We start from the raw sequence: 112147 nt of genomic DNA on the forward strand, positions 1-112147 counted from the left end.
TTCCTGGACACCGACTACGTCAAGGCGAAGGTCGCCCAGCTGGAGGAGAAGGCCGGCACGCCGGTCAACGACGCGCAGGGCGTCATCACCACGGTCAGCAAGAAGCTCGGCTTCACCGAGGCGCAGCAGGCGACGATCCTCGACCACTTCATCCGGGGCGGGCAGGTCACCGCCGGGGGTGTCCTGCACGCGGTCACCTCGGCCGCGCAGACCCTCGCCGACGGTGACGCCGCCTGGGACATGGAGGCCGCCGCCCTGCCCGCGCTGGCTCTCGCCGCGCGCAGCGGGTGACCGCCTGCGGGGCCGGCGCGCAGTTCCGTGACGCCGGCCCCGCCCCCTGGCTGACCCCGCCGACGCATCCCCCTCTCGTGTTCCCGCAAACCTCCCCCGAAGGACGTGATCAGAGATGACCAAGGTCGCCCCCGTCGACGTCGTGTACGGGCAGCTCCCCGGCCCGGCCGACGACCCGATCAGTCCCGCCGCGCTCGCCGAGCAGACCGGCATGGGTTACTCCACCATCACCCGCCATCTGCGTGCCCTCGCCGCGGCGGGCCGCGCCGACAAGGTGGACCCGAGCGAGCGCGGCGCGTCGGTGCGGTGGTTCCGCACCGGCGCCGATGCGACCCCACAGACTCCGGCCCGTCAGGAACCGGTCCGACCGACCGCTGCCGCCCCACCTGACGGGCCGGGCCAGCACCCGCAGTCGCAAGCGGGTGACCCGGCCGACGCCCGGCCGGAAACCGCACCGCAGGCCGATTCGCGCGAGCCTGCGACGGAAGCCGACGCGGAGAATCGCGGCTCCGCCGAGGCAGGCGAGCCGGCTGGTCCGGCGGTGGAGCTTCCCTCGCCGCCGGACCAGCCGGACCCCCCGCAGGTCGTCGAGCTGAGCGACGAGCAATGGCGGGCCGCCGCGCTGCGCGGCCTGAACCGGCTCGGGTTGACGTTCGCGCAGCTGGCCGAGCAGGGCCGGGCCAGCCGGTTCGACGACACGGAGGCGCTGAAGCTGTGGCAGGTGCTGCGCGGCCCGACGCCCGGTGAGGTCTACAACCCGGAGACCGACCGGTTCGAGACGCTCACCCCGGCGCCCCCGGTGCCCGCGCCGCCCGCCTCCGGCGACGTCGCCGAGGTAGCGGAGTGGATGCAGTCGGCCCGTCCGGTGTCACCCGCCCCGGTGGACGTCGCGGCGCCGCCGCCTAACCGCCTCACCGAGGCCGAAGCCCGCGCGCTGACCGCGGAGATCCGCGCCCGGCTCACCGACCTGCTGCCGCTGATCAAGACGGCGTTCCAGCGGCGCGCCGACCTGGCGTTGGGCTACCCGTCGTGGGCGGCGTACTGCGACGCGGAGCTGCGCGGGCTGCGGATGCCGCTGGAGGAACGGCAGACCGCGACGGCTGCCCTGCACGCCGAGGGCATGTCGACGCGGGCGATCGCCGGGGCGTTAGGCACCTCCGACGCGACCGTGCGCCGGGATCTGCGGGACACAGGCGCGACGGATGACGCACCTGAGCGAGTGATCGGGCTGGACGGGAAGCGGTACGCGTCCACCCGGCCGACGACGGCTGCCGAGGCTGGCGACCTGGCCTCGGCAGATGCGGGCGGTGAGGGGCCGGACACGAGCGGCCCTGTTGACGCCTCCGCAGCCCCGGCCGCGTCCGTGGGGGCGGACGCGGCCGGGGTCTCCCCGCAGGTCGACACGGCCGCCGAGGGCTCCCACGACCCGGCCCCGGCGGATGAGGTGGACAGCGCGGCGGGCGAGACCCGGCCGCCGACCGGCGCCGCCTCAGCCCTCTCCCCAGCCGACCCGGCTGGGGAGGGGGCAACCCCCGACCCGTACATCGCCGATCCGGTCGAGCGGGCTGCGTGGGTCGCGGAGAACACCTCCGGCTACGTGCGGGTGATCGACGGGGAGTCCGTGGAGACGACAGCCGTCGACCCGCACGACCCGGGACCGGTGCCCGAGCCGCCCGCCCCCGACGCGGTGCTGCGCGACCGGATCGAGAACGCCCTCACCCAGATCGACACGCACATCGGTGACCTGGCCACCTGGCTGCACCAGGCAGGCGACCACGCTCCGGCGTGGAAGCACGCGGTACGGACGCAGCGCCAGTCGCTGGATCAGCTCATCCGCCGTCTTGACGACATCGACGGCTGACAGATCCCGGTGCGGGCGTCCGCGACGTAGGACTCCGGACGCCCGCGCCGGCCAACAGAACCGGGAGGCATCCTCTCATGACCCAGCAGTCCATCCCGCCGCCGCCCGTCGGCACGATCCGCCTCACCGAGCAGAACACGCTGGAGGCCCGGCCGCCCGTCTGTGACCGGCACCCGTCGGCCACCGCGCTGGTGATGGTCGAGTCCCCGCAGTACGCCGGCCACCGCTACGGCACCCCAGCCGACGGCCCGAAACAGCAGCTGACCCTGTGTGGGCACTGCTACGAGCAGCACGCCCTGGTTCTCGACCTCGGCGGATGGTCGGTGGTCGCCGACACCCGGCCCCGCCTGTACGCGGAGGAAGACGCACGCCGGCGGAGGTGGGCGCGGTGAACAGCAGCAGTCGGCCCCGTCCGACACGCCCGTTCACCGCACCCCGTCCCGCCGGCCGGCCAGCCCCGGCCCGTCGGGCACGCCGTGCCCTCGGACGCGCCGGGGCGACGGCCGCGACGGTGGCCGCGAGCACCACCGCCGTGGTGTGGCTTGCCGCGCACGGACGGTTTGCGCAGGCCAGTATCGCCACCTTCGTCATCGTCGCCTACCTGGCGGTGGAGGTGGCGCTGTTCCTGCACCGTCACCCGGTCCAGCGACCCACCACCGCTGGTCCTCTCGCGGACTACACCCCGCAGACCGTCGACCGGCATCAGCAGTGGTGGGAGGCGACCCACCGATGACCAGCTACCCGACGACAGTGTGCGGGTCGTGCAAACAGCCGGTGATCTGGACGGTCACCGACAAGAGCAAGCGGATGCCCGTCGACGCGCAGCCCACCGCGGACGGGACGGTCGCGCTGACCGTCGCCGGCAGTCAGGTCCGGTCCCGGGTGGTGGAGGCCAAGTTCCGGTTCGGCCGCCGGGACCTGCACAAGGCCCACTTCAGCAGTTGCCCGCAGGCGAAGACGTGGAGGCGGCGATGACCGCGACGAACGGGCCGGTGACGTTCCCGCCGACGGTGGTCGCGGCCTCCGGCTGCCCGCACTACGTCACCACCGCGCCCGGTGCCACGCGGTGCCGCTGGTGCACCGTGCGCCCCCTGGCACCGGCCCGCACCCTCCGGCGAGGTGGCCGCCGTGTTGCGTAGCCGCCTCACCGCAGCACTGAACGCCCGCCGCGACAACGACGTGGTCGCCGACGTCGGCGGCTGCCGGGTGCCGGTTGTCGCCGTCGACTACTGCCCCCTCGGCGACCAGATCGTGCTGCGGCTCGACCCCGACGAACTAGCCGCCGTCCTCGACGCGGCGGCCGAACCGACCGACCCGGAAGGGAACGGCAATGAGTGACACCGTGACCGTACTGCCGCCGGACACCCCGGCCGCCGACATCCTCACCGCCGCTGCCGACGTCATCGCGCAGCGCGGCAAGTGCGAGGGCGCATACACCGACCGGCAGGGCCGGGTGTGCGCGCTGGGGGCGCTGCGGCTGGTCCTCACTGGCGAGGCCGAGCCGCGGCCGTTCGCCCCCGGTGACCGTGACCGGCAGGTCGCGTACATCGACGCCTTCACGGCCCTCGGCCGGCATCTGGAGGCCGTCGATGCCAACGCGCCCGCGATCTACGAGTGGTCGGACGCGTCGACGCAGGACCAGGTAGTGGCCGCGATGCGCGCCGCGGCCGACCGTGCGCGGGTGACCCGGTGAAACCGAAGATGGTCGTGCCGTTGACCAACGGCGACGCGAAGAAAGCCGTCGCCCGGTTCGGGCGGTCGCCCCGGGTGCCCGCGGTGCCGCTGCTGCCGGTCGGCCCGCCCGAAGATGTGTGGCTGGCCGCCCGGCGGGCCGGACCGGACGGCTACCGGGTCGGCGCGTCGGAGCTGGCCGCCGTGCTGGGGATCTCCCCGTACGCGTCCCCGTTCTCCCTGTGGTGGTCGAAACAGGACGGCTGGGACGCGGAACCGGCCAGCCGCCGGCAGCGCTACGGCCACGCGGTGGAGGACGGCATCGCCGGCCTGTTCGGCGAGGACCACCCGGAGCTGCTGGTGTGCCGTCCCGGCGCCGGTCTGTGGGGGCATCCCGTCGAGCGGTGGCTGGTGGCAACGCCCGACTTCCTCGCGGTCGCCGCCGACGCGCCGCTGTGCAGCCACGGCGGCGACTGCCTGGTCCACCGGGACGCCGCAGGGCTGCACAACTTCGACGACCAGGGCGGCGTGCACGTCGAGCCGGTGGAGTGCAAGGGGCTGGCACTGGACACCCCGCTGCCGACACCGACCGGATGGACGACCATGCGCGCGGTGCAAGTCGGTAACGAGCTCTTCGATGCCGCTGGCCGCCCGTGCCGGGTCACAGCCAAGTCCGAGGTTCGGTACGTCGACTGCTACCGCATCGTCTTCGACGACGGCTCCTCGGTCGTCTGCGACGCCGACCACCGGTGGGTCGTCTCCACCGGGCAGAACCAACGCCAGCACCCTGCGGTACTCGACGCCCGCACCATTGCCCGGACGCTGCGCGGCACCGATCGGAAACGGCAGCACCGGGTGCCGCTGGCCGGCCTGCTGGAGCTACCAGAGATCCCGCTGCCGGTGGAGCCGTACACCCTCGGCTGCTGGTTGGGCGACGGGTCGACGGCGACCGGACGGATCACCAGCGCCGACCCGGAGCTCTACGACCTGGTCCACGCGGCCAGCGGGCTGGCGATTGGTCAGGACATCGGCCCGGGACAAAGGTGTCCCACGCGCACCGTCCACGGTCTGCGGACGCAGCTGCGGGCGGTTGACCTGCTGGGACACAAGCACGTCCCGGACATCTACCTGCGGGCGTCCGCTGGCCAGCGGTTGGCGCTGTTGCAGGGGCTGATGGACACGGACGGCACGTGGGCAGCCCAACGGCACCAGGCAGTGTTCGTCTCAACCGTCAAGGCCCTAGCGCTGGCGGTCGAGGAACTTGCGGCAAGCCTCGGGGAACGACCGGTGATGGTCGAGGTGGAGGCCAGCGGGTTCGGCACGACCACGACTGCATGGCGGGTGCAGTGGCGGCCCGTCCGGTATAACCCGTTCCGCCTGTCCCGCAAGGCCGTGCGTGTCACCCTCGCTGGTCCCGGAGGGCAGTCGCACCGCCGGATGATCGTGGAGGTTCGGGCCGTCCCGACTGTCCCCACGCAGTGCGTCGTCGTTGATTCTCCCGACCACACCTACCTGTGCACCGAGCGGATGATCCCGACGCACAACAGCGACGACGGCGGTAAGGGCTGGGGCAAGCCCGGCACCGACCAGGTGCCCGCGCATCACCGGGTGCAGCTGCTGGTGCAGTGCGAAATCCTCGGCGCGCCGCGTGGCTGGCTGGTCCGCAAGGAACACGCCTACGTCGTGGAGTACGACGACGCGGCCCGCGCCGAGATGAAGGCGTGGCTCGCCGAGGGCCGGTCGTTCGTCGTGTCGCTGGAGACGGGCATCAGCCCGGACATCGACGGCCACGAGGCGACCACCGACACCCTCACCCAGCTGCACCCGGCGGTCGAGGAAGGCGCCGAGGAACCGATCCCGGCCGCGCTGGCCGCGGAGTTCCGGGCCGCCCTGGACGCCCTGGACGCGGCGAAGACCCGGGCCGAGGAAGCGAAGAACCGGCTGCGGGACCGGATGGGCGCGGCGCAGTTCGCCGTCGACGCCGACGGCCGCCGCATCGCCCAACGGCTGATCTACAAGCGCCGCGCCTATGAGGTGCCCGCCGGGATGGTCGACCAACTCAGGAGGACGAAGTGAGGAACGCGAGAGGAAAGGTGCGCATCACCCGCCGGCGTAACGGCGCGGAGGTGGCCGGGGTGGCCGAGAGCCGCCGGACGCCGCGGGCCGGGATGCGGTTGCCGCACCGGCTGGACCCGGCGGTGGCGTCCCGGCTCGCCGGGGCCCGCGCCCGCCACGCCTGCGGCCTGGACTACGTGGCGCGGCTGGGGGTCTACCAGGAGCAGAACGGCCCGCCCTACACCCTGACGGCCCGCCAGCGGCGGCGGCTGAACCACAAGGCCGGCCATCAGGAGGCGCAGGCCCGAGGCGCGATCCTCCGCCGCGCGGGGCTGCCGAGGGCGGGCGTGGTCGACGCCCGCTATGTCGACGACCCGTGGCGGGGAGGTGCCAGTGATGCCCGGTGACGACCGGCAGGCGCAGTGGCAGTGGGCGAGACGGCGGCGCACCAGCCGTAAGCAGCGTCGGCAGCTGGCCCGGCTGCGGCGCATCCGCGACGACGTGGCCGCGAAGGGCGGTGGCCGTCGTGGAGACCGAGCGGCGTGACCTGAGCCCCGAGGTGGTGCGGGTGCGCCTGGTGGTCGTGCTGGAGCGCATCGGCCCGATCCGCAAGGACCGGTCGACGGTGGTCACCGCGCTGCGGCGGCTGCTGTGCCGGCAGCACACGGTGTGGGCCGGCACGGACATCAAGCAGACGGCCTACCGGGTCGTGTCGATCGAGGAGGAGGAAACCAGCGATGTCGGATGAGGTAACGAAGACCGCCGGCACGGACGTCGCGGTCAAGAAGAAGGGCACCCTGTCCGATTTCATCGCCAGCTACGAGGGCGACTTCGCCGCGGTGGTGCCCCGGCACGTCAACGTGGAGGCGTTCGTCGGCCTGGCCGCCGCCTATGTGCGCCGCGACCAGTTCCTGCGGGCCGCGGCCAGCGCCAACCCGGCGTCGCTGATCCTGGCGTTGCGGGAGTGCGCGGCGCTGGGACACGTGCCGACGCCGAAGGTGTTCGCGCTGACCGCGTTCAACGACCGCAACGCCCCGGGCGGCAAACGGATCGTCGGGATCGAGACGTACCACGGGGTCATCGAGCGGATGTTCCGCGGCGGCGGGGTGCAGGCCGTGCACGTGGAGGTCGGCCGGGAGAACGACCCGGTGCTGCGGTTCAACAGCACCCGCGACCGCCTGCCGGTGCACGAGTACGACGAGTTCGCCGCCCCGGAGGACCGCGGACCGCTCAAGGCGGTGTACGCGTGGGCGACGCTGATGGGCGGCGCCACGTCGCAGGTGATCTGGCTGAACCGGCACGACGTGGCCCGCATCCGCGCCATGTCGAAGTCGATCAACCCGCGTAACGGGCCGCCGGGCGGCAACTTCTGGGGACCGCCGTGGCCGGATGAGGGACCGAACACGGTGCCGATGTGGAAGAAGTCGGCGCTGCACCGGCTGGAGACGTTCGTGCCCACCTCTGCCGAGTACCGGTGGCAGGTCGCGTCGTCGGAGGCGGGCGCGTCCAGGGGCTTCACCGGCATCCCGGACCGGCCGGTGCGGGAGTTCGGTCCGTCGCCGGACGACGTGGTCGACGCGGAGCTGATCGACGAGCCGGCCGGCCCCGCCGACCCGGGCGGCCCGGACTGGTCGGACGTCGAGACCCGCCAGCCCGGATCGGGGGCACCGGCGTGATCGACGATTGGACGGTCACCGACTCGTTCGGGCAGACCCGCACCTTCACCGACAAGGGGCCTGCGTGCGCATACGCGGTGCGTAACGCCCGCGCCGACAAGGCCACGGTGGTCATCGGACCCGACGGTGAACGCACCCTGGTGCTGCGGATCGACCCGGCGGTGGAGGTCCACGCCGTGCGGCGGCTGACCGGCTGGGGGACGACCGCATGACCTACCTGGTGATCGACCCCGACGGTGCGCTGCACGTCCGGGACCGGCCGCCGACCCTCGACGCGATCAACGCGGAAGTCGGCGACGGCGGCACCGACCGGGTGCCCCTCGGCGTGAACGCCCGCGGGTTCGTCAACGACGTCGGCCACCTCGCCGGGCTGCCCCGCAACGTGGTCGGGTCGCTGCTGCTCATGTGCTGCGGCGCCGCGCACCAGCCCTACGCCGGTCCCGTCGTGGTCGTCGGCTGGGACCGGCACGCGTGGGACGGCGTCGAGATCCGGTCGCTGCCGCCGGAGGTGCTGGAGGCGCTGCGCGGCCTGCACACCGACATCCGCACGGTCGTCGACGGCGGTGTCCCCCGCAACCGGTGCGACCCGCTGTGGGTCGCGCAGGTGCGCGAGGCCGCCGCGTTCGTCGCCGTCGCGGACACCCCGACCATCACGATCCGCCGAGGACTGCCGACATGACCGACCCGCACTACTCCCGCGCCTACCTGGCGCAGCCGCACATCCAGGCCGTCGTCGACCAGCGGCGCGCCGAGGTGTCCGACCTCGCCGGGCAGGTCCGCCGGCACCGCGACGACGGCTGCCCGGCCATGTCGGCGTGCCCCGGCACGGCCGTGACCGGCCACCTGGCGGGCATGTGCGACCACCACCGGTTCGACCTGCTGGTGGCCGCGCTGATCCTGCTGGCCGAGAAGAACGCCGAGGTCCGGTCGCTGCGCGGGCAGCTCGGCAGCCAGGGGGCCGTGTGAAGGCCCGGTCGTGCTGCCGGTGCGGGTCCGACGTGGCTCCGCTGACCGCGTCGCGGCGGCACGCCGGGCAGCGGTGGGTGTGCGTCAACACCGGCGCGTGCCGCCGCCGCGTGCACCGCCGAGACATCAGAAGGAGGCGACAACGGTGACCACGACGACCGTCATCGGGATCGACGCCGCGCTGGCGGCCACCGGTGTGGCCGTGTGGCGGCGCAGCCAGACCGGACCCGGCCGGTTCTACCTCGACACCATCCGCACCAGCCCGGACACGACACCACGGCCGGCCCGGTGGGGGCAGATCACCGCGCCGATCTGGCCGTGCATCACCACCAACAGCCTCGCGGTCGTGGAGGCCGTGTTCCAGGGCGCGAAGGGCGACACGGCGCTGCGGCTGGCCGAGCTGCACGGCGTCATCCTCGACGGCCTTTACCGCCGCGGTGTGCCTTACGTGGTGGTCCATGACAAGCAGCTGAAGAAGTACGCAACCAACTCGGGCGCGGCCGACAAGGACCTCATGCTGGCTACGGCCCGCAGTCAGCTCGGTCACGCCGCGTTCCCCGCCGACCACGACCAGGCCGACGCGTTGTGGCTGCTGGCCATGGGCCTGCACCAGTACGGCCAGCAGCTGCTGTCCGGCCCCGTCCCGCGCTGGCGAACCAAGGTGCTGGCCGACATCGGCTGGCCGCCCGGCTTCCACCTGCACCCCGAGACCAACACGGCGAGGGAGGGCCCGGCGTGATCACCAAGCTGTTCACCTTCGGCTACGGGCAGACATGCCCGTTCACCGGCCGGAAGCTCGACGACCGCTACGCGACGATCACCGCCGCCACGGAGGCGGAGTGCACCGCCCTGATGGTGCACCTGTTCGGCGCGGGGTGGGCATTCCCGTACGACACCCCGGAGGCGGCCGGCGTCGACCGGTTCGGCCTCACCGAGCATCTGCGGCTGACTGTCGGGCCGGCCGCTGACGCGCCGAGGGAGGTGCCATGACCGACACGACGCCGGAAGACGTCACCGGATGGGTAGCCCAGATGGACCAGCAGACCGCGATGGTGCGGGACCTGGCTGCCCGGGTGCGCCGGCACTGGACCGACGGCAGCGGCTGCCCGCTGCCGCGATGCCCCAGCGCTTCCCTGACCGTCCTGCTGGAGATGGCGCCTGCGGACAACGTGCGGGCCCTGCTGCTGACCGCGCTGGTGCTGCTGGCCGACGGTCCCTCCACCGACCAGCCCTCGACGGGAATGACGCCTGCCGAGCGGGCCGTGGTCGACGCGGCCAAGACCTGGCGCTGGTCTGGTGACACCGCCGGCGGGCACCAGCAGGCCGAAGGTGCGCTCATGGCCGCCGTCGACGCCCTGCCAGGCCGCCCCGACCACGGGCCGCGCGCGTTGCCGCACGGCTACGTACCCGACGCCTGCGGCGGCCACTGCGACAACCGCCCATGCCCGGCCGGGCAGCTCCACGACCGGTGCAGCCCGGCGTGCCAGCCGCCGGCGGCCCCTGACACCTCACCGGAGGCGAACCCATGTTGATGATCGGCGGTCCCCGCCACGGCGGCGACATCCCCGTTGACGACGCGACGCGCTCCTACGTGGACATCGTCAGCGCCACCACGTACCACCGGCGCCGTTTCGTGCGGGTGTTCCCGCACCCGGTCACCGGCCAGCCCGCCCACGCCTTCGCACAGGAACTGCTGGTGCACGAGTCGGTGCCCGACCACGTGCACGCGCAGATGGGCGTTGCCGACCTGCTCATCGCCCGCTGGTTCCGGGAGCAAGGCACCGAAGTGCCCCTCGACCAGGCCCCCGGCCTGGCCCCTTCACCGCAGGAAGGACCCGCCTCATGACGGCTGTCACGATCTCCGGCACGTTCAGCAAGGACGAGCGGCCTAACAACGGTCTGGAGCGCATCGCCGACGACCTGATCCGCAACCAGCTCGGACGCCACGTGGTGGTCGGCATCGTGCAGTTCGCCGGCGCGACGATCCCCGGCCCCGGGGAGCCGCTGTCGCCGCGGGTGAAGTTCCTGGCGATCGAACCGCTGTCCGACGACGCGGCCGACCAGGGCCGGCAGATGCTCGACCAGGCCCGCAAGCTGGTCAACCTCGGGCCGGTCGCGGAGACCCTGTTCGACGCGGTCGCCGACGTCGACGACCGGCCCGACGTCGAGCCGGGCCCCCCGGCCGCTGGCGGGAACCTGCCCGGCGCGGACGAGCCCACGATCCCGGGCACCGGCCCGGATGACGGGCCGGTGTCGGAGCGGCGCCGCGACGAGTGGCTGGACGGCCCGAAGTGAGCCCGGCGGACATCCTCACCGGCGCCGCGACGCTGATCGAGGCCCGCGGCAAGTGCGCGCGGGAGTACCGCGACGACGACGGCCGGTTGTGCACGGTCGGCGCGATGCGGGAGGTCGCGTTCGGCAACGCGCTGACCGCGCCGACCCACTACGGGGTCGACGCGGCGACGCGGGAGCACTACCTGACCGCGCACCAGGCCATGCAGAACGGCATCGGTGACCGGTCGGTGACCAACTGGAGCGACGACCAGCCGGCCGAGGTGGTGGTGGCCGCGCTGCGCACGGCCGCCGTCGGCCTGTCCACGGCGGGGGCCCGGTCGTGAACGGGTTCACCGTCGCGTGGGTCGCCGTGGCTGCCGCCGTGGTGGTCATCGAGACGGTGGCGCTGCTGAACACCCGCCGCGGTGACACCCTGTCGGAACACGTGTGGGCGTGGCTGGGGGTGCGGCGCCCGCAGGACGGTCGGCGGCCGGTGGTCATCTCTCAGGACGACGGCGGCCCCGCCCTGGTGGTGCCTCCGCTGAAGGTCACGCCGAGGTGGACGCTGCGGCTGGCCCGCACGGTCGTGCTGTGCGGCGGGGTGTGGCTGATCGCCCACTTCCTGACCGGCGGATGGCTGTGATGGCCACGCCCGAGCTGGCCACCGTGCTGGTGCTGTCCGGGGCCGCCGGCGTGGCCACCCGCACCGACCTGAGTCACGCCCCGGCCGAGTTCCACGCCCGGGTCATCGACGACTGGACGGTGCGGCCCGTCGACGGCCCGCCGGTGAACGTGGTGGTCGTGCGGCCACCATGCGGCCCGTACATGCTGACGATCAACCAGCTGTCCGACGGGGCACCGGACGGCGTGGTGTTCCTGCTGGTACAGGCGCTGGACGTCGCCACCGCGCAGCAGGCGCGGGAAGCGACCCGGCATCTGATGCGGGCCGTCGTGCACGGCACCCTGCCGGGCGTCCCGGCGGGTGACGACGACCAAGCCCACTGGCAGGCGTGCGCGGCCGTCGTGTCCCGCATCGTCGTGCGGGCGTGGCCGCCCGCCCAGCCGAGGGGACGGTGATGCCGGACCAGGAGACCCTGCCCGGAACGGGGCGCATCCCGTTCAACCCACTGGACCACGGCCTGTACCGGCATCTGGTCGACAGCGACGGGTTCATCGTGCACGGCGCCTGGCTGCGGGCGTGCGCGGCTGGCGAGTTCGTCGGCACGTGCCGGCAGTGCGGCGACTACCTGATCCCGGCGCGTCCGGATGAGGTCACCTCCCAGCGCATCGACTACGAGGCGGCGTGCCGCCGTCGGCAGACCCTCACGGTCGTCGACGGGGTGCGCCGCCTCGACGGTTGCGGCTGGCGTCTGATCGCGGTCGGTGGCCGCACCTTCGCGCGGTCATCGCGCTGGTCGGAAAGGAGAGGCAAGAGATGAGGGGTGGTGAGGACTACGGCGCCTCGGCGGGCGCCTGGCTGGACCTGGTGCGCCGGGCACGGTGGGGCAATCACCGGCTGAAGCTCGCCGCCCTGGTGGTCGGGTCGTACGCGGCAGCCGACGGCACGGACGTGCACTGCGGGGTGGCCAGGCTGGCGTTGGACGCGGAGATCGGCTACTCCACCGCCCGCAAATACCTGGCGGAGCTGCGCCGCATCGGGCTGATCGAGCTGGTCGCCCGGGTACGGCGACGCGGCCGCAGCGACGAGTACCGGCTGATCCTCGGCCCTGACGTCATAGAGCACCTGCAGGTGCCGGACCCGGACGCCTACCGCCGCGACGCCCGCGATGTCCGCACCGCCGCGCAACGCCCCCGTACGGCTACCTCATGCCGTAGCCGTACCGAGGCTGTGGATAACCCTGGGGACAACGCGGCTACGGCTACGCCTGGGGATAGCCGTACAGCCGCCAGCGGGGCTCGTCCTGTACCGCTATCCCAGGGCGAGCCGTACGACGAAAAGTACGGCTACGTAGAGGCCCCTGTACGGCTATCCCATGGGATAGCCCCCACCTCCCCTACTACACCTACCCGGTCAACTACGGACCTCCCATCACACATGACTGATGTTCGTACGGCCGTCACCGTTGCGCGCGCCCGCGAGGCCGTAGCTGTGGACGCTCCCGCCAGCGACAGCAGACCCGCCCCGCCGACGCTGCGAATCATCGCCGGCGACGGCCTCTCGCCCCACCCGAACACCGCCGCCCAGACCGCCCTGTGGCCTGCACCCGTCCGCACCCTGGAGGCGACCGTGAACGCCGAACAGGCCAAGGCCCACATCCGAGCGACCCTGCGCGGCCACCGCCGCGCCCCCCTGTCCCGCTACACCCGCACCAGCCCGCCGCCGGTCCCCCGCGCCGACGCGCCACCACCGGCCCCGCCCACCCGCGGCTACGGACTCTGCATCACCTGCCACCTGACCGGCCACCCCGGCGTCGTCGCCGCCGACCCCGTCAACGGCGACGCCTGCCCAACCCACCTCCACGAACGGAACGCCGCCTCATGACCGAGAAGCCGTACACCGATGCCGACGTCGACGACCTCCACGAGACGTTCGCCAAAGCGTGGACCCTGCACCTCGGCCAACACCCGGCGCCCGCGTGCCCCTCGGGCATGAACACCGAGGACTGTTGCGACCGGCACGGCCTGCGCGCCGCCCTGGACGCGCTGACCGCCGCGGGCCGGCTCGCCCCGCCTGACGACGCCCCTCGCCACATCATCGAGTTCCGGCCCGACGGGTGGACCCTGAAGCACCCGCTGAGCTGCCGCCTCGGCGACCTGTTCAGCTGCCCCGTCAACGAGGCCGCCGAAGACCTCGACGAGCCGCCAGCCGAACCCGGCCGGTACGCGGTGACCGTCGACAGCATCGACGGTCACCTGCGGGTAGGCGACCGCGTCGACCAGGCCGAGGGCTGACCGATGCTGACCGACGCCGAACACACCGCGATGGACCTCACCGCGCAGCTGTGGAACACCCTGTCCGCCATCGCCGACAACGGCCCCGCCCGCCCCGGCGACCTCGCCGAACTGGCCACACACATCCACGCCATCCAGCACGCGATCCTCGCCCAAGCCGCCGCCCGCGCCCACCCCGACCGGTACCGGCTCATGGGCGGACACCCCATGCAGGGCGTCCGGATCGCCGGACGGACCGTCCCGTGACGTGCGACGTGTGCGGCCTGCCCGACCCCTACAACGGCCAAGGCGACGGCATCGGGTCCTGCGACTGCCCCCGCTGCGACCACGGCTGCGGCGTCGCCCGCACCTCCTACCTGTGCAGCGGAGACGACGACCCCGACGCCGGCTGGCCCGACGACGACGAACCGTGGCCCGCCGACGTCGTGCCCCGCCTGGTCACCAGCGTGCAACCGTCCGAGAGGTACCTCTGAGCCGTGGACACATCACCGGCCGCGCCGTCGCCGGCCCCCGACCACCAGCCGCTGCGCATTCTGTTCCGCCAGGGCTACCGCCTCGCCGCGCCCACCAGCCCCGTGCCCTGGCTGCGCCGCTGCGCCGGCTGCGGCCGGACCGGCACCCCGGTCGAGGGCCGCCGCATGCCACCCGCCGCCCCGCACTGGCCCGAACCCGAGCCGTGCAACGTCTGCCCCACCTGTTCGGCCGCCACGCCCGGCCCGCACGTCGTCGCCCTGTACCTCGCCCTCACCGCCCACGACGCCTACCGGCTGACGCTGCTGCACGGCGACCGCGCCCACCAGTACGAGGTGTCCGGCCAGCTCGCCCGCGACCCCAGCCACGACCGGCGCGGCCTGGTCGACGCCTGGCGTTGCACCGAACGCCACCTGCTGCGCAGCCTCGCCCCCCGCTGCGCCCATCCCGGCGGATGCACCGAACCCGCCCGCTACCGCTACGAGCTGACCATGCCCGTCCCGTGGGCCGGCACCTGGCTGATGCCCGGCCACACCATCACGCTGTGCGGACACCACGGCGCCGAGCTGTACCAGCACATCCTCACCAGCGCTGATCCCATCCTCGGGCCCTACGCCACCACACCCGTGCACCAAGCCTGCCCACGCCAACCCCTGCCCTGGACGCGGGTATGACCAGCGGACGCAGCGGCACCGGCGCCCGCCCCTACCGACGCAACCGCGCCGCCATCCTCGCCAACTCCGACCTGTGCCACCTGTGCAACCACCACGGCGCCCGCACAGTCGACCACATCATCACCGCCCGAGACTGGCCACGCGGACCCGACGGCCGCCACCTCCCCGGCCTCGACCACCCCGACAACCTCGCCCCCGCCCACGGCACCCTCGGCAACCAGGCGCTAAACCCCTGCCCGCAGGGCTGCGGCCTGTGCAACCAACGCCGAGGCACCCAACCCCTCCCCACCCTCAACCGCCGCCCCTGGTAACCCACCGTCACAACCCACACCCACGGACGCATAACCATGCAGCACCAACACCGCACCCCCGACCAGCACCAACGTCCCCACCCGAACGATCAAGGCGCTGAACTGCGGAAACTACAGGAGTTTTTCATGACCAGAACAGCGGAAACGCGCCGGCGCTTCCGTGTTTTCTCTCTCCCGCCGGAAATCCATGCACCGTTACGTATGGGCGAACACCGGGCAGTCACGCTCAGTGGTGGGGCGGGCGGATGACCGGCCGGAAGCGGCAGGCCGAGCCCAAACCGGGGCCGGTCGAGACGGCGGTGCGCGCCGACCTGGCCCGGCTCGGCAAGCTCGACCAGGGAGTGCGCGGCACGCTGGAGCAGATGGCGCTGAAGCTGGCACAGGCGTTCGACTCGTACACGGGGGCGGATCCGACAAAGCTGGCCCGCCTGAACCAGGAACTACGGCAGACCCTCGCGGCGATGGTGGGAGACGGCGATGACGGCGACCCTGACGGAGCTGACCTGCCCACCCCTGCATGGGACCCCCCGCAGTCCGGAGCGGCCGACGTTGGGCGGGCAGCTGGCGGCGGTGGCGGCGCGGCTGGGAAAGCCGCTGATGCCGCACCAGCGGCACATCGCCGACGTGGCGCTGGAGCTGGACCCGGAAACCGGGCTGCTGGCGTACAGCGAGGTCGTGGTGATCGGCCCGCGTCAGGCGACCGGGAAGACGGAACTGCTGCTGCCGGTGATGACGCACCGGTGCGTCGGGTTCGGCGATCCGCTGACGCGGTGGATTCGCCAGCACCTCGGCCACGTCGTTCCCGAACCCGGCCCGCAGACGGTGGTGTACACGGCGCAGACGGCGGATGACGCCCGCAAGAAGTGGCGGGATGTGCACGTGGCGCGGCTGGAGAAGTCGGCCTACGGCAAGCAGTTCACGGCTCGGCTGCGGCAGAACGCGGAGGCGATGATCTGGCGTAACGGGTCGCGGTGGTCGCCGGCGTCGACGACGGGCAAGACCGGCGGTACCGGTGACACGATCGATGTGCCGGTGATCGACGAGGCGTGGTCGCGGCCGGACTCGCGTACCGAGCTGGGTATGCGGCCGGCGTCGATGACCCGGCCGTGGCGGCAGATGTGGGTGATGTCGATGATCCCGGGCCTGTCCCGGGCGCTGCCCGGCACGTGGCCGTACCTGGCGCACAAGCGGCAGGTGGGCCGGGCGCGGGTCGCCGCCGGCATGAGCAGCGGGACGGCGTTCTTCGACTTCTCGGCCGCGCCGGGCCTGGACCCGGGTGACCCGCAGACGTGGTGGTCGTGCATGCCCGGCCTCGGCCACACGGTGCCGGAGAAGGCGATCCGCGAGGACTTCGAGGCGATGGACCTGGTGGACTTCTGCGCCGAGTACCTGGGATGGGAGCCGATGGTGACGACACCGAAGTGGCGGCTGATCCGCAAGGAGACGTGGGAGAACCTGCACGATCCGGCCTCGACGGTGCACGGCCAGCCCGCCCTGGCGGTGGAGATGGCCCGGGACCGATCCCGCGGGGTGATCGGGGTCGCGGGCCGCCGCACCGACCGGCACTGGCATGTGGCGATCGCCGAGCCCGGCTACCAGGTCGCCGCGGGTGTGACCGGTGTGGAGTGGATGATGCCGCGGCTTCTGGAGCTGATCGACGAGGCCGACGCGGTCGCGGTGGTCATCGACCCGCGGCGGCCGGCGAATTCGCTGATCGCGCCGCTGCGCAACCGAGGTGTGACGGTGCTGACCCCGAACCAGCAGGATGTCGCCGCAGCGTGTGGCCGGTTCTACGACGCGACCGGCGAAGACGCTGATGCGTCGGATGACGCACCTGCCGACCCGACCCGGCTGTTCCACCTGGGGCAGGCGCCGGTGGCGCGGGCGTTGGGCGCCGCGGTGAAACTCGACGTCGGTGAGGGCGCGTTCACGATCGTCAAGCGGGGTTCCGGTGACGAGCTGATCGACCTGTACGCGGTGATCCTGGCGATGCACGGGCATGAGGTGATGGACCCCGGCGACTACGACATCGCCGACTCTGTTGATCAGACGGTGCCGTGCCTGGTGTGCGGTCGGCAGCTGTACTGCAACAATGGCCAGTGGGTGCACTGCGACGACGACAGCGGGCAGTGCTGAACAGGAAGACGTGTGGCGGTGTGCGTGACGCAGTGACGGCGGCCCTGGACGTGGCCGGCCTGCTGGCTTTGGCCACCGGGTCGTTCTACGCCGCGAAGCCGCATGTCGGGCTGGTGGCCTTCGGTGTGGCCGGGGTGGTGATCCTCGCAGGCTCGGCGTTCTTCCAGTGGCAGGCCCGCCGCTGATGGGCCTGCTGTTCCCCGCCCGCAAACGGGTCGCCACGGTCACCGGGCCGGTGATCCCGCCGCGCGGCGGCGGCCCCGGCGTCGACCCGGCGTCCATCAACGACGACAAGGCGTTGCGGCACTCGGCGGTGTGGGCGTGCCGCCGGCTACGCGCCAACCTCATCTCGACGCTACCGGTCGACGTGTTCCGCCGCGTCGACGGCTACCAGGTGCAGCTGCCGAAACCGCCGGTGCTGGTGGAGCCAGGCGGCAAGCGGTGGCGGTGGATTCCGTGGGTGCACGCCTCGCAGTGGGAGCTGGACGGGTCGGGTAACGCGATCGGGCTGATCACCGAGGTCAACGCGTTGGGCCTGCCGTCGCGCATTGACCTGTACCCGTCATCGGCGTGTTCGGTGCGCAAGCCGAAGGGCTCCACCGAGTACAAGTACCGCATCGACGGCAAGGAGTACGACGCCGACAAGGTGTGGCACGAGGTGCAGTACCCGGTGGCCGGGCTGCCGGTCGGCCTGTCGCCGATCGCGCACGCCGCCTGGTCGATCTCCGAGGGCCTGTCGATGCAGCAGTTCGCGCTGGACTGGTTCGGCGGCGCCGGGGTGCCGAAGGCACGGCTGAAGCACACCCAACGCAAGATCGACCCCAAAGAGGCTGGGATCATGAAGGACCGGCACAACGCGGCGATCCGCAACGGTGACCTGTTCGTGCACGGCGTCGACTGGGAGTACGACTTCATGCAGGCCGAGGCGGCCGGCAACGAGTTCATCGACGGCCGCCGCATCAACGTGCCGGACATCGCCCGCTACTTCGACTGCCCCGTGGACCTGATCGAGGCGGCCGTGTCCGCGCCGGGGTCGCTGCGGTACGAGACGACCGTTACCCGCAACCTCCAGTTCCTGATCATGGCGTTGGGGCCGGCGATCATCCGCCGGGAGGACGCCTGGTCCGCCGGCCTGCTGCCCCGCCCCCGCTACGTGAAGCTGAACGCCGACGCGCTGCTGCGCATGGACCCGCAGACCCAGGCGCGGGTCATCGACATGCGGATTAAGAACCGCACCCTGACCGTGACCCGGGCGCGGGAGCTGTACAACGAGAAGCCGCTGACCAGCGCGGAGATCGCCGAGTTCGAGACCCTGTTCGGTCCGCCGCGCAGCCAGCCCGTGGTGCCGCCCGCCGGCGGGTCGCAGGGCCGCAGCGCCGAGCCGGTCAACCCGCTGTCCGCGGTGCCGTACGACAACTCGGCGGCGTGGGCCGCCACTGCCGCCGCCTACGGGGAGGGCACGCTGTGACCAGCATTCACACCCGCCGCCTGGAGACGATGGTCGCGCGGACCACCGCCCGGTTCCTGGAACTGGCCGCGCAGCAGAACCTGGCCGTCGCGGACCTGCCGCAGGCGCGTCTGCCGTGGTTCGAGGTCCGCAACACCGACGGCAGCGGCCGACCCGGCCAGCCGCCCACCGTGCTGATCTTCGACGAGATCGGCGGCAGCCTCGGCGTGAAGGCCAAGGAGTTCGTGCAGACGATCGAGGCGATCGAGGCCCCGACGATCCGGGTTCGGATCAACTCCCCCGGCGGCAGCGTGTTCGACGCCCTGGCGATCCACTCGGCGCTGCTGCACCACCAGGCCCGCATCGAGGTGTACGTGGACGGCCTGGCCGCGTCGGCGGCGTCGGTCATCGCGATGGCCGGCGACGACCTAATCATGATGCCCGGCGCGCAGCTGATGATCCACGACGCATCGGCGGTGGAGCAGGGCAACGCCGAGGAACACCGGCAGATGTCGGTGTTCCTCGACCGCCAGTCCGACAACCTCGCCGACCTGTACGCCCGCCGCGGCGGCGGCGACCCGGCCGAGTGGCGGGACCTGATGCGCGCCGAGACGTGGATGTTCGCCCGGGAGGCCGTGGAATCCGGTCTCGCCGACCGGGTGGAGACGGTCGAGATCGACGAGACCGAGGAACCCGAGCTGCGGCGGCGGATGCGCCGCAGCTTCGACCTCGGCGGCTACCGGTACGCCGGCCGGGACGCCGCGCCCGCCCCGGCCCGCCGGCACGCCGCCCCGGCGTCTGCCCCAGCCCGCGAGGTCCGCGCGCCTGCCCGCACCAGCCCGCGCCCGCCATCGGTCGACCAGTACCGGGACGCGGCCAGCCGCCGAGCCGCCTCCGGCCGGGACCGCAGCCGGCCGCCGGCCGGGCAGGCCCGGTCGGTGTCGACCGCGTGGATGAGCCGCGCCGTCGCCGGCAGTCGGGAGCTGGCGCCGCTGCCGCCGCGGCTGTCGGCGCAGCGGGTCGAACGCGACGGCAAGATGTTCTACCGCGTCGGCGGCCACTACACGGTCCACGAGCGCGGCTACGAGATGTGGGACGAGAACGGCCCGTACGTGGAGATCGTGTCCGCTGGCGCCGGCGATAAGACGATCGCCGCCCGCCCCGATGTGATCTTCCTGGTCAACCATCGGGGCCTGGCGATGGCCCGCACGGTGGCCGGGACGCTGGAGCTGTGGTCCGATCGGGTCGGTGACGGGAACACGGCGTGGCTGAACCCGCAGCGTCAGGACGTCATGGACCTGGTCCACGGCATCGAGGACAGCACGATCACCGAGCAGTCGTTCGCGTTCATGATCGAGGCCGGGCACTGGAACGCCGACTTCACCGAGTACCGCATCGACGTCTACGACCTGGACCGCGGCGACACCAGCGCCGTAAACTACGGCGCGAACCCGAACACCTCCATCGCAGCCCGCTCCGCCCGGGAGATTCTGGACGAGCTGGACCGGCTACCGGCCGGTGCCGCCCGCGCCGCGATGGACCGACTGACGCACCGGGTCGACCTGGCGCAGAGGCGAGATCAGCCCGCCGCCCCCGCCGCCCCGGACCTGCCGCAGCACGCTGGCCGCTCCGTCACCCAGGTAGATGCCTGGCTGGCCACGATCGGCGTCGACCTGTAGCCGCACCTCGCAGCACACACAACTGCATCCCACCCTCCGCAGAGCAGATGACCGCGCGGGAACGCTGACGCGCGAGCCGGAGATTCGAGCCGCCACGGCGCATCGGGATCCCTGATCCTTCTGCCCGAGAGGCCCGGTCCATGACGACCACCTTCGACGATCTGATCATCTCCGCGGAGGCGGAGCAGTCCCAGGCGATCCGCCGCCGTGAGAAGGCCCTGGCGACGGTCAAGTACATCCACGGCAAGGCCAAGCAGGAGGCCCGCGCCCGTCTCACCGATGACGAAGACGCCGAGGTCGCCGCGGCGATGGAAACCCACGCGCTGGCCGAGAAGGACGTGGCCGGCGCGCAGCACAAGATCGCGCAGCTGACGGCGGCGAAGGCCGCCGAGGAGCGCCACGACCAGGCGATGCTGGAGCGCCGGGAGGACCCGGCGACGGTACCTGCCCGCAAGGCCGCCTACGACCAGGTGGCGCGGGTCGGCCGTGAGGAACGCACCTACCACCGGGGCAACTGCCGCAAGGGCGCCGAGTTCCTGCGCGACGTGGTGGCGGCGCAGATCAACCGCGACATGGACGCGGAGCTGCGGCTGTCCCGGCACATGCAGGAGGAAAAGGTCGAGCGTGGCCAGTACCTGGAGCGCGCGGTCGGCACCGGCGGGTTCGCTGGCCTGGTGGTGCCGCAGTACCTGACCGAGATGTACGCGCCGGCGGTTGCCGCGCGGCGGCCGTTCGCCGACGCGATGACGAAGCTGCCGCTGCCGCCGAAGGGCATGACGGTCAACATCTCCCGGATCACCACTCCGACCGGTGTCGGTAACCAGGCGTCGGAGAACACGCCGGTGACCAGCACCCCGGAGATCGACGACACGCTGCTGACCATTCCGGTGCAGACGGCGGCCGGTTCGCAGACCCTGTCGCGGCAGGCCGTCGACCGTGGCCTGGGTGTCGAGGACGTGACGATGTCGGACATGCAGCGCCGGTACGCCACCAACCTGGACTCGACGGTCGTCAACCAGGTTCCTGGCGGACTGTCGAACATCGCGCAGCTGATCACGACGGATGACGCCGCGCCGACCGGCGAGAAGCTGTACCCGAAGATCCTCCAGGGTGCATCGCAGTCAGAGGCGGCTCTGCTGGGGCAGGCCACCCCGGACGTGGTGGTCATGCACTCCCGCCGCTGGTACTGGTTCCAGTCGCAGATGGTGGCGAAGTGGCCGCTGATCGGGCAGCCCGGCATCCCCGCGCAGAACGGCGGCGTGAACTACGCCGAGCGGTACGGCTCCGGGTTCCGCGGTCTGCTGCCCAACGGCATGGCCGTGATCACCGACAACAACATCTCCACGACCGTCGGGGCCACCACCCAGGACGAGATGTTCGTGGTGCCGACCGAGGAGTCCTACCTGTGGGAGGACCCGGACGCGCCGCAGTTCATCCGCGCCGACCAGGCCAAGCAGCTGTCGATCGACCTGGTCCTGTACGGCTACTACGCGTACACGATGGGCCGCTACGCCAACAGCCACCAGCGGCTGTCGGGTACCGCGCTCGTCACGCCGGTCTTCGGGTAAGGAGGCCCGGCGCATGGCGCGGTCGGACATCGTCCACGAATTCAAGGGCAACCTCAGTGGAGGCAACTACGCCAGCCCGTGGATCGACACCGCCGAGGTCCAGGCGGTCACCGCGATGTGGACCGACTTCGGGGGCCTCGCCAACACGGGCGAGATCCAGCACTCGGTCGACGGCTCGACCGCGATGCGATCGGCCACCGTTGCGGTCGGCCAGGAAGTCGTGTTGCCGGCGAGGTACTTCCGGTTCCGGCTGTCCACCAGCGGATCCGGTGCCGATCCGTTCCATCTGAGTATGCGGCGGGTCCGCTGATGGCGACGCTGCCGGCGAACGCGTCGGGTCGCACCCCCGAGGTGGTGCCGTTGTCGGTCGCGCAGGCCGGCAACGGCGTGTCGACGAACGTGGCCGACCGTGGGCCGTCCCACAAGGGCGGCGTCGTGCAGATCCGCACGGCGGTGGGCGGCACCCCGACGTGCACCTACCAGATCGAGGTGTCGGCCGACGGGGTGGCCTGGTCTCCCGCGACGTGGGCGGACCTGGCCACCCCGGCCGTCACCTCGACAGGCACGTTCGTGATCACCACGGCCACGACCGTGCAGAAGATCGTCAAGCAGCCGACGCCGTGGCGGTACGTGCGGGTGACCTACTCGGCCAACACGAACGTCACCAACACCACGGATCTGCTCTACGACGACACCCAGACCCCGCCGTGGTCCTGATCGAGGGAGCAGCACATGACGAAGGACAACGACGCAGCCCGCGGGGCACACGCCGACAACACGCCGTCGTGGGCCACCGGACCGACTGACGTGCCGGCGCCCGGCATGGACCCTGACTCGCGGCTGCGGGACCTGAAGGCGCAGCTCGCCCGCGCTGAGTCGACCGGTGACACCGCCGCCGCGGCGACCGCGCGCAAGGAGATCGAGAAGGTGCAGAAGCAGGCGCCGCGGCAGAGCGCCGCGCAGGCCCGCCGGGAGGCGGCGCAGGGCGACCCGAACGCCCGGACGCAGGCCCCGCAGGGCCGCACGCCCGCCCCGCCGAAGCCGCCGACCGGCGGGACCGGCGCGGGCGGCAAGGCCACCACGTCCGGCAGCTCGGGCACCGCCGGAACCGGCTCGGCCAGCTCGGCCGGCGCGGGCAGCGCGGGCGCGGCGGGCGCGAAGCCCGCCGCCAGCGGCGACAAGCCCGCGGGCAAGGACAAGTAGCCGGTGGGGCTGATCCGGGTGCAACGAGGCGTGCCAGCGCAGCTGATGCGCACGTTCTACGTGGGCGAGACACCCACCGATGTCACCGGCGACGTCACGGTCACCGTGACGCGGCTGGACGGCACGGCGGTCGTGTCCGGCGCCGCCTCGCACCCAGGCCCCGCCGGCCAGTACACGTTCGCGGTACCGGCGCAGACCCGGCTGGACGCCCTGGTCGTGGACTGGTCGGGCAGCCTCGGCCGCTACCGGGACCTGCTGGAGGTCGTCGGCGGGTTCTTCTTCGACCTCGCCGAGGCGCGCACGGAGCACGGCCTGTCGCAGGCGCAGCATCCCACCGAGAAGCTGATCCGCAAGCGGCTGGAGGTCGAGGTCGAGTGCGAGCGGATCTGCGGCCAGGCGTTCGTGCCCCGCTTCGAGCGGACCACGGTTCGTGGTGACGGCCGCGCCGCGCTGCTGCTGCCCCGGGTGCAGGTACGGGCGCTGCGCGCCGTGACCGTGGCCGGCGCGGTGTGGAGCCCCGCCGACGTCGCCGCGGTGCAGGTCGACCCGTCGGGGGTGCTGCACCATCCCGTCTGCTGGCCGACCGGTCCGCTGATCGTCGAGTACGAGCACGGCATGGACATGCCGCCGGAAGACCTGCGCACCGCGGCGATGCTGCGGCTGCGGTCCCGGGTGCACCTGACCACCTCCGGTGTCCCGGACCGGGCGATCAGCTGGTCGGCGGCCGACGGCGGCACCTACCGCATCGCGCTGCCCTCCGGTGAGCGCACCGGCATCCCCGAGGTCGACGCCGCCTACGAGGGCAACACCATCGACATGGGGGGCTTCGCGTGAGCACCAACGTGTACGCGGCGAAGAAAGCCCTGTTCGACGGTCTGACCGCGCTGACCGCGCCGGCCCGGCCGCTGGAGGGCATCCAGGTCGCGTACGCGTTCCCCGGTGACGTCGGCCTGGAGTGCGTGTACGGCGGCGGGGTGCGGTTCGTGCACGACGACGAGACGGCGGAGCGGTGGGTGGTCACCGGTGAGGTGGCGCTGATCTCGGTGTACATCCGGGTGAACCGCAAGGAGCCGCGCGCGGTCGCCGCCGCTGATGACCGCTGCGCGGTGATCTTCGGTCAGATCGTGTCGGTGCTGCGGGTCTACCCGTCGTTGGGCGGCGGGATGACCGTCACCGGTGTCACGCAGGGTCAGGGCGACTACGACCAGCCGCAGGACGAGACGGTCAGCATTCTCGGCGTGCAGGTGCGCGTCGAGTCGCAGATCACCTACGGCGGTGGGTGATGGCCGACGAGGTGCGGATCGTCGTGCACGAGCGGGCGATCCGGGAGTACGCGGCCAGCGGTGACGTGGCGGAGCTGCTGATGGAGGCCGGGGAGCCGGTCGAGGGCTACGCGAAGGCCGGCGCCCCGAAACGCAGCGGTGAGGGAGCCGGGTCGATCCGGCGGGAGCCGGTGCTCGACGGGTTCACGCAGACGGTGCGGATTTCTTGGGACCGCGCCCACTACTACCTGTATTTCCACGACCGCGGCACGGAGCATCTGCCGGCGCGGCCGTTCATGGTGCCCGCCCTGGAGGCGGCGATCGGAGGGATCTCATGACATTCCCGGGTATCGAGCATGACCCGCAGGCCCCGCAGGTCAACCCGGACATGCTGGCGGTCGAGGAGCGGCGCCGGGAGCGGGAGGCCGAGTACGGGGTGTGGGTGGCCGTGCAGGACATCCCGTGGGGCACGGTGCTGGCCGCCACCCCGGGGATGCGGGTGCCGGTGTCCACAGTCGAGCGGCTGAAGTGGGACGAGCTGGGTCTGGTCGCCAAGCGCGACAGCAAGGCCGGGCGGGAGGTGCTGGAGCGCACCGGCACCGCGACCACTGAGGAGCTACAGCGGTGGGCCGCGCAGGACAGGGCCGCCGCCGACAAGGCCGCCGACAAGGCCGCCGACAAGCCCGCGGGCAAGACGGCCCGCGCGACCACCACGACCACGGAAGGGGCTCGCTGATGCCTCTGTCGCAGGCCACTCCGCTGCTGCTGCGCGAACCCGGGTTCCTGTTCCACGCGCTGCTGGCCTCCACCGAGCCGCTGCACGCCGCCGCCGGCTCCAGCTACGACGCCGACCCATGGCCGGTGGCGTGGATCCCGTGGGGCCCGACCCAGGAGGGATCGGTGTTCTCCCACTCGACGAACGTCGAGCCGATCCGGGTCGCCGAGCTGTTCGAGGCGGTCGCGTACTCGGTCACCGAGGTGACGACCACCTTGGCGTTCGCGGTCACCAACTACACGCTGCACAACCTGCGGCGCACGATGAACGCGCCGTCGTCGCTGGTGACCACCGTGTCCGGCACCGCCGCGACCCTGTCGTCCAAGCTGGAGCCGCCGGACCCGGAGCAGATCGTCCGGTCGATGATCGGCTGGGAGTCGCTGGACCACACGATGCGGCTGGTGGGCCGGCAGTGCCTCAACGGCGGTGAGGTGCAGTCCACGTTCGGTCGCGGCGCCGCGGCCGGGATCGCCACGGTGTGGAACTTCGAGCGGCCCGCCGCGGGTAAGGCGTTCGCGTTCTACGGCGCCGGCGTCGGCCGGCTGGGGTCCTGAGCCGTGGGCCGCAACATCGGCACCCTCGGCCGCACCCGCGAGCCCCTGGATCTGGAGTTCGGCTACTTCGGGGCGACGATCCGGGTGCACCCGCAGGCCACCGACGCGGTGGAGATGGAGTTCCTGCGCGTCGGCGGCGACGTCGACATGAAGGAACTGGAGGGCGTCGACCTCGCCAAGGTCGACGCGCTGCCCCGCGACAAGCAGGTGAAGCTGCTGCGGGCGATGGGCCGGCGGGTCGAGGCCGCGCACACCGCGCTGATGACGTCGCTGCGGGCGCTGATCCACCCCGACGACTACGACATGTACTGGCGGCTGGGGATGGAACACGGCCAGCAGATCCGCGACCGGATGGCCGACGTGCGGGCGATCACCACGGCGGTGGTGGAGGCGACCACGGATTTTCCTACTGGCCGGCTGTCCGGCTCGCCGGCTGGGCCCGCGACAACGCCGCCCGGATCCGGGGACGACTCGCCCTCGCCGGCCCCGCCGGCGACCATGGGGCCGGCGTCGGACCTGGAGATGTCGCTGGCGTTGGAGAGGGGCCGGCCGGACCTTCAGGAGTTCTTCGTGATGGAGGCCGAGGCGCGGGAGGCCGAGGCGCGGCAGCGGCGGGACCGGGAGCAGCGGGACCAGCAGAAGCTGGCGGCGGCCGGGCTGGTCTGAGCCTGGCCGACGTGCTGGCGGTGGCGTACGTGCTGCGGCTGGAGGACCTGGCCCGGGACGTGCACGCCCACACCGTCGGCGCCGTCATCGCGCAGGCCCTCGGCGCGCAGCAGGTCGCCGGTGACCGCGCCGACTGGGGCGAGGCGAAGGCCCGGTTCGACGCGGCGTTGGCCGCCCCGCCGGCCGGTGAGGGCCCGCGAGACGACAGCGCGCGGGGCATCAAGCTCCGCGCGCTCGGCGTGGCGTGACAGAGGGGAGGTGACGGGGAGTGGGCAGGGGTAAGAAGCTTTCCGACGCCTACCTGGAGTTGCGCGCCGACGACTCGAAGCTGTCGCCGGACGTCAAGGTCAAGGCGACGAAGGTCGGCAAGGAGTTCGGTGCGCAGCTCAACCGCGCGCTGAAGGCCCTCGACATCGATCCGGTCGACATGAAGGCCGACCCTCGTTCGGCGATCACGGCGATCGAGACCACCCGGGAGCGGCTACGCGCGTTGTCCCGCGACGCGGACAGCGTCGAGATGCGGGTGAAGACCGAACGGGCCCTCAGCCAGCTGGAGCGGGTCCGTAAACAGCTCGGCGACGTCGACGACAAGCCGGTGGAGCCGAAGGTCGATGCGTCGCCGGCGCAGCGGCAGATCGGGCAGCTGAGCCGGCAGCTGGCCGCGCTGGGCATCGATCCGCCGATCGCGTTGGACGCCGACCCGAAAGACGCGCTCGCCGACATCGCGCGGGTGGAATCCGAGCTGCGCCGGCTGTCCGCCGAGGGCACGACGGTGCGGGTGCGCGTCGACGCCGAGTCCACCCGCACGGTGGTGGAGCGGCTGCGTAAGCAGATCGGCGACGACGGCGGTGAGGGTGCCGCGCAGAGCTTCGCGGCCCGGTTCGTGGCCCGGCTCGGGCCGGTGGTCGCCGAGGGTCCGGGCCTGGCCATCGCCGGCGGCATCATCGGCCTGGCCCTGGCCCCGACGGTTTCGTCGCTGGTCGCCGCCGCGATGATCGGCGGCGCCGGTGCGGGCGGGATCATCGGCGGGGCGGTGCTGGCCTCCCGGGACGCACGGGTGCAGGCGGCCGGGAAGTCGCTGGGGGCATACCTGCTCGGCGACCTGGAGGCGCGGGCGGCGAGCTTCACCCCGGCGATGCTGTCCAGCATCACCCGTATCCGGGCCGCCTGGTCGGATCTGGGACCGGACCTGGACCGGATCTTCGCCAGTTCCCGGTTCATGGACCCGCTGGTCGACGGGGCGTTGTCCGGGGGCCGGAAGCTGATCGGCGGGCTGGCCGACGCGGTCGAGGAAGCCGACCCTGTCGTGCTTGCGTTCGGCCGTACGTTCGACCAGGTGGGCCAGTCCGCCGGTGAGGCGTTCACCACGCTGTCCGACGACGCCGACGAAGCCGCCTCCGCCGTCGACGACCTGTCCCTGACCATCGACCATCTGATCACCACCATGGCGGGCATCCTGCACGCCGGCGCCGTGGTCCAGGGCTGGACCAACGAGCTCGACATGGCGATCGACAAGGGCCGCTACTGGATCGAGGACAACAGCTACCTGGCCGAGTCGCTGCGCAAGGTGGGCGTCGAACTGGACCTGACCGCCGACGGTTTCAAGAAGGGCAGCAAGGAAGCCGAGGCGATGCGCCGGGCCAGCATCGGCACCGCCACCGCGGCCGACTTTGTGATCCTCAAGACCGCCGGGATGACCGACGCGCAGATCGCCGCCGCCGACGCCTCCGGCACCTACCGGTCGAAGATCGACGAGGTCAACCAGGCGCTGGGCATCTCCGGGGACACGATCAGCGCGACCGAGGACGACGTCAAGGCCCTCCAGGGCGAGCTGGACGCGACCGGGGTGCGGATGGAGAACTTCGGGCAGATCGGCACGGCCGCGTTCGACTCGCTGCTGCTGAGCACCGGCGCGGTGTCCGGGGCCATGCTGCGGCAGCAGACCATCGCCGACCAGCTGCGGCACACCTACGACGAGATGTACGGCACGGTCATCGCGCAGACGGAGGCCAACGAGGCATACCAGGCGTCGTGGGACGACCTGACGACCACGGTGAAGAACAACGCCGACCAGATCGGCCGGAACAAGAACAACCTCGACCTGCACACGAAGGCCGGCCGCGACAACCGGGACTCGTTGCAGGCGCTGCTGACCAAGTCCAACGAGATGTACTTCGCGGACATCGCCGCTGGTATGGCCGTCGACGAGGCCCGCAAGAAGCACGAGAAACGCACCGACGCGATCCGCACCGAGGCCGGGCAGCTGAAGCTGAACAAGGCCGAAACGGAGAAGCTGATCGGCACCTACGGCAACATCCCGCCGAAGAAGACCACCAACCTGCTGCTCGACGGCGTGGACCGGATCGTCGGTCTGCTGACCGACCTGTACATCTTCCAGCGGTCGCTGGCCGAGGGCATCACCCTCGGCCAGGCGAAAGCGGCGGTGACCGGCACATACGGGGTTGACCCGAGGCTGCTGAAGCGCACAGGCGGTGAGATCACCGGGCAGGGCCTGCGGGGCGTCGACTCCGAGGTGATCGTCGCCGCGCCGGGCGAGTACATGCAGCCGGTGCCGGCAGTGGACTACTACGGTGTCGCCGCGATGGACGCGATCCGGCACCGCCGGATCCCCCGCGAGGCGCTGCGGGGCTTCCGCACCGGCGGGCTGGTCGGCGCGCCGTGGAGCACCCGGCTGCGCTACGAGACCGACGTGCGGGGCACGCGCGTCCCGTCGCGGGAGGAAGTCGCCAGCAAGGTCATTCCCGCGTTCGGGGCGTGGCCATCGTCGCCGGCCGCGCAGCGCGGCGACTCCGGGGTGTGGCGGCGCATCATGGCCCTGGTCCGCGGCTCGGGTATCCCGTACACGTTCGGCAACGCGTACCGGCCCGGTGATCCGCTGTGGCACGGCTCCGGCCGGGCCGTCGACTTCATGGGCTACAACCAGGACCGGCTGGCCCGCCTGTTCCTGGGCATGCAGTCACGGGTGCTGGAGCTGATCCACCGCACCGACCGCGGCGACTACGCGATCTCCCGCGGCCGGCGGGTGTCGATGCCCACGCAGCTGCCGCTGCACCGCAACCACCTGCACGTCGCGATGGACGAGGGCGGCTACCTGATGCCCGGCTGGAACCCGCCCATCTACAACGGCACCGGCCGGCCCGAGCCGGTGACCACCGCCGCGTCCATGGACGCGGTGGTGGCCCGCCTGGACCGGCTGGTCGACGCGGTCGTGCAGCGGCTGCTGCCCGCGGTGCAGGGCATCGGGCCGGGGGTCGGGGTGGCGCTGGCCGGCGCCACCGACGCGGCGTTCGATCAGGCGAGGCTGCGGTGAGGGGGCCGGCATGGCGACGTTGATCCTGCCGTACGTGTTCCTCAACCACATGGGGTCCGGGGCGTTCGTGGCCGCGCGGGCCGCGCCGGACCGCCGGCGGCAGGTGGGCCGCGACGGGGAGGTCCGCACGTACGGAGCGGGCCGCCGCCGGGCCGTCACCAAGGCGGGCCGGCTCCACGAGATGCAGCTGCGGCTGGTGCAGGTGCCGCAGGCGTCGGTGGACCTGCTGGAGCAGTGGACCGGTCAGCACGTCCTGTACCGCGACGACCGGGGCCGCCGGTTCGTGGCCGTGTTCCTGCGCCTGGACGACCACGAGTGGCTGGCCGACAAGCAGCGCTACGACATCAGCCTGACGCTGCTCGAAGTGTCGTGGGAGGAGGCGGTGCCGGCATGATGCAGCCGCTGACCGCGTCGCCACGCGACCAGATGACCACCGCGCAGGTGCGATGGCTGATCCAGGACTGCCCGGCCGTCGAGGCCGGCAACGGCTGTGAGCTGGTCGACCAGAACCTGGAGACGATCGACGACATCTCCGACGACTTCACCGGCGGGACGGTTGACCGCCGCTCCTACAACACGCTGCACGGCTCCGCGCAGCTGGCCATCGCCCGCACCCTGGACTGGGGAACAGCGATCGTGCGCCCCTACCTGACCCTGACCGACGGGACGATCTCGGCCCGGTTCAACCTGGGGGCCTACTACACCAGCCGGCCGCAGCGGCGCACCGGGCAGGACCCGCCGGCGCACGCGGTGGTCGGCTACGACATCCTCGACCGGCTCAACGACAAGACCGGCACCGCGTACGCCGTCGACGCGGGCGTCGAGGTGCTGACCGCCGTCGAGACGATCCTGCGCGACCGCGGCTACACCCGCTACATCCTCGACCCGGCGGCGGCCGGGAAAACCCTGCCCAGCGCGTACGTCAGCCCCCTCGACGACGACAAGACGTGGCTGACCATCGTCAACGACCTGCTGAAGACGGTCGGCTACCAGGGGGTGTGGTCGGACTGGAACGGCTACCTGCGCGCCGAACCGTACGCCCGTCCGGCGGAACGGCCGGTGGAGTGGCTGTACACCCTCGACCCGGCGCAGGCGATCATCTCCCCGGAGCGGGCGTACACCCTGGACACGTACGCGGCCCCGAACCGGTGGGTCGCGATCCGCGCCAACGACATCGACGGCGCGCCGCCGGTCGAGGGCGCCGGGATCTTCACGTGGGAGAACCAGTCGGCGGGGCCCACGTCGATCGACGCCCGCGACGGCCGCGTCATCACCAGGACGCTGCGGATCTCCGCCGCCGACCAGGCGGCGCTGGAGACGCAGGCATGGCTGGACATCGACGCCGACATGCGCCGCCCGCAGACGATCACCCACACCACCGGCCCGAACCCGCTGCACTGGCACTTCGACCGGGTCGCCCTGGACGACCCGGCCGCCGACGGCGCGGAACGGTGGGCGGACGTGCTGGCCACCGGATGGCGGCTGCCGCTGGACGGCGGCGACATGGACCACGAATGGACCGTGCTGTGATCCCCACCGGTTTCATCGCGCGGCTCGTCGACATCGTCGACGCGCGCCTGCGCGCGGCGGAGAAGACCACGGAGACCACCGGCACGCTGGTGACGGTGTCCGGCCGCTACGCCCACGTGATCATGGACGGTGATCCGATGCCGCTGCCGTGCAAGTTCGTGGGCGGGCTGACACTGCTGCCCGACGCGCGGGTGCTGCTGCGCCGCTACGGCGACGAGTGGACCGTGACCGGGTCGTTCACCAAGGACTACTGGCCGCGCCACAACCGCAGCCTCGACGCGTTGACCGGGCAGAACAACACCGCGCCGGCGCTGGGCTCCCCCGAGGTCGGTTTCGTGTTCATCGCGCCGCCCTCCGGCGCCGTGATCGTGACCGTCGGCGGGCACATCACCCAGACCAGCAACGGCAACACCGCGTACCTGTCGTGGTCGGTGCGCGCCGGCGACGACTGGACCAACGGCACGCCGGTGCACGGCTTCGACGGAAGGTTCGGCATCTCGGCGGGCCGTCCGGTCAACAGCGGCGCCGCCGCGGTCAGCGCGGGCAGCCACACCAGCCGGCTGGTCGGGCTGGAGCCGTGCGCCCCCTACGTGATCCGGACCGGGCATTGGACGACCCCGGCCGGCGGGATGACCGTCGAGTACCGGTACGTGCAGGTCGACGGGATTCGGTGAGGAGCAGACAGTGGGATCGACAGCCACCATCCACACCACCACGCAGGCGGGGCAGCTGCGCTACCCGGGCGGGCGGCGCATCGACCGGCAGAGCAGCACCGGGCACCTGTTCTACGTGGCCGTCACCGACAGCGGCACCGCCTTCCAGGTGTACCGGTCCACCGACAAGGGCGTCAGCTGGGCCGCGTTCGGAGGCACCCGCGCGGCCGAGGCCGCGGTGCAGGAGATGGGCGGCCTGTTCGTCGACTGGCAGAACCGCCTGTACTGGACGTTCCGCACCAACCACAACGGTCAGGACCGGGTGTGGATGCAAGCCGCGGTGATCACCGCGTCGGGCCTGTCGTGGCACGCGGCGCTGCTGATGGGTGCCGCGTCCAACGGCGGTAACCCCGGCTCCTACTTCTCCGGGGTGGCCGTGCCGCTGGTGGTGCGGCTGCGCGACGGCCGCAGCGTCGGGTTCGTCGCGGTCGCCCACCAGGGCACGACGGTGATGGCGCTGCGGCTGTACGGGTTCACCATCGCCGCCGTCGGGCAGCCCCGCGCCGCCACCACCGTCACGAACAAAAGCCTGTGGACGTTCACCGAACCGGCCGGCGGTCACCAGGCCCCCGCGGTGGGCTACGAGCTGTCGCCGGCGCACGCCTGGGTGGCGTGGGGCCGCACCTACCTGTGGACGGTCAAGCTGCCGTGGACCGGCAGCAGCTGGACGGGGCCGAACACGGCCGTGCGGTTGTCGCAGCAGGGCACCGACATTCCGGCTCCGCCCGCCATGGACTCGGTGCCGGCGGTGTGGCGCAACCCGGGCTGGCTGGTCGCGCAGCCCTACCAGTACAACACCGGCCAGGTGATTGTGTGGGAACGCAACCAGGCCAACACCCGCACGACCCCGTACGTCACGCCGGCCCACCCGGCCGGCGTGGTCCGGCACTGCACCCTGTCGTACAACAACGTGACCCGCGACTTCCGGGTGTACGCCGTCGGTACCTCCAGCGCGCTGCTGTACTACATCGACTACTCGGTGGCGGCCGGCACCTGGTCGGGCTGGTCGACCGTGTCGGCTACCGCGGTCGCCGGCGTCGACAACTACTCGGTGCGCCGCGACTCGTTCGGGTCGGCCCGCTACGACGTCGTGCTGGCCGGCGGCGCCGCGTCGCCGTGGAACATCACCCACGTCTCGCAGGACCTGACGTATGCGCCGTTCGCGCCCACCTGGCGTTTCGGGGAGGGCGGCAACAGCCTGGACGCCAACGGCCGCGCCTGGGACGTCACCCGCGACCTGGACCTGCGGTGGACGTTCTCCGACCCGGACAGCGCCGACACGCAGTCGGCGTGGGCGATCTCCCGGCAGATCGGCACCGGCACCGTGCAGTACCTGCGGGCCTCCGACAACACGTGGCAGGCCACCGAGCAGAAGAACTCCAGTGCGACCCCGGCGCGGACACTGCCCGGGTTCACGTGGGGTGTGACCACCGACCCGAACCACTCGTACCGGGTGAAGGTGTGGGACTCCACCGACGCAGCGAGCGTGTATTCGGCGGCGCTGGTGGTCGTCCCATCAGGCAAGGTCAACCCGACGGTCACCGCCCCCACCCCCAACCAGGTGATCACCCAGGACACCGTGACGGTCACGTGGACGGCCGCCGAGCAGACCGCCTACCGGGTACGGCTGAGGATCCTCGCGGAGACGGTGTACGACTCGGGCTGGCGGGCCGGCGACGCCACCAGCCACACCCCGGACCTCGCCCTCGGCGACGGCTTCTCCTACGCCGCGGTGGTCGAGACCCGCAACGCCGAGGGGCTGGGCAGCGACGAACAGTCGGTCACCTTCTCGGTGGACTTCGTCGAACCGGCCACCGCCACGGTGGCGCTGACCCCGATGCCGTCCACGGGCATCATCCGGGCGGCGATCAGCAACCCCGCGCCGGTCGGCGCGCAACCCGCCGTCGCCGCGCAGGAACTGTACCGGCGGCCGGTGCTGAACCCGTACCTGGTCGAGCACTACTTCGAAACCGCGGACATGTCCGGGTGGACGGCGCCGCACGCCGGCACCGCCGCCCGCAGCAGCAGCCGCGCCCATCAGGGGTCATGGTCGTATCAGCTGACCAGCGACGGCACCGACGCGCTGGGCAGCCACGTGCAGACGGCGCTGATCCCCTGCACGGCGGGGGTCCGCTACTACCTCGACATGTGGGCGACCGCGTCGGTGTTGAAGGACGTGTTCGCGCAGCTGCGGTGGTACGACTCGGGCGGCGCGCTGATCGTCGCCGACAACGGGATCGGTAAGCCGCCGCCCGCCGTGCACACGTGGGAGTACCGGTGGGCGGTCGGGGTCGCGCCAGGCAACGCGACGCACATGCGGCTGTGCGGAGTGCTGGACAGCTTCCCCGCCGCCGGCGACGTGATGTGGGTCGATGAGGTGCGGGTGCGCGTCAACGACCCCAGCCAGGGTGTACGCATCGCGGCGGGGCTGCCGTCCGGGTCGGTGTTCGACGACTGGCAGGCCGCATCAGGGGTGGCCTACGAGTACCGGGTGCAGGTCCGCGGGGTCAACAACGCGACCGTCGGCGGCGTGTGGACCGCCTGAATCGAAGGAGAGGTGCGACTGATGACGCACGTGGCGAGCGCGGACGGCTTCACCGGCATGTTCGCAGCCAAACAGGACCAGGAGTGGTCCGGCGGTGACCAGGCCACCAGCGTGCCCGCCGGCGGGCACGTGTACTGGCTGTTCGGAGACTCGATGCTCTCAGGCGGGGAAACCGCAGCCGGCGCGTACCCGCCCGGCGCGGTCATGGTCAGCAACCGCATCCTGCGCCAGCACGGCGGCGACCAACTGGTCAACGCCGTCACCGGCGGCGGCGTCGGGGTGCCCGACCCGGCGACGCACACCCCACAGAACCAGGAACGCTACTGGCCGCAGGCCGGGTTCACCGTCGGCGGCAAGCTGTACGTGCTGGCGCAGCGGGTGCTGGCCAAACCGGCAGGCGACGGTTTCACGTGGGTCGGGGTGGAGATGTTCCGCTACGCCATCGGTGCGGACGGGCAGCTGACCCTGGAGGCGGTGGTGGCCACCCCGTCGACCGGTGTGACCGGTAAGCGGGGCGTACCCGCCAGCGTGCAGTGGGCCGGTGAGGCCGTGGTCGACGGCGGGTTCGTGTACGTGTTCGGGCACGTCGAAGCCGACAGCAACCCGTACGTCGTGCACTACACCTACCTGGCGCGGGTACCGACCGGGCAGGTGGAGGTACCGTCCGCGTGGCGGTTCTGGGCCGCGTCGACCGGCCAGTGGGTGACGCAGGTCAGCCAATGGAACACCGACCCGGCGAACCAGCGCGACGCGATCGTGTCGTCGCAGGTGTCCTCAGCGAACGTCGTAGGCGGCCGGTGGGTGCTGCTGCACAAGCCGTGGAACGGTTTCGGCAGCACCGTGTACGCGGAGACCGCGACCGCGCCGACCGGCCCGTACACGCGCACCGCCCTGTTCGAGTCGCCGGCCGGCACCTGGCGGGGCCGCGAGTACGTCACGTACTGCCCGCAGCTGCATCCGGAGCAGCAGTTGGCCAGCGGAAAGACGCTCGCGTCGATCGCGTGGAACGGCAAAACCCTCACGGACACGATGGCCGACGCCGACCTGTACAAGCCGCGTTTCGTGGAGGTGGTGTTGCCGTGACGACCGCACCGGCCAACCTGCTGGCCGTCCGCCAGCTGCTGCTGACCCACCTCAACGTCGACAAAAACCGGGCGCACGCCGACGACCTGGAGCCGGCGGAGGTCGGCATCGTGGGCGACCCCGCCCACCGGGGCGGCTACCACTGCGGCTCCGACCGGGTCGTCTCCCGGGACTACTCGGTGGTCGAGTCGTCCCGGGACCGGGCCGGCCTGTCCTCGTACGCGTGCGCGCTGGACGTCGGCCAGTTCGAGGTGACCACGCCGAAAGGCCGCTTCGACCTGCCCCACTACTCCCGCTGGCTGGTCGCCCAATGCGAGGCGAACACGCCGGACACCCGAGACATCCGCGAGGTCATCTACAGCCCGGACGGGCGGACGGTGCGCCGCTGGGACCGGCTCGGCAAGCGCACCAGCGGCGACAGCTCGCACCGCTGGCACACGCACCAGAGCTACTTCCGCGACGCGATCAAGGCGGGCCGGGACCAGACCGCCGTAATCCGCCGCTACCTGGCCGAGATCGGCCTCACCACCAGCGAAGGGACCGCCCAAATGTTCTGCAAGCACGGTGACCGGGGCGAGAACGTCCGCGCCCTCCAGTACGCCCTCCACAACATCGGCTTCCCGCCCGGCACCATCGACGGCACCTACGGTGACGCGACCGCCGCGGCGCTCAAGAAGGCCGAGGCGTCGATCGGCGTAACCTCCGACGGCAAGACCTACGACGCCGACTCCTACACCCGGATCCAAGCCCTGTTCGTCAAGCGGTTCTCCGCCGGCGAGCGCGGGCCGAAGGGCGACCCGGGCGGCCTGACAATGGACCAGGTCGCCACCGAGCTGGCCACCCGCATCACCGCCCGCCCGGCAGCGACCTGATGGTCGCCCGCCCCCGCCGCTGGTCCCGGGTGTTCGGCTACGTCGCGGTAGCCGCCGCCGGAATCGGCGCGGCGATCGTGCCCGACCCGCGCGTAGTCGAGGTGACCGGCCAATGGGTGTACCTGTGGGCCGGGTTCCTCATCGCCGGCGGAATCTCGGCCGCGGTGGGCTCCCTGACCGACCGCTGGCTGGGCGAAGCCCTGGGCTGCCCGCTGCTGGCCACCTCCCTGGCCGCCTACGCCGTGGTGCTGGCCGCCACCCGCCAGCCGCCCCTGGTCATCGGCGGGCTGTTCCTGGCCGGCATGGCCCTGCTGATGTGGGCGCGCAGCCGCGACATCGAGCTGCTGCGGCGGGAGGCCACCCGGGCAGCGCACATCCGCAACGGAGGTCCGAATTGACCGTCACGCAGGCCGTCGTCGCGATCGTCGCCGCGCTGCTCACCACCGGCGGTCTGGCGTGGGCGCGAGCGTTGCTGCGCGGTGTCGGCTCCGTCCGCGCGGGCGTGCGGGCCACCGAACGGGCAGCGGTCGCCGACCTGGCGCAGCGGGCCGCCGACGCCGAAGACGACCGCGACTACTGGCGCAACACTGCCGGCGCCTACGCCTACCAGCTGCGCCTGGCCGGCGTCGTACCGGTTCCCGCCGATCCCGTACCACCGTCGGCCCGGCGCGGTAACCCCCGCGCGGCCCGGCGACGGCTGCACACACAACCACCCCAGGAGGACCCCCGTGACTGACCCGGCAACCACAACTCAGGCGCGGCACCCGTGGCGGGCGGTGCTCCGCACGATCGTGGCGTACATCCCGCCCGTAGCGGTCATGCTGCCCGAGGCGGCGAAAGCCGCAGGCATCGAACGGTGGGCGTGGGTAGCGGCGATCCTCGCCGTCGCCGGCGGCATCACCCGCGTGCTGGCGGCGCCATCGGTGAACGTGTTCTTCCAGAAGGTGTTCCCGCCGCTGGCCGCCGCGCCACGGTGGGAGCCGCCAAGGGAGCGGTGACCATGTGGCCCTTCCGCCGCCCTGCCAAGCCTCGACCGTCCCGCCGGGACCGCCACCCGTCGCCGTACCTCGTCCAGCGACCTCCGCGGCGCAGCGCCCCGCCGGCACCCCCACCCCCGCCGTCCGGCTGGCCCGGTCTGGCGGGGACATGCGACCGTCCGCCCGTTGGGTGGCACTGCCCGCGCGGACACGGCCACGACGGACCGTGTGCGGCCGTGCCGGTGGCCGGCCCGCCGACTATGCCGCACTGCGACCAGGCAGTGCTGCACGCCCCCGGCGAGTGCACGTACTGCGATGCGCACCCGGACTGGCAGGAACTGCGCCAGCTGTGGGGCATCGCGTTCACCGGCCATACCCCGAAGATCGACGCGGAACGGATGTGGCTGTCGGAGGTGCCCGTGCCCGTCCGAAGTACGCCAGCCAAGCAGCGGGAACCAGGTGTGGCCGGGCAACCTAGCGGGCTAAATTGTCGTACCGCGCCGCTACCCTTCCGGCCCATGGCAGATGACCAGACCACTCCGTCACCCGATGAAGCCCGCGACGCACTCCTGGACGCCATCAAGCGCGGCGCGGACCACTTCAACCCGCAGATCCAGCCGGGGAGCACGATCCGGGACCTTGCGGAGGCATATGCCTTTGTGACGGGAAAGCATGAGCCGGGAACCGCGCCGAAGATCACAGTGCGGCGCTGATCAAGTTCTTAACGATGAAGCCCTCGGTGCGCACCGAGGGCTTCATCACGGCTAACTCTCGTCAGCCGACAGGGCGACCAAAGGTCGGGGCTGTCCCAAGCCGACTCACATAGAACTTGGCCTGCCAGTCCTCGCGCTGCTCGCCGTCAACAGACACGCGCCACGAATACCAGCGGCCGGGCTGCAGTGGCAGACCGCCCTGCATGTTGATAAGCATGCTGACTTGCGCGGGAGAGCCGTTCGGGGCCCCAAGGGGGGGCCCCGCAACGGGGCGGTGCTCGATGCGGACCGGTTGCGCCTGGTCCGGACTGGTCGGCAACGTCACCGCCTGCCCGTCTTCGTCTATGAGTTCCGCGATCAGCAGGATCTCCCGGTTCGCGCGGTCCCAAGGTATCTCCACGAAGATCGCGATAGACATGTCAGGGGTACGACCGTTCGGTCCCACCTGGGTCTGCGACCACCCGGCTCCGAGCAGATTGAGCTTCCCCACCGAGTCCTGCGTGCCGACGTCAGCGAGGACGATGTTGACCTTCACGCGAGACTGAGCCTCCCGGGGCGGCGGTCGCCGCCAAACACCGACTTTGTCACCGTGTCCGAGTTTCCAGCGGCGGTGGGTGAGGTGTTGACCAAGGTGAGCGGAGTCCTCACGGGGGCAGATTCGAGACTCTCGACCCGCCGCATGACCTCACCCATGTCGATATCTTCGTCGTCTACCCAGTCGTATGGCTCGCGGCTGTCCATGACTCCAGTCTGCCCTTTCTAGGAGTGAATCAACACGTCCGATCAGTTGAGCGTGCCCTAACTTCTCGGGGAACGGGCCGTCCTCAGCATCCACACTCCTTCACGTTCATCGATGGGATGAAGTGATGCAAGGATAGGCCGTCCACCGTAGGTCCCGCCAAGGGCGATTACGCGCCATCCGTGTTCCGGGTGGTCCTCCCACCACGCCCGCACGTCCCGTCGCAAGATCAGGGCCTCGCGGACCTCCTCTGGAGAAACATTGTGTTTGGTCCGAATCTTCCTTTCTATGGCGGGAGCGATCCTAATATCCGCAATATAGACCGACCGCGCCACGCTGCGAGTGTCCTTCCTATGCCTTGACCAGGCGACCTCGAAGATCGTGCACCTGGTGCACGGACCCCGGGGTGCGCGACGTTACCCGGACATCGAGAAGATCACATCCCCTCATGTCGTTTATCAGACACGCCGCTACTGCGGTATACGTCGACTGCCGCGCTCAACGAGCCCGCCCGCAGGGCACGAGCCAGCGCCGACGATCGGCAGGATCGGCAGCGCGGCGCCGCGGTGACGTCCCGGCCAGCACCGACCGAACCATGAAACGGCCCCGCCCTCCTCCGGCAGGACGGGGCCGCCTCGTCGTGTCCGGGGGCCAGGCGGCTCGACAGGATGCTGCTGAAGTCAACTCGGAACGGGCCGGGAAGCCGGAAACCGACGTTCATGCTGCCGCCGTACGGGCGGTCGCCAATGCCTCACAAATAGTATGTCGCGATAGAACCTGAGATCATCCGCGCCTCGATCTCTTGACGTGCGTGGGGATCAGACGGCCCGCCAGCGTGCCCGCGCCTCCCCGCCCTTACGTGTACACCGCATCGGCGTGCCTTTGGCAGTAAGCCCGTACGCGCCCTCCGGTGCGCAGAACGCGCCCGGCCGCACCTTCCCGACCGGCTTCGCGATCGTCGGCTTCGGCTTCGGCTTCGGCTTTGTGGTGGTGACTTTGGGTGCGGGTTTGCGGGTGGGCGTGGTGGCGCGTTTCTTCGTCGGCAACGGCTTCACGGCCGGCGTTGGCGTCGGCGCCGCTGTCGTGGGAGCGTGTGTGGTTGCTGGCGGTTCGGTGCCGGGCGTGAGGCTGGCTTCGGCGGCGGGAATGCTGGTGGCGATGGGCCGCGCGGCGGGTTGTGGGCTGCCGCAAGCGGTCAGGGCGAGCAGGACCGTGAGTACTGCGGTACCGGCGCGCGCCTTCTTGCCGCGCTTCGCGGACGCCGGTCCGGTGGCCCGTTCGGGCATCATCAAGGGATCCCCAGTCATGGTGGTCGCTCTAGGTGGTCGAGCAGGCACGCTACCGATCTAGGTCACACTGCGCATATTCGATGTAGCGATAGCGTGCTGAGGTGGATAGGTCAGACTCTCCTCGGCCCGCTGGCTGTCCCGGATCGACCGCCTCAACCGATCACTCGCGTGCACCCTGCACCGTTGCCGCGCGTTGCGGCAGGCATCTACAGTCCTGATTGACCGCTTTGCTCCGACCAGTCGAGGAGCGCGACCACCTATGCCGCCGATCTTGCCTGTGCCGCCGCCGGATGCGCCGCCCCCGAACGACACGCGGAGCCCGTTCTCCCCGCGCGGCAAGGTCCGGCCCACCGCATGGAAGGTGCCCGTGGACACGGCGGTAGAGGATGCAGTCGCTGCCGGGTTTAAGGTGACGAGCCGCAGCGGCCCGAACAGAGTCAACGTGCAGCGGGACTTGATGACGGCGGCGACGATCACCCCGATTCCTGGGGGCGTGGTCGTGAAGCCGGCGTGGACGACGGCGCAGCTGGCGATCGTGGCAGGGGTGCTGGTCGTGCTGTTCCTCGGGGTGTGTGGCCTTCCCGTGGTCGGTGGCCCCGCCTAGTTCCTGACGAACGGGTGAGGCCCTGGCCAGCACCGACCAAACATGCAGCGGCCCCGTCCTTCAAGAGGGCGGGGCCGTTTACGCCTAGTGGCGGCCCGAGCCGGCTCTCGTCAGCCCGGACCGCCACTGCCAGACGAGGCTCAGCAACGGTAACGCCAGCGCCCCCTCAGCACCCAGCTTGATCGACTCTTTATGGCGAAGCGGTATGACCAGCAGCCGCGGCCCGCTCCGCCCCCGGGCAATGGGGCGGCCACTTGTCTCATCTGCACACGCCAATCTCCGTTTCGTCGGGGAGGGACCACCGCAAAGCGGCTTCGTCCTATGGGATGACGTTATAAGGCGAGACGCACGGAAGACCTTGCCCGACGATGGCCCTCAATATAAGTTCGGGGTAGCGAGCCAGTTACGCAAAGTAGACGAACGGGAGGTTCGCCTGAGTTGGATTGCCGCAACCTCGCGCATTTTTTGCCATGCCAAATTAGGAGGGCGAGTGAGCAAGAAACTGCTAGCGCTGCGACTAATGACTGCCTCTGGATTGCTTGCTTTGGCGGCAATCCTTCCGACCTCCCCCGCCTACGCCACACCGACCGGATGCTCGAACGGCGCCTCGGGAAATGGGTGGACAGCTTACTGCTCTTCGGGCACTGGGACGTACCGGGCGTACGCCAAGTGCTACAACGCTTCGGGCACCAGCTACATCACCCGCTACGGCCTCTACAGGAGCCCGGGTGGCAGTACATCTACCGCAACTTGCACTAGCAGTGAACAGGTCGGTGGCGGCGGCATTCAGTTCGGATGATGCCCGATTAGTTGCGGCGTCGGAGCTAGACGTATTTTCTTATGCGAGGGAACCCAGTGCGCTGGGCCCTCGCATAAGCGCTCCCTGCTATCGCCAGTTGTACAGGAGCACGGTTGAGGCCGCTAGAAAGATGCTGGCAACTATAAGGCTACGGGCGACACGGGCTCGCCGGATGCACCGAAGCCGCGCACCATGCGCCATAGCCGTTCCGAGCATTCGCCTTGAGTTGTACTGCGGCCCGAGGGTGGCGCGGTGACTCAAGCTTTTACGAACACGCGCCTCAATTTCCTCGTACATTGCGTCTCCATCGCCAGTCGATAACAACCTTCGGGGCAACTGGCAGCCGCATCGCGCCTTGCCGTGCTGCCCACATTTGGGAAGACGCCGCCGCACCCGTCGCGCGTTGACTACGCATGAGAGCTGGGCTCCGCAAGCTACTGCTGTTCTGCGGGGCCTCGCTCTGGTGGCTGCTCGCGGCACTGAGACGGGATTGTCATGTTGCGCAGCGCGTCTTGTGGCTTGGCCCGGGCCAGGTAGTCGCGGCGCCACTGCCGCCGCTTGCGTCGGCAGGGCCGGCATCCCCAGGGCAGCAGCTTGCGTTTCCCGCACATCCAGCACGCTGTCACGGCATCCGCACTTCCCCGCTGAGCGCGTGAACTGCGTCGAGGGTCAGGGGTGCGACGACAAGGATGGTCAGCAGCGCCACGACAGCGGCGATCAGCGCGATGCGCCGTCGGCGCCGCCGGTCCCGCGCCGCATAGTACGCCTGGTATTCGGCCCAGCGTGGGTGTGATCGCAGCCGCTGGAGACGTTCCTCGGGTGTCACGGTCAACCTCAGTATCGGAGCGCCGGCAGTGTCGGCTCGACGAGCGCGAGGGCGGCGGCGGCAGCACCGATGGCAGCGGCGGCGGCAATGGTTCTAATCACGGGAGTCACCTCCCCTCGCGTGTGCGGATCCAGTGGAGCATTCCGTGCACCATGAGCACTAGGTTCCGTTCATAGTGGTCGGAGTGACTCTCGGAACAATCAGGCCACGGCTAGGCCGCCTGGCGCTTCCTGCACGCCGGGCACCCGCAGGGGCATATGACGGGCCTATGGCTGGCTGAGGCTGACAGCGCAACCCACACCCCCGCCATCATTCGTGAGTGAACGGTTGGATACGGACGATGATCCTCGGGTGGGTGTGCGGCCTGTGTTTCGCGGGTGAACCGGCGCACGGCGAACCGGTCCCACTGCCGCCGGTCGGCATCACCGGTACACCGCTGCCCGCCCCGTCGCCCGTGCCGCACGTGATCGAGGTCGTCCCGGTCACACCGACGCCGCCGGCCATCCGGCCGCCGCGCTCGCCCGGCTCGTCACGTAGGCCGGCGCCTCCGGCGGTGCCCACCACGCCGCCGCCCGCCCCGGCCACGGTGCCCAGCGAGGCTTCAACGGCGCAGCCGGTACCGCCCGCACCGCCGCCGCCCGCCCGGCCGGACACCGGCCCGGCCAGGCCGCCAGGTCACCCCGACACGTCGGACGACCGACCCCGTCCCCTGCCGCCCCTACCGCCGTGGACGGCCCCGCAGGCCGTCGTGCCGCCCTCTACGACCGTCACCGCCGGCGGCGATTCGGGATCCCCGACCTCGGGAACACCCGTGCCGCCGACATGCCCGCCCTCACTGTCCCGCGGTGAGGCGGTCGTGGCCGTGAACACGCAGGCCACCAGCCTGCCCGTGCCGCGCGCCCCTCCCCCACCACGACCACTCCTGATCACCTCGCCAATCTGGAGCTGATCAGGAGATGACGTCATGGAACGAGCTGTGATTTGGGTGCCCGACACCATCACCGAGCCGGTGCCGCCGGCCGCGAAGTGCATGTCCTACGCCGAGGAGCAGGGCTACCACGTGCAGGGAGTGGTGCACGCGGTGTGGGCGCGGGCCGAGGAAATGATGTTCGCCGGCGCCGTGGACGTGGTCATCGTCGCCGATCCGGCGCACCTACCCGCGAAACGGCCGCCTCGTATCGAGGTCGCCGGCCCCGTGGCCGCCCCTGACGAGGTCGCCGGGCGGTGCACACCGCGTCGCCGTCGGCCCCGACGTCCCCGGTGAACACCTGTGCGTCTCGTCCCCCGGCCAGCGTGCGGAGGACGAGACGCACGTGCCTACGTCAGTCGAGGGGCAGCGGCAGGTTGTCCACGGCGGCGCGCTTGAGCGGCCCTGTGGTGTCGAGGTAGATCTGCGTGGTCGACGGGGACGAGTGGCCGAGCAGTTCCTGCGCGACGCGGATGTCCCCGTCGGCGGCCCGATGCACATGTGTGCCGTACCAGTGCCGCAGCCGGTGCATGGTCACGCCGCGGTGCCGCAGGGTGCGCTGGAGGTGGTAGTTGGCGCGTTCGCGGACCTGGCGGCGGTTGGCGCGGCCGGTGCCGTCCGGGTGGCGGGCGACCGGCCCGTCCGGCAGGTCCCGCACCGCGGCCCACACGGCGGCCGGCGTCGGCACGATGCGCTCCCGGTCGCCCTTGCCGCGGATCCACGTGTCCTCGGCGGTGATGTGCTGACGGTCGAGGCGGGAGATCTCGATGCAGCGCAGACCCTCCCCGGCTGCCAGCAGGTACCACAGGCGGAAGGGGTCGCGTCCCCGGCGCAGGATGTCGCGCAGCTGGTCGTGGGTGACCGGGCGGGCTGCCCGGCGCGGCACGTCGACGCGGGGCAGGTAGCGGCTGGGGTCGAAGTCGAAGCGGTCGGCTTCGGGACGTTCTTCGCTGCATCCCCAGCGAAAGAACCCGCTGACGGCGGCGCGGTAGAGCGCGCGGGTGCCGGGCTTGCGGCCATCGGTGTAGATCACGGCGCGTAGTTCGTCGGCGTTGGCGTCGCACAGGCCGTAAGGCAGGTCCCGGTCGAGACGGGCCAGCAGGTCGGTGTAGGTGTCGAGGGTGGTGCCGCTGTGCCGGCCGTTGGCGCGTAGGTCGTGGATGTAGGCGGTGATGTACGGGTCGGTCACCGGTCTGCCCGCCTGCTGGCATCCCGGGCGGTGTCGCGTCGGATCTGGACGCAGGCGATAGCTCCGGGCAAGAGGGCGGCCAGGGTGTGTGCCGCTTCGAGGTCGTCGTCGGAGAGGCTGGCGACGGCGTCGATCAGCAGGTCCTCGCTGCTGAAGGTCATGCTCCAGTCCTGGTCGAGCATGACTGCGGCGCCGAGTTGCTGCCGGCCGGTGGCGGACAGGCGACGTGGCGGGCCGTAGAACGTGGATAGGGTGCTCATGGTCGGACCTCCCGAGTCCGGTCGAGGCCCCGGCGCGTCGTTGCGAGCGACGCCCGGGGGTCGCCTTATTGCTGGTCAGCGCGCTTCATACGGGAATCGTGCATCGATCCTGGTCAGCGCGGCATCGTCCGTCCGGCAGGACGATTCAGGCGCGGCCTGCGCTGGCTCGGGTGCGTGGGGGATACCGGGCGGGTGACCTCAGCCGCGGGTCGGCCGTTCGGCTGGCGCGGGCGGCGAGGACGTTCGGGCGTGGTCCGGCCGGCTGCGTGAGATGCCTGACTGGGCAGGTCTTCCGAACGATTGTTCGGTCAGACTAGCGTCATGGCTGAGAACTCCCCCGTCGAGCCCGCTGCCGAGTTTGTCACAGACATCGGCCTGCGCCGCATCGACCACGTCGGGATCGCCGTGGCCGACCTGGACGCCGCGATCGACTTCTACCAGCGCACGTTCGGGATGCGCTGCGTGCACACCGAGACCAACGACGAGCAGGGCGTACGCGAGGCGATGCTGGCGGTCGGGCCGGACGCCTCCGGCGGCATGGTGCAGCTGCTCGCCCCGCTCTCGCCGGACACCACGATCGGCAAGTTCCTGGACAAGCGCGGTCCGGGCATCCAGCAGGTCGCGTACACGGTGGCGGACATCGACGTGGCCTGCGCGGCGCTGCGCGAGCGCGGCGTACGGCTGCTCTACGACGCACCCCGGCGCGGCACGTCGAACTCCCGGGTCAACTTCGTGCACCCCAGGGACGCCGGCGGCGTGCTGATCGAGCTGGTCCAGCCGGCCTGACGTGCGGGGAGGGGGTCGGCCGCGGCCCCCTCCCGGCATGTGGGAACGCGCGCGGCAGTGCGCGCTTGCGCGTTCCCACGGACAGCTCCACGCATCGGTGGATGCAGTTTTTCACAGAGGGGTTCCCGCTTTAGCTACCGTTCAGTAACGTCCGCCCGAACAGCAGCGGCGACCGGTGCCGAATGTGTCGATTGCCGACATGGCGGTCCCGTCGCACCGGTGCCGACGATGGCAGCACCCCTGCCCGCGTCGTGCGGGTGTGGACAAACGGGAGGTCACCGTGCAGGACATCCTCGAAGCGATCATGGCGGCGGAGGGTTCGTCGCAGCCGGAGCGGGAGCTCGCCGGCCTCGCCGCCCTGCCCGTGCCGGAGAGCTACCGGGGCGTGGTGGTGCGTGCCGAGGACACCCGCATGTTCGAGGGCATGGCCACCCGCGACAAGGACCCGCGCAAGGCGCTGCACGTGCAGGAGGTGCCCACCCCCGAGCTGGGCCCGGGTGAGGCGCTCGTCGCGGTGATGGCCAGCGCGATCAACTACAACACGGTGTGGACGAGCATCTTCGAGCCGCTGCCCACCTTCAAGTTTCTGCAGCGCTACGGCCGGCTCTCCGAGCTGACCCGCCGCCACGACCTGCCGTACCACGTGGTCGGTTCGGACGCCGCGGGCGTCGTGCTGCGCACCGGGCCGGGCGTGACCAAGTGGAAGGCCGGCGACGAGGTGGTCGCGCACTGCCTGTCGGTCGAGCTGGAGGACTCCGCCGGTCACGACGACACGATGCTCGACCCGCAGCAGCGGATCTGGGGCTTCGAGACCAACTTCGGCGGCCTGGCCGAGCTGGCGGTCGTGAAGGCCAACCAGCTGATGCCGAAGCCGCGCCACCTGAGCTGGGAGGAGGCGGCCAGCCCCGGGCTGGTCAACTCCACCGCGTACCGGCAGCTCGTGTCGCACCACGGCGCGAACATGAAGCAGGGCGACGTGGTGCTGATCTGGGGCGCCTCCGGCGGCCTCGGCGGCTACGCCACCCAGATGGCGCTCAACGGCGGCGCGATCCCGGTCTGCGTGGTCTCCTCGCCGGAGAAGGCCGAGCTGTGCCGCAAGATGGGCGCCGAGCTGGTCATCGACCGGACCGCCGAGGGGTTCAAGTTCTGGAAGGACGAGCAGACCCAGGACCAGGACGAGTGGCGCCGCTTCGGTGAGCGCATCCGCGAGCTGACCGGGGGCGAGGACCCGGACATCGTCTTCGAACACCCGGGCCGGGAGACGTTCGGCGCCAGCGTCTACGTCGCCAAGAAGGGCGGCACGATCGTCACCTGCGCCTCCACCAGCGGCTTCAACCACCAGTACGACAACCGCTACCTGTGGATGCACCTCAAGCGGATCGTCGGCAGCCACTTCGCCAACTACCACGAGGCGTGGCAGGCCAACCGGCTGGTCGCGCTGGGCAAGGTGCACCCCACCGTGTCGAAGACGTACGCGCTGGAGCAGACCGGCCAGGCCGCGTACGAGGTGCACCGCAACGCGCACCAGGGCAAGGTCGGCGTGCGGTGCCTCGCCCCCGCCGACGGGCTCGGCGTCCGGGACATCGAGATGCGTTCGCGCCACGAAAGCGCCATCAACCGGTTCCGCGGTCACTGACCGTACGGTCGCCCCGGATTGCCTTTCCGGCCGACCGGGGCGCCATTCGACCGGCGTACGCACAAAGGGCCGCGGGTGCCGACCCGCGGCCCTTTTCGCGCCGCCTTCCCCGCAGAAGCCCGACCCGCCCCACCCGCCCGGGAGCTGCCAAGATCGCCAATTGGTCCGGTCTCACCGGACGGCGGAGTTGACCATGTAAACAGGACGCGAAAGGTGCCCACCGCTCTTGCGAACCACCCTGGGGCGTCTGCCAGTATGTCCCAATGCCCCAGCAGCAGTCCTCCCCTCTTGCGTTCTTCGATAACGCGAACTCACAGCCCGATTTCACCGTTGGCCTGCGTGGTTACAACACCAACCAGGTCGACGACTTCATCGGCCGCCTCAGCGCCGCCCTGAGCCAGTCCGAGCAGGCCCGCGCCGAGGCCGAGCAGCGGATGAACGACGCTCAGCGCCGCCTGCGGCAGGCCGAGCAGCGCCAGAGCGCGCTGGAGCAGAAGCTCACCGAGACCAACAAGCAGCTCGAGGAGAACAGCCGGCCGACCCTGTCCGGCCTGGGCACTCGCGTCGAGCAGATCCTGCGGCTGGCCGAGGAGCAGGCCAACGACCACCGCAACGAGGCCAAGCGCGAGTCGGAGGGCATCCTCTCCGCCGCCCGCCTCGAGGCGCGCGAGATCACCGACAAGGCACGTGCCGAGGCCGCCGCCATGAAGGCGACCGCCGAGCGCGAGGCCGGCAGCGTCCGTACCGCCGCCGAGCGCGAGGCCGCCGAGGTCCGCGTGCAGGCCCGCCGCGAGGCCGACACGCTGCGCGCCGACGCCGACCGCGAGACCAAGCAGCTGCGTACGGTCACCGCGCACGAGGTGGCCGAGCTGAAGTCGACTGTCGAGCGCGAGGTCGCCACGCTGCGCGCCACCGCCGAGCGGGAGATCACCCAGCAGCGGGCGAAGGCCGCCCGGGAGGCCGAGGAGAAGCGGGCCGAGGCGACCAAGCTGCTCACCGACGCGCGCGACAAGCGCGACAAGGACCTCCAGGCCCTGGAGCTCCAGCTCGCCGAGCGGCGCGAGAAGGCCGAGCGCGAGGAGTCGGAGCGGCACGCCGCCCAGGTCGCGCAGACCCAGAAGCTGGTGAACGAGGCCGAGCAGCGGGCCCGTGCCGCGCAGGAGCGGGCCAAGGAGATCGAGCAGCGGGCCGAGGCCCGCCGGGTCGAGTCCGAGCGCACCGCCAACGAGACCGTCGACAAGGCCAAGGCGCTGGCCGACAAGACGCTCAACGAGGCGCGCGCCGAGGCGCAGCGGGTGCTCAACGAGGCCCGCACCGAGGCCGAGCTGACCACGCAGGCGGCCCGCCGCGAGGTCGAGGACCTGACCCGCCAGAAGGACGCGGTCACCTCGCAGCTCGGGCAGATGCTGTCCGGCCTGGCCGGCATCGTGCCGGGCGTGCCGGCCGGCGGCAAGGCCGAGGCGCCGAAGGCGGACGCCTCCGGCCAGAAGGTGTCGGCGGAGTCGGCCGGCTGATCGAACACCCGCTGTCGGGGGCATGAGCCACGGCGCGGGGTGACGCCGGGTGACCGGTGTCGCCCCGCGCCGTCATGCTTGTGCGGCCCGTTTCGCCAGGAGGGTGAAGTAGCTCCCAGAAGGGGCGTCCGTATCGCCCCAGCAGAGCCGGATGCGTGTGAGGATGGGGGCATGTCGCACGGCGAGGAACTGTTCGCGCTCGGCGGGGACGTGACGACGGAGCCCAGCTTCGAGTCCGCCCTGCGGGGATACGAGAAACGGCAGGTCGACCGCTACGTCGCTCGCGCGGAGCACGAGATCGCGGCGTTGACCACCGAGCGGGAACAGGCGTACACCCAGATCCACAAGCTGGCCGGTCAGGTCGAGGTGCTCCAGCGCGACCTGGCCCAGGTGCGCAAGCAGGCGGCGGTGGTGGACCGGGCGTCGTTCCGGCACCTGGGTCCGCGCGTCGAGCAGATCCTCACCATGGCCGAGGAACAGGCCGACGAGATCCTCGGCGCCGCCAACGAGGAGATCGAGGCCCGCCGCGCCGCCGCCGAGCACATCGTCGAGGAGGCCCGGGAGCAGGCCGCCCAGGCGCTCAAGGACTTCGAGATCGCGCTGGCCGCCCGCCGGGCCGAGGAGGAGCGGCACACCGCCGCCCGCAAGGCCGAGGCCGAGGCCACGCTCAAGGCCGCCAAGGACGAGTCCGCGCAGCTGCGCAAGGCCGCGCAGGACGAGTCGACGAAGCTGCGGACGGCCGCCCAGGACGAGGCCGAGAAGCTGCGCCGGACCGCCCAGGACGCGCTGGCGAAGGCCCAGCAGGAGGCCACCCAGCTCCGCGACACGGCCAAGGAGATCCACACCCGGGCCCAGCAGGAGGCGGCGCGGCTGCGCGAGGCGGCCAAGGAGGCGCTGGCGAAGGCCCAGCAGGAGGCGAGCCAGCTCCGCGAGGCGGCCAAGGAGGTGCACGCCAAGGGCCAGCAGGAGGCCAAGCGGCTCACCGACGCCGCCGCCGAGGCCGGCCGGGCCACGCACGCCAAGGCGCTGGCCGAGGCCAAGAAGATCGTGGACGACGCGGAGGAGGCCGCCAAGGCCACCCGCGGCCGGGCCCGCACCGAGGCCAACCGGCTCACCACCGAGGCCGCCGAGGCCGGCAAGCGCAACCGCGCCGAGGTCGAGGCGTACGTGCAGCGCATGCGCACCGAGACCGAGGCGTATGTGCAGCAGTCCCGCGCGCAGACCCAGCAGGAGCTGGGCGCCTGGCGGGCGGGGGTGGAGAAGGAGGTCGCCGAGCGGCGGGACAGCGCGGAGAAGGAGCTGGCCCAGCGCCGGGCCGCCGCCGAGCAGGAGTTCGCCAAGCGCCGCGACGAGCTGGACAAGCAGCACGCCAAGCGGCAGGAGGAGCTGGAGCAGGCGTACACCACGCGGCGCGACGAGATCGAGCGCACCGCCGCCGGCGTCCGGGAGGCCGCGGAGGCCGACGCGCTGAGCATGCGGCAGCAGGCCGAGCTGGAGGCCGCCGAGCTGCTGCGCCGCGCCGAGGCGGACGCCACCGCGCAGCGCCGCAAGGCCGACGAGCACGTGGCGGCCTCGCGCCGCCAGTTCGAGGAGTACGCGGCCACGACCCAGCAGCACCTCGCCACCACCCAGCAGCACCTGGCCTCGACCCAGCAGGAGGTGGCCGCCGGCCGGCAGCAGCTCGCCGGGGTGATGCTGGAAATCGCCAAGGCCCAGCAGGAGCTGGCCGACCTGCGTACCGAGACGTGGAAGTCGCGGCAGGAGTCCGACGACCTGCAACGACGGCTCGCCGATCTGCGGCGCGACGCCGACTCGGCCGGGATCGCGGCCACCCCGGTCGACCCGGACGACCTCGCCACCGCGGCCTCCGGCCGGGCCGGCGACGACGGCGGCGAGCCCGCCGACGCTCCGGTCGGCAGTGGCGCGCCGGTGGCCGCGAAGGGCGCCGCCCCGGCCGCACCCACCGGCACCGGGCCGGCGAAGGGCGACGGCGAGCCGGCCGAGGCGGGGAAGGCGAAGCCGGTCGGTGAGCCGGTGACCACGATGGACTCCCCCGCAGGCGCGGGCGTCGACGGGGAGCCCACTGTGGCCGCCGTACCGGGCGAGGGTGGCCGGGGCGCCACCCCGACGAAGATCACCAGCACCGGCGAGAACGGCAAGCGCCCGACCAAGCCGACCACCGACGAGCGCAGCGCCAAGCCCAGCACGGTCAGCGTCGACAAGGACTGATCCACCCGCCGCGCCGGATCGGGGAGGTGGTGGCATCCGCCCCACCCGGACCCCACCACCTCCCCGAACCGGCGGGCCCAGCGCCACGTCGGCGAGGTGGCGGCATCCCACCCCACCCGGACCACGCCACCTCCCCGAACCGGCGGGCGACCCGCGCCGGGGCGGCCCGCCGGGACGGCCGGCGGGCAGTGGTGTGGGATGGTCGGGGCGGACGGCGGCGACTACCCTGCCGGCAGAGGGCCGCTCGTCGGCCGTGGACGTCACCGGCGGGCGAGCCGGGCAGCGGGGAGGCACGGGTGTCACAGGAGGGTTCCGCCGCCCGGGACGACGAGGCCGCGGACGTGAACACCTCCGGCTTCCCCACCGGCGACGCGAAGCCCGCAAACGACACCGCTGGCACCGCGGGTGAGGCCGGGCGTGCCGCGGAGCGAGTGAGGACCGGCACCGGCACGAGCAGCGAGCGGCCCGTCGACGTCGAGCCGGGTGAGTTCGAGCCGAGCGGGCGTTTCGGCGTACCGGGGCGGCCGCTGCGGCGCAGCGCCTTCCTGGTCGGGTTCACCGGCGCGCTCGGCGTGCTGCTGGCGTACGCGCTGTTCCTGGGCATCCGCAACGCGGCGGGCATCCTGGTGCTCGTGGTGATCGCGCTGTTCCTCGCGGTCGGCCTGCACCCGGCGGTGGTCCGGCTGCACAAGTGGGGCGTGCCGCGCGGCCTGGCCGTGGCGGTGGTGACGCTCACCGTGCTGCTGCTGATCGTCGCCGGTCTGCTGGCGCTGGTGCCGCCGGTGGTGACCCAGTCCGGCCAGTTCATCCAGCAGCTACCCGGCTACGTCGAGGAGCTGCGCCGCAATCCCACTGTCAACGACCTCGTCATCCGGTACGACGTGATGGAGCGGGTCCAGGCGGCGGCGAACGCGGACACGATCGGGCGGGCGCTCGGCGGCGTGCTCGGCGGCGCGCAACTGGTCTTCGGGACGATCTTCCGGCTGCTCACCGTGCTGGTGCTGACGATCTACTTCCTGGCGTACTTCGACAAGCTGCGCGAACTCGGGTACGCGCTGGTGCCGCGCTCACGCCGGCAGCGGGTCCGGCTGATCGGCGACGAGATCCTGACCCGGGTCGGCGCGTACATGGTCGGCGCGCTCGCCATCGCGGTGCTGGCCGGGGTGACCACGTTCGTGTTCGCGCTGGCGGTCGGCCTGCCGTACCCGTTCGCGCTCGCCGTGGTGGTCGCGGTGACCGACCTGATCCCGCAGATCGGCGCGACGCTGGGCGCGGTGGTGGTGACGCTCGTCGGGCTCGCCACGGACCTGCCGGTGGGCATCGCCTGCCTGGTGTTCTTCGTGCTCTACCAGCAGGTGGAGAACTACCTGATCTATCCGAAGATCATGCGCCGGGCGGTGTCGGTCAACGAGGTGGCCGCGTTGCTCGCCGCGCTGCTCGGGGTGGCGCTGCTGGGCGTGGTGGGCGCGCTCATCGCGATCCCGACCGTCGCCGCGTTGCAGCTGATCCTGCGCGAGGTGGTGCTGCCCCGCCAGGACGCCCGCTGAGCCGTTACTCGGCGCGCCGCTGGGCCGGGCCTGGCACCGGGGTGTCTGCGAACGCGGCGACCGTGCGGTCGGCGTACGCGCTGGCGTCGCCGGTCTCCATCGGGCCGTCCCAGGTCGTCGGCAGCGGAAGCGGTACGCCGGGGGCGACCCGCCGGACGACCTCGTCCAGCACCTTCTCCGCGTCGCCGACCCAGAGGTGCTTGGCGCCGTCCACGCCCACCACCTCGGCCTGCGGCACGGCGGCGAACCGTTCCCGGGCCTCCTCCGGGCGCAGGTAGTCGTCGAACTCGGGCACCAGGGCGGTCAGCGGCTTGCCCGTCTCGGCCCAGACCGCCAGGTCCTCCGGCGCGGAGTAGCGCAGCGGCGGGGAGAGCAGAATCGCGCCGGCCACCGCCGGGTCGCAGCCGTACTTCAGCGCCAGGTCGGTGCCGAACGACCAGCCGACCAGCCAGATGTTCGGCAGCTCGTGGAACTCGGCGTACTCGATCGCGGCGGCCACGTCGAACCTCTCACCGACCGCGCCGTCGAACGTGCCTTCGCTGGTGCCGCGGACGCTGGTGGTGCCCCGCGTGTTGAACCGGAGCACGGCGAGGCCGGCCAGCGCGGGCAGCCGCCAGGCCGCCTTGCGGAACACGTGGCTGTCCATCATCCCGCCGTGGGTGGGCAGCGGATGCAGGCAGACCAGGGTGGCGGCCGGTTCGCGGTCCAGCGGCCGGGCCAGCTCGCCGACGAGCATCAACCCGTCGGCCGTGTGCAGCTCGATGTCCTCCCGGCGGCCGGGCAGGATCGACGACGCGCGAATCGGAGTGCTCACGCCTGCCAGTCTCCCGCGTCGGCGGCCCCGCCGCCCAGCGGGACGCGAACCGGGTGATCCAGATCGCTCAGCCGTAGCGCGGGGCGCCCCGGCCGCGCTGGAGGTTCGGCCCGCGCCGGTCCCGGGCCCGCCAGCAGCCGGAGTGCCAGTGCCGGCGGTCGGTCAGGTCGCCCCGGTCGTCGGCCGGCCAGGCCACCAGGTGCGCCACGCCCGGCCGGATCTCCTGGTCACAGCCGGGACAGCGGTAGGTCTTGACTGATGCGCCACCGCTGATCGCGCGTATCTGCCAGTCGCCGTCGCGCCACTGCTGCACGGTCGGCACGCCGTGGCGGGCACGCTCGGCGTCCAGGCCGGGGCCTTCTTCCCGGCGGGCCCGATTTCGACGCGGACTCACGATCCCAGCCTACGGCCCCTCCCCACGTCACCGCCGGTGCCCCGAAACCGAGCGATCTTGGTACGGATACGCCCTTCCACGGGCCGTTCCGTACCAAGATCTCGTTCGTGGGTGGCCGATCAGGGCCAGGTCTGCGGACGGGTGAGGTCCTTCGCCACCTTTGCCCCGGCGAGCACGGCCGCCGCGTCGGTCTCGGTGAAGTCCACCTGGCCCGCAGGTCGGTCGCCCGGGAAAGGCCAGGCGAAGTCGACTGTCAACCGCACCTTGGGCAGGCCGATCAGTTCCAGCCGAGTGCCGTCGGGATAGAGGAAGCCCGGACGGCCGCCCAGGTCGCGGTTGCTGCGGCGACCCGTGTCCTCCCCCATCTCCGCCCCGTAGACCAGCCGCATCCACATGGTCGAGGAGGGTGCCCGGAAAACGGTGAGCTGAACCGTGAGGCCCTTCGGGAAGGCGGCCGCGTCCACCGAGCATCCCGTCACCGCCGCGTTCGCCGGCAACGTGGTCGGTCGGACCGGCCCGGTGCATCGCCGGGCTTCCTCCCAGCGCACCAGACCGGCCACCCGGTCCAGGGCGGTCACGTCACCGCGAAGCGTGGCGGCCCGGGCGTAGAGGCCGGGAAAGGGCTGCCACGACTTGACCAGACCGTCCGTGCCGGCGACGCGCAGCACCCCACCGTCGAAGGTCAGCCGACCGCTGGCGGCCTGCATCGGGAATCCGTCGATCGGCGTGTCGTCGAGGGTCTTCGCCAACGGGCTCACCTCGAGCAGGATCGGGTGTCCGTCACCGTCGCTGAACCGGATCGACTCGACCCGGTTGGAGCTGTGGACGGACCAGCCCAGATAGCGGGCCCGGGTGGTGTCGAGGCCCAGGTGCAGCACCTGCGGATCGGTGCCGACCAGGTCGGGGCGGTCGCGCGCGGCGGGCACCCCGTCGGCGAGCGGCGGCACCGGGGGCGGCGCCGTCGCCGGCGTCGCGGCCGTCCAGGGCATCCGCCCGGCCAGCCCGCCCACGTCCGCGCGTATCGCGCCGGTGAAGCCGAGCACACCGACCAGGGCGAGCGCGGTGCCGGCGGTGACCCGGCGGCGTACCCGACGGCGCCGGCCGAGCGCGCGGGAGCGGCGCAGCAGGCGTCCGGTGTCTGTCTCCCCCTCGGCGCGCTCCCGCAGCACCGAGGCGATCCGTTCGTCGAGGTCGGTCACGGCCGGCTCCCCTTCGTCATCGGGACGCCGCAGCGCTCCCGGAGGTGGGCGAGCGCCCGCATCGCGTGGGTGCGGACGGTGACCGGGGAGCAGTCGAGGATCTGGGCGATCGTGGCGTCGTCCAGATCCTCGTAGTAGCGCAGCACCAGCACGGCGCGCTGACGGTCCGGGAGGGCGCGGATCAGCCGCCACATCTCGTCCCGGTCGGCCGCCTCGCCACCGAGGTCGCCGCGCTGGGGCCGGTCGGCGAACGTGTCCACCGCCAGCTCACGGCTGGACCGGCGCCGCCACCACGACGTGTTCGCGTTGACGAGCATCCGCCGCACGTACACGTCGGGCCGGTCGGCGCGGGCGATCTTCCGCCAGTGCACGTACGCGCGGGCTAGCACGTCCTGCGTCAGGTCCTCGGCCCGGTGCGCGTCACCGGTCAGCAGCCGGGCCAGACGCAACAGAGCCGGGCCGCGGCTGCCGACGTACTCCTCGAAGGTCACACCTCGAAGACGCCGTCACCGGGCCCGGCTGTTGACAGCGGTCAGCGCCGGGTGTGGTCGCGGAAGCCGCGGCCGGACTTGCGGCCCAGGTAGCCGGCCGTGACCAGGTGCTCCAGCAGCGGCGCCGGGGCGAAGCCGGGCTCGCGCAGCTCCAGGTACAGCTCCCGCTGGATGGCCAGCGAGACGTCCAGGCCGACCACGTCGAGCAGCTCGAACGGGCCCATCGGGTAGCCGCAGCCGAGCTTCATGGCGTAGTCGATGTCGTCGGCGGTCGAGTAGCTGGCCTCCAGCATCTTCACCGCGTCGTTCAGGTACGGGAACAGCAGCGCGTTGACGATGAACCCGGACCGGTCGCCGCAGACCACGCCGGTCTTGCCGAGCTTCGCGCAGACCGCGCGGGCGGTGGCCGACGTCTCGGCGGAGGTGCGGATGGTCTGCACGATCTCCACCAGCGGCATGATCGGCGCCGGGTTGAAGAAGTGCAGGCCGACCACGTCGGCGGGGCGCTGGGTCGCCATCGCCACGTCGATCACCGGCAGCGACGAGGTGGTGGTGGCGAGCACGACGCCCGGCTTGCAGATCTCGTCGAGGCTGGCGAACAGCGCCTTCTTGACGCTCAGCTCCTCGATCACGGCCTCGACCACCAGGTCGACGTCGGCCAGGTGCTCCAGCGTCGCGGACCAGGTGATCCGGCCGAGCGCGTCGTCCCGGTCGGTCTCGCTGAGCTTGCCCCGCACCACGCCCTTGTTCAGCGAGGTCTTGACCGCCTCGCAGACCTTCGCGGACTTCTCCGCGCCCCGGGTCACCGAGACGACCTCGTACCCGGCCTTGGCGAACACCTCGATGATGCCGGTGGCCATGGTCCCGGAGCCGACCACGCCGACCTTCGCGATGGCGCGGGCGCCGTCGGCGAGCGCGGCGTCCGCGGCGAGCGGCGTGTACTCGTCGGGTACGACCTTCGGCGAGCCCGGCCGCTCGTAGGTGTAGAAGCCGCGACCGGACTTCCGGCCCAGCAGACCGGCGGTGACCATCTGCTTGAGCAGCGGGGCCGGGGCGTGCCGGCGGTCCCGGCCGCCGCGCCGGTACATCGTGTCGAGGATCTCGTACGCGGTGTCCAGGCCGATCAGGTCCATCAGCGCGAGCGGGCCCATCGGCAGGCCGCAGCCGAGCTTCATGGCGGCGTCGATGTCCTCGCGGGTGGCGTAGCGGGCCTCGAACATGCCGACCGCGTGGTTCAGGTAGCCGAACAGCAGCGCGTTGGCGATGAAGCCGGCCCGGTCGCTGATCGTCACGTCGACCTTGCCGAGCCGCTCGCAGAGCGCCTCCACGTCGGCTACCACGTCGGCCGAGGTGACCACCGTGCGGACCACCTCGACCAGCTTCATCACCGGGGCCGGGTTGAAGAAGTGGATGCCGATGACCTGGTTCGGCCGGGTGGTGGCGACGGAGATCTCGGTGACGCTCAACGAGGACGTGTTGGTGGCGAGGATCGCCTCGGGCTTGCAGACCCGGTCCAGCTCGGCGAAGATCCGCTGCTTGAGGTCCAGGTGCTCAGGCACCGCCTCGATCACCAGGTCCACGTCGTGCAGCGCGTCCAGGCCGACCCGGAAGTCGACCCGGGCCAGCAGGGCGTCCCGCTCGGCCTCGGCGAGCTTGCCCTTGGCGACGGCCCGGTCCGTGGAGCCGGTGAGCGTGGCCCGGCCGCGCTCCAGCGCCCCGTCGGAGATCTCGACGGCTGTGACGTCGACGCCGTTGCGGGCGAACACCTCGACGATGCCGGCACCCATGGTGCCCAGACCCACCACGCCCACCCTGGTGAACTCCCGCGCCACGACCGGCCTCCCCTGGCTCGACTCCGCCGTTCGCGACATGAACGGCCGCTAAGGTTATGCGCCGGAGTCTGCCACGTGACGCTGTGTTGTCGAGACGCCGTGGGATATTTCACGCACCGCGCCTCACCCGGTGGCGTTCTCCCCTACCAGCGCCAGCAGCTCGGCGACGAACTCCGCCGGCCGCTCCAGGTGCGGGCTGTGCCCGCAGCCGGGCAGCACCACCTCCCGGTAGGTCCCGCCGGCCGCCGCGTACCGGTCCAGCACCGCGCGGGTCTGCCCCACCATCGGCTGCGGCGGGCACTCCTGCGGACCGGGCCAGCCGGGCACCACACCGAGCTGACCGAGGTACGCCAGGTCGAACAGCGAGGTGTCCGAGACGATCACGTCGGCGTCGCCGCGTACCCAGGTCACCGGCGGCTTGACCGGCGCGGCGACCAGCTCGTCGGCGAGCCGGAAGTGGGCCGGGGCGAGCGCGTTGAGCACGCCGCGCCGCCCGGCGGCGGTCCCCGGCCAGTGCGGCGAGGCGACGGCGGTGCCCGGGTAGTTGTCGTCGCCGGTGGCGGTGGTCAGCATGCTCTCCAGCAGCAGGTCCTCGTCGTCGCCGAGGGACGCCGGGTCGGCCACGTACGCGGCACGCAGCACCGCACGCGGGCTGGTCGGGCCGTCCGCGCCCCGGTCACCGGCGGCGAGCCGGGCCACGAAGTCCGGGTTCGCGCCACCGGCGCCGGTGCCGGCGAAGTCGGGCGTGGTCGGGGTGCCGTCGAGGTCCCGGGTGCCGCCGAAGCCGTACGGGGACACCGGCGCCTCCAGCAGCAGACCGGCCACCCGCTCCGGGTGGTCGACGAGCAGCCGCATCGCCACCCCACCGCCCAGCGAGTGCCCGGCCACCACCGGCCGGGCGCCGGGCCGGAACAGCCCCGGGGCGTCCAGCAGCGCGGCCACGTCGTCGGCGAAGTCGTCCAGCCCTCGGGTGGCGTCGACCGGCGCGGTGTCGGTTTCGCCGTAGCCGCGCAGGTCGGGCGCGACCACCCGGAGCGTGTCCGGCAGCCGGGCCAGCAGCGGTTCCCAGAACGCGGAGGAGGAGACGTTGCCGTGCACCAGCAGCACCGGCACGCCGTCCGGTGGACCGGCCACGCGGACCGCCTGGGTGATGCCGTTGGCCTGGACCGTGAGCCGTGCGCTGCGCATTCGCGCATGCTGGCACGCGCCCCCACCCCCGCACCATGTCCCCCACCCCCACACCGCCCACCCCAACCATGGGCGCACACCCCCGCCTTACGCGTCGATCATGAGGTTAGCGGCGACAAATCAGACGCAGAACGCCGCCAACTTCATGATCGACCGAGCATGGAAGCGCCCACCCGTCCCCCGGCCCCGTCGCCGGTCGCGTCGTAGCGGTGATCAAGGAGTTTGCGTCACCGCAGCAGCCCTTTCCGTACCCAAACTCCTTGATCAACGCGGGTGGGTGGGCCGGGTGAGGAGCGCCGGGAACGCGGCGGCGCCGGGGCGCGCAGTCAGGCGCGCTGGGCTCGGCGGGCGGGCTGAGGCGCCCGCCGGGCTGAGCGCGGGTCGGCGCGACGTCGGGGGCAGCGCGGGCGTGAGGGCTCAGCGGGTGCCGGCACTCGGCGGGCCCAAGAGGGCCGGCGGGTGCGGAGGGCTAGCGGGCGTCGGCCGGCTGCGCCTCGCGCGCCTCGATCGGCTGGCGCGGCCCGGGGACGGGCAGCGGCAGGGTGGGGCGCTGGTCGCGGCGCAGGGCGCCGAAGCTCATCCCGACCGGGTCGGTCCGAGCCACACCCGGGTCGTAGAGGCGCAGGTCGGTACGGCCCAGCCGGACCACGTCGCCGTCGGCGATCGCCACGCTGCCGGTGACCCGGGTGTCGTTGAGCCAGGTGCCGTTGGTCGAGCCGAGGTCGGTGAGCATCACCCCTTCCGGGGTGGCCCGGACGGTGGCGTGCCGCCGGCTCAGGTGCGGGTCGGCGAGCACGATGTCGGCGGTCGGCGCGCGGCCGATCACCTGCGCGTCCTGGCCGACCCGGAACGTGAGCCCACGCATCGCCCCGCCGGACACCGTCAGCAACGGCATCAGCTCAGGATGCTCCTCCATGGACAGTCGACCTCCACCCCACATCGCCCCGCGGCGTCAGCCTGCCACCTCACCGTAGTGGCTTGCACCACCGCGCGGTCACCCCCGCGACCCCGGCCGGTCATCTCCCGTTCGCCGTTTCGGACGGCACTTCCGTCGATGCGACGGCTGATCGTCCGCGCAGCGTACGGCGCGTTCGACACCTACCGGCGAGTAATCCTCGGGTCTAGACTTCGGCCATGACCGCTGTGCATGTGCCGGGCGCCCCGCTCATCTCCGAGGGTCTGCTGGTGTCGACCAGCCCGGCCACCGGCGCCGAGGCAGGCAGATTCCCGCTGGCCGCCGAGGCGGACGTGCGTGCCGCTGTCGACCGCGCCCGGGAGGCCGGCGACTGGTGGGCCGGGCTCGGCTTCGCCGGCCGGCGGGACCGCCTCCAGCGCTGGCGCGGTGTGCTCGCCCGGCGGATCGAGGAGCTGGCCGACCTGATGCACACCGAGGGCGGCAAGCCGGTCGGTGACGCGGTGGTGGAGATCCTCACCGCGCTGGAGCACATCGACTGGGCGGCTCGCAACGCCCGCCGGGTGCTCGGGCCGCGCCGGGTCCGCTCCCGCCTGATCCTCGCCGAGTTCACCGGTCACCTCGAATACCAGCCGTACGGCGTGGTCGGCGTGATCGGCCCGTGGAACTATCCGGTCTTCACGCCGATCGGCTCCGCCGCGTACGCGCTCGCGGCCGGCAACGCCGTGGTGTTCAAGCCGAGCGAGTACACCCCTGCGGTCGGTCAGTGGCTGGTCGACCGGTTCGCCGAGGTGGTGCCGGAGCAGCCGGTGTTCCAGGTGGTGCACGGCTTCGGCGCGGTCGGTGCGGCGCTGTGCCGTTCCGGGGTCGGCAAGGTGGCGTTCACCGGCTCGACCGCGACCGCGAAGCGGGTGATGGCCGCCTGCGCCGAGTCGCTCACGCCGGTGCTGCTGGAGGCCGGCGGCAAGGACGCGATGATCGTCGACTCGGACGCCGACCTGGACGCCGCGGCGGAGGCGTGCGTGTGGGGCGGGCTGACCAACGCCGGCCAGACGTGCATCGGCATCGAGCGGGTCTACGCGGTCGACCAGGTCTTCGACGCCTTCGTCGACAAGGTGGTGGCGAAGGCCGGCCGGCTCACGGTGGGCGCCGACGGGTCCGACCTCGGCCCGATCACCATGCCGTCGCAGATCGACATCATCCGCCGGCACATCGACGACGCGATCGACCGGGGCGGCCGGGCGGTGCTCGGCGGCCCGGAGGCGGTCCAGCCGCCGTACGTGCACCCGACGGTCCTGGTCGACGTGCCGGAGGACTCGGCCGCCGTGCAGGAGGAGACGTTCGGGCCGACCCTCGTGGTCAACCGTGTCCGCGACGTGGACGAGGCGGTCGAGCGGGCCAACGCGCTGCCGTACGGGCTCGGGGGTTCGGTCTTCGGCCGGGCGCGGGCGGTGGCGGTGGCGCGGCGGCTGCGTTCCGGGATGGCCTCGGTCAACTCGGCGCTGACGTTCGCCGGCATGTCGACGTTGCCGTTCGGCGGCACGGGCGAGTCCGGCTTCGGCCGCATCCACGGCGAGGAGGGGCTGCGCGAGTTCGGCCGGCCCAAGTCGGTCACCCGCCGCCGGGCCCGGTCGCTGCTGCCGGCGATGACGTTCGAGCGCACCCCGGCCGACGTCGCCCGCATCGTCAAGATCGCCAAGCTGATGTACGGCCGGGGCCGCTGAGGCGGCGCCTCAGAACAGCGTCAGCTCGTCGCGTTCGATGCCGCGCAGCTTGTCGTAGTCGACCACCACGCACCGGATGCCCCGGTCCGTGGCGAGCACCCGCGCCTGCGGCTTGATCTCCTGTGCGGCGAACACGCCGGCCACCGGCGCGAGCAGCGGATCGCGGTTCATCAGCTCCAGGTAGCGGGTGAGCTGTTCCACGCCGTCGATCTCGCCGCGCCGTTTCACCTCGACCGCCACCGCGCCGCCGACCGCGTCCCGGCAGAGCAGGTCGACCGGCCCGATCGCGGTCATGTACTCCCGCCGGACCAGCGTGAAGCCCTCCCCCAGCGTCTCCGGGTTCGCGGCGAGCAGTTCCTGGAGGTGGGCCTCGACGCCGTCCTTGCGCAGGCCCGGGTCCACGCCCAGCTCGTACGAGGTGTCCTGGAAGATCTCCTCCAGGGTGATGCGCAGTTCCTCGCCGGCCTTGTTGACCACCCGCCAGACGCCGGGCGCCTCCTCCAGCCGGCAGGGCGGGCTCATCCAGTTCAACGGCTTGTAGGCCCGGTCGTCGGCGTGGATCGACACCGACCCGTCCGCCTTCACCATCAGCAACCGGGTCGCCGGGGGCAGATGGGCCGAGAGCCGTCCGACGTAGTCCACCGAGCACTTCGCAATGACCAACCGCACCCGCCGAGGGTAGCCGAGGCCCCGGCGGACGCCGACGAGCGCCACTGGCGTACCGGTGCCATATTGAGATCGTGCTCGAAGTCCTCACCGGTTCCGGCCTGGCCGCCTCGGCGGGCCTGAACGCCTACGTCCCGCTTCTGCTGATGGGTCTGCTGTCCCGCTACACCGATCTGGTCGAGCTGCCGAGCGGCTGGCAGTGGCTCGGCAACGGCTGGGTGGTGCTGATCCTCGCGGTCCTGCTCGCGGTCGAGGTGGTGGCCGACAAGGTGCCGGTGGTCGACCACGTCAACGACGTGGTGCAGACGGTGGTCCGGCCGACGGCCGGCGGGCTCGCGTTCGGCGCGGGCGCCGGCTCGGAGACGGTCACCGTCAGCGACCCGGACACGTTCTTCTCGTCGCACCAGTGGGTGCCGGTGGTGGTCGGCGTGTTCATCGCGCTCGGCGTGCACCTGCTCAAGGCCGCCGCCCGGCCGGTCATCAACGCGACCACGGCCGGTGTGGGCGCGCCGGTGGCCAGCACCGCCGAGGACGCGACGAGCGTCGTCATGTCGGTGGTGGCGCTGCTGCTGCCGGTGCTGGTGCTGGTGTTCCTGGTCGGCCTGGTGCTCTTCGTGCCCTGGCTGTTCCGCCGTCGACGGGAGCGGCGCCGGGAACGCGCCGCCGCCCGGGAGGCCGGTTTCCGCGTCTGACCGCAGCGGCTCAGCGGCTCTCGTACGTCATGCAGTCGGCCATGTCCATGTCCGGGCCGACGGTGATGGCCGGCGCGTGGCACTCCAGGTCGGCGTTGTGCCGGCAGTCCGAGCGCGAGCACGCACCGACCTGGGCCACGAGCTGGTCGATGCCGCCGCGCACGGGCATCTCCACGAACGTGTGGCAGTGCGCGTGGTCGCTGCTGCCGATGGTGATGGCGAACGCGTGGCAGTCGTTCGTGTGGTTGTAGGCGCAGGACCGGACGGCGCACTCCTGGACCCGGGGCATCTCCAACGACGCGGTCATCATCTCGCCCTTCAGTGGGTGTCTTGCCCCGACTTTAGGCTTTGTGATGCTTTCAGCGTGCGGGATCCAGCGCGTTCGCCTCGCGGATCACGGTGACGAGTTCGTCGATGATGCCGGTGAGCGCGAAGTCCTTCGGCGTGAACACCCGGGCCACCCCGGCGGTGCGCAGCGCGTCGGCGTCGGCGGCCGGGATGATCCCGCCGACCACCACCGGCAGGTCGCCCCGCCCGGCCGCGCGCAGCCCGTCCAGCACCGCCGGCACGGCGGCCAGGTGCGAGCCGGACAGCACGGAGAGGCCGACCAGGTCGACGTCCTCCTCCACCGCGGCCGCCACGATCTGCCCGGCGGTCAGCCGGATGCCCTGGTAGACCACCTCGAAGCCGGCGTCGCGGGCGCGTACCGCGATCTGCTCCGCGCCGTTGGAGTGCCCGTCCAGCCCCGGCTTGCCGACCAGCAGCCGCAGCCGGCCGCTGCCCAGATCCCGGGCGGTCGCGGCGACCCGCTCGCGGACCCCGGCGAGCGTCGCGTCACCGGCTGTCCCGACCGCCCCGGCCAGGCCGGTCGGCGCGCGGTACTCGCCGTACACCTGGCGCAGCGCGCCGGCCCACTCGCCGGTGGTGACCCCGGCCCGCACGCAGTCCAGCGTGGCCGGCATCAGGTTCGCCGTGGTGGCGGCGTCCGCGCGCAGCTTCGCCAGCGCCTCCTCCACCGCCGCCGCGTCCCGGCCGGCCCGCCATTCGCGTACGCCCACGGTGGCCGCCTCCTCGACGGCCGGATCCACCTGCTCGATCGCCTCGGCGCCCGCAGCTGTCAGCGGCGACGGCTCGGTCTCGGTGAACCGGTTGACGCCGACCACCACGTCCGAGCCGGACTCCATCCGGCGGCGCCGGTCGGCGAGCGAGGCCACCAGCGCGCTCTTGAGGTAACCGGTCTCGACGGCGGTGACCACGCCGCCCATCTCCAGCACCTTCTCCAGCTCGACGCGGGCGCCGGAGACGATCTCGTCGACGAGCGCGGTCATCACGTGCGAGCCGGCGAACAGGTCCGGGTACTCCAGCAGGTCCGACTCGTACGCCAGCACCTGCTGCATGCGCAGCGACCACTGCTGGTCCCACGGGCGGGGCAGGCCCAGCGCCTCGTTCCAGGCGGGCAGCTGCACGGCGCGGGCGCGGGCGTCGCGGGACAGCGTGACGCCGAGCATCTCCAGCACGATGCGCTGGATGTTGTTCTCCGGCTGCGCCTCGGTCAGGCCCAGCGAGTTGACCTGGACGCCGTAGCGGAACCGGCGCTGCTTCGGGTTCTCCACGCCGTAGCGGTCGCGGGTGATCTCGTCCCAGAGCGCGCCGAACGCGCGCATCTTGGCGATCTCCTCGACGAAGCGCACCCCGGCGTTGACGAAGAACGAGATCCGCTGGACCACGTCGCCCATCCGCTCGGGCGGCACCTGGCCGGAGTCGCGCACGGTGTCCAGCACGGCGACGGCGGTGGCCAGCGCGAAGCCGACCTCCTGCACCGGCGTGGCGCCGGCCTCCTGGAGGTGGTACGAGCAGATGTTCACCGGGTTCCACCGCGGCATCTCACGCAGCGTGTACGCGATCACGTCGGCGGTCAGCCGCAGCGACGCCGCCGGCGGGAAGATGTACGTCCCCCGGGACAGGTACTCCTTGATGATGTCGTTCTGCGTGGTGCCGGCGCAGCGGCTCAGCTCCGCGCCCTGCTCGGCGGCGACGGTGCCGTAGAGGCCGAGCAGCCACATCGCCGGGGCGTTGATGGTCATCGAGGTGTTCATCTCGGCCAGCGGGATGCCCTCGAACAGCGCCCGCATGTCACCCAGGTGCGCCACCGGCACGCCGACCCGGCCCACCTCGCCGGAGGCCAGCTCGTGGTCCGGGTCGTACCCGGTCTGGGTGGGCAGGTCGAAGGCGACCGACAGGCCGGTCTGCCCCTTCGCCAGGTTGCGGCGGAAGAGCGCGTTGGTGGCCGCGGCGGAGGAGTGCCCGGCGTACGTGCGCATCACCCACGGGCGGTCCCGCTCGGGCAGCCGTCCCGGCATCGCGTCGTCCATGGCCGGAGTTTAAGTTACCGTTCAGTAAAAGAGAGTGTGGAAAACCACACAACCCGATGCCCGTGCCGGTGGGCCGGCGTGCTCGGCCGGCCCACCGTACGGGTCACTCGCTGCGGGCGGTCTCCGGACCGGTGATCCGTTCCAGCAGCGGCAGGGTGGCCGCGATGACCGCGAGACAGCCGAGCACGCCGAGGGCCACCACCGCGGCGAACCCGATCCCCGGCACGCGCAGGTCGTAGTCCATCTGCGCGCGCAGGAACAGCTGCGCGGCGACCAGTCCCATCCCGACCGCCACCACGGCGACGGTCAGCAGCGGCACGGTGCTCTCCAGGGCCACCACCCGGCGCAGCAGCCGCACCGGGGCGCCGCTGAGCCGGAGCAGGCTGAACGGCCGTTTCCGTTCACTGAGGCCGGCCGCCACGGCCACGGCCAGGCTGCATCCGGCGAGCGCGAGACCGGCCACCACCACGAGGTCGGCCAGCCGCTGCCAGCCCCGCATGGTGTCGGCGAAGTCGGCCTCGAAGTCACCGGGCACGTTCGGTGCCACGAAGAAGGTGGGGAACGCGGCTTCGAGGAGCGTCCGGGCCCGCTCCACCGCGACCGGGTCCTCCGCCTCGACCGCCACCGAACCCGCCGGGAGTCCCGCGAGGGCGGCCGGGCCCACCGGGGACGACGGCCAGACCCGGTCGGCCGAGGCGGACTCCCCCCAGGGGATCAGGTCCGGCGGCACCTCGGCGACGCTCGCCCCCGTGGCGCACCGCCCGTAGGCGGGCGGAATGTCCGCGCAGGCGATCACGCCGGAGTCGCGGCCGTCACCGCGCACCGGGTTCTCCCGGACGAGCACCGGGTTGCGGACGCCGGGAACCGCCGCCAGATCGGCCAGCAGCGTGGCCGGCGCCGGGGCGTCGTTTGTCAGCACCATCGACAGCCGTCCGGCCTCCAGGGAACCCCGGGGCGCCGGACCGCGCTCGTGCGCGATCGTCCCCATCACGCCCACGGCCACCGTCGTGACGAACAGCGCGAGCATCACGCCGCTCACCGCCCGGAACCCGGCGGCCGGGTTGTCGGCGAGCCGGCGCGCGGCGATCAGCGCGGCCGGCCGGCTGGCCCGGGCGGCCATCGCCCGGGCGCCGACCATGGTCAGCCACGGGCCGCCGGTGATCAGCCCGACCATGACCAGCAGCAGGGCGGGCAGGAACAGCGCGGTCTGACCGTCCGACGTGGGGGGTCGGTACACCAGGGCGAAGCCCAGCCCGGCCAGGCCGAGCGCGAGCGGGATCAGCCGGTACGCCCGGGGCGGCCGGGGCGTGACCCGGCGGCTGACACCGAGCGGGGAGATCCGGACCCGGCGCAGCGCGACCCAGGCCGCGGCCGCCGCGCCCGCCGGCACGCCGAGGGCCACCAGGAGGGCCTCCGGCGCACCGATGGCCATGTCGCCGGGGAAGAACGGCATGCCGGTGAACGGGATACCGGCGAGCTGCCCGCGGAACGCGAAGAACGCCGCGAAGCCGGCCGCCGCGCCGGCCGCCGCCGCGAGCGCGGCCTCGACGGCCGCGACGACCGAGATCTGCCGGGGCGTGGCCCCGACCAGCCGCATGGCGGCGAACCGCTGCTCCCGGCGGGCGGCGCCGAGCCGGGTCGCCGTGCCGATGAAGACGAGTACGGGAAACAGCAGTCCACCCGCGGCCACGCCGAGGATGAGGTCGATCGCCGCCCTCGGCAGCGGAGCCCGGTTGTCGTCGAGCCGGGTGACCTTCCTGACCTGGTCCAGCTTCCCGACCTGCTCCGGGGTGCCGCCCACCAGGACGAGCAGAGTGTCCGGCGAGGTGAGCGCCGCCGGCCCGACGACGCCGAGGTCCCGGCCCGGGTAGCGGTCGGCGAGCTGGTCGGCGGGGATGGTGGCCAGCAGGTCGCGCAGCGCCGGGGAGGCGTAGAACTCGCCGGGCCCCGGCGCGCGGGGGACGCCGATCGGCGTGGGCGCGTCCGGACCGGTCGCGGCGACGTCGATACGGAGGATCTGATCGCCCCGGAAGTAGTCGGTGCGGGTGGACCACAACAGCGGGTCGGCGGACCCGCCCGCCGTCTCCTGCGGGTACATCGACGCGTAGCGGGTGAGCTGGGCGTCGGTGGCGTGCACACCGGCGAGCGTGGTGAGCAGCAGCCCGGTGCCGACCGCGACGGCGGCGGCTACGGCGACCAGCCGGACCAGCGCCTCCCGGCCACCGGCGACGGCGAGCCGGAGCGCGAGCCCGATCACGAGGCGACCCCGGCGGGAGCGTTGACCCGGCCGTCCCGCACCATGACCTCCCGGTCGGCGTACGCGGCGATGCGCGCCTCGTGCGTCACCAGGACGACTGTGGTGCCCTTCTCGCGGGCGGCGTCCACCAGCAGCGTCATCACCTCCTCGCCGGTGAGCGAGTCGAGCGCGCCGGTGGGCTCGTCGGCGAACAGCACCCGCGGCTCGGCGACCAGGCCGCGGGCCAGCGCGACCCGCTGGGCCTGCCCACCGGACAGCTCCCCGGAGCGGCGGTGCTCCATGCCGGCCAGGCCGAGCCGCTCGAACCAGCCCCGCGCGGCGCGCAGCGCCGGAGTGCGGCGGACACCGCGCAGCAGCAGCGGCAGCGCCACGTTCTCCGCCGCGGTGAGTTCGGGCACGAGCTGGCCGAACTGGAAGACGAAGCCGAAGCTGTCGCGGCGCAGCGCGCTGCGGTCGGCTTCGCCGAGCGTGTCGATCCGGGTGCCGTCGAACCGGACCTCACCGGAGTCGGGGCGCAGGATGCCGGCCAGGCAGTGCAGCAACGTCGACTTGCCGGAGCCGCTCGGTCCCATCACGGCGACGACCTCGCCGGCCCCCACGGCGAGGCTCGCGCCGCGCAGGGCGGGTGTCTCGCCGAACGCGTACGTGACGTCGCGTGCCTCGATCATCGGGCTCATGGCCGTACCGCCTTTCTCAGGGCGTCCAGCCGGGCGCCCGTCGTCTCGATCCACCGCAGGTCCGCCTCGAGGTGGTAGAGGCCGTGGTCGGCCAGCATCACGTCGACGAGTTCGCCGCTGCGCTTGATCTCGGTGAGTTCGCGCATCCGGCGCAGGTGGGCGGCGCGCTGGGTGTCCAGGTACTCCTCGGCCGGGCGGTCGAGCATCAGCGCGAGCACGACCTTGGTGAACAACACGGTCTGCAGGTGCGGTTCCGGTTCGACCGGCTCGGTCAGCCAGTGCTCCACCTCGGTGGCGCCCACGTCGGTGATGACGTAGCGCTTGCGGTCCGGCCCGGCGCCGGGAGCGACGTCGCCGACCACCACCTTGCCGTCGCGGGCCAGCCGGCTCAGCGTCGAGTAGACCTGCCCGTACGGCAGCGGCTTGCCGCGCCCGAAGAAGGTGTCGTAGTCGCGCTTGAGGTCGTAGCCGTGGCTCGGCTCGCGTTCGAGCAGCCCGAGCAGGGTCAGGGGAACGGTCATGACCAGAGACTACACCGAGTGTATACCTCGCGTATATAGCCGACCCGGCAGTGGAACGGGCGACCGCACGACGCACACTTGACGTCATGGAGAACGAGCTCGCGATTTCCGTGCGAGGGCTGCGTAAGGCGTACGGCGACAACGTCGCCGTCGCCTCGGTGGACCTGGACGTCCGCCGGGGCGAGGTGTTCGCCCTGCTCGGCCCGAACGGCGCCGGCAAGACCACCACGGTCGAGATCCTGGAGGGCTACCGGCAGCGCGACGCCGGCGAGGTACGCGTCCTCGGCGCCGACCCCGCCCACCCCGACGCCGGCTGGCGTTCCCGGGTCGGCATCGTGCTCCAGGGCACCGGCGAGTTCGACGAGCTCAGCGTCATCGAGGTGGTCCGCCACTTCTCCGGCTTCTACCCGGAGGCCGACGACCCGGACAAGGTGGTCGAGCGGGTCGGGCTGGGCGCCAAGGCGAAGGCGCGCACGCACACGCTCTCCGGCGGGCAGAAGCGCCGCCTGGACGTGGCGCTGGGCATCATCGGCCGCCCCGAGCTGCTCTTCCTCGACGAGCCGACCACCGGCTTCGACCCGGAGGCCCGGCGCGAGTTCTGGGAGCTGATCCGGGACCTGTCCGCCGCCGGCACCACGATCGTGCTCACCACCCACTACCTGGACGAGGCCGAGGCGCTCGCCGACCGGGTCGGCGTGATCGCCGCCGGGCGGGTGATCGAGGTCGCGCCGCCGAACGCGCTGGGCAACCGGCAGGAGTCGCTGGCGACCGTCTCCTGGCGTACCCCGGACGGGACGCCGGCCTCGGCGGAGACCGCGACGCCGACGGCGCTGGTGGCCGACCTGGCCGCGCGCTTCGGCGGCGAGGTACCCGGCCTCACCGTGACCCGGCCGACCCTGGAAGACGTCTACCTGCGGATGATCGGACACTCATGACCACCACGACGAAGCACGCGGCCCCGGTCACCGCCGCGACCGCCGCCCGGCGGCCCGGCGCGGGCGCGCTGGCGCTGCGTCAGGGGCGGCTGGAGATCACCCAGTTCCTGCGCAGCCGGGAGTCCGTCGTGTTCACGATGGGCTTCCCGATCATCATGATCCTGATCTTCGCGGCGATCTTCAGCGACGAGATCGCGCCCGGGGTCAGCTACACGCAGTACTTCATCACCGGCATGATCGCGACCGGCCTGATGACGGTCAGCTTCCAGAACCTCGGCATCTGGATCCCGATCGAGCGGGACCGCGGCGTGCTCAAGCGCTACCGCGGCACGCCGATGCCGAAGTGGGTCTGGTTCGCCGGCAAGGTGATCATGGTGGTGGTCATCGGCATCGCGGAGACCGTGCTGCTGCTCGCCGTCTCGGTGGCGATGTTCGACCTGGACCTGCCGCAGACCACCGCCAAGTGGCTGACGTTCGCCTGGGTCTCCGTGCTCGGCGTCACCGCCTGCACGCTGTGCGGCATCGCGATCTCGTCGCTGGCCCGTACCGCGCGCAGCGGCTCGGCGGTGGTCACCCCGGTCGCGCTGGTGCTCCAGTTCATCTCCGGCGTGTTCTTCGTCTTCACCAGCCTGCCCACGTGGATGCAGCAGGTCGCGGCGATCTTCCCGCTCAAGTGGATGTGCCAGGGGCTGCGCTCGGTCTTCCTGCCGGACAGCTTCGGCGCCCGGGAGCCGGGCGGCTCGTTCGAGCTGGGCACCGTCGCGCTGGTGCTGGGCGCCTGGTGCGTCATCGGCCTGGTGCTGTGCCTGACCACGTTCCGCTGGACCACCAAGCGCGACGGCTGACCACCGCTCATCCGCCGTCGACGAGCGCCGCACCCAGCGGCGTACGCCAGTAGAGCACCTCGCGCCCGGACCGCCGCTTCGCGACCGCGCCCGCGTCGAGCAGCACCCGCAGGTGGTCGCTGACCGTGCCCAGGGACAGCCCGGTCACCACCACGAGCTGCGAGGTGCTCAGCGGCGCGTCCAGCCGGGCCAGGATCTCGGCCCGGTTCGCGCCGATCAGCCGGGCCAGGCCGTCCGGTGCCGGTGAGGTCGGATCGACCAGGATCCCGCGCGCCGGATAGACCATCCCGAACCGGGCCGGCGCGTCCCAGACCACCCAGCCGCGGCGGCAGTGAGCCGGCACGAACACCAGCTGTTCCGCCGCGTGCAGCGACAGCGGCGGCTCCGGGTAGTCGTTCACCTGGAGGCGGCCGTCGCCCAGCCACCGCACGTTGCGGTTGATGTCCACGATTGCCCCGGCCAGGCCGCGCATGCTCAGGGCGGCGGTACGGGCCACGATGTCCGCGCGCAGCCGGCGTTCCCGCTCCGGCCACTCCGGCGCGACTGTGTGCGCCCAGATCCAGTCGAGCAGTTCCACGACCTGCCCGGTGAGCCCGTCCGCCAGCAGTTCGGCCGCCAGCGGGCCCGGCCGGGTGGCACGCAGGTCGGCCCGGATCCGCTCGTCGGACAACCGCTCGATCGCCGCCAGTTCCCCGGCGAACGTCGGGTCCGCCGAGGCGGGCGCGATGGTGAGGAAGTCCGCCACCCACCGAAGGCCGAACGACGCCTCCACCAGCGCCCGGACCACCGGCCGGGCAGCCAGCATCTCCCGGAACGCGTCGACGTGCGGCCGTCGCCAGGCCTGCTCCCAGGGGACCTTCGGATGACGCAGCGCCTTCAGCGCGCCGACGGTCTCGGCCATCGGCGACACCGTGAAACGACTCCGCGCGACCAGGTCGGACGGCACCTGCCAGACGCCCACGTTTCGCCTCCAGACGTAAGTCTAGGGATTCCGCCGACGACCAGCCGACCATGCCCGGGTGAGAACGTACGCAGAACTGTTCGCGGTCCGGGAGTTCCGCAACCTGTTCCTGGCCAACTGCGCCGGGATCGCCGCCCACACCACGTCGGCGCTGGCCCTGGGCGCGCTGACCTACGCGTCGACCGGCTCGGCGCTGCTCACCGCGCTGAGCATGTTCGGGGCGCCGCTGGCCGGAGTCCTCGGCAGCCTGACGCTGCTGTCCGCCGCGGACAGCGTGCCGCCGCGCCGGGCGATGGCCTTCGCCGCCCTGCTCGCCACCGCCGGCGCGGCACTCCAGGCGGTGCCCGGGCTGCCGCTGTGGGCCCGCTTCGCGATCATCTTCGCCAACGCGTACGTGGGCTCGGTCGCCGCCGGCGCCAAGTGGGCGCTGCTCACCGACATCGTGCCGGTGAACGCCTACGTGCTGGCCCGGGCCACGATGAACACGAGCGTCGGCGTCATGCAGATCGCCGGGTTCGGGCTGGCCGGCGTCCTGCTCGTGTGGCTGAGCCCGTACCAGGTGTTCCTGCTGGCGCTGGTCCTGCGGGCGGTGTCCGCCGCGGTGGGATGGTTCGGGCTCACCGAGCGTCCGGCCCGGACCAGCGAGCGGGTGACGGTCGCCCGCACGCTGCGCGTGAACCGGGCGCTGTGGGCCGACCCCGGCCGCCGGTCGCTCCTGCTCAACCTCTGGGTACCGGGCGGCCTGATCGTCGGCTGCGAGGCGCTGTTCGTCCCGTACGCCGCCGACCGCGCCGGCTTCCTGCTCGCCGCCGCCGCGCTCGGCATGCTGGCCGGGGACGTGGTGGTGGGGCGGTTCCTGTCCCCCGCCCTCCGCGAGAAGTGGATCCACCCGCTGCGGGTGCTGCTCCCCCTGCCGTACCTGCTGATCCTGCTGTCGCCGCCTCTGCCGGTGGCCATGGCCGTCGCGCTCGTCGCGTCCGTCGGCTACGCCTGCACCCTGCCGATGCAGGAACGGCTGATCGCCCACTCGCCGCCCGAGGCCCGGGGCCAGGTGCTCGGCCTGCACGGCAACGGGATGCTCGCCGCGCAGGCGGTGTGCGCCGCGCTCGCCGGGGCGCTCGCCGACCTGGTCACGCCGTCGCGCGCGGTCGCGCTGCTCGCCGCCGTGGCGCTGGCCGTCACCGTCGCGCTCACCCCCGGCCTGCGCCGGACCGCGCCGGGCGCCGGGGAGCCGGACAGCAGACCCGCGACGGCAGTCCCGGCGCCGTGAAGGAGATGCGGCGCGGCTCCCCGCGACGCGTACCGGATGGCACACTCGCCGGCATGGCACACACGCTGACCCGGCGGACGGTGCTCACCGCCGCCGCCGGGATCGCCGGGGTCGGCCTGGTCGGCGGCCTGGCCGCCCGGCAACTGGCCGGCCCCCGCCCGGGACCGGCCCCGGACCTGCCGGACGCCCCGCCCGGCGACGAGCGGCTGATCCGCATCGCGTCCGCCGCGCGCGGCCGCGAGGTGGACTTCTGGACGGCCGTGCCCGACGGGTACGGCGACGGCCGCGGCCTGCCCGTCTGCCTGGTGCTGCACGGCGCGTCGGCCACCCCGCGCGACTACGGCCGGTTCGGGCTGGCCCGCTTCCTCACCGACGCGGTACGCCGGGGCGCCCCGCCGTTCGCGCTCGCGGGCGCCACCGGCGGGCGGCTGTCGTGGCGCGCCTCGGGCGACGACGACCCGCAGCGGATGGTGCGCGAGGAGGTGCCCACCTGGTGCGCCCGGCGCGGTTTCGACAGCAGCCGGCTGGCCGTGTGGGGCTGGTCGATGGGCGGCTTCGGCGCGTTGCTGCTCGCCCAGACGTACCCGAAGTGGCTGCGGATGGCGGCGGCCTTCTCCCCCGCGGTGAGCCCCGGCGACGCGGTCTTCACCGGCGTGGAGAAGCTGCGCGGCACCCCGGTCGGGCTCTGGTGCGGGCGGCAGGACAACTTCCTCAAGGATGTCCGCGCGCTGGCCCGGGTGCTGCCCGAGGAGCCGGTACGCGCCGCCTGGGCCGACGGGCGGCACAACTTCGGCTACTGGGGGACAGTCATCCCGGACGCGTTCGCGCTGATCGGCGCCGCGCTCAGCCCACCCCGGACGTGAACCGCCCCCGGCCGCGCGGGCCGGGGGCGGGACGGGCCGGTCAGTACGAGTAGAAGCCCTGGCCGGTCTTGCGGCCCAGGTCGCCGGCGGTGGCCATGCGCTGGAGCAGCTCCGGCGGGAAGAACTTCTCGTCGGCGGTGTCGGTGTAGATGTTGCGGGTGGCGTTGAGCAGCACGTCCACGCCGGTCAGGTCGACGGTGGCGAGCGGGCCCATGGCGTGGCCGAAGCCCAGCTTGCAGGCGGTGTCCAGGTCCTCGGCGGAGATCACGCCGGACTCGACGAGCTTGACCGCCTCCATCGCCAGCGCGCAGATCAGCCGGGTGGTGACGAAACCGGCGATGTCCCGGTTGACCACCACCACGGTCTTGCCGATTCCCTCGGCGAACGACTTGACGGTGTCCATGGTCGCGTCGCTGGTCTTGTAGCCGCGTACCAGCTCGCAGAGCTTCATCATCGGCACCGGCGAGAAGAAGTGCGTGCCGACGACCGACTCCGGGCGCTCGGTGGCGGTGGCGATCTGGGTCACCGGGATGGCCGACGTGTTGGTGGCGAGCACCGCGTCCGCCTTGCAGATCTTGTCGAGCGCGCGGAACACCTCGTGCTTGATCTCGATCTTCTCGAAGACCGCCTCGACCACGATGTCCGCGTCGGCGGCGGCCTCCAGCTCGGTGGTCGGGGTGATCCGGGCCAGCGTCGCCTCGACCTCGGACGCCTCGATCTTGCCCTTCTCGGCGAACTTCGTCAGCGACTTCCGGATGCCGTCCACACCGCGCTTCGTGGCCGCGTCGTCGATGTCGCGCAGCGTCACCTGCCAGCCCGCCTGCGCCGCCACCTGGGCGATGCCCGAGCCCATCAGCCCGGCACCGACGACCGCGAGTCGACCCGCCATCTGCTTCTCCCTCGCCGTGTTCTGCAACGTCTGGGAGAACCCTACTTAACGAGGGATAAGCCCCGGCCGTCAGATGGCCAGGTCCGGCTCCTCCGGCGCGGTGCCGCGCTCCACCTCGACGCCGAGCGCCCGCAGGTCCGCCACGAAGTCCGGGTAGCCCCGGTCGACGTGGTGCACGTGCGAGACCTCGGTCAGCCCGTCGGCGCAGAGCCCGGCGATGATCAGCCCGGCGCCGGCCCGGATGTCGGTGGCGCGTACCGGGGCGCCGGACAGCCGCTCCCGGCCGCACACCAGGGCATGGTGGCCGTCGGTACGGATCTCCGCGCCCAGCCGCATCATCTCGTTGGCGAACATGAACCGGCCGTCGAAGATGTTCTCGGTGATCAGCGAGCCGCCCTCGCTCACCGCCGCGAGTCCGATCGCCATCGGCAGCAGGTCGGTGGCGAAGCCCGGGTAGGGCAGTGTGACCACGTCGACCGCCCTCGGGCGGTCGTCCATGCGTACCCGGAAGGCGTCGCCCCGCGTCTCCACCAGGCCGCCGGCCGCGACCAGCTTGTCCAGCGCGACCTCCAGGTACGCCGGGTCCAGGCCGGTCACCGTCACGTCCCCGCGGGTCATCGCGGCGGCGAACGCCCAGGTGCCGGCGACGATCCGGTCCCCCACCGTGGCGTGCCGGACCGGCCGCAGCTCGGGTACACCCACGATGTGCAGCGTCGACGTGCCGGCCCCCTCGATCCGCGCGCCCATCCGGGTCAGCATCGTGCAGATGTCGACGATCTCCGGCTCGCGGGCCGCGTTGTCGATCGTCGTGGCACCCCGGGCCAGCACCGCCGCCATCACCAGGTTCTCGGTCGCGCCCACGCTCGGGAAGTCCAGCACGATGTCGGCGCCGTGCAGCCCGTCCGGCGCCTCGGCGATGACGAAGCCGTGCTCACCGGAGATCTCCGCGCCCATCCGGGCCAGCCCGGCGATGTGCATGTCCAGCCCACGCGAGCCGATGGCGTCGCCGCCTGGGTGGGCCACCCGGACGTAGCCCCGGCGGGCCAGCAGCGGGCCGAGCACGCAGATCGACGCGCGCAGCCGGCGGACCAGGTCGTAGTCGGCCTCCGCACCCGGCCGCTCCGGCACGTCGATGAGCACCGAGCGGGACCGCTCCACACCGCCGTGGGCCACCATCGGGTCGACCGGGTCGTCCGGGCCGAACCGTACGCCGCAGCCGAGCCGCCGCAGCACCTCGCCCATGATCGCGATGTCGGTGATCCGGGGCACGTTGGTGATCAGGCTGCGGCCGGGCGCGAGCAGCGCGGCGGCCATCAGTTTCAGCGCGGAGTTCTTCGCACCCACCACGTGCACGGTGCCGGCGAGCCGGGCATCGCCGCGTACCCGGATGACGTCGACGTCGTTGAGCGCCGGATCTCCCGCGTCACCCGGACCCACCGGACTCGGCCGGGCCGGGATCGTCAGTTCCGGTATCCGTAGGCTGTGCGTCATGGCCGTCCACCTCACGCGCATCTACACCAAGGCCGGCGACGCCGGCATGACCAGGCTGAGCAACAACGAGCAGGTGCCGAAGACCGATCCGCGCATCGCCGCGTACGCGGACGTGGACGAGTGCAACGCCTCGATCGGCGTCGCGCTCGCCCTGGGGCAGCTCTCGGACGAGCTGCGGGCCGTGCTGGAGTCCGTGCAGAACGACATGTTCGACGTCGGTGCGGACCTGGCGACGCCGGTCGAGCCGGACCCGAAGTACCCGCCGCTGCGGGTGACGGAGGAGTACGTCGAGCGCCTCGAGGGCTGGTGCGACGAGTACAACGCGCGCCTGAGCAAGCTCGACTCCTTCATCCTCCCCGGCGGCACCGCGGGCGCGGCACTGCTGCACGTGGCACGGACGACCGCCCGGCGCGCCGAGCGTGCGGCATGGGCGCTGGTCGCACACGACCCCGATCGGACCAGTCCCCTCCCGGCAAAGTATCTCAACCGGCTCTCCGATTTGCTCTTTATCCTCTCAAGAACGGCAAATCCGGACGGCGACGTGCTATGGGTGCCGGGCGGGAAGCGCTGACCATCGGCGGCCTCCATCACGTGGAGGTGTGGGTACCCGACATCGCGGCGGCCAGTCGTTCCTGGGGCTGGCTTCTCGACCACCGGCGCTCACCGGCCGCACCAACGACAGGTGCGCGCCCGGCCTGAACCACCTGGCCTTCCACGCCGGCCCGCCGGCCGCCGTCGAGCGCCTGGTCGCCACCGCCCCGGGGTACGGCTGGACGCTGCTGTTCCCGGACCGGCACCCGCACGCGGGCGGCCCGGACAGCTACGCCGCCTACCTCACCGACGGGCAGGGGTACGAGGTCGAGCTGGTCGCGGAGACGTGAAAAGGCCGGCACCCCTTGGTTCGGGGTGCCGGCCTTCATGTCTCTTACTTGTTCCAGTGCTCGGCGACCAGGTCGGCGGCCTGCTGCTCCCACTGGGCGTAGTGGTCGGGGTAGGCGGAGACCTGGACGGTCTGGGCGGCCTTGGTCAGGGGCATGTCCTGCCAGCCGTCGACCTGCTTCAGACCCTTCAGGAACGCCGTGGTCGAGTACTCGGGGTCGGTGATCTGCTCCACCGTGCCCCAACCGGAGGACGGGCGCTGCTGGAACAGGCCCTGCGAGTCGTGGTCGTTACGGTCACCGAGGTGGCCGAGGTTCTCCAGCTTCGACTCCTGCAACGCGGTGGCGATCGACACGACGGCGGCGCGCTCGTCCATGCCGGCCTTCTTCGTCGCGGCGATGATCGCCTTCACATTCTTGGTCTGCTCGTCGTTCAGGTCGATGCGGGACTGCTCGCCCTGCACACCGTGCGGGATCAGCTTGTCACCCTGCACCGTGACGCTCACCGGCTTGACCGCGTGGGTGGTGTCCGCCGCGTGAGCGGCCACCGGACCGGCGAAGACGCCACCGGTGAAGGCCAGACCAGCAATACCCAGAACGCTCTTCCGCAGAATCGTGTTCATCAGAAATGCTCCATTCGGGGGATCGACGCCCACACCGACGGGGGTCGGCGCGGGTGCGAGCACCGTCAGGCACTCAAGAAAGTCTTCAAGGGGGGATCTCGGCTGCTCACGGGGCACCGGGGGGTGCCTCTGCGCGGCGCCGGAAGCATGTCCAACGACCCGCCACCCGCCACCATTCCCGAGGCGGCGCACGCCACCAGGGCGGCGCGGGGGTTCACGTCGTCGGAACCGTGTTCAACGACCAGCCCGCCGGGACCATTCCCCGCGGCCCACGTCGCCAGAACCGAACTCAACGACCACCAGCCCAAGACTGTTCCCACAGCCAGCGCAGCCCTTAGAAGGGCTCGGCTGGTACTCGGTCGCTCACCCGGATACAACGCCACCCACCCGCCAGCCATTCCACCGTCAGAGTGCCGCCCACCACCCCCGAACCGGACACCCCACCCACACAGGCTCAGGATGCCGACTCCCCCACCTCGAAGCACCCCCGCACCCTCACAGCAACCCGCCCGACCGCGTCGATCATGAGGTTAACGGCGACAAACCGGACGCCAACCGCCGTCAACCTCATGATCGACCCAGCCAGGGCAGGGCAGGGCCGACCCGGAGCCGGGAGCGTGAGCGGGGCCCCGGGGAGGCATCCGCGATCTTGCGGTTCGCGCCCTGCGCGTGCCCTTTTTGCGTGTTTTGTGGGGTGCCTAAGTGCAAGATCGCGGGGCGCTGCGGGAGAGGCTCGGCGATCTTGGAGTTGTGGTGCCTCGCGAAGGTGCGAAGGGGGCATCTGCGGCGCCAGAAGTCCAAGATCGGCGCACAGTCAAAGCGCCCGCCGCGACCCGCGACCCGGGGGCGGGGGCGGGGGCGGGGGCGGGGGCGGGGGTCAGGCGGCGGGCCAGTCCTGGGAGGCCAGACGCGGCGAGACCGCCCCGGGTGGGGCGGCCTCGAGCCAGGACAGGAATCCCGTGACGGTCGAACGCGCCATGGCGATCTCGATCGGCGCGTGGTGGCTGGTACACCGCAGGATCACCCACTCGGCGGGCATCGACATGCGCTCCTGCCCCTCGGGCAGCCGGCGGCGCTCGACCGCCAGCCCCTTGCGCGAGAGCACCCGCTTGGGGCGCAGCGCGAAGCTGAACATGCGGTACCAGCGGAGTTCGTCGCCAACGAACCGGCCGAACCCGGGTGACCAGCCACGACCGTCGAGGATCGTGTTGACCCGGACGCTCAGCCGGATGATGCCACCGCTACGCGTGAACAGGGCCCGCCGGATGAAGAGGATCAGAAGCGCGACGACGACGATCGCGAAGCCGATTCCGATCCCTTCGACGATCTCCATCGGCGGGTCGGCTCAGCGGGCCGGGGTGGCGGGGGTTGCGCTCTCGGCGAGGACCGTGACGCCCTCACCGGTCACCGACAGGAAGCCGCCGGCCACGTCGTACGCGACCTGCTGGCCACCGGCCTGCTTGATGCGTACCTGGCTGGGTTCGGCGAGCTGGCCGAGCAGAGGTGCGTGCCCCGGCAGCACACCGAGCTCACCCTCGGTCGTCCGGGCGACGACCATCTCGGCCTCGCCGGTCCAGACCTTCTCCTCGACGGCTACGAGCTCGACGTGAAGCTGCTGTGCCACGCTGTCTCCTTGCTGCGGCGGCGGATTGCCGAAAGTCTAGTCGCGCCCCCGCAGCCCACCCAACGCGGGTGGTGAGAGCCGGACCACCACGGCCCCGCACCCGCTCAGGCTACTTGGTCTTCTGGACGAAGTCGGGGTGCTCCAGGAGGAAAGCGTCGAGCTGTTCGGTACGCAGGGCGGTGAAGAAGTCCTCCGCCGGTTCGAGCAGTTGCTCACCCCGGTAGTTGCTGCCGGTGCCGATCCCCCCGCCCGGCAGCTTGATGGTCTCGATCGCGTCCGGACGGATGTCCTTCAGGGCCAGCCCGAAGTCCACCACGCTGTTGCCGCGTCCGTTGAACACCAGCGACTTGCCGGCCGCGCGCAGTACCCGGTCCAGCTTGACCGGGTTGGTCACCACGTCGGCGCTGAACGCCTGGCTCGCCATCGCCTTGACGAACTGCTGCTGGTGCCGCTGCCGGCCGTAGTCGCCGTCCGGCACGCCGTTCTTCGGGTAGCGCTGCCGGACGTAGTCCAGCGCCTGCCAGCCCTCCAGGTGGGCGTTGCCCTTCTTGTACACGGCCTGCGGGCCGAGGTAGCCCCCGCCGCCGGGCCGGAGCTGGCGCGGGGTGCCGTCCGGCTGGAGGTGCTCGGAGCGCACCTCCCGCTCGATGTACATGTCGACACCGCCCATGGCGTCGACGATCTTCTTGAACCCGCTGAAGTTGATGATCGCGCCGGCGTCGAAGCGCTTGATGCCGGTGACCTCCTGCACGGTCAGGGCGAGCAGCTCGAAGCCCTGTGCGGTGCTGGGGTTCTGGCCGGGCACGTTGCTGCCGTGCGACATGGCCGCGTTGAGCCGGTCGTTGGCACCCGCGTAGTCGGCCTTGGGGAAGGCCGGGATGTCGACCCGCAGGTCGCGCGGGAGCGAGAAGAGATAGCCGCGGTCCATGGTGGCGGGCACGTGCAGGACCATGATCGAGTCGGCCAGGGGGCGGGCGGTCGACGTGCGGGGGTCCACGCCGACGAGCAGGATGTTGAGCGGGCCCTTGATGTCGCTCTTCTTCTCGTTGGCGCCGGCGGCCTGGTCACCGAAGAGGTCGGCCTTGCCCACCGATCCCTCGTAGCGGGCGACCAGGGCGCGGGAGCCGATCAGCACGGAGCCGCTGAGCACCACCATGACGATGCCCAGGATCGTGCAGACGCGGGCCCACCGGGGCACGCCGCGCCACATGGACCGCTTCCCGCGATCCGCGCCGCCCTTACCGCCCACGAGCATCTCCAATCGTCGCGCCCACGGGTAGGAAGACGGGCGCGGGGGTCCGTTTGGTTGCAGAGATCAACGGCCGGGATGTGAAGTCGTGTCAGGAACGGTACCGCGCGATCCGGCGAACTGCTTGCCGGAGAACCGGGCATCTGGTAGTGCGGTGGCCCGAAAAGGCGAAGGCCGCCCCGGCTCTCGCCGGGACGGCCCTCGTGGGTGTGAGCGGGCTCTCAGCCCTCCTCGCCCATCAGCTCCTTGGCCTTGGCCCGAAGGTCGTCCAGGCCGCCGCACATGAAGAACGCCTGCTCCGGGAAGTGGTCGAACTCCCCCTCGCTGATCCGGCGGAAGGCGTCGATGGTCTCGGCGATCGGGACCGTCGAGCCGGGGACGCCGGTGAACTGCTCCGCCGCGTACGTGTTCTGCGAGAGGAACCGCTCGATCCGGCGGGCGCGGCCGACGGTGAGCTTGTCCTCCTCGGAGAGCTCCTCGATACCGAGGATGGCGATGATGTCCTGCAGGTCCTTGTAGCGCTGCAGGATCCGCTTCACCTCGGTGGCGACGGCGAAGTGCTCCTCGCCGACGAACTCCGGGGCGAGGATCCGGGACGAGGACGCCAGCGGGTCCACGGCCGGGTAGATGCCCTTGTCGGAGATCGACCGCTCCAGGTTGGTGGTCGCGTCGAGGTGGGCGAACGTGGTGGCCGGCGCCGGGTCGGTGTAGTCGTCGGCGGGCACGTAGATCGCCTGCATCGAGGTGATGGCCTGGCCCCGGACGGAGGTGATCCGCTCCTGGAGCTCGCCCATCTCGTCTGCCAGGGTCGGCTGGTAACCCACGGCGCTCGGCATACGGCCGAGCAGCGTGGAGACCTCGGAACCGGCCTGGGTGAAGCGGAAGATGTTGTCGATGAAGAGCAGCACCTCCTGCTTCTTCACGTCACGGAAGTACTCCGCCATGGTCAGCGCGGACAGCGCGACCCGCAGGCGGGTGCCCGGCGGCTCGTCCATCTGGCCGTAGACCAGCGCGGTCTTGTCGATGACGCCCGACTCGGTCATCTCGGCGATGAGGTCGTTGCCCTCGCGGGTGCGCTCACCCACGCCGGCGAAGACCGAGGTACCGCCGAAGTTCCGGGCCACACGGGTGATCATCTCCTGGATGAGCACCGTCTTGCCCACGCCGGCACCGCCGAACAGGCCGATCTTGCCGCCCTTGACGTACGGGGCGAGCAGGTCGATGACCTTGATGCCGGTCTCCAGCATCTCGGTCTTCGGCTCCAGGTCGGCGAAGGCCGGGGCCTTGCGGTGGATGCCCCACCGGTCGTCGGCCTGGATGGTCTCGCCCTCGGTGAGGTTGAGGCACTCGCCGATCGCGTTGAACACGTGGCCCTTGACCGCGTCGCCAACCGGCACGCTGATCGGCGCGCCCGTGTCGCGCACCTCGGTGCCGCGAACCAGGCCGTCGGTCGGCTGCATCGAGATGGCGCGGACCAGGTTGTCACCCAGGTGCTGGGCGACCTCCAGGGTCAGCGTCTTCTCGCCGCCGGAGAGCGTCACGTTGACGTGCAGGGCGTTGAACAGCTCCGGCATGGCGTCGCGCGGGAACTCGGCGTCGACGACCGGGCCGATGACCCGGACCACGCGACCCGTGGCCGTCTTGGTCTCAACTGCGGTTACAGTCATCACACTTCACTTCCCGACGCGGCCAGCGCGTTCGCGCCGCCGACGATCTCACTGATCTCCTGGGTGATGCCGGCCTGACGGGCCGAGTTCATCTCACGCGTGTACTTCTCGATCATCTCTTCGGCGTTGTCGGTGGCGCTCTTCATCGCCCGCCGACGGGCGGCCGACTCACTGGCCGCCGACTCCAGCAACGCCGCGAAGATCCGCGTGTTGATGTACTTCGGCAGCAGGGCGTCGAGCAGCGACTCCGGCTCCGGCTCGAACTCGTACGCCGGCAGCAGGCCCTCGGACCGAGGCCGGTCCTCGACCTGCATCGGACCGACGATCCGGGTCACCGGGTTCTGCGTCATCAGGGACTTGAACTCGGTGTAGACGATGTGCAGTTCGTCCACGCCGAGGATCCCGTCGGCGCCGGCGTCGTTGTCCGTGTCGTCCGCGCCCGCGGTGAACGCCTTGATCAGCGTCTCACCGACCTCGCGGGCGTCCTCGAACGTCGGCTGCTCGGAGAAGCCCGTCCAGCTGGCGGCGATCTGCCGGTTGCGGAACCGGTAGAACGCCACGCCCTTGCGGCCGATGACGTAGAGCACGGGCTCCTTGCCGTCGGCGCGCAGACGGGCGATCAGCGACTCGGCGGTCCGGATCGCGTTCGAGCTGTAACCGCCGGCCAGGCCCCGGTCGGCGGTGACCAGCAGGACGCCCGCCCGCCGCACCCGCTCGCGCGGGGTGAGCAGCGGGTGGTCGATCCGCGCGTTCGAGGCCAGCGCCGTCAGCACGCCGGTGATCGCCTCGGCGTACGGCAGCGAGGCCGCCACCTTGGCCTGGGCCTTGGCGATGCGGCTCGTCGCGACGAGCTCCATCGCCTTGGTGATCTTCTTCATCCCCTTGGCGGAACGGATCCGCTGCCGGAGAACGCGTACCTGGGCGGCCATCGGATCAGCTCTCGGCCGGGCGGTCGGTGCTGCCGTCGCGGAAGCGGGTCACCGTCTCGCGGGTCTCCTCGCCCTCCAGCGGCTTGGCCGGCGCGTCGTTGACCCGGACCTCGTCCTCCTTGCCCAGGAAGACCTGCTTGAACTCGGCGATCGCGGAGTCGAGCGAGGAGATGATGTCGTCGTCCCACTTGTTGTCCGCGATCCCGGCCAGGACGCCCTCGTGCTTGTGCCGGAGGTACTGGAGGAACTCGGACTCGAAACGGCGGACCTCGCCGACCGGGACGTCGTCGAGCTTGCCCTCGGTGCCGGCCCAGACGGAGACGACCTGCTCCTGCACCGGGTACGGCGAGTAGTTCGGCTGCTTGAGCAGCTCGACCAGGCGGGAACCGCGGTCCAGCTGTGCCCGGGAGGCCCGGTCCAGGTCGGAGGCGAAGGCGGCGAACGCCTCCAGCTCGCGGAACTGGGCCAGGTTCAGCCGCAGCGAGCCGGCGACCTTCTTCATCGGCTTCACCTGCGCGGCGCCACCGACCCGGGAGACCGAGGTGCCGACGTTGATGGCCGGCCGGACGCCCTGGTTGAACAGGTCGGTCTCCAGGAAGATCTGGCCGTCGGTGATGGAGATGACGTTGGTCGGGATGAACGCCGAGATGTCGTTCGCCTTGGTCTCGATGATCGGCAGACCGGTCATCGAGCCGCCGCCCAGCTCGTCGGAGAGCTTGGCGCAGCGCTCCAGCAGACGCGAGTGCAGGTAGAAGACGTCACCCGGGTAGGCCTCACGGCCCGGCGGGCGGCGCAGCAGCAGCGACACGGCGCGGTACGCCTCGGCCTGCTTGCTCAGGTCGTCGAAGACGATCAGGACGTGCTTGCCGCCGTACATCCAGTGCTGTCCGATGGACGAGCCGGTGTAGGGGGCGAGGTACTTGAAGCCGGCCGGGTCGGAGGCCGGCGAGGCGACGATGGTGGTGTACTCCATCGCGCCCGCCTCCTCCAGCGTCCCCTTGATGGAGGCGATGGTGGAGGCCTTCTGGCCGATCGCGACGTAGATGCAGCGGACCTGCTTCTTCGGGTCGCCGGAGCGCCAGTTCTCGCGCTGGTTGAGGATGGTGTCCAGGGCGACAGTGGTCTTGCCGGTCTTGCGGTCACCGATGATCAGCTGGCGCTGGCCGCGGCCGATCGGGGTCATCGCGTCGACGGCCTTGATGCCGGTCTGGAGCGGCTCGTCGACCGACTTGCGGGACATCACGTTCGGGGCCTGGAGCTCCAGCTCGCGGAAGCCCTCGTTGGCGATGTCGCCGAGGCCGTCGATCGGCTCGCCCAGCGCGTTCACCACGCGGCCGAGGAACGCGTCGCCGACCGGCACGGAGAGCACCCGGCCGGTGCGCTTGACGCGCTGACCCTCTTCGATCCCGCCGAAGTCACCGAGGACGACGACACCGATCTCCCGGACGTCGAGGTTCAGCGCCACGCCGAGCGTGCCGTCCTCGAACTCCAGGAGCTCGTTGGTCATGGTCGAGGGGAGACCCTCGACGTGGGCGATGCCGTCACCGGCGTCGGCGACGGTGCCGACCTCCTCGCGGGAGACGTCGGCCGTGTAGGAGGAGACGTAGCGCTCCAGGGCGCCGCGGATCTCCTCCGTCGAGATGGTCAGCTCGGCCATCCTCTGCTTCCTTAAGTATCAGGGGCCCGGGATACCTAGTACCGACCGGTCCGATGGCGTCGAATCAGGGCTGCTAAGACGCTGGTCAGCGCTTCGCGAGCGCGTTGCGGGTCTCGTTGAGGCGGCGCAGGACGGTCCCGTCGTACAGGTCGGATCCGACCCGTACGCGCACTCCGCCGAGCACGTCGGGGTCGACCGTCTGCTTGACGGACACCTCCCGACCGTACATCTGGGAGAGGCGGGCGCCGAGGCGTCGCTCCTCCTCGTCGTTCAGCGGAGCCGCCACTGTCACGTACGCGACCTGACGGTCCCGCCGGTCGGCGGCCAGCTCGACCAGCCGGGTGAGCGCGCCGGTGAAGGAGCGTCCCCCGAAGCCGGCGAGCGCGGCCTCGACGAGGCGGACGGTGACCGGCCGGGCCTTGCCGGCGAGCAGCTGCCGGGCCAGTTCGGCCCGCCGCTCGACGGTGGCCATCGGGTCGGAGAGCGTGTTGGACAGCTCGCCGGAGCCCGAGACGACCTGCCCGAAGCGGAACAGCTCGTCCTCGACCTCGCCCAGCTCGCCGGTCGAGTCGGCGCTCGCCAGGAGCGCCTCCACGCCGAGCCGCTCGACGCCGTCGAGCAGCTCCGACGGGGCCGACCAGCGACCGGAGACCAGCGTGGTCAGCAGGTCGAGCGCGTCCGCGCCGACCTTGCCGCCCAGGATCCCGGTGAGCAGAGCGGCGCGGTCCTCACCCGAACGCGCCGGGTCGGACAGCGCCCGGCGCAGCCGCGGCTCGCGCCGCAGCAGGGCGGCGACGGAGAGGATGTCGTCGGCGGTGGAGGCCACCGCCGACGGCTCCGCGCCGCGGGCGTACGCGTCGAGGCGCTCGGCCCCGGCGGAGTACGACTCCCGGCTGGCGGCCTGCATCAGCGGGCCCCCGTGCTCTCGAGACCGCTCAGGAACCGGTCGACGGTGCCCTTGCGGCGCGCCTCGTCGGCCAGCGACTCACCGACGATCTTGCTCGCCAGGTCCACCGCGATGGTGCCGACCTCGGTGCGCAGCTCGCGCACGATGGTGGCCCGCTCCGCGGCGAGCTGCTCCTTGCCGGCGGCGATGATCCGGTCGGACTCCTCGCGCGCCTTGGCGAGGATGTCCTGGCGGATGCCCTCGGCGTCGGCCCGGGCGTCGTCGCGGATCTTGGCGGCGTCGGTACGCGCCTCCGCGAGCTGGGCCCGGTACTGCTCGAGCAGCTGGTTCGCCTCGGCCTGCGCGGCCTCGGCGCGCTTGATGCCGCCCTCGATCGCGTCCACCCGGGCCTGGAACGTCTGCTCCATGCGCGGGAAGACGAACTTCATCAGCACGAAGCAGAGGACACCGAAGGCGACCAGCCCGACCACGATCTCCTGCCAGACAGGAAGGATCGGGTTGTGGGTCGTCTCACCACCCTCAGCGGCGAGGAAGTACATGGGAAAACCTCCCGGTCAAAGGGGCTGGTTCAGCCGGCCCAGATGAAGCCGAAGGCGATGCCCAGCAGCGCCAGCGCCTCGATGACGGCGAAGCCGATCCAGACGTACGGAAGGGTCATCCGGGACGACTCCGGCTGGCGGGCGGTCGACTGGATGTAGGCCGAGAAGACCAGGCCCACGCCGATGCCCGGGCCGATGGCCGCGAGACCGTAGCCGATGGCGGCGGTGCTGCCCTCTACCGCGGCGTAGATGTCCATTGGTTGGTTCCTCCTGGTTATCACGCGTGACGGTCACGCGGGACGACAACGGTTGGTGCGAAAGATCGGATCAGTGCTCGTCGGCGAGGGCGCCCTGCACGTAGCTGGCGGTCAGCACCGTGAAGACGTACGCCTGCAGACAGATCACCAGGAACTCGAGGAAGGTCAGCGCGATCGTCATCACCCAGGACAGCACCGAGACCGGTGCCAGCCAGACGTTGGCGCTGAGCATGGCGAACCCGCCGAGCGTGAAGACCAGCAGGAGCATGTGGCCGGCGAACATGTTCGCGAAGAGACGGACGGCCAGCGAGAACGGCCGGACCAGGAACGTCGAGAAGAACTCGATCGGGATCAGCAGCGGCAGGATGTACCAGGGCGCCGGCGGAACCAGAGAGGCCTTGACGTACTTCACGAAGCCGTGGTGCCGGATGCCGACCCAGATGAACATCACGTAGCTGATCACGGCGAGGATGGCCGGGAACGCGATGTGCGAGTTCGGCGAGATCTGGAAGAACGGCACGATGGCGAAGAAGTTCGTCAGCAGGATGAAGCAGAAGAGCGTGGTGAAGTACGGCGCGAACCGCACTCCCGCGTGCCCGATCATGTCCACCGCGATGTTGTTGCGCACGAAGCCGTAGATCGACTCGGCGAACCACTGCTTCTTGGTGGGGACGAGCTGCGGCTTCCGGTACGTGGCCAGGAAGAAGATGATCAAGATACCGACGGCGATCCACACCATCGCCGTGATCTTGGTGAACCAGTACGAGTTCTCCGCACCCCAGGGCAGGATGCTGGGCAGGTAGAAGTCCCCCACACTGGGTGGGAATTCCGCCTGGCCCTGAGCCAGGACGTTCGCCTGTCCGAACACCGCGTCCCTTCCTAAGTAGGCGTGCCCAGTCGGCGGACGACCAGGATGATCCCCCCGGCCATGCCGAGCACGACCCCGATACCGGTGGCGACGCCGCCGGTATCGAGCCAACGGTCGACCAGCCAGCCGATGAAACCCCAGACGAGCATGCCCCCGATGAGGTATGAGAGCGCGGTCCAACCCTGACCGGCACCGGACGGAACGTCGCCCGGGCCGCCAGTGTCGGGGGGTTTCTGGTCACCGGCCATGACGGGGCGAACGATATCAGTCGAGCAGAAGAGGCTGTGCCTCACCCCCCGCACAACCTGGTTGTGTGGGACACGGGCGGGCGAAGTCGTCTGGAGGCACGGTACTCCTCCCCCGCCACTGAGAGAATGACCGATCGCGGACAGAACAACGCGTCGCCCGAAGGGTGGGACGGCTCAGCGCGGCATCCGTCGGGCGTGGACCGTGGTCAGCCACCAGACGTGCACACCGGTCCAGACCACGACGCCCGCGGCGATGCCGACAGCGAACGGGATCAGCCCCGGCCAGCCGGTCGAGGCGACCAGCACCATCACCCCGCCGAGCGCGGTGATCTTGGCGACGTAGAGGCCCAGCCCGAACGGCAGCACGAGCTGCGGATCCTTGGAGTCCGCCCAGGCCAGGACCACAGTGGTGAGCGTGTAGCTCGCCGCCGTGACGGCCACCCCGGCCGCCGCGCCGAGCGCGCCGTCCGCGCCGCGCCACACCCCGCCGGCCACCGCCGCGACGGCGGCGAGCACCGCCACCGCGGCCAGCAGCACCGGCAGATGGCGCAGTCGCCAGCCGTGGTCCGCGGTCTCCTCCGCCGCGCGCGTCCCGGGCTCAGCCACGGGGGTACGCCGGGAACTCGGTGACCAGCGCGGTCACGTCGGCGGAGATCCGGGCCAGTTCGTCGCCGCCCCCGGCAGACTCCGGATCGGTCCGCACCGCCCGCCCGATCAACGTGGCGATCCGGCGCATCTCCCCCTCGCGCATGCCCTGGGTGGTGACGCTCGGCGAGCCCACCCGGATGCCGGAGGCCACCGCCGGCGGCTGCGGGTCGTACGGGATCGCGTTCTTGTTGAGCGTGATGCCGGCGGCGTCGCAGCGGGCCTCGGCCTGCGCGCCGGTCACGCCGGTCTCGCGCAGGTCGAGCAGCGCCAGGTGGGTGTCGGTGCCGCCGGAGACCGGCGGCAGCCCCTCCGCGGCCAGACCGTCGGCGAGCGCGCGGGCGTTGGTGACCACCTGGGCTGCGTACGTGCGGAACTCCGGCTGCGCGGCCTCGCGCAGCGCGACCGCCTTGGCCGCGACGGCGTGCATCAGCGGGCCGCCCTGGGTGAACGGGAAGACCGCCTTGTCGATCCGGGCCGCCAGCGGCTCCCGGCAGAGGATCATGCCGCCGCGCGGGCCGCGCAGCACCTTGTGGGTGGTCGCGGTGACCACGTCGGCGTACGGCACCGGGGAGGGGATCGCACCGCCGGCCACCAGGCCGACGAAGTGGGCGGCGTCCACCATCAGGTACGCGTCGACCTCGTCGGCGATCTCCCGGAAGCGGGCGAAGTCGATCAGGCGCGGGTACGCGGTCGCGCCGCAGATGATCATCTTCGGCCGGTGCGCGCGGGCCAGGTCGCGTACCTCGTCGTAGTCGATCGTCCCGGTGTCCCGCCGGACGGTGTAGCCGACCGGGTGGAACCACTTGCCGGAGAAGTTCACCCGGCTGCCGTGGGTCAGGTGCCCGCCGTGCGGCAGGTCCATGGCCAGCACCGTGTCGCCCGGCTGCACCAGTGCGGCGTACGCGGCCAGGTTGGCGCTCGCCCCGGAGTGCGGCTGGACGTTTGCGTGCTCGGCGCCGAACAGCTCCTTCGCCCGGGAGACGGCCAACTCCTCGGCCCGGTCCACCTCGGCACAGCCGCCGTAGTAACGCCGTCCCGGGTAGCCCTCGGCGTACTTGTTGGTGAGCGTGGAACCCAGCGCGGCCAGCACCGCGGGCGAGGTGAGGTTCTCGCTGGCGATCAGTTGCAGGCCGCCGCGCAACCGGTCCAGCTCACCCAGCACCACCTCGGCGATCTCCGGGTCGACGGCACTGAGCTGCTGGAAGTCCGGTCCCCAGAAGGTGTCCCTCGCGTTCTCCACAGCGAAGGAGTCTACGGAGCCGCACACTGGAGGCCGTGAGATGCCTCGTCACCGGTGCTACCGGCTACATCGGCGGACGCCTCGCGCCCCGGCTGCTGGCCGAGGGGCACACCGTACGCTGCCTGGCCCGCACCGCCGGGCGGCTGCGGGACGTGCCGTGGGCGGCCGAGGCGGACATCGTCGAGGGCGACCTGCGGCGGCCGGAGACGTTGCCGGCCGTGTTCGCGGGCATCGAGGTGGCGTACTACCTGGTCCACTCGCTGGGCCAACGGGGTTTCGAGGCGGCCGACCGGGAGGCGGCGACGAACTTCGCCGAGGCGGCGCGCGCCGCGGGCGTACGCCGGATCGTGTATCTCGGCGGGCCGGAGCCGGCGGAGCGCGACGGCCTGCCCTCGGCGCACCTGCGCTCCCGGGCGGAGGTCGCGCGGATCCTGCTGGACAGCGGCGTGCCCACAGCGGTGCTGCGCGCCGCCGTGATCATCGGGTCCGGTTCGGCCTCGTTCGAGATGCTCCGCTACCTGACCGAGCGACTCCCGGCGATGGTCACCCCGCGCTGGGTGCGCAACCGGATCCAGCCGATCGCGGTCCGGGACGTGCTGCGCTACCTGGCCGGGTGCGCGCACCTGCCGGCCGACGTCAACCGGGCCTTCGACATCGGCGGCCCGGACGTGCTGACGTTCACCGAGATGATGCAGCGCTACGCCCGGGTGGCCGGGCTGCGGCCGCGGGTCATCCTGCCGGTCCGCCCGCTCACCCCGTCGCTCTCCTCGCACTGGGTCGGCCTGATCACGCCGGTGCCGAACGCGATCGCCCGGCCGCTGGTGGAGAGCCTGGTGCACGAGGCGGTGGCGCACGAGCACGACATCGCCCGGTACGTGCCGGACCCGCCGGACGGCCTGACCGGCTTCGACCAGGCGGTCGCGCTGGCGCTGACAAAGGTGCGCGACGCGCAGGTGGAGACGCGCTGGTCGAACGCGAGCGGGCCGGACGCGCCCGCCGAGCCGCTGCCGTCGGACCCGCGCTGGTCCGGCGGCACCGCGTACACGGATCTGCGGGAACGGACGGTGGATGCGCCACCGGCGGCGTTGTGGCGGGTCATCGAGGGCGTCGGCGGCGAGAACGGCTGGTACTCGTTCCCGCTGGCCTGGTCGGTGCGCGGCTGGATGGACCGCCTGATCGGCGGCGTCGGGCTACGGCGGGGCCGGCGCGACCCGCACCGGCTCCAGGTCGGCGAGGCGCTGGACTTCTGGCGGGTCGAGGAGATCGTCCCGGGCGAGTTGCTGCGGCTGCGCGCGGAGATGCGGCTGCCGGGGCGGGCCTGGCTGGAGATGCGCGCCGAGCCGGACGGGGACGGGCGCAGCCGCTACGTCCAGCGCGCCGTGTTCCTCCCGCGCGGGCTGCCCGGTCACCTCTACTGGGCCTCGGTGGCCCCGTTCCACGCGGTCGTCTTCGGCGGCATGGCCCGCAACATCGCCCGGGGCGCCGAACACCCGAACTGACCCGCCCCGCCCCTCGCGCCCCGGGCGCGCCCCGCGCCGGCGATCTTGCACTTGTGGCCCTTGACGTGCCCCGTTGTGCACGTTCTGTCCGGGCAGCAACTGCAAGATCGGCACGGTGAGGCGGGGCGGGGCGGGCGGGGCGGGTCAGTTGCTGGTTCGGGGGCTGGTGTGCTGGAAGGCTACGGCCTGGCCGGGCGGGACGAAGTCGCGTACCGGCTCGTCGCGCAGCGACCACGCGAGGATGCGACCCACGGCCTCGATCTGCCGCTTCTGCACGCCGCCGCCGACCGCGTCCCGGGGGTCGTCCGGGTTCGCGGCGATCGTCGCCACCGCGAGCTGCGGCGTGAACGCGACGACCGTCTCGGTGGCGTTCCGCTCCGAGCTGCCGGTCTTGCCCGCGACCGGGCGGCGCAGGCCCGGGGCCAGTTCCTCGGCGGTGCCGCCGTCGCAGCGGCGGTACATCGACTGGTCGCCGACCGGGCAGCGGCTGGCGTCGGCCGCCGCGCGGGCGACCTCGGTGTCGAGCACCTGCCGGCAGTCGGTGTTCCCGGCGGCCACCGTCCGGCCGCCCGGATCGGTGATCGAGGTGACCGGCGTGGGCCGGCACCAGGTGCCCTCGGCGGCCACCGCGGCGTACGCGCCGGCCAGGTCCAGCGGCGTGGTGGCGGAAACGCCGAGCGTGAACGGTCCCCAGCTCTTGGCGCCCTCGCGGGCCATCTCGGCGTCGGCCGGGGCGCGGAACACGATGCCCAGCCGCTGGGCCATCTCGACCACCCGGTCCGCGCCGACGCGCTCGGTCAGCCACGCGAAGTACGTGTTCACCGACCGGCCGAACGCGTCCCACATGTCCCGGTCGCCGTCCATCCAGTAGGTGTTGGCGTTCTCCGGGCACCACCGGCCGCCGCAGCTCGCCGGGCCGGCGCCGACCGGGTACTGCGTCACGTAGACGCGCGGCGCGTCGAACTCGGTGTCCAGCGGGAGCCCGGACTCCAGCGCGGCCAGCAGCGCGAACAGCTTGAACGTGGAGCCCGCCTGATAGCCGGTGATGCCGCCACCGCCGGCCACCAGCTGGTTGACCGTGTTCGGGTAGTTCTGCTGCCCGTCCGGGTTGGCGGTCGTGCCGTAGGTGCGGTTCACCGCCATGGCCAGCACCCGGCCGGTGCCCGGCTGCACCACGGCGGTCGGCGCCGCCCGCGCGATCGTCTCCGGGTAGATCTCCCGCACCTGCTCGCTCGCCTTGGCCTGCACGTCCGGGTCGAGCGACGACACGATCTTCCAGCCGCCCCGGCGCAGCGTCCGCTGCCGCTCGTCGACGTTCTCGCCGAACGCCGGCTGGGCGTTCCACCACTGGGTGAACCAGTCGCAGAAGAAGCCCCAGTCGTTGTGGTCGGCGGGCACGGCGGCGCAGTCGTTCGGCGTGGTGTTGGGCTCCAGCGCCAGTTCCGTGGCCTTCGCCGCCTCCGCGTCGGCCGCGTTCACCCGGCCGGTCTCCACCATCCGGTCCAGCACGTACGCCCGGCGTTGCAGCGCCGAGTCGGCCTCCCCGTTGATCGGGTCGTCGGCCGGGGACCGGACCAGCCCGGCGAGCAGCGCGGCCTGGGCCAGCGTGAGCCGGTCCGGCGTGGTGGAGAAGTAGCGCTTGCTGGCGGCGGCGATGCCGTACGCCCCGGCGCCGAAGTACGCGATGTTCAGGTAGCGCCCGAGGATCTCGTCCTTGCCGATCTGCCGTTCCAGCGTCAGCGCGTACCGCATCTCGCGGATCTTGCGTCCGACGGTGATCTCGGTGGCAGCGGCGCGCTGCTCCTCGGTCAGCCGGGGGTCACCGGCCAGCGCGTTGCGCACGTACTGCATGGTCAGCGTGGAGGCGCCCTGACGGGTGCCCTCGCGGCGGTTGGCCGTGAACGCCCGTGCCACGCCGCGCACGTCGACGCCGTGGTGCTCGTAGAAGCGCACGTCCTCGGCGGCCACGATCGCCTCGCGCATCACCGGCGCCACCTCGCCGACCGGCACGTCCACCCGGTCCTCGACGTAGAACGAGGTGATCAGCGTCCGCCCGTCGTTGGCGTACAGGTTGGAGCGCTGCGCCGGCTGCGGCGTCCTGAGCGCCTCCGGCAGCACCGTGTACGGCATCAGGTTCTTCACGCCCAGCCCGAAGACCAGCGCGGCCGGCAGCGCGGCGGCGGCCAGGGCCAGTCCGGCGAGCACGCCGGCGAGCACAACGGTGAACAGCTTGTCGAGATAGGCCCGGTTCATCAGCTCTCCCCGCAGGAGCCGGCCGTACGGACCCGTTCAGAATGACCGGATTGCTCGCTTTCGCCGACATCTTCCGCGAAATGCGCAGGAAGTTCGCGAGGAAGGATGAATCTCAGGGCAGCAGCGCGGCAGCCAGCGGCTGCACGGTCTCCTCGATCTCGTCCGCGACCCGGCTGAAGCACTGGTCGCCCCGGCCCCACGGGTCGTCCAGATCGTCGGTGGGCAGCGCGGAGGCGTTCTGCCGGGCCGCGTCGGCGGCCGCCACCAGCGCGACACCGCGCGCGAACACGGCGTCCGGCGTCGGCTCGGCCGGCGGCAGGGCGGACCGGTCCAGCCCGCCGAGCAGGCGGCCGAACTCACCGAGCACGAACGTGCGCGCGGCGGCGTCCGGCCGCAGCGCCACCACGTACTCCTGCTGGTCGGCGGTCGCGGTGAGCACCAGGTCGGCGGCGTCGATCAGGTCGGAGCGCAGCCGCCGGGCGGCGAACCCCTCGGTGTCGCCGCCGCGCGAGAGCACCTGCCGGGCGGCGGGCGGGTTCATCTCCTCGCCCGCGTGCCAGCCGCCGGTGCCGGCGCTGTGGCTGTGCACGAGCGCGTCCGACCCGGCCGGGTCGACGTCGAGGCGGGCCAGCCGCTCCCGGACCGCGAGCAGCAGCAGCCGCTCGGCCATCGGCGACCGGCAGATGTTGCCCATGCAGACGTGCAGGACGGTGAAGGGCGGCACTCAGACCCCCCGCTCGTCGAGGATGTCCGGCACGACCTCCCGCAGCTTCGCCAGCGTCACCGCGCCCTCGCGCAGCACCCGCGGCACGTCGCCGGTCAGGTCGACGATGGTGCTCGGCACCGGGTCCACCGCCGGCCCGGCCTCCAGGTACGCCCGGACGCCGTAGCCGAGCTGGTCGCGTGCCTCCTCGGCGGTGAGCGCGGCGGGCTGGCCGATCTTGTTGGCCGACGCGACGGCCATCGGGCCGGTCTCCCGCAGCACCTCCAGCGCCACCGGGTGCAGCGGCATCCGCACCGCCACCGTGCCGCTGTTGTCGCCCAGGTCCCAGGCCAGGCTCGGCGAGTGCTCCACCACGATGGTCAGCGCACCGGGCCAGAACGCCTCGACCAGGTCGCGGGCCGCGCCGGGCAGCGAGAAGACCAGGCCGTCGAGCGTGTGCCGGGAACCGATGAGCACCGGGGGCGCCTGCCGGGCGCCACCCTTGGTGTCCGCCAGGGCCTTCACCGCGTACGGGGTGAAGGCGTCCGCCCCGATGCCGTAGACCGTGTCGGTCGGCAGGACGACGAGTTCACCGTTCTTGACCGCCTCGACGGCAGCGGCGATGCCGCGGTCCCGGTCGGCGGGCGACCGACAGTCGTAGAGCATCACGAGGAGTCAGTCTGCCACGCCGGGGCCGGGTCGGCGTGGGTGCCGTCCGCCCGCCGGGACGCGCTCGCAAAGCGGGGCCGCCCGGCCAGGTCCCGGTGTTCCGCGACCCGGTCGTAGCGGCCGTCGCCGCGCAGCAGCGCCGGCACCGCCGCCGCGTGCGTGTCGTCGTGCTCGATGCCGATCGCGCCGCCCGGGCGCAGCAGCACGGCGGCCCGGCCGACCACCGGCCGGATCACGTCCAGCCCGTCCGCGCCGCCGAACACCGCCTCGTCCGGGTCGTGCCCGGCCACCTCCGGCGGCACCGCCACCGACCTCGGCACGTACGGCGGGTTGCAGAGCAGCACGTCGACCCGTCCGGCCAGGTCGGCCAGCAGGTCCGGATCGGTCACGTCGGCGGCCACCACCTCGATCGGCCGGTCCCCGGCGGCGGCCCGGCCGGTCGCGTTGCGCCGCAGCCACGCCAGCGCGGCCGGGGATCGTTCCACCGCCACCACCCGGGCCGCCGGCACCTCCTGTGCGACCGCGAGGGCGATCGCGCCGGAACCGCTGCACAGGTCGACCACGAGCGGCGCGGCGTACTCCCGGGCCCGCTCGATCCCCCAGCCGGCCAGCAGTTCCGTTTCCGGCCGGGGCACGAACACGCCCGGCCCGACGGCCAGCTCCAGGTGCCGGAAACCGGCCGAGCCGAGGAGGTGCTGCAACGGCTCGCGCGTCACCCGCCGCCCGACGAGCGCGTCCAGGCGGTCGCGCTGCGCCGGGGTGAAGCCGTCGGCGAGCGCCAGCCGGCCACGCGGCACTTCCAGGACGTACGCGGCGAGCTGCTCGGCCTCGGCGCGGGGCGCCTCGACGCCGGCCGCCGCGAGCGCGCGCGCCACCCGGGTGATCACCAGCGAGGGGCGTTCGCGTTCTGTCCCTTCGGACGGGTGTTGCGGGAGTGCGGTCACGCAATAATCATGAGGCGTCGCGGCCCACCTCACGAGCGGGTGCGTCCGGGCGCACACCGCAGGGAGGTCGCGAGTGGGCTGGCTCGACCAGGTCGAGGACCAGGTTGACGCTCTCCGCCGCGCTCGGTCACTGCAGGAGGCCAGCCGGTCCGCGGAGGCGTGTGCCCTGCTCGACCGCGTCATCCGCACCACCGACGACCCGTACGCGCGCGCCGACGCGCTGGTGCAACGCCTGTCCGCGCTGATCAATCTCGGCCGCACCGCCGAGTTCACCCGCGCCGTCGAGGACGCCTCCGCCGCCGTACGCGACCTGACCGAGCCCTACCTGCACGGGCACCTCAACGCGCTGGCCGCGCTCGCCGCCCACCACCAGGGCGCGCTGGACAGGTGCGTGATGCACCTGGTCCGGGCCGCCCGCGCGCTCAGCGCCGACGACACCCCCGACCGGGACACCGCCTGGGGCTGGCACGACCTGGCGATGGCGTACTCGTACCTCAGCTTCCACGGCCACGCGCTGGGCGCGATCGAACGGGCCCGGGAGGTCGGGCTCAGCGTCGGCATCCCCGAGGAGACGTTCGCCGCCCCCGGGATCCGGCTGCGCAACGCGGTCGCGCTCGACCACAACGGCGACAGCGACGGGTGCCTGCGGGTGCTGCGCGACGTCGCCGGTGACCTGGCCCGGTTCCTGCGGGGCGGGGGCGCCGGCAACCTGCGCCCGAGCAGCCTGGCCGCGTACGGCTACGCCGCCGCCCGCCGAGCCGCGCTCGGCGACCGGGTGGAGTCCGCCGGGGACGCCGACCCGACCAGGCTGCTCGGCCACGGCGGGGACAGCGCCCGCGCCCGCGACCTGCGCCAGCTCGGTCAGGTCTGCCTCGCGGTGGCCGCCGGCCGCCCGATCGAGGCGGTCACCCGGCTGGACTCGCTGCGGGTCTCCGACGAGACGCTCGGCGCGGCCGAGGCGCCCCGGCTGCGCAGCGTCGCGCTGGCCCGGGCCGGTGACCACGCCGGCGCGCACCGGGCCGACAGGCACGCGTTCCGGCTGGCGGCGCGGCGCAGCGACCGGCTGCGGGACGTCTACATCGACGGCATCGCCGCCCGGATCGACCACGAGGAGATGCGCCGCGAGGCAGCCCGGTACGAGGGCGAGGCGCTCACCGACCCGCTCACCGGCCTGCCCAACCGGCGCCGGCTGGAGCGCTACCTGGGCGCCGTGGTGTCCCGGGGCGAGCGGGTGGTGATCGGCGTCTGCGACCTCGACGGATTCAAGGCGGTGAACACCCGGCACGGCCACCACTCCGGCGACCTGGTGCTGCTACGGGTCGCCGGGGTGATCAACCGGGTGATGCGGCGGGGCGACTTCGTGGCCCGCTACGGCGGCGACGAGTTCGTCGTGGTGCTGCCCGACACCGTCATGCCGGAGGCCGTCGAGGTGGCCCGCCGGATCGAGGCGGCCGTCCGCACCGAGGACTGGGAGTCCCTGGTGCCGGGCACGCCGGTCGGGGTGACGATCGGCTTCGCCGAGGTCGACGGCAGCACCACTGTGAGTGTCCGGGAGGCACTGGGCGCCGCGTTCGAGCTGGCCGACCGGGAGATGCTGCGCGCCAAGGCACGGTTGCGGGCGAGCTGAGGCCGTACCCCCGGGGTTGCCTTCGCGGATCCCCCTGCGAGCCGTGCGGGCGGCGCGGCCTTCGCGCGGTGCCGCGCCGGGTCAGCGACGGGACAGCTCGGTCTCGCCGGCCAGCCGGGCCGCGCGGTCCGCCTCGGCCAGCGCGTCGAGCACCCCGTCCAGCTCGCCGGCCAGCGCCAGGTCGAGGTTGTACGCGGTGTAGCCGATGCGGTGGTCGGTGATCCGGTTCTGCGGGAAGTTGTAGGTGCGGATCCGCTCGGACCGGTCCACGGTGCGGACCTGCGCCTTGCGGGCGTCCGACGCCGCCGCGTCCGCCTGCTCCTGGGCGGCGGCGAGCAGCCGGGCGCGCAGGATGCGCATGGCCTGCTCCCGGTTCTGCAGCTGCGACTTCTCGTTCTGGCAGGAGACCACGATGCCGGTCGGCACGTGCGTGATCCGGACCGCCGAGTCGGTCGTGTTCACCGACTGCCCACCGGGGCCGGACGAGCGGAACACGTCGATGCGCAGCTCGTTCGGGTCGATGGTGACGTCGACGTCCTCCGCCTCGGGCAGCACCAGCACGCCGGCGGCGCTGGTGTGGATCCGGCCCTGCGACTCGGTGACCGGGACGCGCTGCACCCGGTGCACGCCGCCCTCCCACTTGAGCCGGGACCAGACGCCGTTGCCGCCCTCCGGGACGCCCTTGCTCTTGATCGCCAGGGAGACGTCCTTGACGCCACCCAGGTCGGAGTCCTGCGCGTCGATCACCTCGGTGACCCAGCCGTGCCGCTCGGCGTACCGGGTGTACATCCGCAGCAGGTCGCCCGCGAACAGCGCGGACTCCTCGCCGCCCTCGCCGGCCTTGATCTCGACGATCACGTCCTTGGCGTCGTGCGGGTCGCGCGGGATGAGCAGTTCCGCGAGCCGTTCCTCCAGCGCCGGCAGGGACGCGGCGATGCTGTCCGCCTCGGCGGCGAACGTCGCGTCCTCGGCGGCCAGCTCCCGGGCGGCGGTCAGGTCGGCGCGGGCCTGCTCCAGCTCGCCGGCCGCCTTGTGCAGTGGGACCAGCTCGGCGTACCGACGGCCGACCCGCCGGGCGGTGCCCTGGTCGGCGTGGATGGCCGGGTCGGCCAGCCGCCGCTCCAGCTCGGCGTACTCGTCGAGGAGGGCGGCCAGGCGCTCACTGCTCATGCTGCGGATGCTCCTTGGAAGTGGAACCGGCACAAACGGACGAACGCCCGTGCCCGGCAGGAGCCGGACACGGGCGTCGTCGACGGAGCTACTTGGCCTTCTTGGCCTGAACCTTGGCGTACTTCTGCTGGAACTTCGCGACCCGGCCGGCGGTGTCCAGCACGCGCTGCTTACCGGTGTAGAACGGGTGGCAGGCGCTGCAGGTCTCGACGCTGATGGCGCCGCCCTTGGCGGTGCTGCGGGTCGTGAACGTGTTGCCGCAGGAGCAGCGGACCTCGGTGGTCACGTACTCCGGGTGGATGTTGGGCTTCATGTCGCCTCGGTCCTTTCGTCGGTGGTCGCCGGGTCGCCGTCAGTGCTCCCCGTCGTCACGACGGGCTCGGGCGTGAACCGGAACCGGTGGCCGATTGACCAGTCTGCCACGGGCGTCTTCCACCCGGCACAGGAGGTCCGCCACCCCCAACGCCGGCCCACCCGTCAGCATTCCCACCCCCACCCCACCCACTCCCCCACCGCCCCGCCCCCGCCCCGCCCCCACCCCGTCGATCATGAACTTGACCGTCTTTCCTGTCGCTTTTGTCCGGGCCAACTTCATGATCGACGGGGCTGGGGCGGGTGGGGGCCGGGGGGGGTTACGGGGTCGTGGTCACCTGGGTTTCGGCCTTGACGCCGTTCACCGTCACCGTGAGCTGCACCTGGGCGCCGGGGCGCAGGGCGGTGAGCGTGCCGGTGGCCGGGTCGAAGCGGGCGGCGTGCCAGGGGCGTACGCCCGCCGCGCCGCCGATGTGCAGGTTCGGCGACCCGGACCAGTCGGCGCTGACCGGCGCGGCCACCGGCACCTGCCGGCCGCTGGGCTGGGTGAGCGTGGCCGTGACGTCGGCCGGCGTACGCCGGGACACCTGCGCGGGGGCGGTCACCGCGAGCCGGTCGACGTGGGCGTGCATCTCGGCGCTCACCCACCGCGGGCCCTCGGCCAGCGGGTCACGGCGGGCCCGCTCGGCCTCCCCCGGCGTCACCGGGTCCACGCCGAACTCGGTCCAGCCGGTGAACCCGCCGAGCGCCGCGGGGGTGGACGGGTCCTTGCCCGAGTTGCCGTTGATCACGTACGGCACGCCGTCCACCCGGTCGGCGTGGAACGTGCCGACGTGACCGTTGACCATCAGCGCGCCCTTGCCGGTGCGGTGCTGGAAGTCGGCCAGCCACTGCTCGACCAGTGCCGCCTCCTTGCGGTCGCCGAGCTGGCTGGCCTTGGCCGGGCTCGGGTCGCGCGGCGGGTGGTGGAAGAGCACCGCCACCGAACCGACCGAGCGGTCGGCGGCGGCCTGGTCGAGCGTCCGGCGCAGCAGCTCCACCTGGTCGAACCCGCCTCCGCGCAGGGAGCCGGTGGCGGTGCTGAGCGTGAGGAACCGGGTGCCCCGGTGGTCGAAGACGCGCGAGGTGTCCCCGAAGACGCTGCGGAAGTTGTCGATCGGCGCGCCCATGATCTCGTGGTTGCCAGGCACGTAGTGGTACGGCACCTGGCCGTCCAGTTCCTCGTCCAGGATGCGCTTGGCCAGGGCGAAGTCCGCCGGGTAGGCGGTGTCCACGAAGTCGCCGTTGATGATCAGGAAGTCCGGCCGGGCGGCGCGGACCTCGCGCAGCGTACGGCGGGCCTGGGCGACCAGGTCGCTGTCCGGGTTCGCAGCGACGAACTGGGCGTCGGAGAGCACCGCGAAGCGCCAGGGCGCCCCGTCCACAGTGCCGTCGCGCACCACCACCCGGTCGGTGCGGTTCGGCTCCGGCGGCGCCTGCACGTCCGGCGGCACCCGGGCCACCAGGTCGTCGATCACCACCTCGCTGCGGTACTGCTTGGCCGGGTCGGTCTCGGCGACGTAGAACCGGCGCACCCGCACGGGGTACTGCACGCCCGGCGGTACGGCGAACTCGACGTACTTCCAGCCGGTCCAGTCCAGGTACGGGCCGCGCAGCACGAACTGGGTGTCCTGTGCGTCGTGCAGGTGCAGGCTGGGCCACTCGCCGGTGCCGTTGGCCTTGATCCACATACCGAACGCCTGCGGCTGGCCGGGGACGTCGATCCAGGCGGGCGGGTCGGCGTACGCGGCCCGGGTGCCGGTGGACTGGCTGAAGTCGTACGACATCCGCAGCCCGCCGCCGGTGTGCCCCTCGGCCGGTGCGACCGACCCGGAGGCGCGGGCCTGGCTGAACTTCCAGGACGCGGCGTCGTCGAACCCGGCCACCGGCACGTCGGTGAGCCCGACGGTCACCGGCAGGACCGTGGTGCGGTTGCCGACCCGCGCGGTGACCAGCGCCGAGCCGGTCGCGGCGAGCGCCTTGACGGAGAGGTTGCCGTCGGCGGTGGGGGTGACGGAGAGCAGGTCGCTGTCGTACTCCAGCGTCAGGTCGGCCGGCTCGATCGGCGCGGTGTTGCCCTCGGCGTCGTAGCCGACCACACCGAACAGGCCGCTGTCACCGGCCCGGTCCAGGCCGACCCGGTCGACGGTGCCGTCGATGCGCGCCAGTGGCCCGAGCACTGTCAGCTCGATCGTGCCCCGGGCCCGGCCGCGGGCGGCCGTGACGGTGCTGCGGCCGGGGACGGCGGCCCGGAACACGCCGTCGCCGTCCACCCGTCCGTGGGTGGCGTGCCAGCGCGGCTCGCCCGCGGCCGGGCCGTACGTCTCGTCGTATCCGGCGGCGGTGAGCCGGCGGGTGAGGCCGGGGAAGACCCGGTCCGGCCGGCCGCCGCGCACCGGCGCGACGCCGGGTGCGGCGGTCGGGTCGCTGGCGGTCTCCAGCCAGTAGCCGGTGAGCCGGCCGCTGCCCTTCGGGGCGTAGACGGCGAGCCCGTTGGGCACCGGCCGTTCGCTGCCGTCGGACGGGCTGTTCTCCACCTGGACCGTGGCCGCGCCCGGCTCCCGGGCCAGCAGCGTGGAGGAGCCGCCGCCGTCGAGGTTGAGCGCGTTGGCGGCGCCCAGCTCGGCCATCATGCGGCCCATCTCGGTCTGGGTGACGCCCCGGCTGTCCACCTGCCGGCCGTCCACCGTCAGCATGATCATTTTGCGGCCGTCGGCGGAGAAGCCGACAGCCGTACGCGGCGCCAGCGACGCGTCGGCGATGCTCTGGACGACGCCGTCGCGCACGAGCACGTTGCCGCCGCCGACCGCGGCGCGCAGGTCGCCGCCGTCGGAGGCCCGCGGCCGCCAGGTCAGGTCCACCGCGTCGCCAGGACGCAGCGCGGCGAGCGCGTCGGCGCCGGCCTCGCGGCCGAGCAGCACGGTGCTGCCGGCCGGGATCGGCCCCTCGCCCGCCGTGGTGGCCACGCTCGCCACCCGGCCGCCGGTCACCGTCACCTCGACCGTCCGGGCCGCGCCCTCCACGGCCCGCTTACGGGTGTACGACCCCCAGAGCGGCGTGAACACGCCCACGCCGTCGCGCTGCACCATGTTGTTGAACTGGGTCAGCGGCACCGGCCCGGCGGGCAGCGTCGCGGTGCCCTCGAAGCCGACCTGGACCACCCGGCCGATGCCCTGGGCGCTGATCCCGACGGCGTTCGGGTGCCCGGCCACCGGCGACTGCACCAGTTCGCCGGAGCGGACGCCGACGCCCTGGGCGGCGCCGGAGTTGTTGATGTCGAAGAAGTCGCCGTTCACCGCCGCGACGGCACGGGACCGGTCGACGGCGGCGCGCAGCGGCTCGTCCTTCGTGACCTCGCCGGAGTTCACGTAGTCCACTGTCAGCCCGCCGGCCAGGTCGGCGGTGAGGGCGTCGGCGCGCAGCCAGCCGGCCGCGTCGTACCTGTCGAAGGAGGTCAGGTCGAGGCCGGGCGCGACCGGCCGGGTGGTCTTGGCGGTCTCCAGGCCGCCGGCCGGCTCCACACCGGCGAGCGCGACGGCGGAGTCGGGACGGGACGAGGCGCGTGGCGCGTCCTCGGCGGCGGTGGCGGCCGACGGCGCGACAGCCGACGGCGCGGCGGTGGCGGCGGTCGGTGCCGGCGCGGTGAGGGTCAGCAACGGCGTCAGCAGCAGGACGCCAGCGAGGTGGGCGGGTCGACTGCGGGTTCGCATGGACGACAGTCAACCCGACGGTGAACAGAAGTTTCAATACCTCTCGGCTTAACCGTAGAAAAACTTCACGGTCGGTCGCCCGGTACGCGACGAGGGGCACGGCCGGTGCAGCCGTGCCCCTCGTTCGACGGATCCGTCAGCTCACTCGCCCGGAGTGGACTTCGCGATCTGCATCAGGAACTCGATGTTGGTGCGGGACTGCTTGAGCCGGTCCAGCAGGAGGTCGAGCGCCGCCTGCGAGTCCAGCGAGTGCAGCACCTTGCGGAGCTTGTGGATGATCGCCAGCTCCTCCGGCGCGAGCAGGACCTCCTCCTTGCGGGTGCCGGAGGGGTTGATGTCGATCGCCGGGAAGACCCGCTTGTCGGCGATCTTCCGGTCCAGCTTCAGCTCGGCGTTACCCGTGCCCTTGAACTCCTCGAAGATGACCGTGTCCGCCATGGAACCGGTCTCCACCAGCGCGGTGGCGAGAATGGTCAGCGAACCGCCGTTCTCGATGTTGCGCGCCGCGCCGAGGAAGCGCTTGGGCGGGTAGAGCGCGGTGGAGTCGATACCACCCGACATGATCCGGCCGCTGGCCGGCGCCGCCAGGTTGTACGACCGCCCGAGCCGGGTCACCGAGTCGAGCAGCACGACCACGTCGTGCCCCAGCTCGACGAGGCGCTTCGCCCGCTCGATCGCCAGCTCGGCGACGGTGGTGTGGTCCTGCGGCGGACGGTCGAACGTGGCCGCGATGACCTCGCCCTTCACCGACCGCTGCATGTCGGTGACCTCTTCCGGCCGCTCGTCCACCAGCACCACCATCAGGTGGCACTCCGGGTTGTTGCGGGTGATCGCGTTCGCGATCGCCTGCAGCACCATCGTCTTACCGGCCTTCGGCGGCGACACGATGAGCGCCCGCTGGCCCTTGCCGATCGGCATGACCAGGTCGATCACCCGGGTGGTGAGGATGTGCGGCTCGGTCTCCAGCCGCAGGCGCTCCTGCGGGTAGAGCGGGGTGAGCTTGTAGAACTCCGGCCGGCGCTTCGCCTCGTCCGGCTCCATCCCGTTGATGGTGTCCAGCCGGACCAGCGGGTTGTACTTGTCGCGCCGCTGCTCGCCGTCCCGCGCGGCCCGCACGGCGCCGGTGATCGCGTCACCGCGGCGCAGGCCGTACTTCTTGATCTGGGACATCGAGACGTACACGTCGTTCGGGCCGGCCAGGTAGCCGGTGGTCCGGACGAAGGCGTAGTTGTCGAGCACGTCGATGATGCCGGCGACCGGGACGAGCACGTCGTCCTCGCCGACCTGCGGCTCGCGGCCGCCACCGCTGTCGCCCTCGCCCCGCTCGCCGCGGCCGCGACGACGGTCCCGGAACCGGCTGCGCCGGCCCCGCCGGCCGCCGCCCTCGCCGTCGTCGTCGCCGTCGTTGTCCCGCTCGGCGCGCTGACCACGGTCGTTGCGGTCGTTGCGGTCGCCGCCCCGGTCACCGCGGTCGTTGCGGTCCGTACGCTCGGCGCGCTCGCCCCGGTCGGCCCGCTCGTTGCGGTCGCCCCGCTCGGCCCGGTCACCACGCTCGGCGCGGTCACCACGGTCGTTGCGGTCACCACGGTCGTTGCGCTCGCCGCGCTCGGCCCGCTCGCCACGGTCGGTCCGCTCGCCGCCACGCTCGGCACGGTCACCGCCGCGCTCGCCGCGCTCACGGCCCCGGCCCTCGTTGCGCTCACCGCGCTCGGCCCGGTCTCCGCCACGCTCGGCCCGCTCGCCGGTCTCGGCGGGCGCCTCCTCGGCGCGCGCCGTCTCGGCCGGCCGCGCCTCGGCCGCCGGCGTCTCCGCCGGTCGCGCCTCGGTGGTAGCGGCGGCGGCCCGGCTGCGGCGACCACGGGTACGACCCTCGGTCACCTCGGCGGCCGGCGCCTGCTCGGCGGGGCGTGCCTCGGCCCGCTCCTCACGGACCTCCGCGTGCACCTCCTCACGGGCGGGAGCGGACGCAGCCGCCACCTCGGCACGCGGTCGAGGGGTTCCGGCCGCGGCGCCGCCCTGCTGCCGCTCGGTGATGGCACTGATCAGCTCGCCCTTGCGCATGCGAGCGGTACCAGAGATGCCGAGCGACGCGGCCAGGCTCTGGAGCTCCGGCAGCAGCATCGCCGACAGACCGGTGCCGCTCCGCCGGCGGCGCGTGGGGGCGGCGGTGGTGGCATCGCCAGCGACGTTGGAAACATCCGACGTCACGTCGGTGGTGTCGCTCAATGGATTCCTTCCCTCGATAGGCCGGGCTGCCCGGAGTCGTGGAACCAGGTGGCCGGGCGGCCTCGGTGCACCCGCCTCGCATGACGCGTCGCGGGAGTCTGTGACACAGCAGCCGGTGGTTTCCCGACTCACCACCATCGGTGAGCAGGTCTCGCCGTCTGCGGCGACCTGTGGAAACTGCGGCGCGGCGTGGGCCTTGAGCAGGGGTGACGGGCTACCGCCGAGAGCTTCGGGGGTGCGCCGAACCGCAGGAAGATCGCATGCTTCGCGGCTGTGCTAGGTCTAGAGCGTAATCGCCTCGTCCGACCTGCGGCAACAGGGCCCCGCTCGGCGTGTCAAAGTCTACCCCGGATGACCCGGGCACCGCTGACATCTATCGGCAACTCCCACCGGCGCCAATCTGTTCCCGCCTGGAATCCGGCCGGGACCTCGGAGAGCGCCAGCACCGTCGGACCCGCCCCACTGACCACAGCCGCCACACCGGCCTCGCGCAGCGCACCGACCAGCCCTGCCGTGGCCGGCATCCCCGGCGCCCGCTGCTCCTGGTGCAACCGGTCGACGGTGGCGGGCAGCAGCAGCCCGGGATCCGCGGTCAGCGCGTGCACCAGCAGGGCCGCACGGCCCGCGTTGAACGCCGCGTCGGCGTGCGGCACGGTGGCCGGCAACGCCGCCCGGGCCACCGAGGTCAGGCCCCGCTCGGCGGGCACGAAGACGGTCGGGCGCACCGCCGGCGCCACCGGCAGCGAGACCGCCCGCGCGCCGCCCGGTTCCGTCCAGGCGATGGTGAAGCCGCCCAGCAGGCAGGGCGCGACGTTGTCCGGATGCCCCTCCAGCTCGGCCGCCAGCCGCAGCGCGGCGTCGCCGTCCAGCCGCTGCTCGCCGTCGGCCACCAGCGCACGGGCCGCCAGCACCCCGGCCACGATCGCCGCCGACGACGAGCCGAGCCCCCGGGCCTGCGGGATGCGGTTGACGCACTCCAGCGCCAGGCCGGCCGGCTGCGCGCCGAGCGCGTCGAACGTGGCCCGCATGGCGGTGACGATCAGGTGCCGCTCGTCCGACGGCAGCTCGCCGGCGCCCTCGCCGGTGACCGAAACCCGTACGCCGCCGTCCGTCACCTCGGCCGTGACGTCGTCGTGGCGGCCGAGGGCCAGACCGAGCGCGTCGAAGCCGGGGCCCAGGTTGGCGCTGGTCGCGGGCACCCGGACCCGCACCGGGCCGGGGGTGAATGTGGTCGGCACCGGCTCATGCTAGGACGTCACCCCGACAGCCCGGCCGGACCGCCCGGAGCGTGGGACCGGCGTGTCAGCCGGTGCGCTCGGGGGTCGGCGTGTCGACCGGGTCGGTGAGCGAGAGCCGCCGGGTGGCGAACCGCCAGCCGATCGCGTACGCGACGGTGACCAGGCCACAGCCGGCCAGCACGGTGCGCTCGTCCACCCGGTCCACCACGAGCGCCACCACCAGCTGGCTCACCGCGATGGCGAGCGTCGCCAGCATCATGTCGGTGGCGAAGACCCGCCCACGGAGCCGGTCCGGCACCTCGCCCTGCAACGCGTAGTTGGACAGCACCCAGTTGCTGCCGCCGCCCAGGTGGGCCAGGAACACCAGGACCAGCACCAGCGGGAACCAGGTCACCACCGAGGCGCCCAGGTAGGCCAGGCCGTACATCGACATGGACAGCGCCAGGCCGGTGAGCAGCCAGGCCCGGTTGCTCAGCACCCGGCGCATCATGATCGGGCCGACCAGCGCCCCGGCGCCGCGGGCGGCGAAGAGCAACCCGGCCCCGACCGCGCCGACGCCGTACACCCCGGCGAGCAGCGGGAAGACGGTGAGCACGCCGTTGCCCAGGCCGACCGCCGACTTGACCGTGACCAGGGCCAGCACGCGCGGGCGGTGGGCGATGTAGCGCAGGGCCTCCCGGATGGCCGCCCAGGTGCGCGGCACCGTCGCCGCCGGGTCGCGCGGCGCCTGCAACGGCCGGCGGATCAGCGCGGCCAGGCCCGCGGCGGCGAGCAGGCCGACGGCGGCCACCCAGAAGCTGGCGTACGGGCCGGCGACGGCGCTCAGGATGCCGCCGAGCGAGGCGCCCACCACTGTCATCGTGCCCCAGGCCGAGCCGGCGACCGCGTTGCCGGCGGCCAGGTCCTCCGGGTCGACCACGTTGGGCAGCGCGGCCTGGGCGGCCGGCGAGTAGAACGCCTTCGCCACCGCCACCAGCGCGATCGCCGCCAGCGCCAGCCAGGCCGTACCGGCGCTGCGCACGCCGAGCAGCAGCAGCACCCCGGCGAGCGCGCCCACGTTGGCCACCATCATCACCTTGCGGCGGTCGAACCGGTCGGCGATCGTCCCGGCGTACGGGAGCAGCAACGCGGTCGTGCCGGTGTCCACCGCCAGCACCAGCGCACCCCAGACGCCGCTGCCGGTCAGCTCGGGCAGCAGCACCAGCAGCGGCACCATGACGAACCAGTCCGCGCCGAAGACCACCAGCTCGGCGAGGAACAGATGGCGGAAGTCGCGGTTGCGGACGAGGACCGAGAGGGTGGGTGACACGCGGGCACCCTACCGGGCCGCCCCGGGCGCGGCAGCGCGGCGCAGCAGGTCGGAGACCGTGACGAAGGTGTATCCCCGGGCCCGCAAACCGTTGATCATGTCGGGCAGGCCGCGGAGTGCGACGAGCCGGCCGTCGTTGCCGACGTCGTGGCCGAGCAGGATCGTGCCGGGTCGCACGTCGGCGACGATCCGCCGGGCGTGCCCGGCCGGGTCGTGCGGGAACTCGCTCTCGACCATCTGGAGCGTCCAGAGCACCAGGCGGTAGCCGAGCCGGGCCGACGCGTACAGCACCGAGCCGCCCAGGTGCCCCCAGGGCGGGCGGAGCAGCCGGGGCGCCGAACCGGTGGCCGCCGTGATCGCGTCGTGGCTGCGGCGCAGGTCGTCGTAGACCGTCGCGGCGTCCATCCGGGCCAGGTCGCGGTGCGCCCAGCTGTGGTTGCCGACCTCGTGGGTGCCCATCCGGCCCCGGACCAGGGTGGCGTGTTCGCGGGCCCGCTCACCGACCAGGAAGAAGGTGGCCGGCACCCGGTGCTCGTCGAGCGTGTCGAGCACCATCGGGGTCCACTGTGGGCGGGGGCCGTCGTCGAAGGTGAGCGCCACCAGGGGTTCCTCGGTGCGGACGCCCCAGACGACCTGCATCCCGCCGGTGCCGACGTCCTGGTGGCGGTTGCCGAGCGTGGCGCTGGCCGGGCCGCCCGAGATCGGGAGCCGGCGGTCGGCGACCCAGGTGCTCTCGACGGTCGCGACGGAGCCGACCACCGCCCCGCCGAGCAGGAGCGCGGAGCGGCGCAGCACGGTACGCCGATCCCACCGGCCCGCACCCCCCGCCATCACGCCTCCGAACCGAAAGTAGGCAGCAGCTCACTGAGCGTACCGCCCGGTGCGGCTCGGGTGTGTCCCGCGCGCCGAGTGCCGGGAGGGGCCCGCGCGGGGCCCCTCCCGGCCGGTCACTCGGTGGGCGGGAGCGGCGACTGGCGGCTCTTGGGCAGGCGGAGCACCTCGAACTGGTCGGTGCCGTCGACCAGCGCGCCCGACGGGCGGGCCGGCGGCGGCGCCACCACGGCCCGCTCCTCGGCCCGCTCCCCGCCGCCGACCGCCACCGGCACCGGGTCCGGCTCCGGCCGCGGCTCGACCGGCTCGGGAGCGCCGCCCCGCCGCCGGTTCCGGAACGAGCCCTTGGTGTGCTCGACCATGGTGTAGAGCGTCGGCACCAGCACCAGCGTCAGCAGCGTCGAGCTGAGCAGGCCGCCGATCACCACGATCGCCAGCGGCTTGGAGATGAAGCCGCCCTCACCGGTCAGGCCGAGCGCCATCGGCAGCAACGCGAAGATGGTGGCGACGGCGGTCATCAGGATCGGCCGGAGCCGCCGCCGGCCGCCCTCGACCACGGCCTCGGTCACGTCCATGCCCTGGGCCCGGTACTGGTTGATCAGGTCCAGCAGCACGATCGCGTTCGTCACCACGATGCCGACGAGCATGAGCACGCCGATCAGCGCCGGCACACCCAGCGGCGTGCCGGTGACCAGCAGCAGACCGATCGCGCCGGTCGCGGCGAACGGCACCGAGATCAGCAGGATCAGCGCCTGGGTCAGGCTGCGGAACGTCGCCACCATGATCAGGAAGACGATCGCGATGGCGGCCAGCACCGCGAGCCCGAGGTCCGCGAACGCGTCGGCCTGGTCGGCGCTGACACCGCCGATCACGTACGTGGCGCCCGGCACGTCCAGCGCGTCCAGCCGCTTCTGCAGCTCCTGCGTGGTGGCGCCGAGGTTCGAGCCGGTCGCCGTGCCGGTGACCGAGACGCTGCGCTCCCCGTCGATCCGGGTCACCTGCTGCGGGCCGTCGACCTGCTCGACGTCGGCGATCGCGTCCAGCGGCACCGCGCCGACCCGCAGCGCCCGCAGCTCCTCGACGGTCAGCGGCGGCCGGGCACCGCTGCTGAGAACCACGTTCTGCGCCGTACCGTCGAGCGTCACCTGCCCGAGCGGCGCCCCCCGGTACGTCTGCGCGACGAGCTGCCCGACGGCCGCCTCGGTGAGACCCGCGCGGGCCGCGGCCACCCGGTCCACGGTCACCTCGACGCGCGGCACCTGGGTGGCGAGGCTGCTGGTGACGTCCTCCACGCCCGGCGTGCCGGCCATCGCGCCCCGTACCGCCTCGGCCGCCCGGGTCAGCGTCTCCTGGTCGGCGGCCTGCACGACCACCTCGACCTGGTTGGCGGAGGCGTTCTGCCCGCCGCCGAACGTCAGCTCGCCCACCTCCGGGCCGAGCGCGTCGAGCTCCTTGCGCAGGCCCTGCCGTACCGTCGCGGCGTCGGTGTCGTCGGAGAGCGACAGCGACCAGGTGGCCCGGTCGCTGCCGCCGCCGGCGAACGGGTTGTCCCCGCCACCGGCGCTGACCTGGTAGGTCTCCACCCCAGGGGTACGCCGCAGCACCTCCTCGACCCGCGCGGCGGCCCGGTCGGTGCCGGCGAGCGAGGTGCCGGCCGGCATCTCCTGCCGGATGGCGAGCGTGTCCTGGCCGGAGTCGTCCAGGAAGTTCGTCTCCAGCTTCTGCGCCAGGCCGAACGTGCCCAGGAGCACGAGCAGGCCGAGGCCCACCGTGGCCCAGCGGGTCTTCCGCGAGCGGGTGGCGAAGTCGATCACCGGCAGGTACGCCCGCTGCAACGGGTTGCGCAGCTCCTTCTCCTCGGCGGCGCGCCGGGCGGCGGCGTCGTCGGCGCCGCCGCGCGGCCGCAGGAACCAGTACGCCAGCACCGGGATGACGGTCAGCGACACCAGCAGCGAGGCGAGCAGCGCCACCGTCACGGTGATCGCGAACGGGGCGAACAGCTGCCCCACGAAGCCGCCCACCAGGGCGATCGGCGCGAACACGGCGACCGTGGTGAGCGTGGACGCGGTCACCGCGCCGGCCACCTCGCGGACCGCGGTGAGGATCGCGTCGCGCTTCGGTTCGCCGTACTCCAGATGGCGTTTGATGTTCTCCAGCACCACGATGGAGTCGTCCACCACCCGCCCGACGGCGATGGTCAGCGCGCCGAGGGTGAGCAGGTTCAGCGAGTAGTCGCCGGACCAGAGCACGATCAGCGCGACCAGCACGGACAGCGGGATGGACACCGCGGTGACCACCGTGGAGCGCACCGACAGCAGGAAGACCAGGATCACCACGACCGCCATGACCAGGCCCAGCAGGCCCTCTGTGGTCAGGCTCTCGATGGACTTCTCGACGAACGGGGCCTGGTCGAAGACCACTGTCAGTTCGGCGCCCGCGGCGTCGCCCAGCTCGTCCAGCCGGTCCCGGATCTCGTGCGAGATCTCCACCGCGTTGCCGTCCGGAGCGGCGGTCACCGCGATGCCGAGGCTCGGCTTGCCGTTGGTGCGGGTGAACGAGGTGGCCGGGGCGAGCTGCTGCTCCACGGCGGCCACGTCGCCGAGGCGTACCGGGGCGGCGGGGGCCGTGGTGAGCACGATGCCGCGCAGGTCGTCGAGCGTACGGATCGGCGTGCCCACCTGCACCGGCAGCGACCGGTCGCCGTCGGCGAGCGCGCCCGCCGGCACGGCCACGCCGTTGCTCTTGAGCGCCGAGGCGATGGCGGTCGGCGCCACCTTGGCCGCGGCCAGCTTCGCCGGGTCCGGCGTGATGGTCACGACCTGGTTCCGGGCGCCGGTGACGTCCACCGCGCGGACGCCGTCCAGCGCCTCCAGCTCCGGTACGACGGCGCTGCGCAGCTTCTCCGCCAGCGCCCGCTCGTCGCCGTCACCGGTCGCGGCGACCACCACGGCGGGCAGGTCGTCGGTGCTGCCGGCGATCACCTGCGGGTCGACGCCCTCGGGGAGCTGGGAGTCGATCCGGTTGAGCGCGGTCTCCATCTTGTTGACCACGTCGTCCAGGTCGGTGCCGAACTCGTACTGCACCTGGACCGTGGCCGCGCCCTCGCGCGAGGTCGAGGTGACCTTGTCCAGGCCCGGGATGCCCTTGAGGCTGTTCTCGATCGGCTCGGCGACCTGGGATTCCACGATCTCCGGCGCGGCGCCCGGGTACGTCGCCACGATGAACGCGGCGGGGAACTCCAGCGACGGCAGGAGCTGCTGCTTCAGCGACGGCACGGCGAACAGGCCGAAGGCCGTGGTCACCAACGCGATGAGGGCGATCAGCCCCCGGTTGGCGAGGCTGAATCTGGCGAGCAGCGACATCGGCGTTACTCACTCCTGGAGAGGTGTCTGCGGGGGTGTCTGAGTCTGCCGCACGCCCCGACACTCCCGGCATCCGCCCCAGCCGATGACACCGCCGCCCTCGGGGGCGTCCCCGCCCGCCTTGATCGACTCCACTTCGCCGAGGTGGCGGCATCCACCCACTCCGATCCAGCCACCTCCCCGAGCTGGTGTCGATCAAGAGCGGGGATGCCGCCACCTCCCCGAGGTGGCGTGGATCAGGCCGGTCGGGGGAACGCCGAAGGAGCCGGAGGGATCAGACCAGGTCGAGCGAGCGGGCGGCGGCCAGCGCGTCGTTGGCGATGGTCACCGGCGCCGGGGCGGTGGAGATGGCCCACTCCGGGTCCTTCAGACCGTGCCCGGTGACCGTGCAGACCACCCGCGAACCGGCCGGCACCCGACCGGCGGCGGCCTGCTGGAGCAGACCGGCGACGCTGGCCGCGCTGCCCAGTTCCACGAAGACGCCCACCTCGCGGGCCAGCAGCCGGTACGCCGACAGGATCTCCCGGTCGGTGACCGCCGAGATCAGACCGTCGGAGGCGTCCCGCGCGTCGATCGCCTTCGTCCAGCTCGCCGGGTTGCCGATCCGGATGGCGGTGGCGATCGTCGACGGCTCCGGCACCACCTGCCCGGTGACGATCGGGGCGGCGCCGGCCGCCTGGAAGCCGTACATCCGGGGCGCCTTCGTGGCGTTGCCGTCGCGCAGGTCCTCGGAGTAGCCCATCCAGTACGCGGTGATGTTGCCGGCGTTGCCGACCGGCAGGCAGTGGATGTCGGGCGCGTCGCCGAGCGCCTCGACGATCTCGAAGGCGGCGGTCTTCTGGCCGTGCAGCCGGTCGATGTTGACGGAGTTGACCAGCGCGACCGGGTAGTCCTGGGCGAGCTTGCCGGCGAGCCCGAGGCAGTCGTCGAAGTTGCCCTGCACCTGGAGCAGCTTCGCGCCGTGCACGAGCGCCTGGGCCAGCTTGCCCAGCGCGATCTTGCCCTGCGGCACCAGCACCGCGCAGGTGATCCCGGCTCGGGCCGCGTACGCGGCGGCGGAGGCGCTGGTGTTGCCGGTGGAGGCACAGATGATCGCCTTGTCACCGGCCTCGACGGCCTTGGAGACCGCGACAGTCATGCCGCGGTCCTTGAACGAGCCGGTCGGGTTGGCGCCCTCGACCTTGAGCCACACGTCCGCGCCGACCCGGGCGGAGAGCACCGGCGCCGGCAGCAGCGGCGTGTTGCCCTCGTGCAGGGTGACGACGGGAGTCGCCCCGGTGACCGGCAGCCGATCCCGGTACGCCTCGATCAGTCCCCGCCACATG

121 protein-coding genes and 1 pseudogene (1 of these 122 cut by a window edge) are annotated in these 112147 nt (G+C 72.2%); 74 read left to right on the forward strand and 48 right to left on the reverse strand.

What is annotated here, in order from left to right:
• From ACN27D_RS07590 to ACN27D_RS07865, 56 genes are all read left to right on the forward strand, one after another.
• Positions 1 to 291 carry the end of a DUF932 domain-containing protein gene (locus tag ACN27D_RS07590; RefSeq protein WP_358174943.1) on the forward strand. 909 nt of this gene lie to the left of the window's left edge, so only the last 291 of its 1200 coding nucleotides appear in the window; the start codon falls outside the window, past its left edge; it ends in the stop codon at positions 289 to 291.
• 115 nt (positions 292 to 406) lie between these two features.
• Positions 407 to 2152, forward strand: coding sequence for a hypothetical protein (locus ACN27D_RS07595; protein WP_358174940.1), 1746 nt, complete (start codon positions 407 to 409; stop codon positions 2150 to 2152).
• A 77-nt stretch (positions 2153 to 2229) separates the two neighbouring features.
• Entirely contained in the window at positions 2230 to 2544 is a 315-nt protein-coding gene (locus ACN27D_RS07600) for a hypothetical protein (protein ID WP_358174936.1), read from the forward strand.
• A 119-nt stretch (positions 2545 to 2663) separates the two neighbouring features.
• Positions 2664 to 2885, forward strand: a complete 222-nt coding sequence (locus ACN27D_RS07605; protein WP_358174933.1) for a hypothetical protein — start codon at positions 2664 to 2666, stop codon at positions 2883 to 2885.
• Positions 2882 to 3127: a hypothetical protein gene (locus tag ACN27D_RS07610; protein WP_358174930.1), complete on the forward strand. Its 246-nt coding sequence runs from the start codon at positions 2882 to 2884 to the stop codon at positions 3125 to 3127. Before ACN27D_RS07605 ends, ACN27D_RS07610 begins: the two co-directional genes overlap by 4 nt.
• A 153-nt stretch (positions 3128 to 3280) precedes the next feature.
• On the forward strand, positions 3281 to 3490 hold the full coding sequence (locus tag ACN27D_RS07615) for a hypothetical protein (protein ID WP_162959336.1): 210 nt from the start codon (positions 3281 to 3283) through the stop codon (positions 3488 to 3490).
• A complete protein-coding gene (locus ACN27D_RS07620; protein WP_358174927.1) occupies positions 3483 to 3845 on the forward strand; it encodes a DUF6197 family protein in 363 nt (120 codons plus the stop codon). The genes ACN27D_RS07615 and ACN27D_RS07620 overlap by 8 nt, the downstream gene beginning before the upstream one ends.
• Positions 3842 to 5899, forward strand: a complete 2058-nt coding sequence (locus ACN27D_RS07625) for a YqaJ viral recombinase family protein (protein ID WP_358174924.1) — start codon at positions 3842 to 3844, stop codon at positions 5897 to 5899. Before ACN27D_RS07620 ends, ACN27D_RS07625 begins: the two co-directional genes overlap by 4 nt.
• Positions 5896 to 6285 (forward strand): hypothetical protein, encoded by a 390-nt coding sequence (locus tag ACN27D_RS07630; protein ID WP_358174921.1) that lies wholly within the window; start codon positions 5896 to 5898, stop codon positions 6283 to 6285. The genes ACN27D_RS07625 and ACN27D_RS07630 overlap by 4 nt, the downstream gene beginning before the upstream one ends.
• Positions 6275 to 6424 carry a hypothetical protein gene (locus tag ACN27D_RS07635; RefSeq protein ID WP_162959332.1) on the forward strand — a complete coding sequence of 50 codons (150 nt, stop codon included), beginning with the start codon at positions 6275 to 6277 and terminating at the stop codon, positions 6422 to 6424. The genes ACN27D_RS07630 and ACN27D_RS07635 overlap by 11 nt, the downstream gene beginning before the upstream one ends.
• Positions 6405 to 6626 (forward strand): hypothetical protein, encoded by a 222-nt coding sequence (locus ACN27D_RS07640; protein ID WP_358174917.1) that lies wholly within the window; start codon positions 6405 to 6407, stop codon positions 6624 to 6626. Before ACN27D_RS07635 ends, ACN27D_RS07640 begins: the two co-directional genes overlap by 20 nt.
• A complete protein-coding gene (locus ACN27D_RS07645) occupies positions 6616 to 7554 on the forward strand; it encodes a recombinase RecT (RefSeq protein WP_358174914.1) in 939 nt (312 codons plus the stop codon). Before ACN27D_RS07640 ends, ACN27D_RS07645 begins: the two co-directional genes overlap by 11 nt.
• Positions 7551 to 7766 (forward strand): hypothetical protein, encoded by a 216-nt coding sequence (locus tag ACN27D_RS07650; RefSeq protein ID WP_358174911.1) that lies wholly within the window; start codon positions 7551 to 7553, stop codon positions 7764 to 7766. The genes ACN27D_RS07645 and ACN27D_RS07650 overlap by 4 nt, the downstream gene beginning before the upstream one ends.
• Positions 7763 to 8233: a DUF3846 domain-containing protein gene (locus ACN27D_RS07655; RefSeq protein WP_358174908.1), complete on the forward strand. Its 471-nt coding sequence runs from the start codon at positions 7763 to 7765 to the stop codon at positions 8231 to 8233. The genes ACN27D_RS07650 and ACN27D_RS07655 overlap by 4 nt, the downstream gene beginning before the upstream one ends.
• Positions 8230 to 8520 carry a hypothetical protein gene (locus ACN27D_RS07660; RefSeq protein WP_358174905.1) on the forward strand — a complete coding sequence of 97 codons (291 nt, stop codon included), beginning with the start codon at positions 8230 to 8232 and terminating at the stop codon, positions 8518 to 8520. Before ACN27D_RS07655 ends, ACN27D_RS07660 begins: the two co-directional genes overlap by 4 nt.
• 145 nt (positions 8521 to 8665) lie before the next feature.
• Positions 8666 to 9259: a crossover junction endodeoxyribonuclease RuvC gene (locus tag ACN27D_RS07665; protein ID WP_358174902.1), complete on the forward strand. Its 594-nt coding sequence runs from the start codon at positions 8666 to 8668 to the stop codon at positions 9257 to 9259.
• Positions 9256 to 9510 (forward strand): hypothetical protein, encoded by a 255-nt coding sequence (locus ACN27D_RS07670; RefSeq protein ID WP_358174899.1) that lies wholly within the window; start codon positions 9256 to 9258, stop codon positions 9508 to 9510. Before ACN27D_RS07665 ends, ACN27D_RS07670 begins: the two co-directional genes overlap by 4 nt.
• Positions 9507 to 10052 (forward strand): hypothetical protein, encoded by a 546-nt coding sequence (locus ACN27D_RS07675; protein ID WP_358174896.1) that lies wholly within the window; start codon positions 9507 to 9509, stop codon positions 10050 to 10052. The genes ACN27D_RS07670 and ACN27D_RS07675 overlap by 4 nt, the downstream gene beginning before the upstream one ends.
• Positions 10046 to 10366, forward strand: coding sequence for a hypothetical protein (locus ACN27D_RS07680; protein WP_358174893.1), 321 nt, complete (start codon positions 10046 to 10048; stop codon positions 10364 to 10366). The genes ACN27D_RS07675 and ACN27D_RS07680 overlap by 7 nt, the downstream gene beginning before the upstream one ends.
• Positions 10363 to 10815 carry a hypothetical protein gene (locus ACN27D_RS07685; protein WP_120573431.1) on the forward strand — a complete coding sequence of 151 codons (453 nt, stop codon included), beginning with the start codon at positions 10363 to 10365 and terminating at the stop codon, positions 10813 to 10815. The genes ACN27D_RS07680 and ACN27D_RS07685 overlap by 4 nt, the downstream gene beginning before the upstream one ends.
• Positions 10812 to 11138: a DUF6197 family protein gene (locus tag ACN27D_RS07690; protein ID WP_358174890.1), complete on the forward strand. Its 327-nt coding sequence runs from the start codon at positions 10812 to 10814 to the stop codon at positions 11136 to 11138. The genes ACN27D_RS07685 and ACN27D_RS07690 overlap by 4 nt, the downstream gene beginning before the upstream one ends.
• Positions 11135 to 11437, forward strand: a complete 303-nt coding sequence (locus ACN27D_RS07695) for a hypothetical protein (protein ID WP_358174887.1) — start codon at positions 11135 to 11137, stop codon at positions 11435 to 11437. The genes ACN27D_RS07690 and ACN27D_RS07695 overlap by 4 nt, the downstream gene beginning before the upstream one ends.
• Positions 11437 to 11871: a hypothetical protein gene (locus tag ACN27D_RS07700; protein WP_120573428.1), complete on the forward strand. Its 435-nt coding sequence runs from the start codon at positions 11437 to 11439 to the stop codon at positions 11869 to 11871. The genes ACN27D_RS07695 and ACN27D_RS07700 overlap by 1 nt, the downstream gene beginning before the upstream one ends.
• Complete coding sequence (locus tag ACN27D_RS07705) at positions 11871 to 12233, forward strand: hypothetical protein (RefSeq protein ID WP_358174884.1); 363 nt, start codon at positions 11871 to 11873, stop codon at positions 12231 to 12233. The genes ACN27D_RS07700 and ACN27D_RS07705 overlap by 1 nt, the downstream gene beginning before the upstream one ends.
• Positions 12230 to 13297 carry a hypothetical protein gene (locus ACN27D_RS07710; RefSeq protein ID WP_358174881.1) on the forward strand — a complete coding sequence of 356 codons (1068 nt, stop codon included), beginning with the start codon at positions 12230 to 12232 and terminating at the stop codon, positions 13295 to 13297. The genes ACN27D_RS07705 and ACN27D_RS07710 overlap by 4 nt, the downstream gene beginning before the upstream one ends.
• A complete protein-coding gene (locus ACN27D_RS07715; protein WP_120573425.1) occupies positions 13294 to 13707 on the forward strand; it encodes a DUF6085 family protein in 414 nt (137 codons plus the stop codon). Before ACN27D_RS07710 ends, ACN27D_RS07715 begins: the two co-directional genes overlap by 4 nt.
• Positions 13708 to 13710: 3 nt before the next feature.
• Positions 13711 to 13953, forward strand: a complete 243-nt coding sequence (locus ACN27D_RS07720) for a hypothetical protein (protein WP_162959327.1) — start codon at positions 13711 to 13713, stop codon at positions 13951 to 13953.
• Positions 13950 to 14180: a hypothetical protein gene (locus ACN27D_RS07725; protein ID WP_358174876.1), complete on the forward strand. Its 231-nt coding sequence runs from the start codon at positions 13950 to 13952 to the stop codon at positions 14178 to 14180. Before ACN27D_RS07720 ends, ACN27D_RS07725 begins: the two co-directional genes overlap by 4 nt.
• Positions 14181 to 14183: 3 nt before the next feature.
• On the forward strand, positions 14184 to 14852 hold the full coding sequence (locus tag ACN27D_RS07730; RefSeq protein ID WP_358174873.1) for a hypothetical protein: 669 nt from the start codon (positions 14184 to 14186) through the stop codon (positions 14850 to 14852).
• Positions 14849 to 15163, forward strand: coding sequence for a hypothetical protein (locus ACN27D_RS07735; RefSeq protein ID WP_358174870.1), 315 nt, complete (start codon positions 14849 to 14851; stop codon positions 15161 to 15163). Before ACN27D_RS07730 ends, ACN27D_RS07735 begins: the two co-directional genes overlap by 4 nt.
• Before the next feature lie 477 nt (positions 15164 to 15640).
• The gene (locus ACN27D_RS07740) at positions 15641 to 17299 is read left to right on the forward strand and encodes a hypothetical protein (RefSeq protein ID WP_358174867.1); all 1659 of its coding nucleotides are present in this window, start codon (positions 15641 to 15643) and stop codon (positions 17297 to 17299) included.
• A gap of 20 nt (positions 17300 to 17319) precedes the next feature.
• Positions 17320 to 17484, forward strand: coding sequence for a hypothetical protein (locus ACN27D_RS07745; RefSeq protein WP_187691929.1), 165 nt, complete (start codon positions 17320 to 17322; stop codon positions 17482 to 17484).
• Positions 17466 to 18767, forward strand: a complete 1302-nt coding sequence (locus ACN27D_RS07750; RefSeq protein ID WP_358174864.1) for a phage portal protein — start codon at positions 17466 to 17468, stop codon at positions 18765 to 18767. Before ACN27D_RS07745 ends, ACN27D_RS07750 begins: the two co-directional genes overlap by 19 nt.
• Complete coding sequence (locus ACN27D_RS07755) at positions 18764 to 20425, forward strand: head maturation protease, ClpP-related (protein WP_358174861.1); 1662 nt, start codon at positions 18764 to 18766, stop codon at positions 20423 to 20425. The genes ACN27D_RS07750 and ACN27D_RS07755 overlap by 4 nt, the downstream gene beginning before the upstream one ends.
• Positions 20426 to 20565: 140 nt before the next feature.
• A complete protein-coding gene (locus ACN27D_RS07760; protein WP_358174858.1) occupies positions 20566 to 21993 on the forward strand; it encodes a hypothetical protein in 1428 nt (475 codons plus the stop codon).
• A gap of 13 nt (positions 21994 to 22006) precedes the next feature.
• Positions 22007 to 22303, forward strand: coding sequence for a hypothetical protein (locus ACN27D_RS07765; RefSeq protein WP_358174855.1), 297 nt, complete (start codon positions 22007 to 22009; stop codon positions 22301 to 22303).
• Entirely contained in the window at positions 22303 to 22710 is a 408-nt protein-coding gene (locus ACN27D_RS07770) for a hypothetical protein (RefSeq protein WP_358174852.1), read from the forward strand. The genes ACN27D_RS07765 and ACN27D_RS07770 overlap by 1 nt, the downstream gene beginning before the upstream one ends.
• A gap of 15 nt (positions 22711 to 22725) precedes the next feature.
• Complete coding sequence (locus tag ACN27D_RS07775) at positions 22726 to 23196, forward strand: hypothetical protein (protein WP_358174849.1); 471 nt, start codon at positions 22726 to 22728, stop codon at positions 23194 to 23196.
• A gap of 30 nt (positions 23197 to 23226) precedes the next feature.
• Positions 23227 to 24030: a hypothetical protein gene (locus ACN27D_RS07780; RefSeq protein WP_358174846.1), complete on the forward strand. Its 804-nt coding sequence runs from the start codon at positions 23227 to 23229 to the stop codon at positions 24028 to 24030.
• Entirely contained in the window at positions 24027 to 24479 is a 453-nt protein-coding gene (locus ACN27D_RS07785) for a hypothetical protein (RefSeq protein WP_358174843.1), read from the forward strand. The genes ACN27D_RS07780 and ACN27D_RS07785 overlap by 4 nt, the downstream gene beginning before the upstream one ends.
• Positions 24479 to 24796, forward strand: a complete 318-nt coding sequence (locus ACN27D_RS07790; RefSeq protein ID WP_358174840.1) for an HK97-gp10 family putative phage morphogenesis protein — start codon at positions 24479 to 24481, stop codon at positions 24794 to 24796. The genes ACN27D_RS07785 and ACN27D_RS07790 overlap by 1 nt, the downstream gene beginning before the upstream one ends.
• Positions 24793 to 25194: a hypothetical protein gene (locus tag ACN27D_RS07795; RefSeq protein ID WP_358174837.1), complete on the forward strand. Its 402-nt coding sequence runs from the start codon at positions 24793 to 24795 to the stop codon at positions 25192 to 25194. The genes ACN27D_RS07790 and ACN27D_RS07795 overlap by 4 nt, the downstream gene beginning before the upstream one ends.
• Positions 25194 to 25787: a hypothetical protein gene (locus ACN27D_RS07800; RefSeq protein ID WP_358174834.1), complete on the forward strand. Its 594-nt coding sequence runs from the start codon at positions 25194 to 25196 to the stop codon at positions 25785 to 25787. The genes ACN27D_RS07795 and ACN27D_RS07800 overlap by 1 nt, the downstream gene beginning before the upstream one ends.
• A gap of 3 nt (positions 25788 to 25790) precedes the next feature.
• Complete coding sequence (locus tag ACN27D_RS07805) at positions 25791 to 26453, forward strand: hypothetical protein (protein WP_358174831.1); 663 nt, start codon at positions 25791 to 25793, stop codon at positions 26451 to 26453.
• An 11-nt stretch (positions 26454 to 26464) separates the two neighbouring features.
• A complete protein-coding gene (locus ACN27D_RS07810) occupies positions 26465 to 26701 on the forward strand; it encodes a hypothetical protein (RefSeq protein WP_358174828.1) in 237 nt (78 codons plus the stop codon).
• Between the two features lie 20 nt (positions 26702 to 26721).
• Positions 26722 to 29784, forward strand: a complete 3063-nt coding sequence (locus ACN27D_RS07815) for a hypothetical protein (RefSeq protein WP_358174825.1) — start codon at positions 26722 to 26724, stop codon at positions 29782 to 29784.
• A gap of 10 nt (positions 29785 to 29794) precedes the next feature.
• Complete coding sequence (locus tag ACN27D_RS07820) at positions 29795 to 30178, forward strand: hypothetical protein (RefSeq protein WP_358174822.1); 384 nt, start codon at positions 29795 to 29797, stop codon at positions 30176 to 30178.
• Positions 30175 to 31314: a hypothetical protein gene (locus ACN27D_RS07825; RefSeq protein WP_358174819.1), complete on the forward strand. Its 1140-nt coding sequence runs from the start codon at positions 30175 to 30177 to the stop codon at positions 31312 to 31314. The genes ACN27D_RS07820 and ACN27D_RS07825 overlap by 4 nt, the downstream gene beginning before the upstream one ends.
• On the forward strand, positions 31299 to 31988 hold the full coding sequence (locus ACN27D_RS07830; RefSeq protein WP_358174816.1) for a hypothetical protein: 690 nt from the start codon (positions 31299 to 31301) through the stop codon (positions 31986 to 31988). Before ACN27D_RS07825 ends, ACN27D_RS07830 begins: the two co-directional genes overlap by 16 nt.
• 10 nt (positions 31989 to 31998) lie before the next feature.
• A complete protein-coding gene (locus ACN27D_RS07835) occupies positions 31999 to 34572 on the forward strand; it encodes a hypothetical protein (protein ID WP_358174814.1) in 2574 nt (857 codons plus the stop codon).
• Between the two features lie 21 nt (positions 34573 to 34593).
• Positions 34594 to 35655 (forward strand): hypothetical protein, encoded by a 1062-nt coding sequence (locus ACN27D_RS07840; protein ID WP_358174812.1) that lies wholly within the window; start codon positions 34594 to 34596, stop codon positions 35653 to 35655.
• Positions 35652 to 36527, forward strand: a complete 876-nt coding sequence (locus tag ACN27D_RS07845; RefSeq protein WP_358174810.1) for a peptidoglycan-binding domain-containing protein — start codon at positions 35652 to 35654, stop codon at positions 36525 to 36527. The genes ACN27D_RS07840 and ACN27D_RS07845 overlap by 4 nt, the downstream gene beginning before the upstream one ends.
• Entirely contained in the window at positions 36527 to 36925 is a 399-nt protein-coding gene (locus tag ACN27D_RS07850) for a hypothetical protein (RefSeq protein ID WP_358174808.1), read from the forward strand. Before ACN27D_RS07845 ends, ACN27D_RS07850 begins: the two co-directional genes overlap by 1 nt.
• Positions 36922 to 37263, forward strand: a complete 342-nt coding sequence (locus ACN27D_RS07855) for a hypothetical protein (protein ID WP_120573421.1) — start codon at positions 36922 to 36924, stop codon at positions 37261 to 37263. Before ACN27D_RS07850 ends, ACN27D_RS07855 begins: the two co-directional genes overlap by 4 nt.
• Positions 37256 to 37525, forward strand: coding sequence for a hypothetical protein (locus tag ACN27D_RS07860; protein WP_358174806.1), 270 nt, complete (start codon positions 37256 to 37258; stop codon positions 37523 to 37525). The genes ACN27D_RS07855 and ACN27D_RS07860 overlap by 8 nt, the downstream gene beginning before the upstream one ends.
• 215 nt (positions 37526 to 37740) lie before the next feature.
• Positions 37741 to 38217 carry a hypothetical protein gene (locus ACN27D_RS07865; RefSeq protein WP_358174804.1) on the forward strand — a complete coding sequence of 159 codons (477 nt, stop codon included), beginning with the start codon at positions 37741 to 37743 and terminating at the stop codon, positions 38215 to 38217.
• A 61-nt stretch (positions 38218 to 38278) separates the two neighbouring features.
• Here ACN27D_RS07865 and ACN27D_RS07870 read toward each other — a convergent pair whose 3' ends face one another.
• Together ACN27D_RS07870 and ACN27D_RS07875 are read right to left on the reverse strand one after the other, a co-directional pair.
• Positions 38279 to 38752 (reverse strand): DUF6941 family protein, encoded by a 474-nt coding sequence (locus ACN27D_RS07870; protein WP_358174802.1) that lies wholly within the window; start codon positions 38750 to 38752, stop codon positions 38279 to 38281.
• On the reverse strand, positions 38749 to 38958 hold the full coding sequence (locus ACN27D_RS07875) for a hypothetical protein (RefSeq protein ID WP_358174799.1): 210 nt from the start codon (positions 38956 to 38958) through the stop codon (positions 38749 to 38751). The genes ACN27D_RS07870 and ACN27D_RS07875 overlap by 4 nt, the downstream gene beginning before the upstream one ends.
• Positions 38959 to 39832: 874 nt before the next feature.
• Between ACN27D_RS07875 and ACN27D_RS07880 the strand changes: the two genes are divergently transcribed.
• Positions 39833 to 40306, forward strand: a complete 474-nt coding sequence (locus tag ACN27D_RS07880; RefSeq protein WP_358174797.1) for a hypothetical protein — start codon at positions 39833 to 39835, stop codon at positions 40304 to 40306.
• Between the two features lie 198 nt (positions 40307 to 40504).
• Positions 40505 to 40849 carry a hypothetical protein gene (locus ACN27D_RS07885; RefSeq protein ID WP_358174794.1) on the forward strand — a complete coding sequence of 115 codons (345 nt, stop codon included), beginning with the start codon at positions 40505 to 40507 and terminating at the stop codon, positions 40847 to 40849.
• Positions 40850 to 42270: 1421 nt separating this feature from the next.
• On the opposite strand, the gene ACN27D_RS07890 is transcribed toward ACN27D_RS07885, so the two are convergent.
• On the reverse strand, positions 42271 to 42480 hold the full coding sequence (locus tag ACN27D_RS07890) for a hypothetical protein (RefSeq protein ID WP_358174791.1): 210 nt from the start codon (positions 42478 to 42480) through the stop codon (positions 42271 to 42273).
• A gap of 958 nt (positions 42481 to 43438) precedes the next feature.
• Here ACN27D_RS07890 and ACN27D_RS07895 point away from each other — a divergent pair.
• The gene (locus tag ACN27D_RS07895; protein ID WP_358174788.1) at positions 43439 to 43738 is read left to right on the forward strand and encodes a hypothetical protein; all 300 of its coding nucleotides are present in this window, start codon (positions 43439 to 43441) and stop codon (positions 43736 to 43738) included.
• A gap of 58 nt (positions 43739 to 43796) precedes the next feature.
• On the opposite strand, the gene ACN27D_RS07900 is transcribed toward ACN27D_RS07895, so the two are convergent.
• Positions 43797 to 44630, reverse strand: coding sequence for a tyrosine-type recombinase/integrase (locus ACN27D_RS07900; RefSeq protein ID WP_358174785.1), 834 nt, complete (start codon positions 44628 to 44630; stop codon positions 43797 to 43799).
• Entirely contained in the window at positions 44627 to 44890 is a 264-nt protein-coding gene (locus ACN27D_RS07905) for a hypothetical protein (RefSeq protein WP_358174782.1), read from the reverse strand. Before ACN27D_RS07905 ends, ACN27D_RS07900 begins: the two co-directional genes overlap by 4 nt.
• A gap of 321 nt (positions 44891 to 45211) precedes the next feature.
• Between ACN27D_RS07905 and mce the strand changes: the two genes are divergently transcribed.
• From mce to ACN27D_RS07930, 5 genes are all read left to right on the forward strand, one after another.
• Positions 45212 to 45676, forward strand: a complete 465-nt coding sequence (mce, locus tag ACN27D_RS07910; RefSeq protein ID WP_350814885.1) for a methylmalonyl-CoA epimerase — start codon at positions 45212 to 45214, stop codon at positions 45674 to 45676.
• A 280-nt stretch (positions 45677 to 45956) separates the two neighbouring features.
• A complete protein-coding gene (gene ccrA / locus ACN27D_RS07915; RefSeq protein ID WP_421501119.1) occupies positions 45957 to 47312 on the forward strand; it encodes a crotonyl-CoA carboxylase/reductase in 1356 nt (451 codons plus the stop codon).
• 263 nt (positions 47313 to 47575) lie between these two features.
• A complete protein-coding gene (locus ACN27D_RS07920; protein WP_047894792.1) occupies positions 47576 to 48826 on the forward strand; it encodes a DivIVA domain-containing protein in 1251 nt (416 codons plus the stop codon).
• Positions 48827 to 48997: 171 nt separating this feature from the next.
• Positions 48998 to 51055 (forward strand): hypothetical protein, encoded by a 2058-nt coding sequence (locus ACN27D_RS07925; protein ID WP_421498843.1) that lies wholly within the window; start codon positions 48998 to 49000, stop codon positions 51053 to 51055.
• Positions 51056 to 51396: 341 nt separating this feature from the next.
• Complete coding sequence (locus ACN27D_RS07930; RefSeq protein WP_421501120.1) at positions 51397 to 52602, forward strand: AI-2E family transporter; 1206 nt, start codon at positions 51397 to 51399, stop codon at positions 52600 to 52602.
• Between the two features lie 4 nt (positions 52603 to 52606).
• Here the strand turns inward: ACN27D_RS07930 and ACN27D_RS07935 are convergent, their stop codons facing one another.
• The 7 genes from ACN27D_RS07935 to ACN27D_RS07965 form a co-directional block, all read right to left on the reverse strand.
• On the reverse strand, positions 52607 to 53416 hold the full coding sequence (locus ACN27D_RS07935) for an alpha/beta hydrolase (RefSeq protein ID WP_421498844.1): 810 nt from the start codon (positions 53414 to 53416) through the stop codon (positions 52607 to 52609).
• Positions 53417 to 53483: 67 nt separating this feature from the next.
• Positions 53484 to 53810, reverse strand: coding sequence for a hypothetical protein (locus tag ACN27D_RS07940; RefSeq protein ID WP_081636038.1), 327 nt, complete (start codon positions 53808 to 53810; stop codon positions 53484 to 53486).
• A 119-nt stretch (positions 53811 to 53929) separates the two neighbouring features.
• Positions 53930 to 55009 carry a hypothetical protein gene (locus ACN27D_RS07945; protein ID WP_421498845.1) on the reverse strand — a complete coding sequence of 360 codons (1080 nt, stop codon included), beginning with the start codon at positions 55007 to 55009 and terminating at the stop codon, positions 53930 to 53932.
• Complete coding sequence (locus ACN27D_RS07950) at positions 55006 to 55500, reverse strand: SigE family RNA polymerase sigma factor (RefSeq protein WP_120573404.1); 495 nt, start codon at positions 55498 to 55500, stop codon at positions 55006 to 55008. Before ACN27D_RS07950 ends, ACN27D_RS07945 begins: the two co-directional genes overlap by 4 nt.
• A gap of 41 nt (positions 55501 to 55541) precedes the next feature.
• The gene (locus ACN27D_RS07955) at positions 55542 to 57332 is read right to left on the reverse strand and encodes a 3-hydroxyacyl-CoA dehydrogenase family protein (RefSeq protein ID WP_358174773.1); all 1791 of its coding nucleotides are present in this window, start codon (positions 57330 to 57332) and stop codon (positions 55542 to 55544) included.
• Between the two features lie 123 nt (positions 57333 to 57455).
• Positions 57456 to 58520, reverse strand: a complete 1065-nt coding sequence (locus ACN27D_RS07960) for an alpha/beta fold hydrolase (RefSeq protein WP_421498846.1) — start codon at positions 58518 to 58520, stop codon at positions 57456 to 57458.
• Between the two features lie 469 nt (positions 58521 to 58989).
• Positions 58990 to 59436, reverse strand: coding sequence for an FHA domain-containing protein (locus ACN27D_RS07965; RefSeq protein ID WP_120573401.1), 447 nt, complete (start codon positions 59434 to 59436; stop codon positions 58990 to 58992).
• A 218-nt stretch (positions 59437 to 59654) separates the two neighbouring features.
• Here ACN27D_RS07965 and ACN27D_RS07970 point away from each other — a divergent pair, with 218 nt between their 5' ends.
• Positions 59655 to 61157 (forward strand): aldehyde dehydrogenase family protein, encoded by a 1503-nt coding sequence (locus ACN27D_RS07970; protein WP_120573400.1) that lies wholly within the window; start codon positions 59655 to 59657, stop codon positions 61155 to 61157.
• A gap of 9 nt (positions 61158 to 61166) precedes the next feature.
• Here ACN27D_RS07970 and nucS read toward each other — a convergent pair whose 3' ends face one another.
• Entirely contained in the window at positions 61167 to 61826 is a 660-nt protein-coding gene (gene nucS, locus ACN27D_RS07975) for an endonuclease NucS (RefSeq protein ID WP_030503891.1), read from the reverse strand.
• Between the two features lie 71 nt (positions 61827 to 61897).
• Between nucS and ACN27D_RS07980 the strand changes: the two genes are divergently transcribed.
• A complete protein-coding gene (locus tag ACN27D_RS07980; protein ID WP_421498847.1) occupies positions 61898 to 62515 on the forward strand; it encodes a DUF4126 domain-containing protein in 618 nt (205 codons plus the stop codon).
• Between the two features lie 10 nt (positions 62516 to 62525).
• Here the strand turns inward: ACN27D_RS07980 and ACN27D_RS07985 are convergent, their stop codons facing one another.
• The 5 genes from ACN27D_RS07985 to ACN27D_RS08005 all read right to left on the reverse strand — a co-directional run bounded on the left by ACN27D_RS07985 (position 62526) and on the right by ACN27D_RS08005 (position 68342).
• On the reverse strand, positions 62526 to 62822 hold the full coding sequence (locus ACN27D_RS07985) for a DUF1540 domain-containing protein (protein WP_120574165.1): 297 nt from the start codon (positions 62820 to 62822) through the stop codon (positions 62526 to 62528).
• A 52-nt stretch (positions 62823 to 62874) separates the two neighbouring features.
• A complete protein-coding gene (locus tag ACN27D_RS07990; protein WP_421498848.1) occupies positions 62875 to 64887 on the reverse strand; it encodes a protein meaA in 2013 nt (670 codons plus the stop codon).
• A 103-nt stretch (positions 64888 to 64990) separates the two neighbouring features.
• On the reverse strand, positions 64991 to 67144 hold the full coding sequence (locus tag ACN27D_RS07995; protein ID WP_421498849.1) for an FtsX-like permease family protein: 2154 nt from the start codon (positions 67142 to 67144) through the stop codon (positions 64991 to 64993).
• Positions 67141 to 67821 (reverse strand): ABC transporter ATP-binding protein, encoded by a 681-nt coding sequence (locus tag ACN27D_RS08000; protein ID WP_120573396.1) that lies wholly within the window; start codon positions 67819 to 67821, stop codon positions 67141 to 67143. Before ACN27D_RS08000 ends, ACN27D_RS07995 begins: the two co-directional genes overlap by 4 nt.
• Positions 67818 to 68342: a PadR family transcriptional regulator gene (locus ACN27D_RS08005; RefSeq protein ID WP_302905151.1), complete on the reverse strand. Its 525-nt coding sequence runs from the start codon at positions 68340 to 68342 to the stop codon at positions 67818 to 67820. Before ACN27D_RS08005 ends, ACN27D_RS08000 begins: the two co-directional genes overlap by 4 nt.
• An 86-nt stretch (positions 68343 to 68428) precedes the next feature.
• On the opposite strand from ACN27D_RS08005, the gene ACN27D_RS08010 reads away from it, so the two are divergent.
• Both ACN27D_RS08010 and ACN27D_RS08015 read left to right on the forward strand, forming a co-directional pair.
• Positions 68429 to 69277: an ABC transporter ATP-binding protein gene (locus tag ACN27D_RS08010; protein ID WP_120573394.1), complete on the forward strand. Its 849-nt coding sequence runs from the start codon at positions 68429 to 68431 to the stop codon at positions 69275 to 69277.
• A complete protein-coding gene (locus ACN27D_RS08015; RefSeq protein WP_121685142.1) occupies positions 69274 to 70122 on the forward strand; it encodes an ABC transporter permease in 849 nt (282 codons plus the stop codon). The genes ACN27D_RS08010 and ACN27D_RS08015 overlap by 4 nt, the downstream gene beginning before the upstream one ends.
• A gap of 7 nt (positions 70123 to 70129) precedes the next feature.
• Here the strand turns inward: ACN27D_RS08015 and ACN27D_RS08020 are convergent, their stop codons facing one another.
• Positions 70130 to 71083: an ArsR/SmtB family transcription factor gene (locus tag ACN27D_RS08020; protein WP_121685141.1), complete on the reverse strand. Its 954-nt coding sequence runs from the start codon at positions 71081 to 71083 to the stop codon at positions 70130 to 70132.
• Positions 71084 to 71141: 58 nt separating this feature from the next.
• Between ACN27D_RS08020 and ACN27D_RS08025 the strand changes: the two genes are divergently transcribed.
• Complete coding sequence (locus tag ACN27D_RS08025) at positions 71142 to 72353, forward strand: MFS transporter (protein WP_357896784.1); 1212 nt, start codon at positions 71142 to 71144, stop codon at positions 72351 to 72353.
• 53 nt (positions 72354 to 72406) lie between these two features.
• Positions 72407 to 73216 carry an alpha/beta hydrolase gene (locus ACN27D_RS08030; protein WP_121685140.1) on the forward strand — a complete coding sequence of 270 codons (810 nt, stop codon included), beginning with the start codon at positions 72407 to 72409 and terminating at the stop codon, positions 73214 to 73216.
• A 40-nt stretch (positions 73217 to 73256) separates the two neighbouring features.
• Here ACN27D_RS08030 and ACN27D_RS08035 read toward each other — a convergent pair whose 3' ends face one another.
• Both ACN27D_RS08035 and murA read right to left on the reverse strand, forming a co-directional pair.
• The gene (locus ACN27D_RS08035; protein ID WP_120573389.1) at positions 73257 to 74105 is read right to left on the reverse strand and encodes a 3-hydroxyacyl-CoA dehydrogenase family protein; all 849 of its coding nucleotides are present in this window, start codon (positions 74103 to 74105) and stop codon (positions 73257 to 73259) included.
• 69 nt (positions 74106 to 74174) lie between these two features.
• Entirely contained in the window at positions 74175 to 75596 is a 1422-nt protein-coding gene (murA, locus tag ACN27D_RS08040) for a UDP-N-acetylglucosamine 1-carboxyvinyltransferase (RefSeq protein WP_121685139.1), read from the reverse strand.
• Between murA and ACN27D_RS08045 the strand changes: the two genes are divergently transcribed.
• A complete protein-coding gene (locus ACN27D_RS08045; protein WP_013475364.1) occupies positions 75595 to 76167 on the forward strand; it encodes a cob(I)yrinic acid a,c-diamide adenosyltransferase in 573 nt (190 codons plus the stop codon). The genes murA and ACN27D_RS08045 overlap by 2 nt on opposite strands.
• Positions 76143 to 76477, forward strand: a pseudogene (locus ACN27D_RS08050) (glyoxalase). Before ACN27D_RS08045 ends, ACN27D_RS08050 begins: the two are co-directional and overlap by 25 nt.
• A gap of 44 nt (positions 76478 to 76521) precedes the next feature.
• On the opposite strand, the gene ACN27D_RS08055 reads toward ACN27D_RS08050, so the two are convergent.
• From ACN27D_RS08055 to glyA, 14 genes are all read right to left on the reverse strand, one after another.
• Positions 76522 to 77097 carry a hypothetical protein gene (locus tag ACN27D_RS08055; RefSeq protein WP_421498850.1) on the reverse strand — a complete coding sequence of 192 codons (576 nt, stop codon included), beginning with the start codon at positions 77095 to 77097 and terminating at the stop codon, positions 76522 to 76524.
• An 877-nt stretch (positions 77098 to 77974) separates the two neighbouring features.
• Positions 77975 to 78430: a DUF2550 domain-containing protein gene (locus ACN27D_RS08060; RefSeq protein ID WP_121684028.1), complete on the reverse strand. Its 456-nt coding sequence runs from the start codon at positions 78428 to 78430 to the stop codon at positions 77975 to 77977.
• 12 nt (positions 78431 to 78442) lie between these two features.
• Positions 78443 to 78721, reverse strand: coding sequence for a F0F1 ATP synthase subunit epsilon (locus ACN27D_RS08065; protein WP_047893558.1), 279 nt, complete (start codon positions 78719 to 78721; stop codon positions 78443 to 78445).
• 109 nt (positions 78722 to 78830) lie between these two features.
• Positions 78831 to 79976, reverse strand: a complete 1146-nt coding sequence (locus ACN27D_RS08070) for an LCP family protein (RefSeq protein WP_120573384.1) — start codon at positions 79974 to 79976, stop codon at positions 78831 to 78833.
• Between the two features lie 215 nt (positions 79977 to 80191).
• The gene (gene atpD, locus ACN27D_RS08075) at positions 80192 to 81637 is read right to left on the reverse strand and encodes a F0F1 ATP synthase subunit beta (RefSeq protein ID WP_120573383.1); all 1446 of its coding nucleotides are present in this window, start codon (positions 81635 to 81637) and stop codon (positions 80192 to 80194) included.
• Positions 81637 to 82566 (reverse strand): F0F1 ATP synthase subunit gamma, encoded by a 930-nt coding sequence (locus ACN27D_RS08080; RefSeq protein WP_120573382.1) that lies wholly within the window; start codon positions 82564 to 82566, stop codon positions 81637 to 81639. Before ACN27D_RS08080 ends, atpD begins: the two co-directional genes overlap by 1 nt.
• Positions 82567 to 82570: 4 nt before the next feature.
• The gene (gene atpA, locus ACN27D_RS08085; RefSeq protein WP_120573381.1) at positions 82571 to 84223 is read right to left on the reverse strand and encodes a F0F1 ATP synthase subunit alpha; all 1653 of its coding nucleotides are present in this window, start codon (positions 84221 to 84223) and stop codon (positions 82571 to 82573) included.
• 85 nt (positions 84224 to 84308) lie between these two features.
• Positions 84309 to 85130 (reverse strand): F0F1 ATP synthase subunit delta, encoded by an 822-nt coding sequence (locus ACN27D_RS08090; protein ID WP_120573380.1) that lies wholly within the window; start codon positions 85128 to 85130, stop codon positions 84309 to 84311.
• The gene (locus ACN27D_RS08095) at positions 85130 to 85669 is read right to left on the reverse strand and encodes a F0F1 ATP synthase subunit B (protein ID WP_121684029.1); all 540 of its coding nucleotides are present in this window, start codon (positions 85667 to 85669) and stop codon (positions 85130 to 85132) included. Before ACN27D_RS08095 ends, ACN27D_RS08090 begins: the two co-directional genes overlap by 1 nt.
• A gap of 29 nt (positions 85670 to 85698) precedes the next feature.
• Positions 85699 to 85926 (reverse strand): ATP synthase F0 subunit C, encoded by a 228-nt coding sequence (locus ACN27D_RS08100; protein WP_091422600.1) that lies wholly within the window; start codon positions 85924 to 85926, stop codon positions 85699 to 85701.
• Positions 85927 to 85996: 70 nt separating this feature from the next.
• Complete coding sequence (gene atpB / locus ACN27D_RS08105) at positions 85997 to 86794, reverse strand: F0F1 ATP synthase subunit A (protein ID WP_121684030.1); 798 nt, start codon at positions 86792 to 86794, stop codon at positions 85997 to 85999.
• Positions 86795 to 86805: 11 nt separating this feature from the next.
• A complete protein-coding gene (locus tag ACN27D_RS08110; protein ID WP_091423295.1) occupies positions 86806 to 87042 on the reverse strand; it encodes an AtpZ/AtpI family protein in 237 nt (78 codons plus the stop codon).
• 174 nt (positions 87043 to 87216) lie between these two features.
• Positions 87217 to 87648, reverse strand: a complete 432-nt coding sequence (locus ACN27D_RS08115) for a hypothetical protein (RefSeq protein ID WP_357896779.1) — start codon at positions 87646 to 87648, stop codon at positions 87217 to 87219.
• Complete coding sequence (gene glyA, locus ACN27D_RS08120; protein ID WP_199733116.1) at positions 87641 to 88930, reverse strand: serine hydroxymethyltransferase; 1290 nt, start codon at positions 88928 to 88930, stop codon at positions 87641 to 87643. The genes ACN27D_RS08115 and glyA overlap by 8 nt, the downstream gene beginning before the upstream one ends.
• Before the next feature lie 35 nt (positions 88931 to 88965).
• On the opposite strand from glyA, the gene ACN27D_RS08125 reads away from it, so the two are divergent.
• Entirely contained in the window at positions 88966 to 90429 is a 1464-nt protein-coding gene (locus ACN27D_RS08125) for an SDR family oxidoreductase (RefSeq protein WP_358174738.1), read from the forward strand.
• 144 nt (positions 90430 to 90573) lie between these two features.
• Here ACN27D_RS08125 and ACN27D_RS08130 read toward each other — a convergent pair whose 3' ends face one another.
• From ACN27D_RS08130 to prmC, 4 genes are all read right to left on the reverse strand, one after another.
• Positions 90574 to 92682 carry a transglycosylase domain-containing protein gene (locus ACN27D_RS08130; RefSeq protein ID WP_421498851.1) on the reverse strand — a complete coding sequence of 703 codons (2109 nt, stop codon included), beginning with the start codon at positions 92680 to 92682 and terminating at the stop codon, positions 90574 to 90576.
• A gap of 112 nt (positions 92683 to 92794) precedes the next feature.
• Positions 92795 to 93406 carry a phosphotyrosine protein phosphatase gene (locus ACN27D_RS08135; protein ID WP_047893554.1) on the reverse strand — a complete coding sequence of 204 codons (612 nt, stop codon included), beginning with the start codon at positions 93404 to 93406 and terminating at the stop codon, positions 92795 to 92797.
• Positions 93407 to 94051 (reverse strand): L-threonylcarbamoyladenylate synthase, encoded by a 645-nt coding sequence (locus ACN27D_RS08140; protein WP_047893553.1) that lies wholly within the window; start codon positions 94049 to 94051, stop codon positions 93407 to 93409. It lies immediately after the preceding gene.
• Positions 94051 to 94941, reverse strand: a complete 891-nt coding sequence (prmC, locus tag ACN27D_RS08145; protein ID WP_421501121.1) for a peptide chain release factor N(5)-glutamine methyltransferase — start codon at positions 94939 to 94941, stop codon at positions 94051 to 94053. The genes ACN27D_RS08140 and prmC overlap by 1 nt, the downstream gene beginning before the upstream one ends.
• Positions 94942 to 95071: 130 nt before the next feature.
• On the opposite strand from prmC, the gene ACN27D_RS08150 reads away from it, so the two are divergent.
• A complete protein-coding gene (locus tag ACN27D_RS08150) occupies positions 95072 to 96625 on the forward strand; it encodes a GGDEF domain-containing protein (protein WP_421498852.1) in 1554 nt (517 codons plus the stop codon).
• A gap of 81 nt (positions 96626 to 96706) precedes the next feature.
• Here the strand turns inward: ACN27D_RS08150 and prfA are convergent, their stop codons facing one another.
• From prfA to thrC, 9 genes are all read right to left on the reverse strand, one after another.
• Entirely contained in the window at positions 96707 to 97795 is a 1089-nt protein-coding gene (gene prfA, locus ACN27D_RS08155; protein WP_120573346.1) for a peptide chain release factor 1, read from the reverse strand.
• 88 nt (positions 97796 to 97883) lie between these two features.
• Entirely contained in the window at positions 97884 to 98108 is a 225-nt protein-coding gene (rpmE, locus tag ACN27D_RS08160; RefSeq protein ID WP_013288272.1) for a 50S ribosomal protein L31, read from the reverse strand.
• A 319-nt stretch (positions 98109 to 98427) separates the two neighbouring features.
• Positions 98428 to 101856, reverse strand: a complete 3429-nt coding sequence (locus tag ACN27D_RS08165) for a phosphodiester glycosidase family protein (RefSeq protein ID WP_364802472.1) — start codon at positions 101854 to 101856, stop codon at positions 98428 to 98430.
• A 141-nt stretch (positions 101857 to 101997) separates the two neighbouring features.
• Positions 101998 to 104082 carry a transcription termination factor Rho gene (rho, locus tag ACN27D_RS08170; RefSeq protein ID WP_421498853.1) on the reverse strand — a complete coding sequence of 695 codons (2085 nt, stop codon included), beginning with the start codon at positions 104080 to 104082 and terminating at the stop codon, positions 101998 to 102000.
• 335 nt (positions 104083 to 104417) lie between these two features.
• Positions 104418 to 105320, reverse strand: coding sequence for a homoserine kinase (gene thrB / locus ACN27D_RS08175; RefSeq protein ID WP_121685744.1), 903 nt, complete (start codon positions 105318 to 105320; stop codon positions 104418 to 104420).
• A gap of 64 nt (positions 105321 to 105384) precedes the next feature.
• Positions 105385 to 106629 (reverse strand): MFS transporter, encoded by a 1245-nt coding sequence (locus ACN27D_RS08180; RefSeq protein ID WP_421498854.1) that lies wholly within the window; start codon positions 106627 to 106629, stop codon positions 105385 to 105387.
• A gap of 9 nt (positions 106630 to 106638) precedes the next feature.
• Entirely contained in the window at positions 106639 to 107460 is an 822-nt protein-coding gene (locus ACN27D_RS08185) for a polysaccharide deacetylase family protein (RefSeq protein ID WP_120573341.1), read from the reverse strand.
• A 116-nt stretch (positions 107461 to 107576) separates the two neighbouring features.
• The gene (locus ACN27D_RS08190; protein WP_421498855.1) at positions 107577 to 110822 is read right to left on the reverse strand and encodes an efflux RND transporter permease subunit; all 3246 of its coding nucleotides are present in this window, start codon (positions 110820 to 110822) and stop codon (positions 107577 to 107579) included.
• Between the two features lie 274 nt (positions 110823 to 111096).
• Positions 111097 to 112146, reverse strand: coding sequence for a threonine synthase (thrC, locus tag ACN27D_RS08195; RefSeq protein WP_120573339.1), 1050 nt, complete (start codon positions 112144 to 112146; stop codon positions 111097 to 111099).
• Position 112147 lies beyond the last annotated feature (1 nt).

It is taken from the genome of Micromonospora sp. WMMD1274 (assembly GCF_049179035.1).
GTDB classification, from domain to species: domain Bacteria; phylum Actinomycetota; class Actinomycetes; order Mycobacteriales; family Micromonosporaceae; genus Micromonospora; species Micromonospora tulbaghiae.

Coding starts and splice junctions, on each gene's coding strand:
- ACN27D_RS07595 (WP_358174940.1), top strand. CDS start 407: ATGACCAAGGTCGCCCCCGTCGACGTCGTGTACGGGCAGCTCCCCGGC.
- ACN27D_RS07600 (WP_358174936.1), top strand. CDS start 2,230: ATGACCCAGCAGTCCATCCCGCCGCCGCCCGTCGGCACGATCCGCCTC.
- ACN27D_RS07610 (WP_358174930.1), top strand. CDS start 2,882: ATGACCAGCTACCCGACGACAGTGTGCGGGTCGTGCAAACAGCCGGTG.
- ACN27D_RS07620 (WP_358174927.1), top strand. CDS start 3,483: ATGAGTGACACCGTGACCGTACTGCCGCCGGACACCCCGGCCGCCGAC.
- ACN27D_RS07635 (WP_162959332.1), top strand. CDS start 6,275: ATGCCCGGTGACGACCGGCAGGCGCAGTGGCAGTGGGCGAGACGGCGG.
- ACN27D_RS07645 (WP_358174914.1), top strand. CDS start 6,616: ATGTCGGATGAGGTAACGAAGACCGCCGGCACGGACGTCGCGGTCAAG.
- ACN27D_RS07655 (WP_358174908.1), top strand. CDS start 7,763: ATGACCTACCTGGTGATCGACCCCGACGGTGCGCTGCACGTCCGGGAC.
- ACN27D_RS07660 (WP_358174905.1), top strand. CDS start 8,230: ATGACCGACCCGCACTACTCCCGCGCCTACCTGGCGCAGCCGCACATC.
- ACN27D_RS07675 (WP_358174896.1), top strand. CDS start 9,507: ATGACCGACACGACGCCGGAAGACGTCACCGGATGGGTAGCCCAGATG.
- ACN27D_RS07680 (WP_358174893.1), top strand. CDS start 10,046: ATGTTGATGATCGGCGGTCCCCGCCACGGCGGCGACATCCCCGTTGAC.
- ACN27D_RS07685 (WP_120573431.1), top strand. CDS start 10,363: ATGACGGCTGTCACGATCTCCGGCACGTTCAGCAAGGACGAGCGGCCT.
- ACN27D_RS07700 (WP_120573428.1), top strand. CDS start 11,437: ATGGCCACGCCCGAGCTGGCCACCGTGCTGGTGCTGTCCGGGGCCGCC.
- ACN27D_RS07705 (WP_358174884.1), top strand. CDS start 11,871: ATGCCGGACCAGGAGACCCTGCCCGGAACGGGGCGCATCCCGTTCAAC.
- ACN27D_RS07710 (WP_358174881.1), top strand. CDS start 12,230: ATGAGGGGTGGTGAGGACTACGGCGCCTCGGCGGGCGCCTGGCTGGAC.
- ACN27D_RS07715 (WP_120573425.1), top strand. CDS start 13,294: ATGACCGAGAAGCCGTACACCGATGCCGACGTCGACGACCTCCACGAG.
- ACN27D_RS07720 (WP_162959327.1), top strand. CDS start 13,711: ATGCTGACCGACGCCGAACACACCGCGATGGACCTCACCGCGCAGCTG.
- ACN27D_RS07735 (WP_358174870.1), top strand. CDS start 14,849: ATGACCAGCGGACGCAGCGGCACCGGCGCCCGCCCCTACCGACGCAAC.
- ACN27D_RS07740 (WP_358174867.1), top strand. CDS start 15,641: ATGACGGCGACCCTGACGGAGCTGACCTGCCCACCCCTGCATGGGACC.
- ACN27D_RS07760 (WP_358174858.1), top strand. CDS start 20,566: ATGACGACCACCTTCGACGATCTGATCATCTCCGCGGAGGCGGAGCAG.
- ACN27D_RS07765 (WP_358174855.1), top strand. CDS start 22,007: ATGGCGCGGTCGGACATCGTCCACGAATTCAAGGGCAACCTCAGTGGA.
- ACN27D_RS07770 (WP_358174852.1), top strand. CDS start 22,303: ATGGCGACGCTGCCGGCGAACGCGTCGGGTCGCACCCCCGAGGTGGTG.
- ACN27D_RS07775 (WP_358174849.1), top strand. CDS start 22,726: ATGACGAAGGACAACGACGCAGCCCGCGGGGCACACGCCGACAACACG.
- ACN27D_RS07790 (WP_358174840.1), top strand. CDS start 24,479: ATGGCCGACGAGGTGCGGATCGTCGTGCACGAGCGGGCGATCCGGGAG.
- ACN27D_RS07795 (WP_358174837.1), top strand. CDS start 24,793: ATGACATTCCCGGGTATCGAGCATGACCCGCAGGCCCCGCAGGTCAAC.
- ACN27D_RS07800 (WP_358174834.1), top strand. CDS start 25,194: ATGCCTCTGTCGCAGGCCACTCCGCTGCTGCTGCGCGAACCCGGGTTC.
- ACN27D_RS07820 (WP_358174822.1), top strand. CDS start 29,795: ATGGCGACGTTGATCCTGCCGTACGTGTTCCTCAACCACATGGGGTCC.
- ACN27D_RS07825 (WP_358174819.1), top strand. CDS start 30,175: ATGATGCAGCCGCTGACCGCGTCGCCACGCGACCAGATGACCACCGCG.
- ACN27D_RS07830 (WP_358174816.1), top strand. CDS start 31,299: ATGGACCGTGCTGTGATCCCCACCGGTTTCATCGCGCGGCTCGTCGAC.
- ACN27D_RS07840 (WP_358174812.1), top strand. CDS start 34,594: ATGACGCACGTGGCGAGCGCGGACGGCTTCACCGGCATGTTCGCAGCC.
- ACN27D_RS07850 (WP_358174808.1), top strand. CDS start 36,527: ATGGTCGCCCGCCCCCGCCGCTGGTCCCGGGTGTTCGGCTACGTCGCG.
- ACN27D_RS07875 (WP_358174799.1), bottom strand. CDS start 38,958: ATGGACAGCCGCGAGCCATACGACTGGGTAGACGACGAAGATATCGAC.
- ACN27D_RS07885 (WP_358174794.1), top strand. CDS start 40,505: ATGCCGCCGATCTTGCCTGTGCCGCCGCCGGATGCGCCGCCCCCGAAC.
- ACN27D_RS07895 (WP_358174788.1), top strand. CDS start 43,439: ATGGAACGAGCTGTGATTTGGGTGCCCGACACCATCACCGAGCCGGTG.
- ACN27D_RS07905 (WP_358174782.1), bottom strand. CDS start 44,890: ATGAGCACCCTATCCACGTTCTACGGCCCGCCACGTCGCCTGTCCGCC.
- mce (WP_350814885.1), top strand. CDS start 45,212: ATGGCTGAGAACTCCCCCGTCGAGCCCGCTGCCGAGTTTGTCACAGAC.
- ACN27D_RS07920 (WP_047894792.1), top strand. CDS start 47,576: ATGCCCCAGCAGCAGTCCTCCCCTCTTGCGTTCTTCGATAACGCGAAC.
- ACN27D_RS07925 (WP_421498843.1), top strand. CDS start 48,998: ATGTCGCACGGCGAGGAACTGTTCGCGCTCGGCGGGGACGTGACGACG.
- ACN27D_RS07960 (WP_421498846.1), bottom strand. CDS start 58,520: ATGCGCAGCGCACGGCTCACGGTCCAGGCCAACGGCATCACCCAGGCG.
- ACN27D_RS07965 (WP_120573401.1), bottom strand. CDS start 59,436: ATGGAGGAGCATCCTGAGCTGATGCCGTTGCTGACGGTGTCCGGCGGG.
- ACN27D_RS07970 (WP_120573400.1), top strand. CDS start 59,655: ATGACCGCTGTGCATGTGCCGGGCGCCCCGCTCATCTCCGAGGGTCTG.
- ACN27D_RS07985 (WP_120574165.1), bottom strand. CDS start 62,822: ATGACCGCGTCGTTGGAGATGCCCCGGGTCCAGGAGTGCGCCGTCCGG.
- ACN27D_RS07990 (WP_421498848.1), bottom strand. CDS start 64,887: ATGGACGACGCGATGCCGGGACGGCTGCCCGAGCGGGACCGCCCGTGG.
- ACN27D_RS08000 (WP_120573396.1), bottom strand. CDS start 67,821: ATGAGCCCGATGATCGAGGCACGCGACGTCACGTACGCGTTCGGCGAG.
- ACN27D_RS08005 (WP_302905151.1), bottom strand. CDS start 68,342: ATGACCGTTCCCCTGACCCTGCTCGGGCTGCTCGAACGCGAGCCGAGC.
- ACN27D_RS08010 (WP_120573394.1), top strand. CDS start 68,429: ATGGAGAACGAGCTCGCGATTTCCGTGCGAGGGCTGCGTAAGGCGTAC.
- ACN27D_RS08015 (WP_121685142.1), top strand. CDS start 69,274: ATGACCACCACGACGAAGCACGCGGCCCCGGTCACCGCCGCGACCGCC.
- ACN27D_RS08030 (WP_121685140.1), top strand. CDS start 72,407: ATGGCACACACGCTGACCCGGCGGACGGTGCTCACCGCCGCCGCCGGG.
- ACN27D_RS08035 (WP_120573389.1), bottom strand. CDS start 74,105: ATGGCGGGTCGACTCGCGGTCGTCGGTGCCGGGCTGATGGGCTCGGGC.
- ACN27D_RS08045 (WP_013475364.1), top strand. CDS start 75,595: ATGGCCGTCCACCTCACGCGCATCTACACCAAGGCCGGCGACGCCGGC.
- murA (WP_121685139.1), bottom strand. CDS start 75,596: ATGACGCACAGCCTACGGATACCGGAACTGACGATCCCGGCCCGGCCG.
- ACN27D_RS08055 (WP_421498850.1), bottom strand. CDS start 77,097: ATGAACACGATTCTGCGGAAGAGCGTTCTGGGTATTGCTGGTCTGGCC.
- ACN27D_RS08060 (WP_121684028.1), bottom strand. CDS start 78,430: ATGGAGATCGTCGAAGGGATCGGAATCGGCTTCGCGATCGTCGTCGTC.
- ACN27D_RS08070 (WP_120573384.1), bottom strand. CDS start 79,976: ATGCTCGTGGGCGGTAAGGGCGGCGCGGATCGCGGGAAGCGGTCCATG.
- atpD (WP_120573383.1), bottom strand. CDS start 81,637: ATGACTGTAACCGCAGTTGAGACCAAGACGGCCACGGGTCGCGTGGTC.
- ACN27D_RS08080 (WP_120573382.1), bottom strand. CDS start 82,566: ATGGCCGCCCAGGTACGCGTTCTCCGGCAGCGGATCCGTTCCGCCAAG.
- atpA (WP_120573381.1), bottom strand. CDS start 84,223: ATGGCCGAGCTGACCATCTCGACGGAGGAGATCCGCGGCGCCCTGGAG.
- ACN27D_RS08090 (WP_120573380.1), bottom strand. CDS start 85,130: ATGCAGGCCGCCAGCCGGGAGTCGTACTCCGCCGGGGCCGAGCGCCTC.
- ACN27D_RS08095 (WP_121684029.1), bottom strand. CDS start 85,669: ATGTACTTCCTCGCCGCTGAGGGTGGTGAGACGACCCACAACCCGATC.
- ACN27D_RS08100 (WP_091422600.1), bottom strand. CDS start 85,926: ATGGACATCTACGCCGCGGTAGAGGGCAGCACCGCCGCCATCGGCTAC.
- ACN27D_RS08110 (WP_091423295.1), bottom strand. CDS start 87,042: ATGGCCGGTGACCAGAAACCCCCCGACACTGGCGGCCCGGGCGACGTT.
- ACN27D_RS08130 (WP_421498851.1), bottom strand. CDS start 92,682: ATGAACCGGGCCTATCTCGACAAGCTGTTCACCGTTGTGCTCGCCGGC.
- ACN27D_RS08140 (WP_047893553.1), bottom strand. CDS start 94,051: ATGCTCTACGACTGTCGGTCGCCCGCCGACCGGGACCGCGGCATCGCC.
- prfA (WP_120573346.1), bottom strand. CDS start 97,795: ATGAGCAGTGAGCGCCTGGCCGCCCTCCTCGACGAGTACGCCGAGCTG.
- rpmE (WP_013288272.1), bottom strand. CDS start 98,108: ATGAAGCCCAACATCCACCCGGAGTACGTGACCACCGAGGTCCGCTGC.
- ACN27D_RS08165 (WP_364802472.1), bottom strand. CDS start 101,856: ATGCGAACCCGCAGTCGACCCGCCCACCTCGCTGGCGTCCTGCTGCTG.
- ACN27D_RS08185 (WP_120573341.1), bottom strand. CDS start 107,460: ATGGCGGGGGGTGCGGGCCGGTGGGATCGGCGTACCGTGCTGCGCCGC.
- ACN27D_RS08190 (WP_421498855.1), bottom strand. CDS start 110,822: ATGTCGCTGCTCGCCAGATTCAGCCTCGCCAACCGGGGGCTGATCGCC.
- thrC (WP_120573339.1), bottom strand. CDS start 112,146: ATGTGGCGGGGACTGATCGAGGCGTACCGGGATCGGCTGCCGGTCACC.